The 108,388-nt window shown below is 65.9% G+C and carries 121 protein-coding genes, 5 tRNA genes, 2 pseudogenes and 1 riboswitch (2 of these 129 running past the window's edge); of the genes and pseudogenes, 67 read left to right on the top strand and 61 right to left on the bottom strand.

The window, feature by feature from the left end; genetic code table 11:
* Both HBE63_RS20610 and HBE63_RS20615 read right to left on the bottom strand, forming a co-directional pair.
* Nucleotides 1–520 carry the 5' portion of an OmpA family protein gene (locus HBE63_RS20610; RefSeq protein ID WP_166906404.1) on the bottom strand. 515 nt of this gene lie to the left of the window's left edge, so the window shows 520 of its 1,035 coding nt (coding positions 1–520); it begins with the start codon at nucleotides 518–520; its stop codon lies beyond the left edge, outside the window.
* Between the two features lie 117 nt (nucleotides 521–637).
* Nucleotides 638–1,000 (bottom strand): FKBP-type peptidyl-prolyl cis-trans isomerase, encoded by a 363-nt coding sequence (locus tag HBE63_RS20615; protein ID WP_166906405.1) that lies wholly within the window; start codon nucleotides 998–1,000, stop codon nucleotides 638–640.
* A gap of 31 nt (nucleotides 1,001–1,031) precedes the next feature.
* On the opposite strand from HBE63_RS20615, the gene HBE63_RS20620 reads away from it, so the two are divergent.
* Nucleotides 1,032–1,280 carry a DUF2630 family protein gene (locus HBE63_RS20620; RefSeq protein ID WP_166906406.1) on the top strand — a complete coding sequence of 83 codons (249 nt, stop codon included), beginning with the start codon at nucleotides 1,032–1,034 and terminating at the stop codon, nucleotides 1,278–1,280.
* A 15-nt stretch (nucleotides 1,281–1,295) separates the two neighbouring features.
* Nucleotides 1,296–2,852 (top strand): NAD(P)/FAD-dependent oxidoreductase, encoded by a 1,557-nt coding sequence (locus HBE63_RS20625; RefSeq protein ID WP_166906407.1) that lies wholly within the window; start codon nucleotides 1,296–1,298, stop codon nucleotides 2,850–2,852.
* Nucleotides 2,853–2,861: 9 nt separating this feature from the next.
* On the opposite strand, the gene HBE63_RS20630 is transcribed toward HBE63_RS20625, so the two are convergent.
* The 6 genes from HBE63_RS20630 to pdxH all read right to left on the bottom strand — a co-directional run bounded on the left by HBE63_RS20630 (nucleotide 2,862) and on the right by pdxH (nucleotide 9,056).
* Complete coding sequence (locus HBE63_RS20630; protein WP_166906408.1) at nucleotides 2,862–3,290, bottom strand: MarR family winged helix-turn-helix transcriptional regulator; 429 nt, start codon at nucleotides 3,288–3,290, stop codon at nucleotides 2,862–2,864.
* On the bottom strand, nucleotides 3,280–4,734 hold the full coding sequence (locus HBE63_RS20635) for an MFS transporter (protein ID WP_166906409.1): 1,455 nt from the start codon (nucleotides 4,732–4,734) through the stop codon (nucleotides 3,280–3,282). The genes HBE63_RS20630 and HBE63_RS20635 overlap by 11 nt, the downstream gene beginning before the upstream one ends.
* Nucleotides 4,735–4,867: 133 nt before the next feature.
* Complete coding sequence (locus HBE63_RS20640; protein WP_166906410.1) at nucleotides 4,868–6,172, bottom strand: citrate synthase; 1,305 nt, start codon at nucleotides 6,170–6,172, stop codon at nucleotides 4,868–4,870.
* 189 nt (nucleotides 6,173–6,361) lie between these two features.
* Nucleotides 6,362–7,000: a TetR/AcrR family transcriptional regulator gene (locus HBE63_RS20645; protein ID WP_243858194.1), complete on the bottom strand. Its 639-nt coding sequence runs from the start codon at nucleotides 6,998–7,000 to the stop codon at nucleotides 6,362–6,364.
* An 81-nt stretch (nucleotides 7,001–7,081) separates the two neighbouring features.
* Nucleotides 7,082–8,389, bottom strand: coding sequence for an MFS transporter (locus HBE63_RS20650; protein ID WP_166906411.1), 1,308 nt, complete (start codon nucleotides 8,387–8,389; stop codon nucleotides 7,082–7,084).
* A gap of 31 nt (nucleotides 8,390–8,420) precedes the next feature.
* A complete protein-coding gene (gene pdxH / locus HBE63_RS20655; protein WP_166910023.1) occupies nucleotides 8,421–9,056 on the bottom strand; it encodes a pyridoxamine 5'-phosphate oxidase in 636 nt (211 codons plus the stop codon).
* A gap of 95 nt (nucleotides 9,057–9,151) precedes the next feature.
* Between pdxH and HBE63_RS20660 the strand changes: the two genes are divergently transcribed.
* The 9 genes from HBE63_RS20660 (at nucleotide 9,152) to HBE63_RS20700 (ending at nucleotide 16,196) form a co-directional block, all read left to right on the top strand.
* A complete protein-coding gene (locus HBE63_RS20660) occupies nucleotides 9,152–10,270 on the top strand; it encodes a citrate synthase 2 (RefSeq protein ID WP_166906412.1) in 1,119 nt (372 codons plus the stop codon).
* Nucleotides 10,267–10,455 (top strand): hypothetical protein, encoded by a 189-nt coding sequence (locus tag HBE63_RS20665; RefSeq protein WP_166906413.1) that lies wholly within the window; start codon nucleotides 10,267–10,269, stop codon nucleotides 10,453–10,455. Before HBE63_RS20660 ends, HBE63_RS20665 begins: the two co-directional genes overlap by 4 nt.
* Before the next feature lie 99 nt (nucleotides 10,456–10,554).
* Entirely contained in the window at nucleotides 10,555–11,010 is a 456-nt protein-coding gene (locus HBE63_RS20670; RefSeq protein ID WP_166906414.1) for a VOC family protein, read from the top strand.
* A gap of 57 nt (nucleotides 11,011–11,067) precedes the next feature.
* Nucleotides 11,068–11,685: an ECF transporter S component gene (locus HBE63_RS20675; RefSeq protein ID WP_166906415.1), complete on the top strand. Its 618-nt coding sequence runs from the start codon at nucleotides 11,068–11,070 to the stop codon at nucleotides 11,683–11,685.
* Entirely contained in the window at nucleotides 11,682–13,166 is a 1,485-nt protein-coding gene (locus tag HBE63_RS20680; RefSeq protein ID WP_166906416.1) for an ABC transporter ATP-binding protein, read from the top strand. Before HBE63_RS20675 ends, HBE63_RS20680 begins: the two co-directional genes overlap by 4 nt.
* On the top strand, nucleotides 13,163–13,918 hold the full coding sequence (locus HBE63_RS20685) for an energy-coupling factor transporter transmembrane protein EcfT (protein ID WP_166906417.1): 756 nt from the start codon (nucleotides 13,163–13,165) through the stop codon (nucleotides 13,916–13,918). Before HBE63_RS20680 ends, HBE63_RS20685 begins: the two co-directional genes overlap by 4 nt.
* The gene (locus HBE63_RS20690) at nucleotides 13,905–14,456 is read left to right on the top strand and encodes an AAA family ATPase (RefSeq protein ID WP_166906418.1); all 552 of its coding nucleotides are present in this window, start codon (nucleotides 13,905–13,907) and stop codon (nucleotides 14,454–14,456) included. The genes HBE63_RS20685 and HBE63_RS20690 overlap by 14 nt, the downstream gene beginning before the upstream one ends.
* Nucleotides 14,457–14,487: 31 nt before the next feature.
* Complete coding sequence (gene pnuC / locus HBE63_RS20695; protein ID WP_166906419.1) at nucleotides 14,488–15,111, top strand: nicotinamide riboside transporter PnuC; 624 nt, start codon at nucleotides 14,488–14,490, stop codon at nucleotides 15,109–15,111.
* Nucleotides 15,108–16,196, top strand: a complete 1,089-nt coding sequence (locus HBE63_RS20700) for an AAA family ATPase (RefSeq protein WP_166906420.1) — start codon at nucleotides 15,108–15,110, stop codon at nucleotides 16,194–16,196. The genes pnuC and HBE63_RS20700 overlap by 4 nt, the downstream gene beginning before the upstream one ends.
* A gap of 21 nt (nucleotides 16,197–16,217) precedes the next feature.
* Here the strand turns inward: HBE63_RS20700 and HBE63_RS20705 are convergent, their stop codons facing one another.
* Nucleotides 16,218–17,879, bottom strand: a complete 1,662-nt coding sequence (locus HBE63_RS20705; RefSeq protein ID WP_166906421.1) for a 4Fe-4S binding protein — start codon at nucleotides 17,877–17,879, stop codon at nucleotides 16,218–16,220.
* 40 nt (nucleotides 17,880–17,919) lie between these two features.
* Entirely contained in the window at nucleotides 17,920–18,936 is a 1,017-nt protein-coding gene (locus tag HBE63_RS20710; RefSeq protein ID WP_166906422.1) for a diiron oxygenase, read from the bottom strand.
* Nucleotides 18,937–19,058: 122 nt separating this feature from the next.
* Between HBE63_RS20710 and map the strand changes: the two genes are divergently transcribed.
* From map to sepH, 3 genes are all read left to right on the top strand, one after another.
* Nucleotides 19,059–19,823, top strand: coding sequence for a type I methionyl aminopeptidase (gene map / locus HBE63_RS20715; protein ID WP_166906423.1), 765 nt, complete (start codon nucleotides 19,059–19,061; stop codon nucleotides 19,821–19,823).
* Nucleotides 19,824–19,846: 23 nt separating this feature from the next.
* Entirely contained in the window at nucleotides 19,847–20,953 is a 1,107-nt protein-coding gene (gene serC / locus HBE63_RS20720; RefSeq protein WP_166906424.1) for a phosphoserine transaminase, read from the top strand.
* Between the two features lie 91 nt (nucleotides 20,954–21,044).
* Nucleotides 21,045–21,866, top strand: coding sequence for a septation protein SepH (sepH, locus tag HBE63_RS20725; RefSeq protein ID WP_166906425.1), 822 nt, complete (start codon nucleotides 21,045–21,047; stop codon nucleotides 21,864–21,866).
* Between the two features lie 354 nt (nucleotides 21,867–22,220).
* Here sepH and HBE63_RS20730 read toward each other — a convergent pair whose 3' ends face one another.
* Nucleotides 22,221–22,820: a type IV toxin-antitoxin system AbiEi family antitoxin domain-containing protein gene (locus HBE63_RS20730; RefSeq protein WP_371814791.1), complete on the bottom strand. Its 600-nt coding sequence runs from the start codon at nucleotides 22,818–22,820 to the stop codon at nucleotides 22,221–22,223.
* A gap of 208 nt (nucleotides 22,821–23,028) precedes the next feature.
* Here HBE63_RS20730 and HBE63_RS20735 point away from each other — a divergent pair, with 208 nt between their 5' ends.
* Nucleotides 23,029–23,940: an SAM-dependent methyltransferase gene (locus tag HBE63_RS20735; RefSeq protein ID WP_166906426.1), complete on the top strand. Its 912-nt coding sequence runs from the start codon at nucleotides 23,029–23,031 to the stop codon at nucleotides 23,938–23,940.
* Nucleotides 23,941–23,952: 12 nt separating this feature from the next.
* On the opposite strand, the gene HBE63_RS20740 is transcribed toward HBE63_RS20735, so the two are convergent.
* From HBE63_RS20740 to HBE63_RS20750, 3 genes are read right to left on the bottom strand one after another with little or no spacing between them, the layout of a single operon-like run.
* Entirely contained in the window at nucleotides 23,953–24,228 is a 276-nt protein-coding gene (locus HBE63_RS20740; protein WP_166906427.1) for a DUF2537 domain-containing protein, read from the bottom strand.
* Between the two features lie 20 nt (nucleotides 24,229–24,248).
* Nucleotides 24,249–25,070, bottom strand: a complete 822-nt coding sequence (locus HBE63_RS20745; RefSeq protein ID WP_166906428.1) for an RNA methyltransferase — start codon at nucleotides 25,068–25,070, stop codon at nucleotides 24,249–24,251.
* Nucleotides 25,067–25,498 (bottom strand): MarR family winged helix-turn-helix transcriptional regulator, encoded by a 432-nt coding sequence (locus HBE63_RS20750; protein ID WP_166906429.1) that lies wholly within the window; start codon nucleotides 25,496–25,498, stop codon nucleotides 25,067–25,069. The genes HBE63_RS20745 and HBE63_RS20750 overlap by 4 nt, the downstream gene beginning before the upstream one ends.
* Before the next feature lie 85 nt (nucleotides 25,499–25,583).
* Here HBE63_RS20750 and HBE63_RS20755 point away from each other — a divergent pair, with 85 nt between their 5' ends.
* Both HBE63_RS20755 and HBE63_RS20760 read left to right on the top strand, forming a co-directional pair.
* Nucleotides 25,584–25,847: a DUF2530 domain-containing protein gene (locus tag HBE63_RS20755; RefSeq protein ID WP_166906430.1), complete on the top strand. Its 264-nt coding sequence runs from the start codon at nucleotides 25,584–25,586 to the stop codon at nucleotides 25,845–25,847.
* Nucleotides 25,848–25,856: 9 nt separating this feature from the next.
* Entirely contained in the window at nucleotides 25,857–26,309 is a 453-nt protein-coding gene (locus tag HBE63_RS20760; RefSeq protein WP_166906431.1) for an SRPBCC family protein, read from the top strand.
* 30 nt (nucleotides 26,310–26,339) lie between these two features.
* Here the strand turns inward: HBE63_RS20760 and HBE63_RS20765 are convergent, their stop codons facing one another.
* Complete coding sequence (locus tag HBE63_RS20765) at nucleotides 26,340–27,134, bottom strand: DUF3027 domain-containing protein (RefSeq protein ID WP_166906432.1); 795 nt, start codon at nucleotides 27,132–27,134, stop codon at nucleotides 26,340–26,342.
* 141 nt (nucleotides 27,135–27,275) lie between these two features.
* Between HBE63_RS20765 and HBE63_RS20770 the strand changes: the two genes are divergently transcribed.
* The 3 genes from HBE63_RS20770 (at nucleotide 27,276) to HBE63_RS20780 (ending at nucleotide 29,830) form a co-directional block, all read left to right on the top strand.
* Nucleotides 27,276–28,886 carry an MFS transporter gene (locus HBE63_RS20770; protein WP_243858761.1) on the top strand — a complete coding sequence of 537 codons (1,611 nt, stop codon included), beginning with the start codon at nucleotides 27,276–27,278 and terminating at the stop codon, nucleotides 28,884–28,886.
* Nucleotides 28,883–29,371, top strand: a complete 489-nt coding sequence (locus tag HBE63_RS20775) for a DUF2771 domain-containing protein (protein WP_166906434.1) — start codon at nucleotides 28,883–28,885, stop codon at nucleotides 29,369–29,371. Before HBE63_RS20770 ends, HBE63_RS20775 begins: the two co-directional genes overlap by 4 nt.
* A gap of 96 nt (nucleotides 29,372–29,467) precedes the next feature.
* Nucleotides 29,468–29,830 (top strand): hypothetical protein, encoded by a 363-nt coding sequence (locus tag HBE63_RS20780; RefSeq protein WP_243858195.1) that lies wholly within the window; start codon nucleotides 29,468–29,470, stop codon nucleotides 29,828–29,830.
* 9 nt (nucleotides 29,831–29,839) lie between these two features.
* Here the strand turns inward: HBE63_RS20780 and HBE63_RS20785 are convergent, their stop codons facing one another.
* Nucleotides 29,840–30,862 carry a glutathione S-transferase family protein gene (locus HBE63_RS20785; RefSeq protein ID WP_166906435.1) on the bottom strand — a complete coding sequence of 341 codons (1,023 nt, stop codon included), beginning with the start codon at nucleotides 30,860–30,862 and terminating at the stop codon, nucleotides 29,840–29,842.
* 24 nt (nucleotides 30,863–30,886) lie between these two features.
* Nucleotides 30,887–31,297: a cold-shock protein gene (locus HBE63_RS20790; protein ID WP_135452677.1), complete on the bottom strand. Its 411-nt coding sequence runs from the start codon at nucleotides 31,295–31,297 to the stop codon at nucleotides 30,887–30,889.
* 162 nt (nucleotides 31,298–31,459) lie between these two features.
* Here HBE63_RS20790 and HBE63_RS20795 point away from each other — a divergent pair, with 162 nt between their 5' ends.
* The 4 genes from HBE63_RS20795 to HBE63_RS20810 all read left to right on the top strand — a co-directional run bounded on the left by HBE63_RS20795 (nucleotide 31,460) and on the right by HBE63_RS20810 (nucleotide 34,455).
* Nucleotides 31,460–31,852 (top strand): YccF domain-containing protein, encoded by a 393-nt coding sequence (locus tag HBE63_RS20795; protein ID WP_166906436.1) that lies wholly within the window; start codon nucleotides 31,460–31,462, stop codon nucleotides 31,850–31,852.
* A complete protein-coding gene (gene moaA / locus HBE63_RS20800; RefSeq protein ID WP_166906437.1) occupies nucleotides 31,849–32,925 on the top strand; it encodes a GTP 3',8-cyclase MoaA in 1,077 nt (358 codons plus the stop codon). The genes HBE63_RS20795 and moaA overlap by 4 nt, the downstream gene beginning before the upstream one ends.
* Nucleotides 32,926–33,189, top strand: coding sequence for a MoaD/ThiS family protein (locus tag HBE63_RS20805; RefSeq protein ID WP_166906438.1), 264 nt, complete (start codon nucleotides 32,926–32,928; stop codon nucleotides 33,187–33,189).
* Between the two features lie 248 nt (nucleotides 33,190–33,437).
* A riboswitch (cyclic di-AMP (ydaO/yuaA leader) is annotated at nucleotides 33,438–33,622 on the top strand.
* A gap of 8 nt (nucleotides 33,623–33,630) precedes the next feature.
* A complete protein-coding gene (locus tag HBE63_RS20810; protein WP_166906439.1) occupies nucleotides 33,631–34,455 on the top strand; it encodes a transglycosylase family protein in 825 nt (274 codons plus the stop codon).
* A gap of 3 nt (nucleotides 34,456–34,458) precedes the next feature.
* On the opposite strand, the gene HBE63_RS20815 is transcribed toward HBE63_RS20810, so the two are convergent.
* From HBE63_RS20815 to HBE63_RS20830, 4 genes are read right to left on the bottom strand one after another with little or no spacing between them, the layout of a single operon-like run.
* The gene (locus HBE63_RS20815) at nucleotides 34,459–34,887 is read right to left on the bottom strand and encodes a molybdenum cofactor biosynthesis protein MoaE (RefSeq protein WP_166906440.1); all 429 of its coding nucleotides are present in this window, start codon (nucleotides 34,885–34,887) and stop codon (nucleotides 34,459–34,461) included.
* A gap of 31 nt (nucleotides 34,888–34,918) precedes the next feature.
* Nucleotides 34,919–35,395 (bottom strand): molybdenum cofactor biosynthesis protein B, encoded by a 477-nt coding sequence (locus HBE63_RS20820; RefSeq protein ID WP_166906441.1) that lies wholly within the window; start codon nucleotides 35,393–35,395, stop codon nucleotides 34,919–34,921.
* Nucleotides 35,392–35,838 carry a cyclic pyranopterin monophosphate synthase MoaC gene (gene moaC, locus HBE63_RS20825; protein ID WP_243858762.1) on the bottom strand — a complete coding sequence of 149 codons (447 nt, stop codon included), beginning with the start codon at nucleotides 35,836–35,838 and terminating at the stop codon, nucleotides 35,392–35,394. Before moaC ends, HBE63_RS20820 begins: the two co-directional genes overlap by 4 nt.
* 41 nt (nucleotides 35,839–35,879) lie before the next feature.
* Complete coding sequence (locus tag HBE63_RS20830) at nucleotides 35,880–36,077, bottom strand: hypothetical protein (protein ID WP_166906443.1); 198 nt, start codon at nucleotides 36,075–36,077, stop codon at nucleotides 35,880–35,882.
* 58 nt (nucleotides 36,078–36,135) lie between these two features.
* Here HBE63_RS20830 and HBE63_RS20835 point away from each other — a divergent pair, with 58 nt between their 5' ends.
* Entirely contained in the window at nucleotides 36,136–38,394 is a 2,259-nt protein-coding gene (locus HBE63_RS20835) for a helicase-associated domain-containing protein (RefSeq protein ID WP_166906444.1), read from the top strand.
* 71 nt (nucleotides 38,395–38,465) lie between these two features.
* A complete protein-coding gene (locus HBE63_RS20840) occupies nucleotides 38,466–39,890 on the top strand; it encodes an alpha/beta hydrolase family protein (protein ID WP_166906445.1) in 1,425 nt (474 codons plus the stop codon).
* On the opposite strand, the gene HBE63_RS20845 is transcribed toward HBE63_RS20840, so the two are convergent.
* Complete coding sequence (locus tag HBE63_RS20845) at nucleotides 39,887–40,675, bottom strand: alpha/beta fold hydrolase (RefSeq protein WP_166906446.1); 789 nt, start codon at nucleotides 40,673–40,675, stop codon at nucleotides 39,887–39,889. The two genes, HBE63_RS20840 and HBE63_RS20845, sit on opposite strands and share 4 nt — an antisense overlap.
* A gap of 148 nt (nucleotides 40,676–40,823) precedes the next feature.
* On the opposite strand from HBE63_RS20845, the gene HBE63_RS20850 reads away from it, so the two are divergent.
* Together HBE63_RS20850 and HBE63_RS20855 are read left to right on the top strand one after the other, a co-directional pair.
* Nucleotides 40,824–42,473, top strand: coding sequence for a DNA repair helicase XPB (locus HBE63_RS20850; RefSeq protein WP_166906447.1), 1,650 nt, complete (start codon nucleotides 40,824–40,826; stop codon nucleotides 42,471–42,473).
* A gap of 35 nt (nucleotides 42,474–42,508) precedes the next feature.
* Nucleotides 42,509–43,087, top strand: a complete 579-nt coding sequence (locus HBE63_RS20855) for a type IV toxin-antitoxin system AbiEi family antitoxin domain-containing protein (RefSeq protein WP_243858198.1) — start codon at nucleotides 42,509–42,511, stop codon at nucleotides 43,085–43,087.
* Nucleotides 43,088–43,159: 72 nt separating this feature from the next.
* Here HBE63_RS20855 and HBE63_RS20860 read toward each other — a convergent pair whose 3' ends face one another.
* Nucleotides 43,160–43,504, bottom strand: a complete 345-nt coding sequence (locus HBE63_RS20860) for a cupin domain-containing protein (protein ID WP_166906448.1) — start codon at nucleotides 43,502–43,504, stop codon at nucleotides 43,160–43,162.
* A gap of 147 nt (nucleotides 43,505–43,651) precedes the next feature.
* Between HBE63_RS20860 and HBE63_RS31525 the strand changes: the two are divergent.
* Nucleotides 43,652–43,762: pseudogene (locus tag HBE63_RS31525) on the top strand (3-oxoacyl-ACP reductase); the annotation flags it as partial.
* Between the two features lie 118 nt (nucleotides 43,763–43,880).
* Here the strand turns inward: HBE63_RS31525 and HBE63_RS31530 are convergent.
* Nucleotides 43,881–44,267 (bottom strand): hypothetical protein, encoded by a 387-nt coding sequence (locus tag HBE63_RS31530; RefSeq protein WP_243858819.1) that lies wholly within the window; start codon nucleotides 44,265–44,267, stop codon nucleotides 43,881–43,883.
* A gap of 220 nt (nucleotides 44,268–44,487) precedes the next feature.
* Nucleotides 44,488–45,477 carry an LLM class F420-dependent oxidoreductase gene (locus tag HBE63_RS20870; RefSeq protein ID WP_166906450.1) on the bottom strand — a complete coding sequence of 330 codons (990 nt, stop codon included), beginning with the start codon at nucleotides 45,475–45,477 and terminating at the stop codon, nucleotides 44,488–44,490.
* A 150-nt stretch (nucleotides 45,478–45,627) separates the two neighbouring features.
* Between HBE63_RS20870 and HBE63_RS20875 the strand changes: the two genes are divergently transcribed.
* Together HBE63_RS20875 and HBE63_RS20880 are read left to right on the top strand one after the other, a co-directional pair.
* Complete coding sequence (locus HBE63_RS20875) at nucleotides 45,628–46,053, top strand: pyridoxamine 5'-phosphate oxidase family protein (protein ID WP_166906451.1); 426 nt, start codon at nucleotides 45,628–45,630, stop codon at nucleotides 46,051–46,053.
* 4 nt (nucleotides 46,054–46,057) lie between these two features.
* Nucleotides 46,058–46,654, top strand: a complete 597-nt coding sequence (locus tag HBE63_RS20880) for a bifunctional 2-polyprenyl-6-hydroxyphenol methylase/3-demethylubiquinol 3-O-methyltransferase UbiG (protein WP_166906452.1) — start codon at nucleotides 46,058–46,060, stop codon at nucleotides 46,652–46,654.
* 16 nt (nucleotides 46,655–46,670) lie between these two features.
* Here the strand turns inward: HBE63_RS20880 and HBE63_RS20885 are convergent, their stop codons facing one another.
* The 3 genes from HBE63_RS20885 to HBE63_RS20895 all read right to left on the bottom strand — a co-directional run bounded on the left by HBE63_RS20885 (nucleotide 46,671) and on the right by HBE63_RS20895 (nucleotide 48,264).
* Entirely contained in the window at nucleotides 46,671–46,847 is a 177-nt protein-coding gene (locus HBE63_RS20885) for a prolyl oligopeptidase family serine peptidase (protein WP_166906453.1), read from the bottom strand.
* Entirely contained in the window at nucleotides 46,844–47,620 is a 777-nt protein-coding gene (locus tag HBE63_RS20890; protein ID WP_166906454.1) for a hypothetical protein, read from the bottom strand. The genes HBE63_RS20885 and HBE63_RS20890 overlap by 4 nt, the downstream gene beginning before the upstream one ends.
* 98 nt (nucleotides 47,621–47,718) lie before the next feature.
* Nucleotides 47,719–48,264, bottom strand: a complete 546-nt coding sequence (locus HBE63_RS20895) for a TetR/AcrR family transcriptional regulator (protein WP_166906455.1) — start codon at nucleotides 48,262–48,264, stop codon at nucleotides 47,719–47,721.
* A 76-nt stretch (nucleotides 48,265–48,340) separates the two neighbouring features.
* Here HBE63_RS20895 and HBE63_RS20900 point away from each other — a divergent pair, with 76 nt between their 5' ends.
* From HBE63_RS20900 to HBE63_RS20910, 3 genes are read left to right on the top strand one after another with little or no spacing between them, the layout of a single operon-like run.
* Nucleotides 48,341–49,549, top strand: coding sequence for an FAD-dependent monooxygenase (locus HBE63_RS20900; protein WP_166906456.1), 1,209 nt, complete (start codon nucleotides 48,341–48,343; stop codon nucleotides 49,547–49,549).
* A gap of 29 nt (nucleotides 49,550–49,578) precedes the next feature.
* On the top strand, nucleotides 49,579–50,001 hold the full coding sequence (locus tag HBE63_RS20905; protein ID WP_166906457.1) for a PPOX class F420-dependent oxidoreductase: 423 nt from the start codon (nucleotides 49,579–49,581) through the stop codon (nucleotides 49,999–50,001).
* A 9-nt stretch (nucleotides 50,002–50,010) separates the two neighbouring features.
* Nucleotides 50,011–50,466, top strand: coding sequence for a TIGR03618 family F420-dependent PPOX class oxidoreductase (locus HBE63_RS20910; RefSeq protein ID WP_166906458.1), 456 nt, complete (start codon nucleotides 50,011–50,013; stop codon nucleotides 50,464–50,466).
* A gap of 117 nt (nucleotides 50,467–50,583) precedes the next feature.
* Here HBE63_RS20910 and HBE63_RS20915 read toward each other — a convergent pair whose 3' ends face one another.
* From HBE63_RS20915 to HBE63_RS20930, 4 genes are all read right to left on the bottom strand, one after another.
* Nucleotides 50,584–52,734, bottom strand: a complete 2,151-nt coding sequence (locus HBE63_RS20915; RefSeq protein ID WP_166906459.1) for a 3-hydroxyacyl-CoA dehydrogenase NAD-binding domain-containing protein — start codon at nucleotides 52,732–52,734, stop codon at nucleotides 50,584–50,586.
* A gap of 20 nt (nucleotides 52,735–52,754) precedes the next feature.
* Nucleotides 52,755–53,966, bottom strand: coding sequence for an acetyl-CoA C-acetyltransferase (locus tag HBE63_RS20920; protein ID WP_166906460.1), 1,212 nt, complete (start codon nucleotides 53,964–53,966; stop codon nucleotides 52,755–52,757).
* Nucleotides 53,967–54,136: 170 nt separating this feature from the next.
* A complete protein-coding gene (locus HBE63_RS20925; RefSeq protein WP_166906461.1) occupies nucleotides 54,137–55,750 on the bottom strand; it encodes a DHA2 family efflux MFS transporter permease subunit in 1,614 nt (537 codons plus the stop codon).
* A 4-nt stretch (nucleotides 55,751–55,754) separates the two neighbouring features.
* On the bottom strand, nucleotides 55,755–56,189 hold the full coding sequence (locus tag HBE63_RS20930; RefSeq protein WP_166910029.1) for a nitroreductase family deazaflavin-dependent oxidoreductase: 435 nt from the start codon (nucleotides 56,187–56,189) through the stop codon (nucleotides 55,755–55,757).
* Nucleotides 56,190–56,327: 138 nt separating this feature from the next.
* Between HBE63_RS20930 and HBE63_RS20935 the strand changes: the two genes are divergently transcribed.
* On the top strand, nucleotides 56,328–56,822 hold the full coding sequence (locus tag HBE63_RS20935) for a MarR family winged helix-turn-helix transcriptional regulator (protein WP_166906462.1): 495 nt from the start codon (nucleotides 56,328–56,330) through the stop codon (nucleotides 56,820–56,822).
* Between the two features lie 13 nt (nucleotides 56,823–56,835).
* On the opposite strand, the gene HBE63_RS20940 is transcribed toward HBE63_RS20935, so the two are convergent.
* Nucleotides 56,836–57,942 (bottom strand): alkene reductase, encoded by a 1,107-nt coding sequence (locus tag HBE63_RS20940; protein WP_166906463.1) that lies wholly within the window; start codon nucleotides 57,940–57,942, stop codon nucleotides 56,836–56,838.
* 55 nt (nucleotides 57,943–57,997) lie between these two features.
* Between HBE63_RS20940 and HBE63_RS20945 the strand changes: the two genes are divergently transcribed.
* Nucleotides 57,998–59,164, top strand: a complete 1,167-nt coding sequence (locus tag HBE63_RS20945) for a pyridoxal phosphate-dependent aminotransferase (protein WP_166906464.1) — start codon at nucleotides 57,998–58,000, stop codon at nucleotides 59,162–59,164.
* Here HBE63_RS20945 and HBE63_RS20950 read toward each other — a convergent pair.
* Nucleotides 59,161–59,502, bottom strand: a complete 342-nt coding sequence (locus HBE63_RS20950; RefSeq protein WP_243858200.1) for a WhiB family transcriptional regulator — start codon at nucleotides 59,500–59,502, stop codon at nucleotides 59,161–59,163. The two genes, HBE63_RS20945 and HBE63_RS20950, sit on opposite strands and share 4 nt — an antisense overlap.
* Before the next feature lie 251 nt (nucleotides 59,503–59,753).
* Between HBE63_RS20950 and HBE63_RS20955 the strand changes: the two genes are divergently transcribed.
* Nucleotides 59,754–60,113 (top strand): hypothetical protein, encoded by a 360-nt coding sequence (locus HBE63_RS20955; protein WP_166906466.1) that lies wholly within the window; start codon nucleotides 59,754–59,756, stop codon nucleotides 60,111–60,113.
* Complete coding sequence (locus HBE63_RS20960; RefSeq protein ID WP_166906467.1) at nucleotides 60,110–61,678, top strand: sensor domain-containing protein; 1,569 nt, start codon at nucleotides 60,110–60,112, stop codon at nucleotides 61,676–61,678. The genes HBE63_RS20955 and HBE63_RS20960 overlap by 4 nt, the downstream gene beginning before the upstream one ends.
* Here HBE63_RS20960 and HBE63_RS20965 read toward each other — a convergent pair.
* The 5 genes from HBE63_RS20965 to HBE63_RS20985 form a co-directional block, all read right to left on the bottom strand.
* On the bottom strand, nucleotides 61,675–62,592 hold the full coding sequence (locus HBE63_RS20965; RefSeq protein ID WP_166906468.1) for an LLM class F420-dependent oxidoreductase: 918 nt from the start codon (nucleotides 62,590–62,592) through the stop codon (nucleotides 61,675–61,677). The genes HBE63_RS20960 and HBE63_RS20965 overlap by 4 nt on opposite strands.
* Before the next feature lie 91 nt (nucleotides 62,593–62,683).
* Nucleotides 62,684–63,127: an SRPBCC family protein gene (locus HBE63_RS20970; protein WP_166906469.1), complete on the bottom strand. Its 444-nt coding sequence runs from the start codon at nucleotides 63,125–63,127 to the stop codon at nucleotides 62,684–62,686.
* Between the two features lie 65 nt (nucleotides 63,128–63,192).
* The gene (locus HBE63_RS20975) at nucleotides 63,193–64,068 is read right to left on the bottom strand and encodes a universal stress protein (RefSeq protein ID WP_166906470.1); all 876 of its coding nucleotides are present in this window, start codon (nucleotides 64,066–64,068) and stop codon (nucleotides 63,193–63,195) included.
* Complete coding sequence (locus HBE63_RS20980) at nucleotides 64,061–64,960, bottom strand: universal stress protein (RefSeq protein WP_166906471.1); 900 nt, start codon at nucleotides 64,958–64,960, stop codon at nucleotides 64,061–64,063. Before HBE63_RS20980 ends, HBE63_RS20975 begins: the two co-directional genes overlap by 8 nt.
* 59 nt (nucleotides 64,961–65,019) lie before the next feature.
* On the bottom strand, nucleotides 65,020–66,102 hold the full coding sequence (locus tag HBE63_RS20985; RefSeq protein ID WP_166906472.1) for a CaiB/BaiF CoA-transferase family protein: 1,083 nt from the start codon (nucleotides 66,100–66,102) through the stop codon (nucleotides 65,020–65,022).
* A gap of 17 nt (nucleotides 66,103–66,119) precedes the next feature.
* Between HBE63_RS20985 and HBE63_RS20990 the strand changes: the two genes are divergently transcribed.
* On the top strand, nucleotides 66,120–67,787 hold the full coding sequence (locus tag HBE63_RS20990) for an alpha-keto acid decarboxylase family protein (RefSeq protein ID WP_166906473.1): 1,668 nt from the start codon (nucleotides 66,120–66,122) through the stop codon (nucleotides 67,785–67,787).
* A 3-nt stretch (nucleotides 67,788–67,790) separates the two neighbouring features.
* Here the strand turns inward: HBE63_RS20990 and HBE63_RS20995 are convergent, their stop codons facing one another.
* Nucleotides 67,791–68,231 carry an SRPBCC family protein gene (locus HBE63_RS20995; RefSeq protein ID WP_166906474.1) on the bottom strand — a complete coding sequence of 147 codons (441 nt, stop codon included), beginning with the start codon at nucleotides 68,229–68,231 and terminating at the stop codon, nucleotides 67,791–67,793.
* 33 nt (nucleotides 68,232–68,264) lie between these two features.
* Between HBE63_RS20995 and HBE63_RS21000 the strand changes: the two genes are divergently transcribed.
* Nucleotides 68,265–68,612, top strand: a complete 348-nt coding sequence (locus HBE63_RS21000; RefSeq protein ID WP_166906475.1) for a UBP-type zinc finger domain-containing protein — start codon at nucleotides 68,265–68,267, stop codon at nucleotides 68,610–68,612.
* On the opposite strand, the gene HBE63_RS21005 is transcribed toward HBE63_RS21000, so the two are convergent.
* Nucleotides 68,609–70,165, bottom strand: a complete 1,557-nt coding sequence (locus tag HBE63_RS21005; RefSeq protein WP_166906476.1) for an NAD(P)/FAD-dependent oxidoreductase — start codon at nucleotides 70,163–70,165, stop codon at nucleotides 68,609–68,611. The two genes, HBE63_RS21000 and HBE63_RS21005, sit on opposite strands and share 4 nt — an antisense overlap.
* Nucleotides 70,166–70,216: 51 nt before the next feature.
* On the bottom strand, nucleotides 70,217–70,822 hold the full coding sequence (locus tag HBE63_RS21010) for a TetR/AcrR family transcriptional regulator (protein WP_166906477.1): 606 nt from the start codon (nucleotides 70,820–70,822) through the stop codon (nucleotides 70,217–70,219).
* Between the two features lie 83 nt (nucleotides 70,823–70,905).
* Between HBE63_RS21010 and HBE63_RS21015 the strand changes: the two genes are divergently transcribed.
* Nucleotides 70,906–71,382, top strand: coding sequence for a DUF2834 domain-containing protein (locus tag HBE63_RS21015; RefSeq protein WP_166906478.1), 477 nt, complete (start codon nucleotides 70,906–70,908; stop codon nucleotides 71,380–71,382).
* Here HBE63_RS21015 and HBE63_RS21020 read toward each other — a convergent pair.
* From HBE63_RS21020 to HBE63_RS21030, 3 genes are read right to left on the bottom strand one after another with little or no spacing between them, the layout of a single operon-like run.
* A complete protein-coding gene (locus HBE63_RS21020) occupies nucleotides 71,375–71,974 on the bottom strand; it encodes a TetR/AcrR family transcriptional regulator (RefSeq protein ID WP_166906479.1) in 600 nt (199 codons plus the stop codon). The two genes, HBE63_RS21015 and HBE63_RS21020, sit on opposite strands and share 8 nt — an antisense overlap.
* Nucleotides 71,975–71,998: 24 nt before the next feature.
* On the bottom strand, nucleotides 71,999–72,241 hold the full coding sequence (locus HBE63_RS21025; RefSeq protein ID WP_166902202.1) for a hypothetical protein: 243 nt from the start codon (nucleotides 72,239–72,241) through the stop codon (nucleotides 71,999–72,001).
* 22 nt (nucleotides 72,242–72,263) lie between these two features.
* Nucleotides 72,264–72,791, bottom strand: coding sequence for a YdcF family protein (locus tag HBE63_RS21030; RefSeq protein ID WP_166910031.1), 528 nt, complete (start codon nucleotides 72,789–72,791; stop codon nucleotides 72,264–72,266).
* Nucleotides 72,792–73,164: 373 nt separating this feature from the next.
* On the opposite strand from HBE63_RS21030, the gene HBE63_RS21035 reads away from it, so the two are divergent.
* From HBE63_RS21035 to HBE63_RS21050, 4 genes are read left to right on the top strand one after another with little or no spacing between them, the layout of a single operon-like run.
* Nucleotides 73,165–74,079, top strand: coding sequence for a TIGR04222 domain-containing membrane protein (locus HBE63_RS21035; protein WP_166906480.1), 915 nt, complete (start codon nucleotides 73,165–73,167; stop codon nucleotides 74,077–74,079).
* A complete protein-coding gene (locus HBE63_RS21040; protein ID WP_166906481.1) occupies nucleotides 74,076–74,942 on the top strand; it encodes a DUF692 domain-containing protein in 867 nt (288 codons plus the stop codon). The genes HBE63_RS21035 and HBE63_RS21040 overlap by 4 nt, the downstream gene beginning before the upstream one ends.
* Nucleotides 74,939–75,115, top strand: a complete 177-nt coding sequence (locus tag HBE63_RS21045) for a hypothetical protein (protein ID WP_166906482.1) — start codon at nucleotides 74,939–74,941, stop codon at nucleotides 75,113–75,115. The genes HBE63_RS21040 and HBE63_RS21045 overlap by 4 nt, the downstream gene beginning before the upstream one ends.
* A 44-nt stretch (nucleotides 75,116–75,159) precedes the next feature.
* Complete coding sequence (locus tag HBE63_RS21050) at nucleotides 75,160–75,978, top strand: L,D-transpeptidase family protein (protein WP_166906483.1); 819 nt, start codon at nucleotides 75,160–75,162, stop codon at nucleotides 75,976–75,978.
* A gap of 12 nt (nucleotides 75,979–75,990) precedes the next feature.
* Here HBE63_RS21050 and HBE63_RS21055 read toward each other — a convergent pair whose 3' ends face one another.
* From HBE63_RS21055 to HBE63_RS21070, 4 genes are all read right to left on the bottom strand, one after another.
* Nucleotides 75,991–76,131, bottom strand: coding sequence for a hypothetical protein (locus HBE63_RS21055; protein WP_166906484.1), 141 nt, complete (start codon nucleotides 76,129–76,131; stop codon nucleotides 75,991–75,993).
* Nucleotides 76,132–76,164: 33 nt separating this feature from the next.
* Nucleotides 76,165–76,659, bottom strand: a complete 495-nt coding sequence (locus HBE63_RS21060) for a hypothetical protein (RefSeq protein WP_166906485.1) — start codon at nucleotides 76,657–76,659, stop codon at nucleotides 76,165–76,167.
* A 104-nt stretch (nucleotides 76,660–76,763) separates the two neighbouring features.
* Complete coding sequence (locus tag HBE63_RS21065) at nucleotides 76,764–77,354, bottom strand: hypothetical protein (protein WP_166906486.1); 591 nt, start codon at nucleotides 77,352–77,354, stop codon at nucleotides 76,764–76,766.
* A 106-nt stretch (nucleotides 77,355–77,460) separates the two neighbouring features.
* Nucleotides 77,461–77,525: transfer RNA gene (locus HBE63_RS21070), tRNA-Phe, on the bottom strand.
* A gap of 174 nt (nucleotides 77,526–77,699) precedes the next feature.
* Here HBE63_RS21070 and HBE63_RS31955 point away from each other — a divergent pair.
* Together HBE63_RS31955 and HBE63_RS21080 are read left to right on the top strand one after the other, a co-directional pair.
* Complete coding sequence (locus HBE63_RS31955) at nucleotides 77,700–79,217, top strand: hypothetical protein (protein WP_166906487.1); 1,518 nt, start codon at nucleotides 77,700–77,702, stop codon at nucleotides 79,215–79,217.
* A gap of 95 nt (nucleotides 79,218–79,312) precedes the next feature.
* Nucleotides 79,313–80,596, top strand: a complete 1,284-nt coding sequence (locus HBE63_RS21080) for a hypothetical protein (protein WP_166906488.1) — start codon at nucleotides 79,313–79,315, stop codon at nucleotides 80,594–80,596.
* 20 nt (nucleotides 80,597–80,616) lie between these two features.
* Here HBE63_RS21080 and HBE63_RS21085 read toward each other — a convergent pair whose 3' ends face one another.
* Entirely contained in the window at nucleotides 80,617–81,453 is an 837-nt protein-coding gene (locus HBE63_RS21085) for a hypothetical protein (RefSeq protein ID WP_166906489.1), read from the bottom strand.
* 130 nt (nucleotides 81,454–81,583) lie between these two features.
* On the opposite strand from HBE63_RS21085, the gene HBE63_RS21090 reads away from it, so the two are divergent.
* From HBE63_RS21090 to HBE63_RS31745, 3 genes are all read left to right on the top strand, one after another.
* Nucleotides 81,584–81,982 (top strand): helix-turn-helix domain-containing protein, encoded by a 399-nt coding sequence (locus HBE63_RS21090; RefSeq protein ID WP_166906490.1) that lies wholly within the window; start codon nucleotides 81,584–81,586, stop codon nucleotides 81,980–81,982.
* A 39-nt stretch (nucleotides 81,983–82,021) separates the two neighbouring features.
* The gene (locus tag HBE63_RS21095) at nucleotides 82,022–83,020 is read left to right on the top strand and encodes a DUF3039 domain-containing protein (RefSeq protein WP_166906491.1); all 999 of its coding nucleotides are present in this window, start codon (nucleotides 82,022–82,024) and stop codon (nucleotides 83,018–83,020) included.
* A gap of 280 nt (nucleotides 83,021–83,300) precedes the next feature.
* Nucleotides 83,301–83,435 (top strand): hypothetical protein, encoded by a 135-nt coding sequence (locus tag HBE63_RS31745; RefSeq protein WP_256367888.1) that lies wholly within the window; start codon nucleotides 83,301–83,303, stop codon nucleotides 83,433–83,435.
* A gap of 332 nt (nucleotides 83,436–83,767) precedes the next feature.
* Here HBE63_RS31745 and HBE63_RS21105 read toward each other — a convergent pair whose 3' ends face one another.
* Both HBE63_RS21105 and HBE63_RS21110 read right to left on the bottom strand, forming a co-directional pair.
* The gene (locus tag HBE63_RS21105) at nucleotides 83,768–85,054 is read right to left on the bottom strand and encodes a nucleotidyltransferase (RefSeq protein ID WP_166906492.1); all 1,287 of its coding nucleotides are present in this window, start codon (nucleotides 85,052–85,054) and stop codon (nucleotides 83,768–83,770) included.
* The gene (locus tag HBE63_RS21110) at nucleotides 85,041–85,658 is read right to left on the bottom strand and encodes an SLATT domain-containing protein (RefSeq protein WP_166906493.1); all 618 of its coding nucleotides are present in this window, start codon (nucleotides 85,656–85,658) and stop codon (nucleotides 85,041–85,043) included. Before HBE63_RS21110 ends, HBE63_RS21105 begins: the two co-directional genes overlap by 14 nt.
* Nucleotides 85,659–85,738: 80 nt before the next feature.
* Between HBE63_RS21110 and HBE63_RS21115 the strand changes: the two genes are divergently transcribed.
* The 5 genes from HBE63_RS21115 to HBE63_RS21135 all read left to right on the top strand — a co-directional run bounded on the left by HBE63_RS21115 (nucleotide 85,739) and on the right by HBE63_RS21135 (nucleotide 93,808).
* On the top strand, nucleotides 85,739–87,604 hold the full coding sequence (locus tag HBE63_RS21115; RefSeq protein ID WP_243858204.1) for an N-6 DNA methylase: 1,866 nt from the start codon (nucleotides 85,739–85,741) through the stop codon (nucleotides 87,602–87,604).
* Nucleotides 87,591–88,898, top strand: a complete 1,308-nt coding sequence (locus HBE63_RS21120; RefSeq protein ID WP_166906495.1) for a restriction endonuclease subunit S — start codon at nucleotides 87,591–87,593, stop codon at nucleotides 88,896–88,898. Before HBE63_RS21115 ends, HBE63_RS21120 begins: the two co-directional genes overlap by 14 nt.
* Nucleotides 88,895–91,840 carry a type I restriction endonuclease subunit R gene (locus HBE63_RS21125; protein WP_166906496.1) on the top strand — a complete coding sequence of 982 codons (2,946 nt, stop codon included), beginning with the start codon at nucleotides 88,895–88,897 and terminating at the stop codon, nucleotides 91,838–91,840. Before HBE63_RS21120 ends, HBE63_RS21125 begins: the two co-directional genes overlap by 4 nt.
* Nucleotides 91,840–92,169 carry a M48 family metallopeptidase gene (locus HBE63_RS21130; RefSeq protein ID WP_166906497.1) on the top strand — a complete coding sequence of 110 codons (330 nt, stop codon included), beginning with the start codon at nucleotides 91,840–91,842 and terminating at the stop codon, nucleotides 92,167–92,169. Before HBE63_RS21125 ends, HBE63_RS21130 begins: the two co-directional genes overlap by 1 nt.
* 64 nt (nucleotides 92,170–92,233) lie before the next feature.
* Nucleotides 92,234–93,808, top strand: a complete 1,575-nt coding sequence (locus HBE63_RS21135) for a hypothetical protein (protein WP_166906498.1) — start codon at nucleotides 92,234–92,236, stop codon at nucleotides 93,806–93,808.
* A 60-nt stretch (nucleotides 93,809–93,868) separates the two neighbouring features.
* Here the strand turns inward: HBE63_RS21135 and HBE63_RS21140 are convergent, their stop codons facing one another.
* Nucleotides 93,869–94,564 (bottom strand): GntR family transcriptional regulator, encoded by a 696-nt coding sequence (locus HBE63_RS21140; protein WP_166906499.1) that lies wholly within the window; start codon nucleotides 94,562–94,564, stop codon nucleotides 93,869–93,871.
* 264 nt (nucleotides 94,565–94,828) lie between these two features.
* On the opposite strand from HBE63_RS21140, the gene HBE63_RS21145 reads away from it, so the two are divergent.
* The 5 genes and pseudogenes from HBE63_RS21145 to HBE63_RS21165 all read left to right on the top strand — a co-directional run bounded on the left by HBE63_RS21145 (nucleotide 94,829) and on the right by HBE63_RS21165 (nucleotide 98,279).
* The gene (locus HBE63_RS21145; RefSeq protein ID WP_166906500.1) at nucleotides 94,829–95,251 is read left to right on the top strand and encodes a plasmid replication, integration and excision activator; all 423 of its coding nucleotides are present in this window, start codon (nucleotides 94,829–94,831) and stop codon (nucleotides 95,249–95,251) included.
* Nucleotides 95,248–96,571, top strand: a pseudogene (locus HBE63_RS21150) (FtsK/SpoIIIE domain-containing protein). The gene HBE63_RS21145 and the pseudogene HBE63_RS21150 overlap by 4 nt, the downstream one beginning before the upstream one ends.
* The gene (locus tag HBE63_RS21155) at nucleotides 96,564–96,884 is read left to right on the top strand and encodes a hypothetical protein (protein ID WP_166906501.1); all 321 of its coding nucleotides are present in this window, start codon (nucleotides 96,564–96,566) and stop codon (nucleotides 96,882–96,884) included. Before HBE63_RS21150 ends, HBE63_RS21155 begins: the two are co-directional and overlap by 8 nt.
* A 4-nt stretch (nucleotides 96,885–96,888) precedes the next feature.
* Nucleotides 96,889–97,125, top strand: a complete 237-nt coding sequence (locus HBE63_RS21160) for an AlpA family transcriptional regulator (protein ID WP_065139020.1) — start codon at nucleotides 96,889–96,891, stop codon at nucleotides 97,123–97,125.
* Nucleotides 97,125–98,279, top strand: coding sequence for a site-specific integrase (locus tag HBE63_RS21165; RefSeq protein WP_166906502.1), 1,155 nt, complete (start codon nucleotides 97,125–97,127; stop codon nucleotides 98,277–98,279). The genes HBE63_RS21160 and HBE63_RS21165 overlap by 1 nt, the downstream gene beginning before the upstream one ends.
* 38 nt (nucleotides 98,280–98,317) lie before the next feature.
* Here HBE63_RS21165 and HBE63_RS21170 read toward each other — a convergent pair.
* The 3 genes from HBE63_RS21170 to HBE63_RS21180 all read right to left on the bottom strand — a co-directional run bounded on the left by HBE63_RS21170 (nucleotide 98,318) and on the right by HBE63_RS21180 (nucleotide 98,619).
* Nucleotides 98,318–98,394, bottom strand: a tRNA-Phe gene (locus HBE63_RS21170).
* Between the two features lie 40 nt (nucleotides 98,395–98,434).
* A tRNA-Asp gene (locus HBE63_RS21175) sits at nucleotides 98,435–98,511 on the bottom strand.
* A gap of 35 nt (nucleotides 98,512–98,546) precedes the next feature.
* Nucleotides 98,547–98,619: transfer RNA gene (locus HBE63_RS21180), tRNA-Glu, on the bottom strand.
* 135 nt (nucleotides 98,620–98,754) lie between these two features.
* On the opposite strand from HBE63_RS21180, the gene HBE63_RS21185 reads away from it, so the two are divergent.
* Nucleotides 98,755–98,830, top strand: a tRNA-Lys gene (locus tag HBE63_RS21185).
* Nucleotides 98,831–98,863: 33 nt separating this feature from the next.
* On the opposite strand, the gene HBE63_RS21190 is transcribed toward HBE63_RS21185, so the two are convergent.
* A complete protein-coding gene (locus HBE63_RS21190) occupies nucleotides 98,864–99,229 on the bottom strand; it encodes a group 1 truncated hemoglobin (RefSeq protein ID WP_166906503.1) in 366 nt (121 codons plus the stop codon).
* 245 nt (nucleotides 99,230–99,474) lie between these two features.
* Between HBE63_RS21190 and HBE63_RS21195 the strand changes: the two genes are divergently transcribed.
* Complete coding sequence (locus HBE63_RS21195; RefSeq protein WP_166906504.1) at nucleotides 99,475–99,831, top strand: DUF732 domain-containing protein; 357 nt, start codon at nucleotides 99,475–99,477, stop codon at nucleotides 99,829–99,831.
* A gap of 10 nt (nucleotides 99,832–99,841) precedes the next feature.
* Here HBE63_RS21195 and HBE63_RS21200 read toward each other — a convergent pair whose 3' ends face one another.
* Complete coding sequence (locus HBE63_RS21200) at nucleotides 99,842–100,852, bottom strand: oxygenase MpaB family protein (RefSeq protein WP_166906505.1); 1,011 nt, start codon at nucleotides 100,850–100,852, stop codon at nucleotides 99,842–99,844.
* A gap of 80 nt (nucleotides 100,853–100,932) precedes the next feature.
* Between HBE63_RS21200 and HBE63_RS21205 the strand changes: the two genes are divergently transcribed.
* Nucleotides 100,933–101,517 (top strand): TetR/AcrR family transcriptional regulator, encoded by a 585-nt coding sequence (locus tag HBE63_RS21205; protein ID WP_166906506.1) that lies wholly within the window; start codon nucleotides 100,933–100,935, stop codon nucleotides 101,515–101,517.
* 20 nt (nucleotides 101,518–101,537) lie between these two features.
* Here the strand turns inward: HBE63_RS21205 and HBE63_RS21210 are convergent, their stop codons facing one another.
* The gene (locus HBE63_RS21210; RefSeq protein ID WP_166906507.1) at nucleotides 101,538–101,975 is read right to left on the bottom strand and encodes a hypothetical protein; all 438 of its coding nucleotides are present in this window, start codon (nucleotides 101,973–101,975) and stop codon (nucleotides 101,538–101,540) included.
* 173 nt (nucleotides 101,976–102,148) lie between these two features.
* Nucleotides 102,149–102,607 (bottom strand): hypothetical protein, encoded by a 459-nt coding sequence (locus HBE63_RS21215; protein WP_166906508.1) that lies wholly within the window; start codon nucleotides 102,605–102,607, stop codon nucleotides 102,149–102,151.
* Between the two features lie 190 nt (nucleotides 102,608–102,797).
* On the opposite strand from HBE63_RS21215, the gene HBE63_RS21220 reads away from it, so the two are divergent.
* From HBE63_RS21220 to phoU, 4 genes are all read left to right on the top strand, one after another.
* A complete protein-coding gene (locus HBE63_RS21220) occupies nucleotides 102,798–103,799 on the top strand; it encodes an acyl-ACP desaturase (RefSeq protein ID WP_166906509.1) in 1,002 nt (333 codons plus the stop codon).
* The gene (gene dusB, locus HBE63_RS21225; protein WP_166906510.1) at nucleotides 103,796–104,980 is read left to right on the top strand and encodes a tRNA dihydrouridine synthase DusB; all 1,185 of its coding nucleotides are present in this window, start codon (nucleotides 103,796–103,798) and stop codon (nucleotides 104,978–104,980) included. Before HBE63_RS21220 ends, dusB begins: the two co-directional genes overlap by 4 nt.
* A gap of 236 nt (nucleotides 104,981–105,216) precedes the next feature.
* Complete coding sequence (locus HBE63_RS21230; protein WP_166906511.1) at nucleotides 105,217–107,499, top strand: LCP family protein; 2,283 nt, start codon at nucleotides 105,217–105,219, stop codon at nucleotides 107,497–107,499.
* A gap of 84 nt (nucleotides 107,500–107,583) precedes the next feature.
* A complete protein-coding gene (gene phoU / locus HBE63_RS21235) occupies nucleotides 107,584–108,249 on the top strand; it encodes a phosphate signaling complex protein PhoU (RefSeq protein WP_166906512.1) in 666 nt (221 codons plus the stop codon).
* Nucleotides 108,250–108,252: 3 nt separating this feature from the next.
* Here the strand turns inward: phoU and HBE63_RS21240 are convergent, their stop codons facing one another.
* Nucleotides 108,253–108,388: the final stretch of a MarR family winged helix-turn-helix transcriptional regulator gene (locus tag HBE63_RS21240; RefSeq protein ID WP_166906513.1), read on the bottom strand. The gene runs 383 nt beyond the window's last position; only the last 136 of its 519 coding nucleotides appear in the window; its start codon lies off the right edge, out of view; it ends in the stop codon at nucleotides 108,253–108,255.

Below are 108,388 nucleotides of genomic sequence, written 5' to 3' on the forward strand. Positions count from 1 at the left end.
TGAGCGTCAGCGTGTCACCGTCGATGCTGAAACCGAAATCCGGAACACCCTCGGCTGCGGCATCGAAAACCTTGCCCAGAGCCGAAACATCGGGGGTGCTCACGCCCGGACGCAGATTCAGATTGTCGATCAGATTGACGTCCCCACCGAATTTTCCGCGCAGCCAGTCCAGCAGCGAGGCCTTGGCGGCCGCGTCGGGCAGATCGCCGGTGAGGGTGAAATCCTTGCCGTTACGCGTAATCGACAACGGCGCGAACGAGAGGTTGGGCAAATTGACGTTGGGAGCGTTGACGTCCGGGGCATTCACGTCCGGAGCGGTCAACGTCGCAGTGGGATTGACATCGGGAAGCGTGACATCGGAGTTCTTACCGGAGCGATCGAGCCCACCCCATCCGATCAGCCCCAGCAACAATGGAACTGCGACCAGCGCCAACAACCAACCCAAACCAGGTGGTCGTCGATATAATTTGGAGGCTGTTTGCCAGCCTGTGATTGTCCGAGATTCGTCCGAACCCGACATTTTGGGTACTCCTGAAGTCGACGAACAGTTATCTACAGCAGCGAAACAGGTTGACGGTAGCAGTAAATGGAATTCGATGGTTAGGTTCGAGCAATACTCTCCGAATCCACGGCGACATCAACGAGTGGCGAGCAGATCTATCACGAAGATCAGCGTCTTACCGGAAAGCCGGTGCCCCGAACCCGCCGGACCGTAGGCCTGGGCCGGCGGAATGACGAGCTGGCGGCGACCACCCACCCGCATCCCGGGAATTCCGTCCTGCCAGCCCTGAATTAGGCCCCGCAACGGAAACTCAATGGATTCTCCACGATTCCAGGAGCTGTCGAACTCCTCACCGGAGTCGTATTCGATGCCTACATAGTGCACTTCGACAGTGCCCCCGGGCACTGCCTCGGAGCCATCACCCACCACCAGATCCTTGATCACCAATTCGCTGGGGGCGGGTCCGTCCGGAAACTCGATCTCAGGTTTTGTACTCACCAGATCAACGGTAGTCGGGCAGACTGGTTGTGTGGCCAAAGATCAGGACATCCTCGGCGAAGTTCACCGACTCGTTGCCGAAGAGCAGGAGCTCCGGTCGAAACTGCAGCGCCGAGAAATAGACGAATCCGAAGAGCAACAAAGACTGAGATCGCTGGAAGTCGCCCTCGACCAGTGTTGGGACCTGTTGCGGCAGCGCCGCGCGCTCCGCGAAACCGGACAGGACCCCGGACTGGCCCACCCCCGCGGGGCCGACGAGGTCGAAGGTTACAAAGGCTGACCGGATGGGTATGACGTGACCGAAGACTCGTTGGACGCGGTCATCGTCGGCGGTGGGCACAACGGGTTGGTGGCTGCTGCGTACCTGGCTCGCGCGGGCCGCCGGGTACAGGTACTCGAACGCCTCGACCACGTAGGCGGGGCAGCAGTTTCGGCGCATCCCTTCGACGGTGTGGACGCGCGGCTGTCACGGTACTCGTATCTGGTCAGCCTGCTGCCGCAGCGCATCATCACCGATCTCGGCGCCCGAATCCGATTGTCGCGGCGCCGATACTCCTCCTACACACCGGATCCGGTCACGGGTGGAGCCACTGACCTACTGATCGGTCCTCGGCCGACATTCGACGCTATCGGCGCAGGAAACGACGCGGCCGGGTTCCACGAGTTCTACCGCCGCTGCGGGCTGGTCACCAGCCGAATTTGGCCGACGCTGCTGCAGCCGCTGTGCACCCGGTCCGAGATGCGGGGGTACGTTCTGGGCGGACAGGACACCGAAACCACCGCCACCTGGGATGCACTGATCGAACAACCCATCGGCGAGGCGATCACCGCAGCGGTATCGCACGATCTGGTGCGCGGCGTGATGGCCACCGACGCCCTGATCGGCACCTTCGCCGGCCTGAACGATCCGTCGCTGATCCAGAACGTGTGTTTCCTCTACCACCTGATCGGCGGCGGCACCGGCGACTGGGACGTCCCGGTCGGTGGGATGGGCGCGGTCACCGGAGCCCTGGCCGCTGCCGCGGCCGGCCATGGAGCCGAAATCATCACCGGTGCAGACGTTTACGCGGTCAACCCGGATGGTGAGGTGCGCTACCGACAGGGCGGGTCCGCTCGACGGGCGCACGCCGACCGGGTGCTGGCCAACGTCACCCCGGCAGTGCTGGCCGAGCTACTCGGCGAACCGGCCCCCGAGACCGCCCCGGGCGCGCAGGTGAAGGTCAACCTGATGCTGCGTCGACTCCCCCGGCTTCGCGACGAACGTACTACGCCTGAGCAGGCATTCGGCGGCACGTTCCACATCAACGAGACCTTCAGCCAGCTGAGCGGGGCCTACGACACCGCCGCCGCCGGACACGTGCCCGATCCGCTGCCGTGCGAAATCTACTGCCACTCCTTGACCGATCCCAGCATCCTGTCCGAGGACCTGCGTGCCTCGGGTGCGCAAACCCTGACCGTCTTCGGATTGCACACCCCGCACTCACTGATCCACAAGGATCCCGACCGCATGCGGGACCGGCTGACCTCGGCGGTGCTCAACTCGCTCAATTCGGTTCTGGCCGAACCGATTCAGGATGTCCTGATGGAGGACGCGGCGGGCCGGCTATGCATCGAGTCCAAGACCACCGCCGATCTGGAACAGGCGCTGGGGATGACCGCGGGCAATATCTTCCACGGCGCGCTGCGCTGGCCGTTCATCGAGGACGACGTCGTGTTGGAGACGCCGGCTCAACACTGGGGGGTGGCCACCCGCCATGACCGGATCCTGTTGTGCGGCTCAGGATCGGTGCGCGGCGGCGCCGTCTCCGGAATCGGCGGGCACAACGCCGCGATGGCAGTGCTGGAAGGCTGAGGCAGCAGGCTATGGCGCGGCGATCTTGCGCAGGATGATCTGAAGCGTCTCGAGGTCCTTGGCGTCGAGCGCCGCCAACACATCGGGCGCCGGGTCGTCGACCCTGTCGATACGGGTCAGCAGCGCGCGCCCGGTTTCGGTGAGCGACACCAGCTTGCTGCGGCGGTTGGCCGGATCGATCTCCCGTATGACGAGCCCCCGCTCCTCAAGCTCGTTGACCGCGACGGTGGCCGCCGGGGCGTCGACGGTGGCAGCGTAGGCCAGCTGCTTGACGGTCAACGGTTCGTGTGCAAGCCGTTTCAGGACGCGGACGCGGCTGAACGGAAGCCCAGTCTGCTCGATCACCGCCCGACGCCAGCCGTCGCGGTGGTCGAAAACCAATGCGGTCAGACCCCGCCACACCTCGTCGGCCAACTCGGCCTGCCCGTCATCGGACATGGCTCACCTCCCTAGCATCGTGCTGACCGATCAGCGGCACCAACTTCTGGGCCGACCGCAACGCCCACGGCATGGTGGAGACGACGCCCAGGGCGAAGATCGCCAAACCCAGCGCGGCACAGACGAACCACAGTGGACGGGCCGCCGCGGCAAAGTCGACACCGGTCCCGGCCAGCGCCGCACCTGCCACCGAACCACACAGTGCCACACCGATACTCACGCCGACCTGACGACTGGTGGAGGCCACGGCCGAGGCCGCACCGGCGCGGTCCAGCGGCATACCGCTGACCGCTGTCGTGGTGATCGGTGCATTCACCATCGAGAAGCCGATGCCGAACACCGCGAACATGACCAGCAGTTGCCATACCGGGGTGTCTCCGGTCAGCCGGGTCAGCAGGATGGTCGCCACGGTGATCGTGGCGCCGGCCACCAACAGCGAGGGCCGGCTGCCGTACCGGCCGACCAACCGGCCCGACAACGGCGAGAAGATCAGCGCGCCCACCGCGACCGGCAGGTAGATCAACCCGGTGTGCATCGCGGAGTAGCCACGTTCCGTCTGCAGGTACAGCGACATCATGAACAGGAACGCCCCGTAGGCGGCGAACGCACAGACTGCGATCAGGGTGGCCGAGGCGAACGGCACGCTGCGGAAGAACCGCAGATCGATAAACGGGTCCCGGCGGCGCGACTCGTAGCGCAGGAACGCCACCAGCGCCATCAACGCGACCACCGCGACGGCCAGCGTGCGCGGGTCGGTCCAGCCGAATCCCGGGCCCTCGATGAGTACGAAGACGACACCGAACAGGAACGCCACCCCCAGGACCTGACCGACCGGGTCGAGATCACGCATGGTCGCCGACTTCGATTCAGGCACGAAGATCGCGGTGAGCACGACGGCCAGCGCGCAGATCGGCAGGTTGATCCAGAAGACCGCGCGCCAGTCGACGTACTCGATGAGCGCCCCGCCCACGATCGGTCCGAGTGCCATCGAGATGCCCACCACCCCGCCCCAGACGCCGATGGCGCGGGCGCGCTCGACCCGGCCGGTGAACACCTGGGTGATGATCGACATCGCTACCGGGTTGAGCATCGAACCGCCGACGGCCTGCAGGAAGCGCGCCGCGATGAGGGTTTCGATGTTGGGCGCGAGGCTGCACAGCAGCGAGGCCACCGCGAAGATCGTCAGGCCCAATTGGAATGTCCGCCTGCGGCCGAACCGGTCGCCGGTGGCGCCGGCCAGCAGCAGCAGCGAGGCCAGCACCAGGGTGTAGACGTCGACGATCCACTGCAGCTGCGACGGCGAAGCGCCCAGATCGTCGCGGATGCTCGGGAGCGCGACGTTGACGATGGTGGCGTCCATCGACACGATCAGCAGGCTCAGACAGCACGAGACGAGGATGATCGCCTTGCGCCGGGCGCCGAGAGCGCCAATAGTTGCATTCACACAACTATTGTGAAACTACAACTGTTTTCTGCGCAACTCGGGCGCCACGCCAGCGTGACACTCGGCGTCGACAGCCACGCCGGCGTGACAAAGGCCCAGGAGCGGTCCGCTCCCGGGCCCTGGTCAGTTGATGTCAGCGCTTGGTGATGTCTAGGTACCCGCGCTCGGTGTAGCCGGTGTAGATCTGGCGCGGGCGGCCGATCTTGTTGGGCTCCGAGTGCATCTCACGCCAGTGCGCGATCCAGCCGGGCAGCCGACCCAGCGCGAACAGCACGGTGAACATGCGGGTCGGGAAACCCATCGCCCGGTAGATCACGCCGGTGTAGTAATCGACGTTCGGGTAGAGCTTGCGCTCGATGAAGAAGTCATCGGTCAACGCGATCTCTTCGAGCTGCTTGGCGATGTCGAGCAGCTCATCATCGCCGCCCAGTTTGCCCAGGATCTTGTCGGCCTGCTCCTTGACGATGCGGGCGCGCGGGTCGTAGTTCTTGTAGACCCGGTGTCCGAAGCCCATCAGCTTCACACCGTCTTCACGGTTCTTGACCTTCTTGACGAAGGTCTTCACATCGTCGTCACCGGTGCGGATCTTCTCGAGCATCTCCAACACGGCCTGATTGGCACCGCCGTGCAGCGGACCCCACAACGCGTTGATGCCGCCGGAGATCGAGGTGAACAAGTTGGCCTGCGAGGAGCCCACCAGACGCACCGTCGAGGTCGAACAGTTCTGCTCGTGATCGGCATGCAGGATCAACAGCATGTCCAACGCCCGGACGATCTCCGGATCCACCTCATACGGCTCGGCCGGGAAGCCGAACGTCATCCGCAGGAAGTTCTCCACCAACGTCAACGAGTTGTCCGGGTACAGGAACGGCTGCCCCTCGGACTTCTTGTAGGCGTAGGCGGCGATGGTCGGCAACTTCGCCAGCAAGCGGATGGTCGATAGCTCGACCTGCTTGTTGTCCAGCGGATCCAGCGAATCCTGGTAGTAGGCGCTCAACGCGTTGACCGCAGACGACAGCACCGGCATCGGATGCGCGTTGCGCGGGAAGCCGTCGAAGAACCGCTTGAGGTCCTCATGCAGCAGGGTGTGCCGCTGGATCTGGGTGGTGAACGACTCCAACTGCTCGGCCGTCGGCAGCTCACCGTAGATCAGCAGGTAGCTGACCTCAATGAACGTGGAATTCTCCGCCAGCTGCTCGATCGGGATACCCCGGTAACGCAGGATCCCGGCATCACCGTCGATGTAGGTGATCGCGGACTTGGTGGAGGCGGTGTTGACGAAGCCACCATCAAACGTGGTGTAGCCGGTCTTGGCCAGCAACGGGCCAAGCGCGATGCCGTCACTGCCCTCGGTGGCGGGGACGATCTCCAGATCGATCTCGCCACCGGGGTACTGGAGGTGGGCAAATTCCTGCCCACTCGCCGGGTTTTCGGCCACGGGAATCCCTTCATCGTCCTGGGAACCGACAACTGCTCTACAAAAGGTAGTCGCAATCGATCGGCGCTGCCCGCGGGGGGTTACCAACGGGTCACCACGAACCGCCCCGCGCTTGGTCGCGGGCCTGCCCCACAGGGCTCCGATGTGCCTGAGATCCCAGCTCAGCGTGACGGAGGGGCCGTGGCCGAGCTACCCCACGCCCGCAACGACCGACCGGAAATCGGAATACGTCGCCTCGATCCGCCCGACGATGTCGTCGACGCTCACCGAGGCCCAGTTTGCCCCTGATCCCAGGTCGCCGATGGCAGTCATGATGATCGAACCCCACACCACAGCAGTCAGCTTGAGCCGGCGATCATCGCCGGGCACGCCCATCCGCTGTGCCAGCGCCACGTTGACCGCATCCGCCCGGAATTGCGACGCCGTGTGCATCAGCGCCGGCGACGAGGTGACGATGCGCGCCGAGGCCAACAGCCGATCGGCCGTGAGTTGGGTCGGCGGCGCGGTCTTGGTCTTGAGGAACGCCTGCACGTGAGCCCGGTACAACGCCTCGAGGTGGCCGATTTCGGCCGGTTGCGTCGCCAACTCGATCGCCACGCTCTCGATCACCTCGTCGACGAACGCCAGGACGACCGCATCCTTCGTCGCGAAGTAGCGGCTGAAAGTACGTGGGGAGACATCTGCGACCGCCGCGATCTGCTCGACGGTGGTGTTCTCGAATCCCTGGCGGTCACACAGATCGATCGCGGCCTCGATCAACATCGCCCGGGTGCGTTGCTTCTTACGTTCCCGCAAACCGGCCTCGGCCTGCCGCATCACATCCGCCACGAGATCGGATGTTATCGCCCGCGCACCGCTGTTTCGGACCGTTTCGGCAACTATGTGGCGTCGGGTGTCATTCGCCGGTGCTCATACTTTGTCTGGCTCGGACTCTTCCTGCGGCACACGGGCAGTCGTGCTCACCCGGTAGCGCACGAATGCCGGGACCGCGAGCGCGGCGATCACCACGCCGACGACCACCAGCGCGCCGCCGCCAGCCGCGGCGACCGTCGTGCCCACCGCCGCCGCTGCCGCGCCGTGCAACGTGTCGGCCAGTCGCGGGCCACCGGCCACCACCACCGTGAACACGCCCTGCAGCCGGCCGCGCAGCTCATCGGAGGCCGCCTGCTGCAGGATCGTCGACCGGAAAGCGGCCGACACCATATCGGCCGCGCCACCAACAGCCAAGAACGCCAAGGCAATCCACAACACCAGCCCGGCGGTGCCGCCGGCTGCCCCACCTGCGATACCGAACCCGACCATCGCCACGCCCCACACCACGATGGCCAGCACCACGGCCAGCCCCTGCCTGCGGATCCGCGGCAGCCAGCCCGAGAAGACGCCGCCGGCCACCGCGCCCGCCGACATCGCCGCCGCCAGCAAGGCCATCGCCGTGCCACCCGATACCGGGCCGCCGAAACTCTCGTGCGCCATCTGCGGGAACAGCGCGCGCGGCATCCCGAAGATCATCGCCACCAGATCGACGACGAACGACATCAACACCACCCGGTTACCGGCCAGATAACGGAAGCCGTCCAGCACCGCCCCGAGGCCCCAGCGGGACGAACCCTCCTCGGTGCTCACCGGCGGCATCGGCGCCAGCCGGAACGTGGCCCAGATCGGTACCAGGCAGCAGACGGCGTCGATGAGGTAGAGCGTCGACAGATCCACCCAGTGCAACATCACCCCGGCCAGCAGGGGTCCGACGATCGCCCCGAACTGGAAGACCGTCATGTTCAGCGCATTCGCCGCGGGCAATTGGTCACCGGGAATCATGCGCGGAATGGCCGCCGACCGGGTCGGGCTGTTGATCGCGAAGAACGCCTGCTGCACCGACAGCAGGCACAGCACCACCCACACGTTGTTGAGCGACAGCGCGGCCTGAAGCCACAGCAGCACCGAGGCTCCGGCAAGCCCGATCGAGGCGATGATCAACAGCAGCCTGCGGTCCATCGCGTCGGCCCAGGCGCCACCCCACAGGCCGAAGACCACCAGCGGAACGAGCGCGAACAGACCGGACAATCCGACATAGGCCGAGTTCTCGGTGAGCACGTACAGCTGCACCGGCACCGCGAAGATGGTCAGGTTGGCGCCGATGACCGTGGGGATCCCGGCCACCCACAGCCGCCGGAAATCCGGGGTGCGCAGCGGTGTGGTGTCGGCGAAAAACCTGCGCACTAGGCCGGGACGAGCGAAGCGACGGGGAATGTCATGGTTGCAGGCGTTCCGCTTGATCACCGGTCACGCGAATTCGGTTGTGTACCCGGTTCTCCCGGCCCTGCCAGAACTCCACGCTCTCGGGCGCGATCAGGTAGCCACCCCAGTTCGGCGGTACCGGAACCGTTTCGAGATCGGCGAACCGCGCGGTCACCTCGGCGAGCTGGTCCAGCAAGGCCGGACGCGACGCGATCGGACTCGACTGCTGCGACGCCCAGGCACCCAGCTGAGAACCCCGGGGACGCTTGGACCAATACTCCTCCGTGGCCTCACGGCTCACCTTGGTCACCGGACCGTGCACATGGACCTGGCGGCCCAGCTGGTACCAGGGGAATGTCGCCGACGCGTACGGATGCGCGGCCAGCTGTGTCCCCTTGGCGGAGTCATAGTTCGTGTAGAACGTGATGCCCGTCTCGTCCATGCTCTTGCACAACACCGTTCGGGTGACAGGTCTTCCCTCATCGTCGGTGGTGGCCACCACCATGGCATTGGCCTCGGCCACCCCGGCGCGGTACGCGTCGGCCAGCCAGGCCCGCAACAACGTCAGCCAACCGGTGGCCGGATCCTCGCCGAGCCAGTCGACGTCCAGATCGCCGCAGCCGTCCTTCTCCACGTAATCCGCACGCATGGCAGCCAGGTCGTGCTGGTCGTGTTCAGGGGCTTTTCCTGAGGGTATCGCCACCGCGGTAACGCTACGCCTGGACTTGGTGCAACAATCTGGCCATGCCAGCTGTACCGGAAGACTTCGTTGCCGGCCTCGAAGGCGTCGTAGCCTTCACCACCGAGATCGCTGAACCGGACAAGGACGGCGGCGCGCTGCGCTACCGGGGCGTGGACATCGAGGAACTCGTGGACCGCCGGGTCACCTTCGGCGACGTGTGGGGACTGCTGGTCGACGGCAGTTTCGGCACGGGCCTTCCCCCGGCCGAGCCGTTCCCGCTGCCCATTCACAGCGGCGACGTCCGCGTCGACGTCCAGGCGGGGCTGGCGATGCTGGCACCCATCTGGGGCTACGCGCCGCTGCTGGACATCGAGGACACCACTGCGCGTGACCAGTTGGCCCGGGCCTCGGTGATGGCGCTGTCCTACGTCGCCCAGTCCGCCCGCGGCATCTACCAACCTGCGGTGCCGCAACGCCGGATCGACGAATGTGACACGGTCACATCTCGTTTCATGACGCGCTGGCAGGGCGACCCGGACCCCAAGCACGTCGAGGCGATCGACGCCTACTGGGTCACCGCCGCCGAGCACGGGATGAACGCCTCGACCTTCACCGCCCGGGTGATCGCCTCCACCGGCGCCGATGTCGCGGCCGCCCTGTCGGGCGCGGTGGGCGCGATGAGCGGGCCGCTGCACGGCGGCGCCCCGGCCCGGGTGCTGCCGATGATCGAAGAGGTCGAGAAGTCCGGCGATGCCCGTGCAGTGGTGAAATCCATCTTGGATCGCGGCGACAAGCTGATGGGCTTCGGGCACCGTGTCTACCGGGCCGAGGATCCGCGGGCCCGGGTGTTGCGGGCCACCGCCAAACGCCTTGAGGCACCCCGCTACGAGGTGGCCGCGGCCCTGGAGCAGGCCGCACTGGCCGAGCTTCGGGAGCGCCGCCCGGACCGGGCCATCGAGACCAACGTCGAGTTCTGGGCGGCGGTAATCCTGGACTTCGCCCAGGTGCCCGCCTCGATGATGCCCGCGATGTTCACCTGTGGGCGGACCGCGGGCTGGTGCGCGCACATCATGGAACAGAAACGGCTCGGCAAGCTGGTGCGCCCGGCCGCCATCTACGTCGGCCCCGAACCGCGCAGCGTCCAGTCGGTCGTCGGATGGGACAAGATCGCCACGTCATGAGCGGTGCTCGCGACGAATTCGCGTCGGCGGCACACGCTTTCGCCCGGCTGGTGCAGGACCCGGCGTCGATGGCCGATCTGGCCGGACGCGACCTTGGCTCCGACCCGGCCGCCGCGGTGGATGCGCTGGTCAGCCGGGCCCTGACCGGACGGGCTGACCTGCCGCGGGGATTCTCGGTCACCTAGTTGTCAGACTCCGGTGGTTGCATGGGATGGGTACGCCGATGAGATCCGCCCGCCGCGCGGGTCTGCATTGAATCCGCTCACCAACACCAGGAGAAGATCATGGCGATCGAAGTAACCCCCGCAGTACTGCCGCATCTGGTTGTCGACGACGCTGCCGCGGCAATCGACTTCTACGTCAAGGCATTCGGTGCCACCGAGTTGGGCCGCGTGCCCGGGCCCGACGGCCGCAGACTCATTCACGCCGCACTGACCATCAACGGGTCCACGGTCATGCTCAACGACGACTTTCCTGAGTACAACGACGGCAAGTCGACGACGCCCAAGGCCCTGGGCGGCACCCCGGTCACCATCCACCTCACCGTGACCGATGTCGAGGCCAGTTTCGCCAAGGCGGTCGACGCCGGCGCAGAGGTCGTCATGCCGCTGGAGGACCAGTTCTGGGGCGACCGCTACGGCATGGTGCGCGATCCGTTCGGCCACCAGTGGTCACTCGGGCAGCCGGTGCGCGAGGTCAGCCCGGACGAGATCGCACAGGCCATGCAGTCAGGGCAATAGCCCGCTCCGCCGCCATCCCCCAGAGTCCATACTGATCTCCTGCCACGAAGGAGATCGATGAACACCCAGCCCACCGACACCACGCCGGCTGCCCGCGCGCTGCGCTGGCGGGTGGTGGACATCGTCGTCGCCAGCGTCCTCGCGACGGCGGCCGGGCTGGTGTTCGTCGTGTGGAATATCGCGTCCAACCCGATCAGCGCACCGTTGACGGCGGTGCTTCCTGGGCTGCAGGCGTTGCTCGCCGGCGGATGGCTGTTCGCCGGCGTGCTCACCGCCCTGGTGATCCGCAAGCCCGGCGCCGCCCTGTACGGCGAGCTCGTCGCGGCCACGGTGTCGGCGCTGGTCGGCAACCAGTGGGGCGTGCTCACCCTCGAATCCGGACTGGTGCAGGGGCTCGGCGCGGAACTGGTCTTCGCGGTGTTCCTCTACCGCCGCTGGGGATTGCCGGTCGCGCTGGTCGCGGGCGCCGTCGCCGGGCTGGCCCTGGCGATCAACGACCTCATCCTCTGGTATCCCGGTTCGGCCAACACGTTCGCAACGATCTACACGGTTTCGGCGATCGTCTCCGGCGCGCTCGTCGCCGGGCTCCTGTCCTGGTTCGCGGTCAGGGGTCTGGCGAAGACCGGGGCGCTGAGCCGGTTCGCCTCGGGGCGGATCGGCCCCGACGCTCGATGAGCTCACCGCACGGCGCCGGTGCCACCGTCACCGCGCACACCTGGGGTTGGTGCCATGCCGGACGCGCCGCCTGGGCCGTGCGGGACCTCGATCTGCGGATCGAGCCCGGCGAGCGGGTGTTGCTGTTGGGGCCGTCCGGAGCAGGGAAATCGACTCTGCTGCACGGTATCGCGGGATTGCTCGGCGGTGCCGAAGAGGGCAAGCAGGCCGGCCTTCTCCGGGTCGACGGCGCTGCGCCGGGCGAACAACGTCACCGGATCGGCATGGTGCTGCAGGATCCCGACGCCCAGGTGATCCTGTCCCGGGTCGGCGACGACGTCGCCTTCGGCATGGAGAACTTCGGCGTCCCGCGCGAACAGATCTGGCCCCGGGTCCGAGCGGCCCTCGACGCCGTCGGGCTGAATCTGGGTCTGTCCCAATCCACTTCGGAGCTGTCCGGCGGACAGAAGCAGCGTCTCGCACTGGCCGGGGTGATCGCGATGGATCCCGGGCTCATCCTGCTCGACGAACCGACGGCCAACCTCGACCCCGTTGGTGTCCTCGAAGTGCGGGACGCGGTTGCCGCTTCGGCCGCACGGACCGGCGCGACGCTCATCGTCATCGAGCACCGCACCGAGGTGTGGATGCCCGTCATCGACCGCGTCGTCGTGCTCGGCGCCGACGGCCACGTGATCGCCGACGGAGCCTGCGACCAGACGATCTCGCGCAACCACGACTACCTGGTCCGATCGGGTGTCTGGGTACCCGACACCCCGCTACCCGAGATCACCCGACACCGGTCCGGAACACGCGAAACATTGCTGCACGCTGCGGATCTCGCACTGGCCCACCCTGGTGATCCCCCGATGCAGGTCGGGTTGAATTTCGAGATCGACGCCGGCCAGACCACGGTGATCACCGGCCCGAACGGAGCCGGCAAGTCGACGCTGGCACTCACCTTGGGCGGCCTGTTGCCGGTGCCGGCCGGACGTCTTGAGGCACACCCCGGCTTCGCGCCCTCCCCGTCCCGTCGCAATCCCGTCAAATGGCGGTCCAAAGAACTGCTCACCCGACTCGGCAGTGTGTTCCAGGATCCTGAACACCAGTTCCTCGCCGCGACGGTGCGCGACGAACTCTCGTTGGGCCCCAAGGCGATCAAGCTAAGCACCGCCGAAACCAACACCCGCACTGACGAACTCCTCGAACGCCTGCACCTGGCACACCTCGCCGCGGTGAACCCCTACACCCTCTCCGGTGGAGAGAAGCGCCGACTGTCGGTGGCCACGATGCTGGCAACCGCGCCCAAAGTGATCATCCTCGACGAGCCGACGTTCGGCCAGGACCGGCGCACGTGGGAAGAGTTGACCAGGTTGCTGGCCGAAATCGCCGACGGCGGTACGGCCGTCGTCGCTGCCACCCACGATCTCGACTTCGCCGGCCTGCTCGCCGACGCCCGGATCGTGTTGCCCGACTGGGAGCCCACCACAGAGACGCGCCCATGACCGCGCGCCCGATCAACCCGGTCGCGCGACTGCTCACCGCCCTGATCATCGCGGGTGCCCTGGTGCTGTCGGTCGACTGGGTGTCGGCGCTGACCGCGCTGGTCGGTGAGATCGTGCTGTTCGCCGCGATCGGGGTGAAACTGCGTGCGGCGCTGACCCGGGGCGCGGTGGTCGCCCTCGCGGCCACGCTCACCGCGATCACCATCCTGCTCTACGGGCAGGCGAGCGGAACGGTGTATTGGCATTTCCTCCTCGTCACGATCAGTGACGGATCCATCGCCCTGGCGGCCGCCACCTTCCTTCGGGTCCTGGCCATCGCGCTGCCGTCGGTCATCCTGTTCATCGGCGTGGAATCGACCGAATTGGCAGATGGTTTGGGGCAGGTGCTACGGCTGCCGGCCCGGTTCGTGCTCGGTGCCCTGGCCGGCCTGCGTCTGGTCGGGCTGCTCGGACAGGACTGGCAGTACCTCGGTTACGCCCGGCGCGCCCGCGGCGTGGCCGACCATGCCAGGGTGCGCCGGGTCGCCGGGCAGACGTTCGCCCTGCTGGTATTCGCCGTGCGGCGCGGGTCGAAGCTTGCCACTGCGATGGAGGCCCGCGGGTTCGGCGCCTACCCCACCCGGACCTGGGCCCGCCCGTCGCCATTCGGGACCCGCGAATTCGCCCTGATCGCGGCGGGATTCGTCATCGCAGCAGCCGCCATCGCCGTGTCGGTGGCCTCCGGAGCCTGGAACTTCATTGGCACTCGATGACATTCTGGGCCGCCTCGGACCCACGGCGACGACCGTGCTGATCGACGGCCGTTCCGGGTCGGGCAAGTCGACGCTGGCGGTTCAGCTGCACGAATGCTGGACCGACAGCGTCGTGGTCCGTCTCGACGACATCTACCCGGGTTGGGACGGATTGTCTTGGGCCGCAGAACATGTGCGGCAATCACTGCTCGAGCCGCGGGCAGCCGGGCACACCGGGCGCTGGCGGCAATGGGACTGGGTAGCGGCTGCGCCCAGCGGCTGGCACACCGTCGAACCCGGACAACGTCTCATCGTCGAGGGCATCGGCGCGCTCACCTCGGCCACCCGGGCGCTGGCCGATCTCGGCATCTGGGTCGACGCCGACGACACCGAGCGCAAGCGTCGCGCACTGGAACGCGACGGCGAGACCTACCGGCCGCACTGGGACCGGTGGGCCGCCCAGGAGGAAGAGTTCATCGCGCGGTTCCGGCCCAGGGCGTACGCCGATCTGATCGCGGTGCTGACGGTATACGGATTCGAGTTCACCGCTCCCGGTTAGGGTCAACGCGAAGCGATCGGAGGGAGGGTCGATGCTGGACTGGCTGGCGCAGCTCGTGCAGCCGCTCACCACCACACTGTTCGTCCTGGGCGGTGACGCGGTGAGTTGGGCCGAGCTGCTGGGCTTCGTCACCGGCGGGCTGTGCGTGGCACTGACCGTGCGGCGGCACATCGCCAACTTCCCGGTGGGAATCGCCAACTGCCTGTTCTTCCTGGTGCTGTTCGCCTCGGCCCGGCTGTGGGCCGACGCCGGCCTTCAGATTCTCTACATCGCACTGGGTTTCGCCGGGTGGTGGCAGTGGCGGTACGGCAACGCCGGCCGCACCCCGCTGGTGGTCACCCGGGCGCGCCCGGACCAAATCGGTTGGTGTGTGGGCATTGTCGTCGCGGGGACAGCGCTGCTGACGGTCGTCCTGCGCGCCGCGCACGACGCGGCCCCGTTTCTCGATGCGCTCACCACGAGCCTGTCGTTGGTCGCGCAGTGGCTGCTGAACGGCAAGCACCTTCAAACCTGGTACTTCTGGATCGCGGCGGACTGCGTCTACATCCCGCTCTACCTGAGCCGCGATCTGAACCTGACCGCGGCAATCTACGTGGTGTTCCTGATGCTGTGCCTGTCGGGGCTGCAGTCCTGGCGGAAGGTGCGGGTGCCATGAGCGAGTTCGGTCACGGCCTGTTCATCGGCAAGTTCTATCCGCCCCATCGGGGACATCACGCCGCAATCACCGCCGCCGCGGACCGCTGCGACCGGGTGACCGTGCTGGTGATGGCGGCGGCCCCGGAGACCGTACCGCTGGCGGACCGGATGGCCTGGCTGCGCGATACCCACACCGCTCAGACCACCGTCACCGTTGCCGGAATCCCTTGCGATGCACCGCTGGACGTCACTGACCAACGTGTGTGGGCGGCGCAGGTGGCCGCCATGCGCGCTGGGCTGCGGGCGGCGGACTGCCCGGCCACCGTCGACGCGGTGTTCTGCGGCGACGACTACGGTGACGAGCTGGCACGCTGGTTCGACGCCGCGAGCGTGCGGATCACCCGGAGCCCCGTCAGCGCCTCGGCCGTCCGCCGCGACCTGGCCGACCGGTGGCCAGAACTGGCCCCGGCCACCCGCGCCGGGCTGACCACCCGGGTCGTCGTGTTGGGCGCGGAGTCGACGGGAACGACGGCGGTAACTGCGCGGCTCCAGCAGCACTATGCCGCGCGCGGCGGGGTCTGGGCCACGACCCGCAACGTCGAGGAATACGGCCGCGAATACACGGCACGACTCTGGGAACGCCAACCCGATCGGGCGATCGACGAATTAGTTTGGGATCACAGTGATTTCGATGCCATCGGGACCGAACAGAACCGCCGGGAGGAGGCTGCTGCCCGCGACGGTTCACCGATCCTGGTGTGTGACACCGACGCGTTCGCCACCGCGGTGTGGGAACGACGCTATCTCGGGACGGCCGCGCGCAGCGGTCAGCCGTGGACCCGGGTGCCGCACCGTGCGGTGTATCTGCTCACCGATCATGCCGAGGTGCCGTGGCACGACGACGGGTTGCGGGAGGGCGATCTGGACATCCGCGCGGCGATGACCGGTTGGTTCGCCGATGCGCTGACGGCCGCCGGGCACTCCTGGGTGCTGTTGACGGGCTCCCTGTCCGACCGCATCGAGGTGGCCCTACGAACCGTCGACCCGCTGTTGGATCTTTCGATGCACTTCGGTGAGCCGTTGCACGGGCCCGGCTTCGAATAACCCAAGCCGGGCCTCGGCACCTCAGTGCACTTGCAGGCTCGCGGTAAGGCGCTGCCGCACAGTCGGTTTCGGCGCTGTCGCGGCGACCGCGACCATCTCGTCCACCGAGGTGAACTTGTCGCGCGGCCGGTCTTCGCCACCCCGCGCGATCTCGGTGGCGTCGATGGCCTGCCACCCGGCGGCGTCGACCATGGCGGGCTGGCGCGTCCGCACCAGTTTCTCCAAGGCGGCCCGCTTGTGCACCGGGTCGGTCAGCGCACCGGCGTTGTAATCGTCCACCAACTGGCGCACGGTCTGCGCCGCACAAGACTTGTTGGTGCCGATGAAGCCGGTAGGCCCGCGCTTGATCCAGCCGGCCACGTACGCGCCGGACGCGCCGCGGACGCGTCCGCCGTCGTTGGGCACGACGGAAGCGCCGTCATCGAATGGAAGATCGGCAATCGCCTTGCCGCGGTAGCCGATCGAGGTGAGCACCAGCCCAACGTCGAGTGTGCGCACCTGATCGGTCCCGGTGACACCGAATTCGATACCGCTGACCCGCTCCCCACCCAGCACACGCTGCGGGGTGAGGCGGTAGGCCAGCCGGATCCGCGGCCGGGTCAGCGGAGCTGAAGAGACACCGAGCTTGGCCAGGATCTCCAGCTTGTTGCGGGTCAGCGGATCGGTCTCCCGAGCGAGATCGGCCACCACCAGCTGATGATCAGCTTCGTCGAGCACGACGTCGCAGCTCGCGGTCAGGCCGATCAGCTCGGGCAGTGTGAAAGCCGACTCGGCGGGACCGCGGCGGGCCGCGATCACCACCTCGGAGACCTTCGAGGAGCGCAGGGCCGCCAGAGCGTGATCGGAGATGTCGGTGCGGGCCAGTACGTCCGGATCGGTCGTGAGCACCCGGGCCACGTCGAATGCGACGTTGCCGTTGCCGACGATGACCACCCGTTCATGACTCAGGTCCACCGGCAGGTCGGTGAACTCGGGGTGCCCGTTGATCCAGGCCACCATCTCGGTCGCGGTCCCGGTGCCGGGCAGGTCCACGCCGTCGATGTCGAGCCGGCGGTCGTTGGGTGCACCCACCGCGTACAGCACGGCGTGATGATGCTCCAACAGGTCGGCGTGCGACAGGTGCTTACCGACCTCGACGTTGAGGAAGAACCGGAAACCCGGTATCCGGGCAATCGTGTCGAACAGGCTCGTCACCCGCTTGGTGCCCTGATGGTCCGGTGCCACACCGGCACGCACCAACCCGTAGGGCGTCGGCAGCTTCTCGAAGACATTGACCCGCACGCCGCGCTGCGTCAGCAGCTCGTCGGCCGCGTACATGGCGGCCGGACCGGAGCCCACGATCGCCACCGTCAGGGGTCCGCCGCGAGCCTCAACCTTGGGGGCCGCGATCACCGGCGCCAGCTTCGACGTCGGCGGCAGCTTGCCTTCCCGTTTCGGGTAGAAGGCGGCGTTGAGCTCGATGAAGGGCAGCTGCTTCTCGGTCAGCTTGGTATCGGCCGCGATCGCGCCGACCGGGCAGGCGCTCACGCACGCGCCGCAGTCCACACATGCCTCGGGATCGATGTAGAGCATCTCGGCCGTTGCGAACCCCGGCTCATCCGGTGACGGATGGATGCAGTTCACCGGGCACGCGTAGACACAGGACCCGTCGCTACAACACGACTGGGTGATCACATGGGGCATCTAGAACCTCTGTAGACCTTGCGACTTTCCGGGGCGAGCTTTAGGCGACCGAGACCAGGTGCTCGCGCTGAGGCTCGCTACGGTAGCGGCTCGGCGGCCCGTCGATCTTGCAGATCCGCCACACCAGTTTGGCGATCGGGTTCATCAGGCCAGTGTCGTGGCACAGCATACGGACATCGCCGAACATGTCCCGCAGCATCTTGCGCGACTCCGGCGAACGGAAGAACAACTCCTTGCGCACCGAGCGCGGGATGTCGAATTCCTTCCAGAACGCGCGGGGCGGCACGATGATCGCCGAACACAGGATGCGCATGGTCAGCGGCACGAACAGCGAGAGAATCCAGCGCTGACGACGGCGCAGGTTCGGCACCCGCTTGTGCAGGTACTGGTGCGCGAAGGAGATGTGCCGGGCTTCCTCGGCGACGTGGATCGCCATGACCCGTTCCATGATCGGATGCAGGGCCTTGCCCTCGCGCAGCACGTTCTTCTGCGTGTGGTCGATGGGCTCCTCGCCGGCGAGCACGCCGAAGAAGAACGGGATCGGCAGCGGGCCCGCGGCCAGCGGGATCAGCGGCTGCAGCCACTTGAGCAGCCGCGGCATGCCCGGCACGTCCATGCCGATGCGGTTGACCATCTCCTGGAACATCAGGGTGTGGTTGCACTCCTCGACCGACTCGTGGAGGCAGTACCGGTACTCCGGGGAACCGTTGGGCACCCAGAACGAGTACTCCATCAGGCCGCGGATCAGGATGTTCTCGAAGTGCAGGCCGACCTTGGCGACGTTGGCCTGGCGCCACATGCCGATCTCGATCTGCCGCTCGACCGGCTGCGCTTGGTACCACGAGTGCCCGCCCATCGGGTCGGTCCCCGGCAGGATCCAGCGCGGATCATCGGGGACGACGGCAAATTCCGGCGAGTCCCAGTCGATGTCCTTGTAAGGGTTGAAATTGCGTCGCACCGACCCCTCGGACAATGTTGCGAGCATGTCGACGTACTGAATGTCGTCGCTGACGTCCATGTTCTTGCGCCAGCGCCTGACCATCTTGGTCCGTGCCATGTTGCAGACCTCTCTATAATCGTCTGAGGTTTACATCTACCCACCTGTTGTCCAAACGGTACCGCAGGTATCGAGTAAAAGTCCATGCCTGATTTGAAACGTTTGCCGATAGGTGACTGCCGGTGGTCAATCTGAAGACCAAAGACCAGGTAGAAGCGATGGCCGCCGCCGGGAAAATAGTCGCGGAAACATTGCGAACACTCGCCGATCAGGCCGCCCCAGGTCACACCACGGCCGATTTGGACCGGATCGCCGCCGGAATCCTGGCCGCGCGCAGCGCCACCTCCCCCTTCCTCGACTACCACCCACGCTGGGCGCGGAGCCCGTTCCCGGCGGTGCTGTGTGTCAGCGTCAACGACGCGGTGGTGCACGGCATCCCCGACGGCACCGCGCTGGCCGACGGGGACCTCGTGTCGGTGGACTTCGGAGCAGTTCTGAACGGCTGGTGCGGGGACTCCGCCCGCAGCTTCGTCGTGGGTACCCCGCGAACGGCTGACATCGCATTGATCGAGGCGACGGACGCGGCCCTGGCGGCCGGGATCGCCGCGGTGCGGCCCGGCAATACCCTGGGCGACATCGGACATGCCATCGCGTCGGTGGCCCGGGAGGCCGGCTACGGCGTGCTGGCCAACCACGGCGGCCACGGCATCGGGCGCACCATGCACGAGGCGCCGCACGTTCCCAATGTGGGGCAGCCCGGGGAGGGCCTCAGGCTGCGGCCCGGCCTGGTGATCGCGATCGAGCCGATGTTGATCGCCGACGGCACCACGGGCTACGTCCACGATCCCGACGGCTGGACGCTTCGCACCGCCACCGGGGCCCGCGCCGCGCACAGCGAACACACCGTGGCCGTCACCGCCGACAGTGCCCGGATTTTGACCCTCTAGCGGCCGACTTTAGGCTTGTCGGCATGGCTGAACTGATCATCCCCGCCGACCTCAAGCCCCGCGACGGCCGTTTCGGATGTGGCCCCTCCAAGGTCCGCCCCGAGCAACTGACCGCGCTGGCCGCTGCCGGGGATCTGTTCGGCACATCCCATCGGCAGGCGCCGATCAAGAATCTGGTGGGTCGCGTCCGCGACGGGCTACGCGCGCTGTTCTCGGTGCCCGACGGGTACGAGGTGATCCTGGGCAACGGCGGATCGACCGCATTCTGGGATGCCGCGGCGTTCGGTCTGATCGACCAGCGCTCGCTCCACCTGACCTACGGCGAGTTCAGCGCCAAATTCGCCTCATGCGTGTCCAAGAACCCCTTCATCGGCGACCCGATCATCGTCAAGACCGACCCGGGCACCGCGCCACAGCCCCAGTCCGACCCGTCTGTCGACGCCGTCGCCTGGGCGCACAACGAGACCTCGACCGGCGTCTCGGTGCCTGTGCAGCGTCCGGCCGGCGATGCCCTGGTTCTGATCGACGCCACCTCAGCCGCGGGCGGCCTGCCCGTCGACATCACCGACACCGACGCGTATTACTTTGCGCCGCAGAAGAATTTCGCCGGCGACGGCGGCCTGTGGCTGGCCATCGTCAGCCCGGCGGCGCTGGCCCGCATCGAGGCAATCGGCGCATCGGACCGCTGGGTGCCCGACTTCCTGTCGCTGCCCATCGCAGTGGAGAACAGTCTCAAGAACCAGACCTACAACACCCCGGCCATCGCCACGCTGATCCTGCTGGCCGAGCAGATCGACTGGCTCAACGGCAACGGCGGCCTGGACTGGGCCGTCAAGCGCACCGCCGACTCGTCGCAGCGGCTGTACTCGTGGGCCGAGGGCACGTCGTTCGCCACCCCGTTCGTGACCGATCCGGCCCTGCGCTCACAGGTTGTCGGGACGATCGACTTCAACGATTCGGTGGATGCCGCCGCAGTCGCCAAGGTGCTGCGCGCCAACGGGATCGTGGATACCGAGCCATACCGCAAGCTGGGCCGTAACCAGCTGCGGATCGGCATGTTCCCGGCCGTGGAGCCTGACGACGTGAGCGCCCTGACCAGCTGCGTCGACTGGGTCGTTGAAAATCTGTGAGCGCAGCTTCATCTCCGGGCTCTCCCGCCAGCGTGTCAGCCCGGTAACGGGGCGATAACGCAGTAGGGTTCGCGCAGGAGGTCAGGTCGGTATGCGAGAACTCAGAGTCGTTGGATTGAACGTAGACGGCAGACGCATCATCTGCGAAGACGACGACTCCAAAGAGACGTTCAGCTTGCGTGTCGATGACCGGCTGCGCGCTGCGATGCGCGGAGACAAGGTCGCCTCGAATCAGTCCGAGAGCGATATAGAGGTGCAGAACGTGCTGCGACCCAAGGAGATTCAGGCAAAGATTCGCGCCGGGGCGTCGGTCGAGCAGTTGGCCACGGCAGCCGGGGTGCCTATCGAGCGGGTCGAGCGGTTCGCTCATCCGGTACTACTGGAGCGCGCTCGCGCGGCCGAGCTGGCCACCGCGGCGCATCCGGTGCTGGCCGACGGACCTGCAGTGCTGACGCTGCTCGAAACCATCACACAGGCCATCGTGGCCCGGGGTCTCGACCCCGATTCCATCGCGTGGGACGCCTGGCGCAACGAAGACAACCGGTGGACCGTACAGCTGGCCTGGAAGGCCGGCCGGTCGGACAATGTCGCGCATTTCCGGTTCAGCCCCGGGGCCCACGGCGGCACCGTCGCCGCGTCGGACGACGCGGCCCGCCAGCTGATCAACCCCGACTTCGGCAGGCCGCTGCGCCCCGTCGCCGCGGTCCCTCACCTGTTCGACAATCACGAGGCCGACGAGGTCCATCACGTTCCGGCCGCAGCACCCGAGCAGTTCAGCCGACCCGCCGATCCCGCGCCCGCACCCATGCCGGCTCCCCCGGCACCTGCCAAGCGCGGCCGCAAGGCGCGTCCCGCGGTTCCGGCCTGGGAGGACGTGCTGCTGGGCGTGCGCTCGTCGGGCACCCAGCCCTGACCGTTGTCGAGGAGCCAACGCTGAAGAATGCGGCCATCAGGTAGCCGCAATCTTCAGCGTTGGCAGACTGTCCACATCAGGCCGCCAGCTCAACGAGGCTGAACTCACAGTCCGGACCGCAGGCGTGGCCACTCACTGTGATCCCGTGTCGCCGCATCACCTGGGTGATCTTCGCGGCGGGCCGGCAGGGTCGGTCGAAAACCTGACGGTAGGACAGTCGGACGGTTGAGCGGCCGTCGACCGCGGCGTCGAGATCGCGCTCGACATCCTTGTCTCATGCCGATGCCGTGTTGTGGAACAGGAGGCCATCGAGTTCGACCACGAGCCGTTGGTCGTACTCAGCATCGCGGTAGCTCACACCCACCGATGAGGTCGAACGCTTCTGACGAGTGGCCCGGGGCAACCCGTGCGCCCGTTCCACGCGATTGAGGTACCCGTGCTCCAGGACCGAGCAGGTGCCCTCGGCAATGTCGACCAGCACCGCCCGTAGCCAGCGCGCCGCGACTGGCAAGCGTTGGCCAGCACCGCAATCGCATCGAACTCGGATATGGCCTGGCATGCGACGTCAAGGGCGGCTTCTTCAAAACGCAGCCGTGGCGGCCCGACGTGCCAGAGCACCCGCTCCTGCAGGTGTGCGACATGGTGGACGCGCACCCCGTATGGTTCGGCCAGCACGCCCCGGTCGCGGGAGACTGCGACATGGATCACCGCACCCTCGTCGGTCAACGCCGATTCCAGGCACAACGCCGCCGGAGCCGCGTAAAGCACTGCGGCCCAAGCTCGTTGCAGCCAGGCCAACGGTCCGGTGTGATCTATGTACACGCCGTCGTGGACCCGCGCCCACTCATTGCGCCGCAGCAACCGTCGAATGTCGTGCTGCTGCAGCCCCGCATCCAGGGCTTGCCGACGCGAAATGACCCCGGACTGCCGCCGAAGCACGTCCTCGATGCCCACGCCATCGATGCTCGCCCGCCAGCACCTCCACGACCAGACCCGTTTCGCGCACCTGTGGATAACTACTTGGGCTGAAGATCGCGGCTACCTGGCGACCGCAATCTTCTGCGCTGACGGGCCCGCAGTGTGGCGAACGCGACTCGCCCACACCCTCCCAAGTTAGTTATAGTAGCTAATAACTAGCTTTGCTATACATCTGGAGGACATCATGGCGCGGACCGACAACGACACCTGGGATCTGGCCACCAGCGTGGGTGCCACCGCCACCAGTGTCGCCGCATCCCGGGCACTGGCCTCCAGCGCCGCCGACCCGCTGATCTCTGACCCGTACGCCCGACCCCTGGTCGACGCCGTCGGCGTGGACTACTACGTCCGCCTGGCCCAGGGCGACCTCGTCGCCGACGGCGCCGCCGAGCCGCTCGATCCGCACGTGATCGCCGACGGCATGGCCATCCGCACCCGTTACTTCGACGACTTCTTCCTCACCGCCATCGACGCCGGCATCCGCCAGGCCGTCATCCTGGCATCGGGTCTCGATGCCCGCGCGTACCGGTTGCCCTGGCCGACCGGGATGACGGTGTTCGAACTGGATCAGCCGGCCGTCGTCGAGTTCAAGGGCCGCGCTCTCGCCGACCTGGGCGCCGCGCCGGCCGCGGAACTGCACGCCATCGGCATCGATCTGCGCCACGACTGGCCCGCCGCCCTGCGGGCCCGTGGCTTCGACCCGCAGGCTCCGACTGCGTGGATCGCCGAAGGACTGCTCGGGTACCTGCCTCCCGAGGCCCAGGACCGGCTGTTCGACAACATCACCGCACTGAGCGCCCCGGGTAGCCGCATCGCCACCGACTGGACCACCGGGCCGTCCGAGCTGGCCGAGAGCCGGATACGGATGCTCACCGAGCACCAACGCGAGCAGGGCCTGGAGTTGGACGACCTGTCAGAGCTGATCTTCTCGGGTGACCGCAACGCCGTCGCGGACTACCTGACCGCAACCGGCTGGCAACCCGAAACCACCACGGCCGAGCGGATGTTCGCAGTCCACGGCAGGCCCTTCCGCCGCGACGAGGCCGCCGCCGGGCTGCTCGACGCCAACTACACCGCCGCAGAACTGGTGGCCTGAGCGGCGATCGGGTCAGGGCTGCGTCAACCCGATGGCCAACAGCGCCAGCCACCCGCACGCCACACCCACGCACGATCCCAGCACGAACCAGCGCCACACCGGCCGGTGCCGCCAGCCCAACACGGTGGGGGCCAATCCGCCGACGGCCACCATGTTCAGCCCCACCGCCAACAGTGGATGTACGCGCAGCAGCCCCACGCCGAGCACCACGATCGCCGCGCCCAGCACCGCGGCCACGAAACCGGCCACCGTCAGGCCAGTACCCCACGGCGTGGAATCGTCGGTCACGGTGTCAATCTAACGCGATCTCAGCCTCCGAGCCGGGCACGCTCGTAGAACGCGAGCGCCGCGGCCGTGGCGACATTGAGCGAATCGGTGCCGCGTGACATCGGGATGCGCACGCGCACATCGCTGGCCCGCATCGTCCGCTCGGTCAGGCCCGGCCCCTCGGCACCGACCAGGACCGCCACCCGGTCCCCGTCGAGCTGCGACATCGCCTCCGACAGTGTCGCAGCGGCCGGGTCCGGCGTCATGGCGATGAGTCGAAACCCATTGTCCCGCAATAATTCCAGATCATCCGGCCACGAGGCGGCCCGGGCGAAGGGAACCAGCAGGGCATGCCCCATCGACACCCGCACGGCCCGCCGGTACAACGGATCGGCACATCCCGACCCGAACACCACCGCATCGACCGCCAACCCGGCGGCATTGCGGAAGATCGACCCGAGGTTCTCGTGGTCGTTGACGCCTTCGAGCACCGCCACGGTGCGCGCCCCGGAGATCACCTCCGCCACCGACAACTCCGGCGCCCGCGAGGCCGAGGCCAGCACGCCGCGGTTGAGGTGGAATCCGACTGCGGCGGCCATCACGTCGGCATTGGTCCGGTAGAACGGCACGTCCACACCGTCGAGATCGGCGGCCAGTTCCGTCAGGCGCCGGTCGGTGCCGAGCAGCGCGCGCGGAACGAACCGGGAAGCCAGCAAGCGCTGCGCCACCAGCACGCCTTCGGCGATCACCAGACCTTTTCCGCTGGGCAGATCGGGCCGACGGTCCACGCTGTTGAGATCGCGGAAGTCGTCCAACCGGGAATCGGCCGGATCCTCGATATCGATGACCTCCAGCAGACTCACGCGCCTTCGAGAACCATGGCCGACATCAGATCGGTCGCAGTGAGCAGAGTCTGGCGCTCATCAGGATCCAGCCGCGAGAGCAGCGTCATGAGCCACTCCTGGCTGGCCCGGCGCTCGGCCTCGACGAGGGCCATCCCGGCCGGCGAGGCGGACACCACGATCTGGCGTCCGTCCAGCGGATGCGCGGCGCGGGCCACCATGCCCTGCTCGGCCAGTGAGGCGATCACCCGCGTCATCGACGGGGGGCGTACCCGTTCCCGCAAGGCAAGGGCCCCCGGTGTCATCGCGCCCTCTTTGACCAGAGTGGCCAGCGCCGAGAACTGGGTCAGCGAAACCGGGGATTCCGCACGCCGCGTACGTAATTGACGCGCGAGACGAACAACTGCCAGCGCCAGGTCATTCGCAAGCCGCGCCTCCGGATCCTTCACATCGGAAATAGTACTGAGGCGCTGAAGGTAAAGGGCTAAAACCAAGACCAATGAATGTGGACCGCATCGGATACGTTGGTCACCGATGACCGAGGACACCAACGACGCGCCGGAACCCCAACCGCCGGCCCTGCCTGCCGCACTGCTGGAGCCGTGGCCGGTGATTCTGGTGATCGCCACGGGCTGGTTGATCGCCACCGTCCTGACCTTCACCGTCGGCGGTCTGCAACACTGGCGGCCGTTCACAGTCGCCGGACTGGTGATCGGCGTTCTCGGCACGACCATCTTTCTGATCCAACGCCGCGCCGTACGCCGCGGATCCCGCGGTGCGCAAAGCGGATTGACCTGAGGAGACATCATGGCCGCACCCCTACTGCAAGCCACGATCGACATCGACGCACCGGTTGACAAGGTCTGGGGATTGATCTCGGACCTAACCCGGATGCCGCAGTGGAGCCCACAGTGCCGGCTGATGAAGCCACTCGGCCCGTTGCGGCCGGGAACCCGCACCTTCAACCTCAACCGGCGCAAGTTCGTGTTCTGGCCCACCACGTCACGCCTCACCGAGGTCGTCGACAACAAGAAGCTGTCCTTCCTGGTGGAGGGCAACAACACCGTGTGGAGCTACGAACTGGAACCGACCGGCACCGGCACCCGGGTGACCGAATCCCGCCGCGCCGAGAACGGCACCACGGCAGTGTCCAACGCTCTGGTCGGCGCATTGTTCGGCGGAGTCCCGAGCTTCGAGGACGAACTCGTCGACGGGATGAACGCTTCGCTGGCGCGGATCAAGGCCGCCGCCGAGAACTGAGCAGAGCTCAGCACCGGTGCCCAATTCGCCTCAGTCGGCGGTGTCGAGCACACCGTCGTCGTACGGCTCGTACAGCGGTGACCCGGTGCCGGGCGGTTGCGGGGTGTCCGAATGGGCGCCGCAGCCGTACTCGGCCTCCACCACACGCCCGTCGGCCGACAGATCGTTGGCGCACACACCGAACATCACGCCCAGCGCGCCGCCGAGCGGTAGGTAGAAGCCACAGTCGCGGCAGACCCGACGCGTCGAGCGAGCCATCGCCGAACCCGGCCCATAGTCGCCGTCGTACCAGCGCTGCGCCGCCTGCGCCCGGCCCCACTCGCTGAGTACCTGACGGCGCCCGAAGCCGAGTTCCAGCGGGGCGTCGTCGATCAACGGATCCCCGGTGGCCACGTACCCCGGCACCAGACGCGGATCATTCGGCGGCGGGGCCAACAGGTCGCCGGGCCCGAGGTCACCGGGGCGGACCCGGTTCTCCCACGGCACCCACTCCGGCGCCAACAGCGCCGTCGGCCCCGGGATCAGGACCAGCTCGCTGATCGTGGCGTGGTCGGCGCCAGGGTAGGCAGCCACCACGACGGCCCACTGCCAGCCGCGGTAACCGGGCAGGTCAGCCAGGAATCGGTGCGTGGCCGAGGAGGCGTCCTCGATGCTCACACCGAGGTATTCACCCACTGTGCCCTCACCGCTGAACTCGATCAGCGCCGCACGAGCCTGTTCGGCGGCACCCAAGAGCACCGCCTCCTGCTCCTGCGACGGCGCCGTAGGGCCAGCCGTCGAGCCTGAGTCGGGGGTCTGCTCAGCAGATTCGGTCACGCTTTCCATCGCCTCCATAGTGCCTGATCGGGGCAACCACAGACCACACCGGTCGCCTGTCGGCCGCCCGCGCGCCCGATAAGAGAGAATCGGGGGGTGACCTACTACCCGCCGCGGCCGCCCGCCGATCACGGCGAGGAACATCCCGGAATGGCCAACTACCCCAGCGACGAGACGCCTCGGCGGCCACGCAGGCAATCGGTGCCGAGCTCCAACCGCTGGCTGCCACCGCTCGACGAGCAACACACCGCGACGCACCCGAGGCAGGACGACTCGCAACGCTCCCACGGGGTCGGATCGGCAGCCGGCGAGAAGGTCACGGTCACCCGGGCCGCCGCGGCGCGCAGCCGCGAAATGGGTTCGCGCATGTACGGTTTCGTGCACCGCGCGGCCACCGCCGACGGCGCCGACAAATCCGGGCTGACGGCGCTCACCTGGCCGGTGGTGGCGAACTTCGCCGTCGACGCGGCCATGGCCGTCGCGCTCGCCAACACGCTGTTCTTCGCCGCGGCCAGCGGCGAGTCCAAGAGCAAGGTCGCCCTGTACCTGCTGATCACCATCGCGCCGTTCGCGGTGATCGCCCCGCTGATCGGGCCTGCGCTGGACCGCCTGCAGCACGGTCGCCGGGTGGCGCTGGCCGCCTCGTTCGCGTTGCGCACCGGGCTGATCGTGATCTTGATCGCCAACTACGACGGCGCCACCGGAAGCTATCCGTCCTGGGTGCTCTACCCGTGCGCGCTCGGCATGATGGTGCTGTCCAAATCGTTCTCGGTGCTGCGCAGCGCGGTCACCCCGCGCGTGCTGCCCCCGTCGATCGACCTGGTCCGGGTGAACTCCCGATTGACCACCTTCGGCCTGCTCGGCGGCACCGTGGTCGGCGGCGGCATCGCCGCAGGGGCCGAATACCTGTTCAACGTGGCTCAACTGCCCGGGGCGCTGTACGTCGTCGTCGCGGTCAGCGTCGCCGGCGCGGTGCTCTCGATGCGGATCCCGAAGTGGGTCGAGGTCACCGAGGGTGAGGTGCCCACCACGCTGAGCTACCACGGCCAACCGGGCGGCCAGGGTGAGATGGGCCGTCACCCCGGCAAGCCCAAAGCCGAACGTCAGCCGTTGGGCCGCAACACCATCACCGCGTTGTGGGGCAACTGCACGATCAAGGTGATGGTCGGCTTCCTGTTCCTCTATCCCGCGTTCGTCGCCAAATCCCACGATGCCAGCGGCTGGGAACAGCTGCTGATCCTCGGACTGATCGGGGCCGCGGCCGGCGTGGGCAACTTCGGCGGCAACATCGCCGCCGCACGGCTGAAACTCGGTCATCCTGCGCAGCTGGTGGTGCGGGCGGCCGCGGCGGTCACCGTCGTCGCCCTGGCCACCGCACTGACCGGAAACCTCATGGTGGCTGCCGGTGCGACGCTCGTCACCTCGGCCGCCAGTGCCATCGCCAAGGCCTCGCTGGACGCGTCCCTGCAGGACGACCTGCCCGAGGCCTCGCGGGCCTCGGCGTTCGGCCGGTCGGAATCAGTGCTGCAGCTGGCCTGGGTGATCGGCGGCGCCACCGGGGTACTGATCTATACAGACCTCTCAGTCGGGTTCACTACGATCACGGCCGTGCTGATACTGGGCCTGGCGCAGACCATCGTGAGCTATCGCGGCGAATCACTGATTCCCGGCCTGGGCGGTAACCGCCCGGTCCACGCCGCACGAGAAGGTGGCAGCCGTCCTACGGCAGCCCCGACGACAGCACAGTGGGAGTCCCGATGAAGCGTGCTCTGGCGGCCCTGGCAGCCGTGGTCGTGCTGGCGATTGCCGGTACCGCGGTGGGGGTCTGGCGGCTGCACAGTACGCACGGCGATCGGTTGCCGGAGATCAGTGCGTACTCGCACGGACACTCGGTGCGGATCGGCCCGTTCCAGTACTGCGAGGTGCTCAACCTCGACGACTGCAAGGAACCGCGCACTACGGGCGAGCTGCCGGTCACCAAGGACAATCCGGTGCAGCTCTCGGTGCCCAGTGCGGTCGCCCGGGCGCCGTGGCGGCTGCTGCAGGTGTACGAGAACCCGATCGACACGACGGTGACGTACTTCGCACCCAAGACCACGCTGGCCGTCACCATCCCCAGCACCGACCCACAACGTGGGCGACTCACCGGCCTGGCGGTCCAGCTGCTGACCCTGGTCCAGGATCAAAACGGCCAGGAATTCGCGCTGCCCCACGCTGAGTGGTCGATCAGCACCGTCTGGCCCTGATCCTTCCGCCGGATTGCTGCTTGCTTCCACAAGCAACCGTGATCCGGATTCCGCGTACCGAACTTTGGTGCGGTTATACAGCGATAACGTAAATTCATGAAGCCACTGATCGCTGGGCTGGCAACCACCGTGCTGGCAGGCGGTTTGGGTCTGGGCGCCCTCGGGGTGGGAGCCGGTACCGCACAGGCCTATACCTACGGCCCATTCCAGTGGTGTCCTGGGCAACCCCTTCCGAACGACCCGCCCCGGTCGGATACCGAACTGGTGTGGGACATGGGCGTCTGCCACACCTACTACTTCGAATACGACGTACGAACCCACGCCCCCGCGCGTTACTGGGAGGGACCGAACCTGTTCCCGACGCCGATCCCGCCGCCTCCGCCGCCGGAGAATCCGCCGAACATCTTCGAGCAGTGCCCCGGGCTCATCCCCTTCGTCAACTGTCTGCCCGGTCTCTAGCCTCGACGGCTACGAAGCGCCGTGTCCGTCCGGCACACGTTCGCCCTCGGGCGTCGGACCGGGCGGGGTGCCGTCACCGAAAGGACTGCCGCCCAAGGATTCCCGCCCATGTGACGTGAGCCAGTCGGCCAGGTCCGGACCCTTGGGCACGATCTGCGTCGGATTGATGTCCGAATGCACGATGTAGTAGTGCTGCTTGATCTGGACGAAGTCGATGGTGTCACCGAAGCCCGGCGTCTGGAACAGATCCCGCGCGTACGCCCACAGCACGTCCATCTCGGTGAGCTTGGACCGGTTGCACTTGAAATGACCGTGATAGACCGGGTCGAACCGCGCCAGCGTGGTGAACAACCGGACGTCAGCCTCGGTGATGGTGTCGCCCACCAGATAACGCTGGGTGCTCAGCCGCTCGGTCAGCCAGTCCAGCGCCGCGAACAACCGGTCGTAGGCGGCGTCGTAGGCCTCTTGTGAGCCGGCGAACCCACAGCGGTACACGCCGTTGTTGACCTCGGCGTAGATGCGCTTGGCCACCGCATCGATCTCCGCCCGCAACGGCGCGGGGTACAGCTGCGGAGCACCCTCGCGGTGATATGCCGTCCACTCGGTGGAGAAATCCAGCGTCATCTGGGCGAAGTCGTTGGTCACCACCGCACCGGTAGCGACCTCGACGATCGCGGGCACGGTAATGCCCTTCGGGTAGTTCGGGTCGCGTTTGAAGTACGCGTCCTGCAACCGCGGGATGCCCAGCACCGGATCGAGCCCGCCCGGATCGAGGTCGAAGGTCCAGCTGCGTGCGTCGTGCGTCGGGCCGCAAAAGCCAATGGACAGAGCACTTTCCAGGCCCAGTAGGCGTCGCACGATGATGGTGCGGTTGGCCCACGGGCAGGCCCGCGCCACGATCAGCCGGTACCGGCCGGCCTCGACGGGGTAACCGTCACCCCCGTCGGCCGTGATCCGGGTGGTGATGTAGTTGGTGTCGCGGTTGAACTCGCCGGAGGCGGACTTGCCGGCGACGTAGGTGCCCTGAGCCATAGGCCCAGTCTCCTCGCGCGAGTACTAGGCGTCGAGCTCCTGCGCGACAGCCTTGACCACTTCGGACACCCGGCGCGCGACCTTGCGGTCGGGGTAGCGACCCTTGCGCAGCTCAGGCTGCACGATGTCCTCGAGCAGCGTGATCATGTCCGAAACCATGCCGTGCAGCTCATCCGGAGTGTGCTTGTGCTCGGGACGCTCAGCCTCGCGCCGGGTACGGCTCAGGCTCGGCGGCGGATCGATGAGCTTGACGCTCAACGCCTGCGGGCCACGACGGCCGGCGGCCACGCCGAACTCGACCCGTTGACCGGCCTTGAGGCCCTCGACGCCCGCGGGCAACGCCGACGAACGCACATAGACGTCCTCGCCGTCCTCCTGGGACACAAAGCCGAAGCCCTTTTCGGCGTCGTACCACTTCACCTTGCCGGTCGGCACTGCACTCACCCGCTCGTCTTGTCAGAACTACATACACACATAAAGGTCGCGTCCCGTCAGCGCCGGGACGCGATGGAGCGATCTTACTCGGACCTGACTGGGTGCTTCACCCCTATTACTCGGTAGGCTTGCAACCACCTCTGGGAGAGAGATGCGCCGGTAATGCGAGTGATCCTGAACGTCATCTGGTTGATCTTCGGCGGCCTGTGGTTGGCGCTGGGATACCTGCTGGCCGCGCTGATCTGCTTCGTGCTGATCATCACCATCCCGTTCGGGTTCGCCTCGCTGCGCATCGCCTCCTACGCCCTGTGGCCGTTCGGCCGCACGATCGTCGACAAGCCGGGAACCAGGCCCGGCGCCCTGGTCGGCAACATCATCTGGATCGTCCTGTTCGGCTGGTGGCTCGCGCTGGGGCATCTGGTCAGCGCGGTGGCCATGGCGGTCACCATCATCGGAATCCCATTGGCGCTGGCCGATCTCAAATTGATCCCGGTCTCACTGGTCCCACTGGGCAAGGAGATCGTCCCGGTCGACTCGGGCAGGGTGCCGGCATGACGCTGACCTCACTCGGGCTGCCCGCTGTGAGCGGGTCCGGTCGCCCGCCCATCGGGCCGGCCCCGGCGAGCGGCCCGCTGGTCGACACCTACGGCCGGGCGGCCACCGACCTGCGGGTCTCGCTGACCGACAAGTGCAATCTGCGCTGTACCTATTGCATGCCCGCCGACGGTCTGGACTGGTTGCCCGGCGAGGCGCTGCTGAGCACCGCCGAACTGAGCCGGCTGTTGCGCATCGCCGTCACCAGCCTGGGCATCACCAGTGTGCGGTTCACCGGTGGCGAACCCTTGGTCACCCGCCATCTGGAGGCCGTGGTGGCCGCCGCAGCCGCACTGCACCCCCGCCCGGAGATCACGCTGACCACCAACGGCATCGGGCTGGCCCGGCGCGCGGCGGGCCTCAAGCAGGCCGGGCTGGACCGGATCAACGTGTCCCTGGACAGCGTCGACGCCGCCCACTTCGCCCGGATCACCCGTCGGGACCGGTTGGGTGACGTGCTCGACGGCCTGGAGGCCGCCAAGGCGGCCGGGCTGGCGCCGGTCAAGGTCAACGCCGTGCTGGACCCGGTGTCGGGTCTCGACGACGCCGTCAACCTGTTGGGCTACTGCTTGGACCACGGATACCAGCTGCGGATCATCGAACAGATGCCCCTGGACGCCGGACACACCTGGCAGCGCGGCAGGGTGATCGACGCGGACACCATCCTCGCCACCCTGCAGAAGCACTTCGATCTGCGGCCAGATCCGAAGCCGCGCGGCTCGGCCCCCGCCGAGCTGTGGCAGGTGGCCGCGTCCGATGCCCATCCCGGCGGCACCGTCGGGGTGATCGCCTCGGTGTCACACGCCTTCTGTTCGGCCTGTGACCGCACCAGGCTGACCGCCGACGGCCAGATCCGCAGCTGCCTGTTCTCCACCGAGGAGAGCGATCTGCGCGCACTGCTGCGCGGCGGCGCCGACGACGCCGGTATCGAGGCGGCGTGGCGAACAGCGATGTGGGGCAAGCCTGCCGGGCACGGCATCAACAACCCGGATTTCGTGCAACCCGCCCGGCCGATGAGCGCGATCGGCGGCTAGATGACAGGGCACACGGTGGCCGTGACGGTCCGCTATTTCGCCGCTGCCGCCGCGGCGGCCGGAGTTGATACGGAAACGTTAGATTTGGCAGAGGATGCGACCATCGCGTCGCTCGTCGAGCAACTCAGCGGCCGCGACTCAGAGCTTGCGCGAGTGCTAAAGCGCTGCTCATACCTGTGCGACGGGATGGCCGTCCGCGATCTGAACAAACGGGTGTCAACGCCTCAGACCATCGATGTGTTACCCCCCTTCGCCGGCGGCTAACGTGATTTCCATCACATAACGAAATGGTCACGAGCTGGCTACGGCACGGTGGAGCACCTCGCCCACCTGCGACAACACAGAAGTAACCTGCACCTTTAAACAACTTTTAGAGTTTGCTCGGATCGAAAACGCCCGAGGCCGCTAAAGGTGACGGGATAGCGGGCAGCAGTTACCGTTCATTCCCAAGTCAACGGACCCTAATCAGTTGACCTACCCCCATACCGACGCGCCGAGCTCCATCCATCGGGCAGGGGTTAACGACGAACAACAAGGATGGAGGCGGGGGACCCAACCGGTCCACCGACTTATCTCAGGACCAGGAGCCGCTTGCGGCCCCTTGGGGTGAAGCCGTCGCCGTTTCGACGACGCCGGCCGGGTGACCTCTCCTACCCGAACCCGACAGCTGACCTCGTGGGCGCATACGAGAGGACCTTCACGCTTATGAGTGGACGGCATCGCAAGCCCACCACGTCTTCATCAGCCAAGGGCGTCGCCAAGATCGCGGTGACCGGCGCTGCGATCGCAGGCGGCAGCCTCGCGATGGCGAGCCAGGCGATGGCCGCGACCGACGGCGAATGGGACACCGTGGCTCGCTGCGAGTCAGGTGGCAACTGGGCGATCAACACCGGCAACGGCTACCACGGTGGCCTGCAGTTCTCGCCCAGTACGTGGCGTTCAAACGGTGGCGGCGAGTATGCACCCAGCGCCTTCATGGCCACCAAGGAACAGCAGATCGCCGTCGCCGAGCGCGTGCTGGCCGGCCAGGGCAAGGGCGCTTGGCCCGTCTGCGGTCGCGGCCTCTCGGGCTCCACCCCGCGCAACGTGGTCAACGAGCCCGCTCCGGCCCCGCTGGATGCGCCCGCGGTCAACGGCGAACTGCCGCCCGGCCCCGACGCCGCGCCGCTCGACGCACCGCTCCCGGCAGACGCCCCGCCGCCTGCCCCTGAGAACCTGCCCCCGGCACCCGAGAACCTGCCCCCGGCGCCGGAGGACCTGCCGCCGGCTCCCGAGAACCTGCCGCCGGCACCGGAGGCACCGGCCCCTGAGGCTGCACCGCTGGACGCCGCGCTGGCCCCGGCTCCCGAGACCGCACCGATCTCTGACGCCGCACTGCAGGTACCCGCCCCTGAGGCACCGGCTCCTGAGGCACCAGCTCCTGAAGCGCCCGCTCCCGCCCCTGCGGTACAGCCGGTCAGCTATTTCGATCAGATCCAGCAGGCCATCGAGAAGCAGGGCCTCGACGGCAACATCGTCATCAACGGCTGAGTTTCAGGCCGAACCGACCCATTCGTCGGTGCCATCGGAGAAGTACTGGTGCTTCCATACCGGTAGCCGCTCTTTGACGGTGTCGACGAGACGGGCACAGGTTTCGAACGCCGCCCTGCGATGGTCCGCTGCTACAGCGGCCACCAGGGCGGCGTCTCCTATATGCAGGGTTCCGATGCGGTGGCTGACCGCAATGGCACGTACCCCGGCGGCTTGCGCGGCCACCTCGGCGGCCACCTCCTGCAAGGTCTGAAGGGCATCAGGGTGCGCGGAGTAGTCCAGCCGGATGACCGTACGGCCGCCGTCGTGATCACGCACCACCCCGGAGAACCCGACCACGGCTCCGGCCGCCTCATGTGCCACCAGCGCCTCGTACTCGGTCAGCGAGATCGGCATCTCGGTCAGCTCGACACGTATGACGGATGCGCTCATCTGGAGGTCCGTTCCCTCTTCGCGCAAGCGCTCATCGGTGGTCCTTGCCGCTCAGCTGGTCCAACGCATGCTCCAGTACGCCGGCCAGCACGCCCAGTCCATCCTTCACACCGCCCGGCGATCCGGGCAGGTTGACGATCAGGGTGCGCCCGGCGACGCCACAGACGCCGCGGGACAGCACCGAAGTGGGCACCTTGTGTACGCCGGCCCGCCGGATCGCATCGGCCAGTCCGGGTATCTGATAGTCGAGTACCGCCATGGTGGATTCCGGCGTCGCGTCGGTCGGTGAGATCCCGGTGCCGCCGGAGGTGATGATCAGGTCGACGCGTTCGGCCAGGGCGGCGCGCAGTGCGTCGCCGACGGCATGCCCGTCAGCGACCACCATCTGTTCGGTGACGTCGTATCCCCGACCGGCGAGCCAGCCGACGATGAGAGGGCCGGTCCGGTCGTCGTACACCCCTGCTGCGGCGCGGGTGGAGGCGATGATGACCCGCGCCGAACGGGTCACTGCTGAGTTTTTTCCGACGGGCTTTCCCATACTCCCGTTTTACCGCCTTCTTTGCGCATCACCTTGATGTCGTCGATGCGTGCGGCAGGGTCGACGGCCTTGATCATGTCGTACAGCGTCAGCGCGGCGACGCTCACCGCCGTCAGGGCCTCCATCTCAACCCCGGTGCGGTCGGTGCTGCGCACGGTGGCGGTGATGGCGACCTCGGCGTCGCGGGCGTCGAAGTCCACGTCGACGCCGGTCAGCGCCAGTTGATGGCACAGCGGGATCAGATCGGGCGTCCGCTTGGCGGCCAGGATTCCGGCGATCCGCGCAGTGGCCAGAGCGTCACCCTTGGGCAGGCCGCCCGAGGCGATGAGGTCCACCACATCCGGGCGGGTGTGCAGCGTGCCCACGGCCACCGCGGTGCGTTTGGTGACAGCCTTGGCCGTGACGTCGACCATGTGTGCCGCGCCGGACTCGTCGAGGTGCGACAGGCCCACTGTTACCTGTTGACGACTGTGGCCGACTGGATGAAGGGCAGATCTTCGGCCGGCAGCGGAAAGGTCAGATCGCCGAACGGGGACAGCGCGCCGGTGCGGTCGGTAGCGAGCTCGCTGACGGCGTGATCATCGCCGTCGGAGAGCGCGGGCCAGCCGTTGTCGACGTATTGGTTCTTCTTGTTGTCAGCCACGCTCCACATTGTGGCAGGCTCATCATCCGGTGGCGAGACCGGCGGGCTGCTTTACGCTGGTCAGGATATGACCGCCGCACAGACTCCCGGATTCCCGCTGGGCGCCTGGCTGTCCGACCTCGACGCCTTGGCCCTGATCCGCCTGCTGGAACTGCGGCCCGACCTGAGCCAGCCGCCACCGGGAACGATCGCCGCGCTTGCCGCGCGCGCCAACTCACGGCAGTCGATCAAGGCTGCCACCGATTCCCTGGACTTCCTGCGGCTGGCCGTGCTGGATGCGCTGCTGGTCCTGCACGCCGACACCCAGGCCGTCGCGGCTTCCGAGGTGAGCGAACTGTTGGGCGCGCGCGTCGGCGCCGACGACGTGACCGCCGCGCTCGAAGATCTGCGCGAGCGGGCCCTGGTGTGGGGCGAGGCCACCGTCCGGGTGGCGCCCGAGGTGGCCTCCGGCCTGCCCTGGTTCGTCGGCCAGGCCGCCGTCGAGGTGTCCCAGCACAGTGCCGAAGAGATCGCCGGCCTGCTCGGCGCGCTCGACGACGCCCAGAGCGATCTGCTGGCCCGGTTGCTGGAGGGCTCACCCATGGGCCGTACCCGCGACGCGGCACCCGACACCCCGCCGGACCGGCCGGTGCCGCGACTGGTGGAGGCCGGGCTGCTGCGCCGGATCGACGCCGACACGGTCATCCTGCCCCGTGTGGTCGGCCAGGTGATGCGCGGCGAGGCGCCGGGCCCGGTGGAGTTGACCGCACCGACACTTCAGACGTCGACGACGAAGCCTGCCGACGTGGACGCCGTGGCCGCCGGCGCGGCCATCGACCTACTGCGCGAGATCGACTTGATCGTCGAAACCCTCGGCAGCACACCGGTTCCCGAGTTGCGCAACGGCGGGCTCGGGGTGCGCGACGTAAAACGGTTGGCCAAGACCACCGGCATCGACGAACCACGGTTGGGACTGCTGCTGGAACTGGCCGCCGGCGCGGGGCTGATCGCGGCCGGGATGCCCGAACCGGACCCCGGTGACGGGACCGGACCCTACTGGGCGCCGACGGTGGCCGCCGACCGGTTCATCGAATCCCCCACGGCCACCCGCTGGCACCTGCTGGCCGCCACCTGGCTGGACCTGCCGGCCCGGCCGGCCTTGATCGGCAGCCGCGGCCCGGACAACAAACCCTTTGCCGCACTGTCGGATTCGCTGTATTCAACGGCAGCTCCCCTGGACCGCAGACTGCTGCTGAGCGTGCTGGCCGAGCTGGCTCCAGGCACCGGAGTCGACGGCGCCGAGGCATCCCGGGCGATGGTCTGGCGACGGCCACGCTGGGCGGTGCGGCTGCAACCGGCCACCGTCAGCGGGTTGCTCGCCGAGGCTCACTCGCTGGGCATGGTGGGCCGTGGTGCGATCAGCATGCCGGCCCGTGGCCTGCTGGCCGGCGACCCCGACGAGGACGTGCTGGCCGCGATGGCCAAGGCGCTGCCCAAACCGCTCGACCACTTCCTGCTGCAGGCCGACCTCACAGTGATCGTGCCCGGCCCGCTGGAGCGGGATCTGGCCGAGCACCTGGCCGAGGTGGCCACCGTCGAATCGGCGGGCGCGGCGATGGTCTACCGCATCAGCGAAGCGTCCATCCGGCGCGCACTCGATGCCGGGCGCACCGCCAGCGAGTTACATGCCCTTTTCGAGAAGAACTCGAAAACCCCGGTCCCGCAAGGGTTGACATATCTCATCGACGACGTCGCACGCCGCCACGGCCAGCTGCGGGTCGGGATGGCCACGTCGTTCCTGCGGTGCGAAGATCCGGCGCTGCTGGCCCAGGCCGTCGCCTCACCGGGGGCCGACCGCCTCGAGTTGCGGTTGCTGGCCCCGACCGTGGCGGTGTCGCAGGCGCCGATCGCCGATGTGCTCGCGGTGCTGCGCGAGGCCGGGTTCGCGCCCGCCGCCGAGGACTCCACCGGCACCGTCGTCGATATCAGGGCCCGCGGTGCGCGCGTCGTCGCACCGACCCGGCGCCGCGTCTACCGTCCGCCCACCCCTCCGACCGCCCAGACCCTGGGCGCGATCGTCGCGGTGCTGCGCAAGGTGGCGTCCGGACCGTTCGCCAACGTGCGCCTGGACCCGGCGATGGCCATCACCCAATTGCAGAACGCCGCGATCAACCAGACCTCCGTGGTGATCGGATACGTCGACCCTGCCGGGGTGGCCACCCAGCGGGTGGTCTCCCCCGTCAACGTGCGGGGCGGTCAGTTGACCGCATTCGATCCGGCCGCCGGGCGGGTCCGCGAGTTCGCCATCCACCGCGTCACATCGGTGGTGTCGGCCGATACTGATTAGGCCCCCACCCTGCTCATAGGGAAACACAGCCCGCTCACAGAGCCGTTGACGAAAATGGTGATGTGACAACGATGTTGATCGCTGCGGATCAGGTACCGCCCGCGTACCGCGGAGTGTCGCTGCTGCACGGATGGCTGCCGCCGACGTTGCAGGCGATCGCGGCCGTGGCGCTGATCGCGGCGATCGGCTGGCGCACCCGGCGCTGGCGCCTGATCTGGCTGCCGTGCGCGATCGCCGTCGGCCTTGGCCTGACGGCGTGGGCCCGCTGGTTCGTCCACTCACAGGGGCTCGCCGGCGATCCGGCACCGGCGGCGTTGTGGATCTGGATTGGGCTGACCGGATTGGCGGTGGCCGTGCTGGCACTGGGCTGGCGCGGCAGCCGCTGGCGGCGCCGGACCGCTTCGGCGGCCGCGGTCCCGTTGTGCCTGCTCAGCGTGGGCATCGCGGTCAATCTCTGGGTTGGCTACTTTCCCACGGTCACCGCCCTGTGGAACCAGGTGACGGCCGGCCCCCTGCCGGGTGAGACCGATCTGGCCACCGCCCTCGACCAGCGCCGGCGAGGTGAGATCCCGTCCCACGGCGAGCTGGTGTCCGTCACGATCCCGGCCGACGAGTCCGGCTTCACACACCGCGACGAGTTGGTGTACCTGCCGCCGGCCTGGTTTGCCCCATCGGCACCCGAGCTTCCCGTGGTCATGATGATCGCCGGGGAATTCAACACCCCGGCCGATTGGGCGCGCAGCGGCAACGCCATCGCCACCATCGACGCCTTCGCCGCCGAACACGGCGGCAACACCCCGGTGTTCGTCTTCGTCGATGTCGGCGGCTCCTTCAACAACGACACCGAATGCGTCAACGGTCCACGCGGGAACGTCGCCGACCACCTCACCAAGGACGTTCCTCCCTATCTGACCAGCACCTTCGGCGTACGGGACGCCGGCTGGGGTGTGGTCGGCTGGTCGATGGGCGGAACCTGCGCGGTGGATCTGACCGTGATGTATCCCGAGCTGTTCAGTTCCTTCGTCGACATCGCCGGGGACACCGGCCCGAATGCGGGGACCAAGGAGCAGACCATCGCCCGCTTGTACGGCGGGGACGCCGCCGCATGGGCCACCTTCGACCCGACCACGGTGATCGACAGGCACGGCACCTACCAGGGAGTGTCCGGTTGGTTCGTGATCTCCTCGGATGCCCCGGTCAAACGCGGGGCACATCCGGCCAATCCCGATGCGGTCGGCCTCGGCGGGCAGGACGCCGGGGGCAATCCAGGTGATCAGACCGAGGCCGCGCACACCCTGTGCGACCTGGGCCGCAGCCACGGCATCACCTGTGCGATCACGGCGCTGCCGGGCAAGCATGACTGGCCGTTCGCCGAAGAGGTCCTCACCACCACGCTGCCGTGGCTGGCCGGTGCGGTCGGAACCCCCGGGGTGCCCCAGGTACCGCTGCCATCCGGCGGCGCGCCGCCACCCGCGCCGATGGCTGCCCCGCGCTAATCGTTCAATGCACGTTCGCGTATCAGCGCCATGCTCGCGCGAACCTCGTCGAATACGCGCTGCGGATCCTCCGCCGCCATCAGGTGGCCGAGACCGCTGAGCACCACCGCGCGGCCATGCGGAACACGCGCAGCGGTGGCGAGTTGATCGGTCACCGACAGCACGATGTCGTCGGCGCCGATGATCGAGCAGAACGGCACTGACAGCGACTCGAGCTCGTCGAACTGGCTGAACTTCGCGCCCCCGCCGGCCATCATGTCGACCCAGGTGTCGCGGTTGGCGTTGCACGAGTCCTCGACAAGGTCATCGAGTGCCCCTGTCAGGGCCAGTTTGCTCATCCCGGTGTATGCGGCACGCAACGCCTCGGCATTGCCGTGCAGTGCTGCCATCATCGATGCCACCGCATCCGAGGCGTCACCGTTCATGCCCTGAGCCGGGAACGGCACAACGCCGATCACCGTCTGCACAACCTCCGGATGATCGAGCGCCATCCGCAGACCAACACCGCCGCCCATGGACATTCCGATCACCGAGTACCGGTCGATGCCCAACTCCTGCATCAGGCCGTGCGCTGCGGCGGCGAGATCGGGAAATCGGCACCCGTTGCCGGCCGCGGCCGACCGGCCGAACCCGGGGAGGTCGACCAAGATCGACCGGTGATCGTCGAACTTCTCGGCAACTCCGTTGAAGCCGCGCGTCGAGGAACCGAACCCGTGGATCCACAACAGCACGTCATCGCCGGACCCTTGATCCTCGTAGTACAGACCTTCAGCACTGATCGGCATGGTGACTCCCGGAGACTGGACCCGCTGCGTGCAGGTTCTGTTATACGTGGCAGACGGTTTGTGCGGCTGCGGAACGCGCCACTTCCCCGACGCCCTGGATAATGGTCGGGATGAGTTTTCCCAGCGATGAGTGGAACGGATCCCGTGCATGACTGACGGCCCCCTGATCGTGCAGTCCGACAAGACGGTGCTGCTCGAGGTCGACCATGAGCAGGCCGGGGCGGCCCGCGCCGCGATCGCGCCGTTCGCCGAGCTGGAGCGTGCCCCCGAGCACGTCCACACCTACCGCATCACCCCGTTGGCGTTGTGGAACGCCCGCGCGGCCGGCCACGACGCCGAGCAGGTGGTCGATGCGCTGGTCAGCTTCTCGCGCTACCCGGTACCGCAGCCGCTGCTGGTCGACATCGTCGACACCATGGGCCGGTACGGCCGTCTGCAGTTGGTGAAAAGTCCCGTGCACGGCCTGGTCCTGGTGAGCCTGGATCGCGCAGTGCTCACGGAGGTGCTGCGGCACAAGAAGATCTCCCCGATGCTGGGCGCGCGCATCGACGACGACACCGTGATCGTGCACGCCAGCGAGCGTGGCCACATCAAGCAGATGCTGCTCAAGATCGGCTGGCCGGCCGAGGACCTGGCCGGCTACGTCGACGGTGAGGCCCATCCGATCGAGCTGGCCCAGGACGGCTGGGAGCTGCGCGACTACCAGCAGATGGCCACCGATTCGTTCTGGGCGGGCGGCTCCGGTGTGGTGGTGCTGCCATGCGGTGCGGGCAAGACCCTGGTCGGTGCGGCTGCGATGGCCAAGGCCGGCGCGACAACGCTGATCCTGGTCACCAACACCGTGGCCGGGCGGCAGTGGAAACGCGAACTGGTGGCCCGCACCTCACTGACCGAGGACGAGATCGGTGAGTACTCGGGCGAGAAGAAAGAGATCCGGCCCGTCACCATCGCGACGTACCAGGTGATCACGCGACGGACCAAAGGCGAGTACAAGCACCTGGAGATCTTCGACACCCGGGACTGGGGCCTGATCATCTACGACGAGGTGCACCTGCTGCCGGCACCGGTGTTCCGGATGACCGCCGATCTGCAGTCCCGGCGGCGGCTGGGCCTGACGGCGACGCTGATCCGCGAAGACGGCCGCGAAGGTGACGTGTTCTCACTGATCGGGCCGAAGCGCTACGACGCGCCGTGGAAGGACATCGAGGCCCAGGGTTGGATCGCCCCCGCCGAGTGCATCGAGGTGCGGGTGACGATGACCGACAACGAGCGCATGCTCTACGCCACCGCCGAGCCCGAGGAACGCTACAAGCTGTGCTCGACGGTGCACACCAAGATCGCGGTGGTCCGCTCGATCCTGGAACGCCATCCCGGCGAACCGACCCTGGTGATCGGCGCCTACCTGGACCAGCTGGAAGAACTCGGCGAGGAACTGGATGCCCCGGTGATCCAGGGGTCGACGAAGAACTCCGAGCGCGAGGCTCTCTTCGACGCGTTCCGCCGCGGCGAGATCTCCACGCTGGTGGTCAGCAAGGTGGCGAACTTCTCCATCGACCTACCGGAGGCCTCTGTGGCCGTTCAGGTTTCAGGCACTTTCGGGTCCCGCCAGGAAGAGGCGCAGCGGTTGGGCCGGTTGCTGCGGCCCAAGGCCAGCGGCGGCGGTGCAGTGTTCTACTCGGTGGTCTCGCGCGATTCGTTGGACGCGGAGTACGCCGCCCACCGCCAGCGCTTCCTGGCCGAGCAGGGCTACGGCTACGTCATCAAGGACGCCGACGACCTGCTGGGCCCGGCGATCTAGCCAGGTCCGTCAACGCTGAAGTTTGTGGTCATCCGGTGACCACAATCTTCAGCACAGCGAGTTATCCACAGGTACGCGAACAGGTCTGGCGAGCGCGGTTCCGGGTGTACGACCATGACGGTGTGGATGTCGACCAAGGGCTTCGCCAGCAGTCGGGGGTCATTGCGCGTCGACAAGCCCTCGATGCGGGCATGCGCTCCCACGACATTCGTCGGTTGCTCAGACGCAACGAATGGGCGCCGGTCCACGACGGCATCTATGTGAATCACACCGGACCGTTGACCTGGTGGCAACGAGCCTGGGCCGCAGTGCTTTACGCGGCTCCGGCGGCGTTGTGCCTGGAATCGGCGTTGACCGACGAGGGTGCGGTGATCCATGTCGCAGTCTCCCGCGACCGGGGCGTGCTGGCCGAACCATACGGGGTGCGCATCCACCATGTCGCACACCTGCAGGAGCGGGTGCTCTGGCACGTCGGGCCGCCACGGCTGCGTTTCGACCGACCGTGCCGGACCGCCGCGAAGATCACCCAGGTGATGCGCCGGCACGGGATCACAGTGAGCGGCGACGCCTGCGGTCCGGCATGCGAATTCGGCCGCCTCGATCTCGCGGCCTGACGTGGACAACTGCTTACGCTGAAGATTGCGGCCACCTGGTGACCGCAATCTTCAGCACTAAGCGGCTGGGCGCTAGGTGTGCGGCCCCATGGCCTTGACGACGGTGAGCAGCACCACCGAATCAGCGAGGGCCTGAAGGCTGTGCCGGCTGCGCGGGATGACGATGTGATCGCCCGGCGACCCTTCCCAGCTGGCTTCGGCGTTGGCCAGTTTCACCCTGCCCTCGATCACCTGCAGTGTCGCCTCGCCCGGGCTCTCGTGCTCGTCCAACCCGTTGCCCTCGGTCAGTGCGATCAGGGTCTGGCGCAGCTGGTGCTCATGGCCGCCGTAGACCGTGTGGGCACTGCGTCCACTACTGGCTGTGCGGGCTGCGGCCAACTGCTGACGTGCAATCGCGGTGAGCGAGATCTTCTCCATACCCAGAATCGTGCCACCTCCAGTCTGCGAACCGTGGTCGATATCGGCAACGCTACGCCGGAGTGCGCTTCACCGATGACGACTACGACGCCGTCGCCGGAGTCAACCAGCGCGGGTTCTTCGAACTGACCCGCGCCGCCATCCCCGGTGCTCGCCGCCTTGACCAAGGGAGGGCTGAACGCCGCTACCAAGGCCCTGACCATCGAGTACGCATCGAGTGGCATCCGGGCCAACGTCGTCGCGTTGGGCACCATCCGCACCCCGATGCATACGCCGGAGACCCACGCATTCGTGCCGGCGCTGCACCCGGTCGGGCGCATGAGCGATATCGACGGGCCTCTTGGGCATCACCACGATGCCCAAGAGGGTCCGAAGATTAAATCACCCGGGGTGAATCTCCCTCGTAACCGAACCGGGCCCGCAGTTGGACGAGCAATCGTTCGGCCTCGGCGATGCGGCTGTGCAGCCGGACCAGCGCTTCGGGCATCGGTGCGTCGGCCACTCGGCTGCGTTCCCGAAGCCGCCGCCACCGGAGTTCGGTGGCGGCAAGAAGATTCCGCAGCTCGGCGATTTCGCCGATCAGAATGTCCTCGAACAGCCGCGATTGGGCGATGTCAGCGCTGTGCACGGGCCTGGAACAGTCAACCGGGGCGGCCGCGCGAGAAGCCGTGCGCGGCAGGGGGTTGAACACCGTGGCCACATCGGCCCCGACTGTCGGGGCAGAGACGTTTCCGATCCCGAATTCCCGTGATATCAGCGTCACGTGGGGATCATGGAGCACATCGCGGTGCCAATCCACCGCACGTTTCACCCGACATAACCTCTTACGGTCACCTGCCAGACACGAGATGTACGTTTGACGGCTTTTTCTATGCGGGGCCATCAATGCCCAGGGGCGCAATGCCGGGCCGGGTCATCGACGGAACCCCACCGGGCGAGTGGCAGCGCCGCCAACGGTGTGCCGGCAGATCGCGTTCTTCAGGTCAGCCCAGTGCCGGGATGACCTCGCGCTCGAACAACTCGATACCGGACCGGTCGTACGCGGCCTCGGGAAAGTACAGAATGGCGTACTCGCACCCCAGGTCGCGCAACCGCTTGAGCTTTTCGATGACCTGTTCGGGTGTGCCGCTTGCCGATTCGGGTGCGGTGACGTTGGCCAGCATGGCGTCGACGGCGGCCGCCCCGGCCACCGGCGCCTGCCGGGCCCGCAACCGTCCGACGCGCTCGGCGACGTCGGCCTCGGATTCACCGATGACGGCGTTGAAGTTGGCCGACCGCACGATCGCGTCGTAGTCGGTGCCGACGTCACGGCAGTGCCCGGCGAGAACGTCCGACTTGTGCGCGAATCCCTCGGGCTCGGAGGTGAAGTTGGTGTACTGCGCATACTTGGCCGCGATGCGCAGCGTGACCTTCTCCCCGCCGCCGGCGATCCACATCGGAATACCATTGTGCTGCAGTGGCTTCGGGGCCACGATGGCGCCGTCGACCTGATAGTGCTTGCCGTCGAAGCTGACCCGCCCGTCGCGCCAGGCGTCGCGCATGATCTGCACGCCCTCGTCGAGTCGGCCCAGCCGCACGCCGGCCGATGGGAATCCGTAGCCGTAGGCACGCCACTCGTGCTCGTACCAGCCCCCACCGATACCCATCTGTACGCGGCCCCCCGAGATGATGTCGGTGGTGGCGGCGATCTTCGCCAGATAGGCAGGGTTGCGGTAGCTCATCGCGGTGCACATCTGGCCGAGTTTGATGCGCGACGTCGTCGCCGCGTAGGCGGCCATCAGCGACCAGGCCTCATGGGTGGCCTCGTCGGTCGGCACCGGAACGGTGTGGAAGTGGTCGTAAACCCACAGCGAGTCCCAGGCACCTGCGTCGGCATAGGACGCCAGGTCACGCATCACCGACCAGTGGTTTTCGGTGGGAATGTCGACGAGGTCAAGGCGCCAGCCCTGCGGGATGAAGAGTCCAAAGCGCATGGACCCCGACTTTACGACTCCAGGCGCCCAGTGGCCAGATGTCACACGCAATTGGCCCTTGGACAGTGCAAAGAACTGGCCACTCGACGTCAGCTATGAGCTGAAACCGTTGCCCGGCAAGTTTTTTCAAACCGGGTCTAGGCTGTCACCATGCCCCTTTCCAAGGAAGAACGCGAACAATTTCTGGCCGAACCGCACATCGCCGCACTGTCGGTTTACGCCGGCGACAAACGTGGACCGCTGACCGTCCCGATCTGGTACCAGTACACCCCCGGTGGCCAGCCGTGGCTGCTGACCGGGACGGGGTCACGCAAGCACCGGTTGATCGAGGCAGCCGGGCATCTGTCGTTGATGGTCGAACGGCTGGAGCCGACGGTGCGCTACGTGGCCGTCGACGGCGCGGTGGATCGCATCGAGCCGGGCACAGATGAACAACTCGTCGAGATGACCAAGCGCTACCTGGCCCCCGAGAAGGTGGAGCCGTATCTGGAGTTCGCCCGCCGCGAGCAGGGCGACAGCGTGGCCGTGTTCCTCAAGCCCGAACATTGGCTGTCCTCCGATCTGGGGGCGCTCTAGCTCCATGAGTTCGCGCCAACGTTTGTTCCGGTGGCTCTACCGCCTGGGGTTCACCCCCTGGGACGGCCACCCGTTGGCGCACAGCCTGACAGAGCTTGTCGAGGGCGCCCGCAACTCGTCGCTGCCCCCGGGGACCGCGCTCGACGTGGGTTGCGGTACCGGGGACAACGCGGTGTACCTGGCCAGACACGGCTGGCGGGTCACCGGTGTGGACTACGTGGCCAAACCGCTGAAGAAAGCGCGTGCCAAGGCCGCCGGGCTGCCCGCAATCTTCGCCAAAGCCGATGTGACACAACTGAGTTTGTCGGGCATCGGGGCCGGCTTCGATCTCATCATCGACAGTGGCTGCCTGCATGGCATGAACGCCGACGACCGTGACGGCTATGTCCGGGAAGTCAGCGCAGTGGCCGCCCCCGGCGCACAACTGCTGATCGTGGCGTTCATCCCCGGTTCGTCGATGGGTGTGCCCGGCATCGGGTTCGAAGAGGTACAACGACGCTTCAAAGACGGCTGGACGCTGCTGTCCAGCGGGGATGAGCCCGCGATGGACCAGAACGGGGCGAACGCGGCACGGTTCTATCTGTTCCAGCGCACCGCATAGGATTTCGCGCCCACCGTCATTCGGCCCGGCCGCCGAGATGTCTGGCGAGGAACCGATCGGCCCGATGGTAGAAGTCGAGCCGATTGGCGGGCTTGACGAAGCCGTGTCCCTCGTTCTCGTACATCGCATACTCGTGGTCGAGGCCGTGTTCTGCCATGGCTGCCACGATCTGCTCGGACTCCGCCCGCTTCACCCGTGGATCGTTCTCGAGACCGGATCTTCAGCGATCACCTCTGTCTCACCGGACTTGAGGTCCATCCGGACCAGCCGAGCCGTATTGGAGCCGACCGAGGACAGCAGATACATTGCCGTGCCGTCTTGTGTGAAGCCGACGGGGCCCGTGGTTTCGGCGTCTTCGGGTCCGACCTCCAGCAGCGTCCGCCACTCGGAGGTCTCGTCATCACGCACCAGGATCACCATCCCACCGTCGGCGGTGGGGGTGGCCGCGCCCCGCACCGCCAGGGCGTAGTCGACCACCCAGCCGAGATAGCCGGGGTTCTCCACGATCTTGCGCAGTTCCCCCGTCGTCAGATCGAGGTGATACACATCGTGCAACTGCGGATTGTCCTTGTTGATTCCGAGCAGCACCTCGTTCGGAAATCGCTTGTAGTGGGCGATGATTCGACACTGCACGTCGTCTATCGGCGTCAGGTCACGCTCGACCCCGGTCTCCAGATCGACATCGAACAGCCGAAAGTTCTCGCTGCCGTCCTTGTCCCGCACGTACATGACATGACGGTTGTCGTGCGCCCAGAAATAGCCCTGTATTCCACGGTCGGTGTCGTGGGTGACCGCGCTCTCGTTGCCCGCACCGGCGTCACCGACGAACACGTTGAGCACACCGTCGACGGGGGCGACGAACGACAACCGGGTGCCATCGGGCGATATCTGTACCGCCGCCCGCTCCGGATTGCCCAGCAGGGCTTCCAGCGGGATGAGTTTCACGTCTCCCAGCTCACCTGACATTCCGCCCCCTCGTTCGGTGTGCCGTCCATCATGCCGACCCGCGCTGCCGGCGGGAACCCATTCGCAGCGCTATACCCGGAGGCGGGCTCGGGGCTGATTCACATCCCCAAGGCGGCCATCGCTCCGTCGACTGTGGCGGTGCGCAACTGCTCGCCGGGAACGTCGGGGAATTGCAGGCAGCAGTCCTGCAGGCCGCCGAAGGCGATAACGGCGCGGGTGGATTGTTCGAGGGTCGGCGCGCGGCCGAACACCAGCACGCCGAGTCTGGCGCGCCAGGCCAGCAGTTGGTCGATCAACCCCAGATCGACCAACGTGGTCAGCTCGGAAACGATCAGGATGAGATCGGCGCGGTGCCGGTAATGAAAGTCGAAGTAGCCCTCCAGAAGTTCCCGGGCTGAGGCCCGGGCTGTGCCGCGTTTGCGTTCCTGCTCCGCGATGAAGGCCTCGCCCTCCTCGATGAGGGGTTGCAGAATGCTGCGGACCAGCTCCTCGCGTGACCGGAAGTGGTAGTACAACGCGGGTTTGGTGATGCCGAGGCGGTCGGCGATGTCCTGCAGACTGGTGCGGACCACGCCCTTCTCGGCGAACAGTTCGCGCGCCACATCCTGGATGCGTTGCCGGGTATCCAATGCAGGCTTGGCCACGTAACCACCCTAACTTACTTAACGATAGGTAAGCTGACGAACGAAGTACTTACCGACCGTTAAGTAAGGGGGCAACATGAAGGTACTCATCTCCGGCGCCAGCATCGCCGGGCCGGTACTCGCCTACTGGCTGTCTCGGCACGAGTTCGACGTCACCGTGGTGGAACGCTCGCCCGCGCTCCGCAAAACCGGTGGCCACGCCGTCGACCTGTTCCGGCCCGCCATGGAGATCTCCGAGCGCATGGGCGTGCTGTCCGACATCGAGGCGCATGCCACCGGCACCACCGAGATGCTCATCCATCGACCCGGCACGTCGCGCCCCGCGCGCCTCGACTACCTCAAGATCATCGGCGCCATGTCCGACCGGCACGTCGAGATCATGCGGGATGACCTCAGCGAGATCTACTACCAGGCAGGCCGAGACGACGTCGAGTACCTGTTCGGGGACACCATCACCTCGATCTCGCCCGACGGGGACGTGAGGTTCGAGCGCAACGCACCCCGACGCTTCGACGTGGTGGTGGGAGCCGACGGGCTGCACTCCGGGGTGCGCCGTCTGACGTTCGGCGACAACGTTTCCGAGAACTTCCTCGGCGGATACCTCTCGGTGGTCTCAGTGCCGAAGGCCCTGGCCCGTGACGGTGAGATGACCGGCTACTTCAAACCGGGCCACATGGCCGGCATCTACACCGCCGACCATCTCGACGACGCCCGCGCGGTGTTCATCTTCCGCCCGAGCCAACCGCTGGATTACGACTACCGCGATGCGGACCGCCAAAAGGCGCAACTACGCGCCGCGTTCGAGCACATGAGTTCCGAAGTGGACCGCTGGCTCGACGAGGTGCCGTGGACGCCGACGTTCTACTTCGATGCCATCACGCAGCTGGAGATGACGACGTGGTCGCGCGACCGGGTGACCCTCGTCGGGGATGCGGGCTACTGCCCCGGACCCGCCGTCGGCGGCAGCACCAGCCTCGCGGTGTATGGCGCCTATGTCCTGGCTGCCGAGATGGTCCGCGCGGGTGACGATTACGCCGCGGCGTTCGCCGCGTATGAACGCACCATGTTGGCACCCGTCCAAGGCAGCCGAAAGTTGGCGGCCGTCAACGCGAAAACGGTGGTGCCCATGAGTGGTTGGGGCATTCGCGCACTGGTGGGTGCCGGGCAGGTGATCTCGCTCCTGCCGCTGGGCGTGACCCAGTCACTCGCTCGGCTCAACGCCAAGGGTGTGCGGCTGTACGACACGATGCCGCTGCCTGCCTGGCCGTCCTCGTTGACCAGATGAGCACGTGCATGCGGGCGTAGCGTGGCCGCATGGGCGAACTTTCCGACGATGTGATCGCGTTCCTGTCCGAAGGCACCCGCACCGCGGTGCTGAGCTGGGTGGCAACGGACGGCCGACCGTTGGCCGCGCCGGTGTGGTTTGTGGTGGACGACGGAGAACTCGTCTTCAACACCGGTAAGACCACCGGCAAAGGCCGGGCCCTGGCCCGCGACCCGCGGGTGGTGCTGTGCATCCACGACGACAATCCGCCGTTTTCATTCGTCCAAGTTCAGGGCACAGCGTCCATCAGTGAGGATCCCGACGAGGCGCTGGCCATTGCCACCCGCGCCGGCGGCCGCTATATGGGTGCCGACCGCGCCGAGGAATTCGGCCGGCGCAACGGCGTCCCGGGCGAACTCGTGGTGCGAGTGAAACCGACGAAAGTCAATGCCGCGTTCAACCTGGCGGATTGAGGTGGCGTGATGGGGGTCGTTCCCGATGTTTCCCAGTTCGCCGACATGTTGTCCCGCGATCACGGGCTCTGCGTGCTGAGCACCCTACGTCGCGACGGGAGCATCCAGTCGTCGGTGGTGAACGCCGGCGTGATGGCGCACCCACGCACCGGTGAACCGGTCGTCGCCCTCGTGGCGATCGGCGGGGCGCGAAAGCTCCAGCACCTACGCGCCGATCCTCGGGCCACTGTCGTCGCCCGCGCCGGCTGGCAGTGGGTGACGGTCGAGGGAACCGCGGAGATCATCGGGCCCGACGATCCTGATCCCGGCACCGATGCAGAGGGTTTGCGTCTGCTCTTGCGCGCGGTGTTCGAGGCTGCCGGCGGCACCCACGACGACTGGGACACCTACGACCGCGTCATGCGCGAGGAGCGTCGCGCCGCGGTGCTGATCACCCCCGCGCGGGTTTACTCGAACCCCGGCTGAGATCGAGTTGGCACACAGGGGTCGTGAAGTCGCGAAATCAACAGCCCTGAGCGCAATCTCGGTGCCCGCGCACGCAAAAGCCCCCGACTTGCGCCGGGGGCCTTTGACATTTCGTGCTTACGACTCCAGCGAGGCCGGGGGCAGGAAGCGGTCGCCGTACTTGGCGGCCAGTTCCTTGGCGCGGGCGACGAAGGCCGCCTGGCCAACTCCACCGGCACCCTCGTAGCCGACGATGAACTGGGCCGAACCACCGGTGTACGGCGGGAAGCCGATACCCATGATCGAGCCGATGTTCGCGTCAGCGGTAGACGTCAAAACACCCTCGTCGATGCACTTCTGGGTCTCCAGTGCCTCGGCGAACAGCATGCGGTCGATCATGTCCTGCAGCGGCAGCTCGACCGAACCCGAGTTGAAGGTCTCCTTCAGCCCCGGCCACAGCTGCGTCCGCTTGCCGTCGACGTACTCGTAGAAGCCCGCACCCTTCAGGCGCGACGGGCGGCCGAGCTCGATCATCTTCTCGACGACGACCTCGTTCATCTGCTTCTCGTAGGTGCCGCCGGCGGCTTCGATGCCTTCCTTGGTGGCAACCGCGATCTTGTGCATGAGCTCCAGGTTCAGCTCATCCGACAGCTGCAGCGGCGCCGCCGGGTAACCGGCCTGCGAACCCGCCTGCTCGATCGACGCGGGCTCTACGCCCTCGCCCAGCATGGCCAGCGCCTCGTTGACGAAGGTGCCGATCACGCGGGAGGTGAAGAAGCCGCGGCTGTCGTTGACCACGATCGGGGTCTTGCGGATCGCCAGGGTGTAGTCGAACACCCGGGCCAGCGCCTCGTCAGAGGTCTTCTCGCCCTTGATGATCTCCACCAGCGGCATCTTGTCGACCGGGGAGAAGAAGTGGATGCCGATGAAGTCCTCTTGGCGCTTCACACCGGTCGCCAGACCGGTGATCGGCAGCGTGGAGGTGTTCGAGCCGAGCAGTGCGTTGGGCTCGACGATGTCCTCGATCTCCTGGAACACCTTGTGCTTGAGTTCCTGGTTCTCGAACACGGCCTCGATCACGAAGTCGACGCCCTTGAGATCCTGCGGATCGGCAGTCGGGGTGATCTTGGCGAGCAGCGCCGCCGACTTCTCTTCGGTGGTCTTGCCCCGCTTGAGTGCCTTGGCCTCGATGCCCTCCGAGTACGCCTTGCCCTTGTCAGCGGCTTCCTGCGTGACATCCTTGAGGACGACGTCGTAGCCGGCCTTGGCCGACACGTAGGCGATACCGGCGCCCATCATGCCCGCGCCCAGCACACCGATCTTCTTGATCTCCTGCTTGGCGATGCCCTCGGGCCGCGACGCGCCGCCGTTGATGGCCTGCAAGTCCAGGAAGAACGCCTGAATCATGTTCTTGGCGGTCTGGCCGGTGACCAGCGAGACGAAGTAGCGGCTCTCGATGCGGGTGGCGGTGTCGAAGTCGACCTGCGCACCCTCGACCGCGGCATCCAGGATGGCCCGCGGTGCCGGCATCGGGGCGCCCTTGAGCTGCTTCTTGAGCAGAGCCGGGAAGGACGGCAGGATCGCGGCGAGCGCCGGACTGGACGGGGTGCCGCCGGGGATCTTGTAGCCCTTGACGTCCCACGGCTGGGCGTGGGCCTCGGGGTTGGCCTTGATCCAGGCCTTGGCGGCGGGAACAAGTTCCTCAACCGAGCCGACGAGTTCGTCAACGAGACCGGTGTCCTTGGCCTTGGCCGGGCTGAAGCGCGTGCCCTGGCTCAGGATCTCCATGAAGGCCTTCTGGATACCGAACATGCGCACGGTACGGGCCACGCCGCCACCGCCGGGCAGCAGGCCCAGGGTGACCTCGGGCAGACCGATCTGGCTGCCCTTGACGTCCGCGGCGATGCGGTGGTTGGTCGCCAGCGCGATCTCCAGGCCACCGCCGAGCGCCGCTCCGTTGATGGCGGCGACGACGGGCTTGGGCAGGGTCTCCAGCTTGCGCAGGTCGGCCTTGATGAACTCGACCTCGGCGAACGACGCGGCGGCGTCGTCGGGTCCGACGTTCATCATGCCCTTGAGGTCACCGCCGGCGAAGAAGGTCTTCTTCGCACTGGTGATGACCACACCGGTGATCGAATCCTGCTCGGCCACAAGGCGTTCCACCGCAGCATGCATGGATTCCTTGTAGTGCTCGTTCATCACGTTGGCCGAACCGGTCGGGTCGTCCAGCGTCAGGGTGACGATGCCGTCGGCATCCTTGTCCCACTGAATGGTGTTCTCAACTGTCATTTTTCTCAGGCTTCCGCTCTTTAGACGCGCTCGATGATGGTGGCCACGCCCATGCCGCCGCCGATACACAGCGTGATCAGGGCACGCCGAGCGCCACGACGCTCGAGCTCGTCGACCATGGTTCCGGTGATCATGGCGCCGGTGGCGCCCAGCGGGTGGCCCATCGCGATGGCGCCACCGTTGACGTTGAGCTTCTCGTCCGGGATGTTGAGGTCCTTCTGGAACTTCAGGACGACGGAGGCGAAGGCCTCGTTGAGCTCGAACAGATCGATGTCATCGACGGTCAGGCCGGCCCGGTCGAGCACCTTTTTGGTGGCCGGGGTCGGGCCGGTGAGCATGATGACCGGGTCGGCACCGCTGGTGGCGGTGGCCACGATGCGCGCCCGCGGGGTGAGATTTTGTGCACTCCCCACCTTTTCTGAACCGATCAGCAGCAGGCCGGCACCGTCGACGATGCCCGAGCTGTTGCCACCGGTGTGGACGTGGTTGATCTTCTCGACGTAGTGGTACTTCTGCAGCGCCACGTCGTCGAAGCCGCCCATCGCGCCGACACCGTCGAACGCGGTCTTGAGCTTGCCCAGGCTCTCCACGGTAGAGCCGGGACGCATGTGCTCATCGTTGTCGAGGACGACGAGGCCGTTCTGGTCGCGGACCGGGACGACGGACTTCGCGAAGTAACCGCCGGACCAGGCCGCCGCAGCACGCTCCTGCGACCGGGCCGCGTAGGCGTCGACGTCCTCGCGGGAGAAGCCCTCGATGGTGGCGATCAGGTCGGCACCGATGCCCTGCGGCACGAAGCCGATGCGGTAGTTGGTCTCCGGGTCAGAAGCCCAGGCGCCGCCGTCGGAACCCATCGGAACGCGGCTCATCGACTCGACACCACCGGCCAGGACCAGGTCGTCCCAGCCGGAGCGGACCTTCTGGGCAGCCAGGTTGACGGCCTCGAGGCCCGAGGCGCAGAAGCGGTTGAGCTGGAAACCACCGGTGGTTTCCGGCAGCTTGGCCACCAGGCCGGCGGTACGGGCGATGTCGCCACCCTGATCGCCGACCGGGGACACCACGCCCAAGATGACGTCGCTGATCAGCGTCTCGTCCAGGTCGGGGTACCGGCTGCGGATCTCCTGGATCAGGCCGACAACCAGGTTGACCGGCTTGATCTCGTTGAGTGCGCCGCCGCGCTGCTTGCCACGGGGCGTGCGGATCGCCTCGTAGATGAAGGCTTCTTCGGACATGTCTGCTCCCCTGCCGTATCGGCGTCCAGGTTCAGGTCGGGTTGTGGAACCGCCCAGCGAATGTGGGCAGTCCTCTGAACGGCAGCGTATCAGCCTCGCCCAACCCGTTGGTTGGGCCTGTGCTCAGCATCTCGCTTCCGCCGCAACGCGAGTGTGGCCACTGGAAGCCGTCAGACCGGTTCCGGCGCGGCTGCGTGCGTAACGTCCGGGGCGACGGTTTCGCCGCGGATGAACGCCGTGGCGATCAGCCCGAGCACGATGACGCCTGCCGCGATGTACCCGACCATGGAGACACTGTGGGTCATCGCGTCGCGTGCGGCATCCGCCACCCACTGCGTCTGAGGCTGGGCGCCGAGGCCCCTGATCGCAGCGCCGGCACTGTTGGTGACGGCGTGCGCGAAGCCGTCGACCTGCTGCGGAGGCACTCCCGCCTCAGCGAGCGTGGCGTTCAACCGCGAGCTGAGCGCACTGAAGAAGGTTGTGGTCAGGACCGCGATGCCCAGCGCCGACCCGAGCTGACGGAATGCGCTCTGGATACCCGAGGCCTGTCCTGAGCTCCGCTCCGGAATGTCACCCAGCACGACATTGGTGACCTGCGCGGTCGCGAAACCGACACCGATGCCGTAGCAGAACAGCATCCCCGCGAGATGCCACCACGGGGCGTCGACCGCAGCAACGTAAGCCAGGCCGGCCAGCCCGACTGCCTCAAGCAACAGTCCCAGCCGCACCAGATCGAGGGGCGAGGCCTTCGCGGCCAACCCGAAGCTCGCGCCGCTGGCGACGAAGCTGCCGATGGCGATCGGCACCAGGGCCAGTCCGGCCTGCACGGCGCTGTAACCCAGGGTGAACTGCATCCACAGCGGGAGCACCGCCACGATGCCGAACTCGCCGACACCGATGATCAGCGTGGCGATGTTGCCGTTGCGAAATGATCCGATCGAGAACAACCGGACATCCATCAACGCGCGACCCGGATCCGAGCCGCGAGCCAGAACCGTCTGGCGCACTGCGAAACCCACCAAGGCCGCGACTGCGAGAACAAGTGTCACCGCGACGGGCGACGGGCCGCCGGCCCAGGTGAAACCGAACACCGTCAACGGCTCCTGCACCGTCAGCCATCCGTACCTGCGGCCCTCGATCAGACCGAACGCGAGAAAGCCCAGACCGACGATCGACAACAATGCCCCGAACACGTCCACCCGGCCGGCAACCTTGGGTGAGCGATCCAGGAATACCAGGGACGCCACGAAGATGAGACAGGCCAGGGGAATGTTGATGCCGAAGGCCCACCGCCACGAAACGTGCTCCGACAACCAGCCGCCCAGCAGCGGACCCAAGGCTGCCGCGGCCCCGATCGTGGAACCCCATACGGCAAACGCCTGGCCGCGGGCCTTTCCGGTGAAGGAGGCGTTCAACAGGGACAACGAGGTCGGCAGGATCATCGCCGCGCCCGCACCCTGGACGAAGCGCGCGACGATCAGCAGCTCGCCGGTGGACGCCAGACCGGCCAGCAGACTCGACGCACCGAAAACCACAACGCCGGTGAGGAAGATGCGGCGGGCACCGACGATGTCGGCGATGCGACCGACCAGGAGCAGCAGCGCCGCCAAGATGATTGCGTATGACTCCTGAATCCATTGGGCCTGAACAGAACTGACGTTCAGGTCCGCGATGATCGACGGGACGATGACGTTGACGATGGTGGTGTCGACCACGATCAACGCCACTCCCAACGCGATCGCGATCAAACCGAGCCAGCGCCGCGTGGACGTGGAAATATTCAATGGACTAGACCCGCTGCAGCTCAAACAGCGGAATCGCCCGGGTGGTCTTCGCCTGGTATTCGGCGTACGTGGGCTCCATGGCGGCGACTGTCGGGAAGGTTGCCTCGCGTTCGGCGTCCGGCAGTTCCCGCGCGACGACGTCGCGGGAATCCGTGCCTACCTCGATGCGCGCTTGCGGGTTGGCCCGCAGGTTGTGCACCCAGGCCGGGTCGATGTCAGCACCGGCCAGGGAACCGACAATGAGGAGCTTCCCGTCGATCCGCACCGGGGTCAGCACAACCGTCCGTGGCTGACCCGTCCTGGCGCCTTTTGTCGTGAGCAAGATCAGGTCGGCGCCTTCGAACGGACCGCCCACCTTGCCATCGTTGGCGCGGAACTCGTCGATGACGGACTTGTTGAACGCCTTGATCGTTTGGGCGTCGGGGAGCTGGTCAGCCATGTAATCCCCGTCGTAGTGCGGATCCGGCACCTTTGATAAACCTCCATAATCAAGTTACTTTATTATGAAGATATCTAGCGGGCGGTAGGTTGTCAAAGCCGCCGGGCACACAACGACAGAGGCAGGTGAGCGATAACCATGGACGATCCGACCGCCGCGGACGTCGCCGAACAACGCGTTCGCCTGATGGAAGAGCTCAGGATCTACGGCTCGACGTACAACCAGTTCAGCCGGCTGTTCGCGAGCTGGCTCGGGCTGTACTCCACTGACGCCGAGGCACTCCTGGAGATCGTCTACGCCGAGGACCACGGCGCCCCACTGTCGCCGGCCCGTCTGGCCACCCGCATCGGGTTGTCGTCAGGTGCCACCACCTCGCTGCTCAACCGCCTCGAGGACGCCGGGCATGTGGTGCGCAGCCGGGAAAGCAGCGATCGACGCATCGTCACCCTGCGAAGCGGTCAGCAGGTCCACGACCGCGCGGACGAATTCTTCGCGACGCTGGCCCAGCAGTTCGACAAGACGATGTCGCGCTATCCGCCTGAACTGCTCAAGAGTTTCGAGTCCTTGGTGATCGATCTGCACACCACCATGGCTGCCCACCTCTCCGAACGCAGCGAGGAGCCTGGCACCTGACCAGAACCCCGCGTCAGGCCGAGCGGGGCTCCTCGATGGCCATCAGCGTCGGGTAGTCGGTGTAGCCGATCGGCCCCGGCGCATAGAAGGTCGACACGTCGGGCTCGTTGAGTTCGGCACCCAGGATCAGCCGGTCGATCAGGTCCGGGTTGGCCAGGAATGCCCGCCCCACCGCGGCTGCGCTGATCGCGCCCCACTCCGCATAGCCCTCCAGCGCAGAGAAGTCGGTGCCGGTGCCGCGCCCGGTGTTGAGGACGAACACCCCCGACCACAAGGCGCGGATGACGCCGAAGACGTGTTCAGCCGGGTCGATGAGCACGTGCAGGTAGGCCAGGCCCAGCGGGGCAATCCGCGCCAGCAATGCCTCATAGGTGGCGACGGTGTCGTTTTCCCGCATGTCACCGGCGGTATTTCCGGGTGAGATGCGCAACCCGACGCGGCCCGCGCCGAGCTCGTCGACGACGGCCTCGACCACCTCGGCGGTCAGCCGGGCCCGGTTCTCCGGCGACCCGCCGTAAGCGTCGGTGCGCTGGTTGACCACATCGGAGGCGAACTGGTGCAGCAGGTAGCCGTTGGCGCCGTGGATCTCCACGCCGTCCATACCGGCGTCGATTGCCCGGCGCGCGGCGGCGCGGAACTGCTCGACGATCACCGGGATCTCAGCGGTGTCGAGTGCCCGCGGTGTCTGCAGCGGCTTCTTGCCGGTCGGCGTGTGGGTGACCAGCTCGGCGGCGATCGCCGACGGCGCGACGGGTTCGAACCCGCTGATGTCGGGGTGGGCCATCCGGCCGACGTGCCACAACTGAACGAACATCTTGCCGCCGGCACCATGCACCGAATCCGCGATCTCGGCCCAGCCGTACTGATGGCGGTCGGTGTAGATGCCCGGGGTGTTCAGGTAGGCGCCGTTGGCGGTCTCGGCCACAGCGGTGGCCTCACTGATGATCACGCCGGCACCGGCACGTTGCGAGTAGTACTGGGCCGCCAGCGGCGACGGGGTGCCGTCAGCGTCGGCACGCGAACGCGTCAGCGGTGCCATGAACAGACGGTTGGTGGCGGCGGTGTCGCCGACCTGGATCGGCTGAAGCAGTGCGGCATCGGCGTTCAGTTTGTAGCTCACGCCGGTCTAAAGCGCCCGGGGCATCCGGATCATTCCCGCATTAGCCTCTAGCAACATGACTGTCACACGGCTGCGGCCCTTCGCCGTCACGATCTTCGCGGAGATGTCTGCGCTGGCCAGCCGCCTCGGCGCGGTCAACCTGGGCCAGGGTTTCCCGGACGAGGACGGCCCGGCCGCGATGCTCAAAGTGGCGCAGAACGCGATCGCCGAAGGCCACAACCAGTACCCGCCGGGCCTCGGCATCCCCGAGTTGCGCGCCGCGATCGCCGCGCAGCGCAAACGCCACTTCGGCATCGACTACGACCCAGACACCGAGGTGCTGGTGACCGTCGGCGCCACCGAGGCAATCGCCGCATCGGTCCTCGGCCTGGTCGAGCCGGGCTCGGAGGTCCTGGTGATCGAGCCGTTCTACGACTCGTATTCCCCCGTGATCGCGATGGCCGGGTGTGTGCGCACTGCCGTGCCTCTGATCGCCGATGGCGCCGGCTTCGGGATCGACATACAAGGTCTCCGTGCTGCCGTGACACCCAAGACCCGCGCGCTGATCCTCAACTCCCCGCACAATCCCACCGGCGCTGTCGCTTCCGATGCCGAGTTGCGCGCCGTCGCCACGCTGGCCATCGAACATGACCTGCTGGTGATCACCGATGAGGTGTATGAGCAGTTGGTGTTCGGCGTCGAGCACCTGCCGCTGGCCGGCTATCCCGGTATGGCCGAGCGCACCGTGACCATTTCCAGCGCGGCCAAGATGTTCAACGTCACCGGCTGGAAGATCGGCTGGGCCTGTGGGCCTGCCGACCTGATCGCCGGGGTGCGCGCCGCCAAGCAATACCTGAGCTATGTGGGCGGAGGCCCGTTCCAGCCCGCGGTGGCCCACGCGCTCAACCGCGAGGATGGCTGGGTGGCCGACCTGCGAGAGTCGTTCCAGGCCAAGCGGGATCGGCTGGGTAACGCACTGGCCGACATCGGGTTCGAGGTGCACGACAGCCACGGCACCTATTTCCTGTGCGCCGACCCACGGCCACTGGGCTATTCGGACAGCGCGCAGTTCTGCGCCGAGCTGCCGCACAAGGCGGGGGTGGCGGCTATCCCGATGTCGGCGTTCTGCGATGCTGAGGCTCCGCACGCCGAACTGTGGAATCACTTGGTGCGCTTCGCCTTCTGTAAGCGCGACGACACCATGGAAGAGGCCATCCGTCGGCTCGGTGTGCTGCGGGCCTAGCCTTCGTCGCTCAGCTTGATGGCGCGCTCACGGGCGGTCATCGCACCCCAGATGCCATAGGGCTCGGGAGCGGAGAGGGCATGCGCGCGGCACCGGTCCAGCACCGGACAGGCCCGGCAGATCGCCCTGGCCGCGTCCTCCCGCCTGCGCAGTGGGCGGCCTCGAACCTCCTCAGGGAAGAACACCTCAGCCGGATGGTCCCGACAGAGACCGTGCAGCTGCCAACTCCACTCATCGAGCGCGGGCGGCGGCAGGTTGCGGGGTGAGCGGTAGATCGGGATCGCTGGACGCGCAACGAGTTCCGGCGGCGACGCGCTGTCGAAAAGCGTGCGGGACAAGGCGTTCACTCCTTTGAGGGAAGTGGTGTGTGGCCTGCCATGCTGCCAGCCCAGCCGGAGGCACCACGTTGTCACCATGTAAGGAATCGACCGCAGATCGCGACACTTTGCTGCCCAATTCCGGCACGCTGAGGGCCATCGAGTGGTACGCCGGGGCTCCGCCCGGGGACTTCTGCGATTCGAGTAGTCCGATACTCGCGCGCAACCTCAGCGAATTTGCCACCATCGTAAAGACACTGGTGGGAGGTGGGATGAAGCTCGGATCAACAACGCTTGGGCGGACTGCCGGGCTCACGGCGGTCGCCGCTTCGGTAGTGCTGACGGTGGCCTGTAGCGGGCAGCCCCACACCGAGGTGACGCCACAGGCGCCGACGAGCGCGAGTGCGTCGCTGCCGTCATCGACGTCGAGCAGCTCGGTGTCGAGCACGCATTCGGACCCGACGACCACGGGCTACGGCACCGGTGGGTACACCCGCACGACGTCCTCGACCACGACGACGCTTCCAGTCCCGACCGAGACCACGACATTGACTACGACGACGTTGCCGTCCCCAACCACGACCACGACCACGGCGCCGCCGGTCCCGTCCTCGCAGGCGCCACCGGCGTGAGCGACGACGCAAAGTCGCTCACCCAGTCCGCGGAGCGGTGGCTGAGCCTGGCGGCCCTGGTCGTGGCGCCGACTTCGTTGATCACCGGGTTGTGTTACTTCTTCGGCCTGCTCTTCATCCGGAACAAGTTGAAGTACTTCGGCGTGGATCCGTCGGCTCTCGGCTACACGTCGGCCGACTACGCCGTCACCACCGTGGGGCTGTTCTTCTTCGCAGCCCTGCGCGTACTGATCGTCCTCGCGGTGCTGGCAGTGCTCGCGGTGGCCATTCGGCACTGGGTGACCACCGGGCGCCGAATCACCTTGCTACGCACCATCGCATGGTCGTTGGCGGGCTTGGGCGCGGTGGGCCTGGCGACCGTCGCGATCTGGCTGGCATCCGGGTACAGCCTGATCGACAAGGTCGTCAAAGGTGCCCCAGCCACGTACATGGCGGGCACGATCGCAGCCGCTATCGCGCTCCTCACCGCGGGCTACTGGGCGCTGGCCATCACCGGCGGCACCGGCGGGCCGGGCCGGCTACCCAAACTGGCCGAGCGGACCTTGCTCGCACTGGCGGTCACGGGCCTGGTGGTGGCGTTGTTCTGGGTCACCGACCTTTACGCCGTCGAGCAGGGCAAGGGCGACGGCGCATACACCGCAAGCAAATTGTGGGCTGCCGACGGCGATTACACGGCAGTGCAACTAGACACCACCGAGGCGCTGAACCTGCCGGGCACCCTGGTCAGGACGACGGTCCTCCCTGCCCAAGGGCTGCCGGCCCCACCGCTCTACCGCTACCAATGCCTGCGCGTCCTCGAAGCGCACGGTGGGCGCTATGTGCTTGTGCCGGCCAGATGGTCGCGCGAGCGTGGCTACGCCATTACCGTGACGCCCGATGCGACACACCGCATCACCGGAGTCGTGAACTCGACTCCCGTTGCGGCGGGACCCAATGTCGACCCGTTCTGGCAGTGCCCGGAGCTGGTTCGTACTTTCCAGCCGTCAGATCTCGAACCCATGCTGATCGGGCCCGAGGACGCACAGTCGATCGTCGGCGCCCTGGGCCTCACCGCAGGCAGCCCCGACACCGCTACCGACGCCGCATCTGCCACCGGCGATTCCGTCCCGCCGAACGGTTGTGCGCCCGTTGGTGATCCATCTGCGGCCCCGGCAGCCCTACCGCCGTATCCGGCCGCTGTGCCGGCGACGCGAGAGCGCGAGATCATCGGCGTCGGCACTGGCGGCCGGATGTGGTTGCGGCAACGGGCCCTGACGTTCACCAACCCCGCCGAGGCCTCGGATTTCATGGCCCGCGTCCAGGATCACTGGGGCTACTGCGTGGGCAAGACGGTCGCGGTGAACCGGCACGATGAGGCCCAGCCCCGCATTCTCGGCGCACCCGGACTACAGGAAGGCATTCTGTCCACGCCTGATTCGGCATCGTCGAGCGCGACCCCGGACTGCACACAAGCCCTGGCCGCCAAGTCGAACATCGTCATCGCGGTCGATCTGTGCGGCGCGAAAGATCCTTCGCGCGCCGTCGCCGTCGCCTACGCGATGCGGGAGCGGATCCCCACCGACTAGTGCAGTGCGGCGGCCACCGCCCACAGCGCGGCCAGATCCTCCGGCTCGGTCCGGATCGGGCTGAGCACCACGTCGGTGGCACCGGCGTCGAGGTAGCGCTGCAAGTGTGCACGCACCTGCTCCGCCGACCCGACCGCCGCCAGCTCCGTGATGTCGGAAACCTGTTCGCGGGCAATAACTTTCTGATACGACGGAATGGTCTCATAGAACGCGAGCCGTTCCGCTGCGGCAGCCCGGGCAGCATCGACGTCGTCGGCGACGAGTGCCGGCACCATGGCCACCACCCGCGGTTGCGGCCGGCCCACCGCCGTAGCCGCCGCGGTGATCGTCGGCACGATGAACTCCCCCACGGTGCGCAGCCCGGCGAGGTACGGCAGTGTGCCATCGGCCAATTCACCGGTCACCCGAAGGGCCTTCGGCCCCATCGCGGCCACGTATACGGGGACCGGGGCACCACCGGGCACGTGCACGGGCAACTCCGGGCTCGCGGTGAACTCAGTGCCGTGGAAGTCGACCGCGCCGTCGTGGAGGATCGCGCGGAGCACCTCCAGGTGTTCCCGCAACCGGCCCACCGGATCCGGCCACACCGTGCCGAATGCCCGGTGCTCGGGCGGGTGCGAACCCAAGCCGAGTCCCAGAGTGAAATTGCCGTGCGTGCCGGCCTGCGCGGTCTGCGCCGCGGACGCCACCACGAGAGGGTGACGGGGATTCAGCGGCACCACTGACGTGCCGACGCCGAGACCAGGTACCGCGGACCCGATCAACGCGGCCAGGGTGATGGCGTCGATGTCGAATTGCTGGGCCACCCAGATCTGACGGACCCCCGCCGCATACGCGGTGCGGGCCTCTGAGATCGCGGCATCGACGACATTGGGGGCGGAAGGGTTCAGGGCGAGGATGACTCCGGTCGGCATACTCCCACCAACCGGCGGGGCAGTCGGACCTATTCCGTTCCGATCACGATGCGCCGGACTCTGGCGAGTTACGAATTCGACTGGGCGAAAATTACCGACGCCGTGAATAAATCATGACGCGCCGCTGCAACCGTTCAATGGCGACGTCGAGAACGAGTGTCTTGGCGCGCTTGATGAGGAACTCCGGGATCGGCATCGCGAGGTCGACGATGATGTCGAACCGCACCCGCGTCCTGTCCACCTCGGGCGTCAGGTTGTATTCGACGTGCTGACCGCGCTGCTGCAGGTTGGGTTCGGCATCCCAGACCATCCAGTTGTCGCCCCAGTGGAACTCGAGCAGCTCTATGTCCGTGATGCCCATCAACCGCATCGTGGTCTTGACGTGGTGGGGCCTGCCGTCGGGATATCGGTCGATGACCTTGATGCGACGGTGCACCGCAGACCAGGACGGCAGCGCGTCGACGTCGGCGAGCACCTCCATGATCGCCTCCGGCGAGGCCTCGAAGACCGCCTCGCGTGATGCCTGTACGGCCACGCCCCCAAATCTAGCGAAGTATCCCGCCCAATGCTGCGGTTCTTCGCTTTGAGGACCGCCAACAATCAGTTGGGTTGCCGCGCAACGATCACCGGCGCGGTGGAGGAATGCACTACTGCGGAACTGACCGAGCCCAGCAGCATCCCGGCGAATCCACCCCGACCCCGGTTACCGACCACCACGAGCTGTGCGGTTTCGGCCTGGGCCAGCAGTTGGCGGGCCGGCTCATCGGGCATGACCACCCGCCGGACCGCGACGTCGGGATACCGCTCACCCCACCCGGCCAGCTGTTCGGCCAGCGCACGCTCGGCCTCGCTGCTCAGATCCTCCCACTTGACCGCGGGGAATTCGAAGTTCAGGTCCGTCCAGGTGTGAAGGACCACGAGCTCCACACCGCGCCGTGCCGCCTCGTCGAACGCGATCGCGGTGGCGAGCTCAGATGCGGGTGACCCGTCGACGCCGACCACCACGGGCGCCGTCGGCGGGCGTTCGTTCTCGGGAATCACCGCTACCGGACCGTGGGCGTGGTGCGCCAGGCTTGAGCTCACCGATCCGAGCAACCGGCGTCCCCATTTGCTGAGGCCGCGGGAACCGACCACCACCAGATCGGCACGTCGGGAGTACTCGATCAGCGTGGCAACCGCATGCCCCGGAACAGCTTTCGCGACGACGTGAAGAGGATGTGCTCCAGCAGCCTCCACGGCGACCCGTTGGGCGGCATCGAGGACGTCCTGACCCAGCTGGTCCTGATAATCCCAATATTCTTGGGGCAGAGCCACATCCAACCAGATCGGCGACATGGCACCCGGCAGTGCGTGCACCAATGTGAGCTCCACGCCCCGCAAGGCCGCATCCCGCGCAGCCCACGCCACAGCGTTGTCCGATGCCGGCGACCCGTCAACCCCGACGACGATGCCGTGCCGGGCGTCGTGTTCACTCATGCGAATCTCCTTGTGCCCGGCAGATCATCACCGGCACCGGGCTGTGGTGCAGCAAGTTCAGACTCGTCGAGCCGAGCAGCACGCCGGCCAGCGCATTGCGCCCGCGAGACCCGACCACCACCAGCCCCGAGTCCGCGACGTGCTTCAACAGCGCTTTGGCGGGTGAGTCCGGCTCGATGAAGCACTTGGCGACGACGGCGGGGTGTCGTTTGTAGTGGACATCGACGGTCTCGGTCAGCGCCGCCAGTTCGGCGGACTCCACGCCGTCCCAGTCGATCAGCAGTGGGATGGTGACACCGGTCTCGGCCGGGGCGGCCAGCGACAGCGACCGCACCGCCGTGAGCGCCAGTCCGAACCGCTCCGCGAATTCGAACGCCGTGCTCAGCGCGGCCTGCGCGGCGGGACTGTCGTCGACCCCGACGACGACCGGGCCGTCCGCCGGGGCGACCCGGTCCCCGCGGAAGGCGACCACCGGGCACGCGGCCCGCGTCGCCACGGCCAGTGCCGTCGACCCGATCAACAGGGCCGCCGCCGGTGTCACCGTCTTACTGCCGAGGACGACGAGCCGCGCCTCCCGGCTGGCCTCGATCAGCACCTGGTCGGCGGGTTCGTTGAACGAGACCGTGGACACCGACAGCTCGGGATGATCGGCGCGCACGGCCTCATCCGCGGCCTTGAGGAACGCTTCTGCCATGTCGCGCTGATACGACATCATCGCCGCGGTCAGGGCGGCCGCGGTCTGGGTCAGATTGCGGCCGATGGACGGCAGGGCGTGCACGATGCGCAGCGGCGCGCCGAGCCGCGCGGCGACCGCGCCGGCCCAGCGAGCCGCGTCGAGTGCGGCGTCGCTGCCGTTGATTCCGACTACTACTGGTGCGTCCGAGGAAGTCACACCCTCATCGTGGCTGCTTCCGCGCCCGATCGCCAGGGCACAAAGGCCCTAGGTGCCGGTCAGGCCCAGCCGATGTCGGTGATGTCGGTGCTCGACTGGGGCGGCCGGCCGGGCGTTCCCGGCGAGGTCCGCGAGAACCGCGGGGCCGGGGCCGCCTGGGCTACACCGTCCACGGTGACCAGGGTCGACCGGGCCAGCAGATGCTCGCCCTCGGCAGCCTCACCCCAGGTGAGCACCGGCGTCACACACGCGTCGGTACCCGCGAAGATCTTGGTCCACTCGTCGCGGGTCTTGGTGGCGAACCGCTCGGTGAAGATGGCCCGCATCTCGTCATACCGGGCCAGTTCGAACTGCCCGGGGATCTCGGCGGCTTCCAAACCGAGACCGGCCACCAGCTGCGCGAAGAACTGCGGCTCGATCGAACCGACGGCCATGTAGCCACCGTCGGACGTCTCGTAGGTCCGGTAGTACGGGGCGCCGCCGTCCAGCAGGAACGACTCGCGTTCGTCGCGCAACGATCCGGTGGCCCGCATCGTCCACATCATCTGCGCCAGCATGCTGACCCCATCGACCATCGCGGCATCGATCACCTGCCCCTTTCCGGAGCGTTCCCGTTCGTACAGCGCGGCGACGATGCCGATCAACACCAGCATCGAGCCACCACCGAAATCGGCAACCAGGTTGAGCGGTGCCACCGGCGGGCGGTCGCGGTAGCCGATCGCGCTCAGCGCGCCGGTCTGCGACAGGTAGTTGATGTCGTGGCCCGCCGTGGTGGCCAGCGGCCCGTCCTGGCCCCAGCCGGTGATCCGGGCGAAGATCAGCCGTGGGTTGACGGCCTCACACTCGGCCGGCCCGATACCGAGACGTTCGCAGGTGCCGGGACGGAAACAGTCCAGCAGCACATCGGCTTTGGCGACCAGGTCCAACAGCTTGCCGGGCTCGGACTTGACGTCCAGGTCCACGATGCGCTTGCCGCGGTGCATCAGGTCGACGTTCTCGGCAGGCATGGTCAGGCCACCGGGACGGCGGACCCGCACCACGTCGGCACCCAGGTCCGAGAGCATCATCGCGGCGTGCGGTCCGGGGCCGATGCCCCCGAGTTCGATAACTCGCACTCCGGCGAGCGGTCCGGTGTTGGTCATGCGAGGCACACTAAGGCATGGGCGAAAACGGCTACACCGTCGGCGACTACCTGCTGGACCGGCTCGCCGAACTGGGGGTGACCGAGGTATTCGGCGTCCCCGGCGACTATCAGCTGGAGTTCCTCGACCACATCCTCACCCACCCCACACTCCGCTGGGTGGGTGGCGCCAACGAGCTCAACGCCGGCTATGCCGCCGATGGCTACGGTCGGCTACGCGGCATGGCCGCCCTGGTCACCACATTCGGGGTCGGTGAGTTGTCGGCGGCGAATGCGATCGCCGGCAGTTACGCCGAACATGTGCCGGTGGTGCACATCGTCGGCGCGCCGTCCAAGGATTCCCAGGCGGCACGTCGGATCGTGCACCACACCTTGGGCGACGGGGACTTCGATCACTTTCTGCGGATCAGTCGCGAGATCACCTGCGCCCAGGCGAATCTGGTGCCCGCGACGGCGACACGCGAGATCGACCGGGTGCTCTCAGAGGTCCGCGAACAGAAGCGGCCCGGCTACCTGCTGATCGCGACCGATGTGGCCCGGTTCCCCACCGAGCCTCCCGCCGCACCGCTGCCCCGCTACACCGGCGGCACCAGCCCGCGCGCACTGTCGATGTTCACCGCGGCGGCCGCCGAGATGATCGCAGACCACCGGCTCACCGTGCTCGCCGATTTCCTGGTACACCGCCTGGACTGCGTCGACGAGCTCAATGCGCTACTGGCGGCCGACACGGTCGGGCACGCCACGTTGATGTGGGGCAAGAGCCTGGTCGACGAGAGCTCACCTAGCTATCTGGGTATCTATGCCGGTGCGGCCAGCGAGGATTCGGTGCGCGAGGCGATCGAGGGCGCCCCGGTGCTGGTGACCGCGGGCGTGTTGTTCACCGACATGGTCAGCGGATTCTTCAGCCAACGCATCGACCCGGCCCGCACCATCGACATCGGCGTCAACCAGAGTGTGGTGGCCGGGCAGGTCTACGCCCCGCTCGACATGTCGGCCGCGCTCGGCGCCGTCACCGCGATCCTTACCGAGCGCGGCATCACCTCACCGGCGCTGCCCCCGCTCCCCATTCGGACGCACACCGACCCACCCGGACGCGATGCCGCGTTGACCCAGGAAACCTTGTGGGACAGGCTTTCTGAGGCCCTCACCCCCGGCAATGTGGTACTTGCCGATCAGGGCACGTCGTTCTACGGGATGGCCGGACACCGATTGGCTTCGGGAGTGACGTTCATCGGCCAACCACTGTGGGGTTCGATCGGCTACACCCTGCCTGCCGCAGTCGGCGCCGGACTCGCCGACCGGGACCGGCGCACGGTACTGCTGATCGGCGACGGCGCCGCGCAGCTGACCGTCCAGGAACTCGGAGCGTTCGGTCGTGAGGGCCTGGCCCCGGTCGTGGTGGTGGTCAACAACGACGGCTACACCGTCGAACGCGCAATCCACGGTGTCACAGCCGAATACAACGACATCACCGGTTGGCGCTGGACAGAGCTGCCCGCCGCGCTCGGCGTCCCCGATGCGCTCACTTTCCGGGTCAGCACCTACGGCGAACTCGACGATGCGTTGACAGCCGCGGCGGCCACTCCGGACCGCATGGTGTTCGTCGAGGTGATGCTGGGCCGGATGGACATCCCGCCGCTGCTGACCGAGTTGGCGCAGTCCGCGTCGGACGCCAACTCAAGCTGAGGGCTAGCCCTTCTTGACCTTGAGCACCTGCTTGCGCAGGCCTTCGGTGGCTGTCTCGACGCCGCCCTTCATGGTCCGCTTGAGGATGAAGCCCGGCAGCGGCACCGACAGATCGATGGAGATGTCGAACCGGACCTTGGTCTTGTCACCGTCGGGGGTCAGCGTGTAGCTGGCGTCCTGGGCCTTGAGCTGGCCGGCCCGCACCAACGTCCAGCTGACCTTGTTCTCGCTCCAGGTGTACTCGATCACCTGCTCATCGGTCAGCCCGGCGGCCTTGACCGTCATCTTCACCTGCTTGGGCCGGCCGTCGTCGTAGGACTCGAGGATCTCCGCGCGCTGGTATTGGGGCGACCAGGTGGGCGTCGCCTCGACATCGGCGACGACGTCGAGGATCTCCTGTGGGGTCGCCTCGATCACTACTTCACGGGAATCGCTGGTTGCCATGCGGCGAGATTACCCGGGGCTAGGCTCACCGATATGAGTAATCCGGTCGATCCGACCGCCCTCCCCAGCGGCACCGGATGCGCGGAGTGCACCGCCGCTGGTGGCTGGTGGGTCCATCTGCGGCGCTGTGCGGCATGCGGGCATATCGGTTGCTGTGATGATTCGTTGGCCCGTCACGCGTCGGCGCATTGGCGCGAGACCGGGCATCCGATCATCCGCTCCTTCGAGCCGGGCGAGGACTGGTTCTGGGACTTCGAGACCAACCAGTACTACGACGGGCCCGAGCTTGCCCCGCCACAGCATCATCCGGAAGACCAGCCGGCACCGGGGCCGAAGGGGCAGGTGCCCAAGGACTGGGTCCATCAGCTGAACAACCGTTAGTCGCCCAGCACCGCCATGGCGGCGTTATAGCCGGGGATGAAGGTGATTCCCGGGCCACCGTGGCAGCCCGCGCTGGCCAGATACAGACCGTCAATGGGAATCGATTGACCGACATACCCTTTGGGTCCGGGGCGGTTGGGACCCATCTGCTCCGGATGGATCAGGCCGTGGCAGTAGTCGCCGCCCGGCGCACCGAACATCGTGCCCATGTGGCGCGGCGTGAAGGTGGTGTGCCGGAGGATCCGCCGCTCGAAATCCGGTGCCAGCCGGGCGATCTTCTCGATGACCCGTCGGCCCATCTCCTCCTTGAGCTCGCCGTAACCGGATGCCGACTCCTCGACCGGGAACCACAGCGCGAACGCCGAGGCGGCATGTTTGCCTTCCGGGGCCAGCGTCGAATCATGGGCCGACGGGATCTGGAAGGCGATCGCGGGATCGGCGGGCACGATCCCGCGGCGGGCATCCTGCCACTGCTGCTGCAGTTCTTCCGGAGTGCTGAAAAGGCCGATCGCAGCTTGCATTCCAGGGTCGTTGAGCATTTCGTAGGGGGCCTCGAAGGTGGGGGCTCCGTCGAGAGCGAAATGCATCTGCAGATAGCTGCCGCGATGGTCGATGCGGATGAACCGTTCGCGCACCTCGGCGGGCAGCGCCTCAGGATCGACAAGCTTGGTGACCGTGGTGTCCGGGGCGATCGCCGACACCACGACGGGCGCAGTGATGGTGGTTCCGTCGGCCAGTCGCACTCCGGTGATCCGGCCGTCGTCGACCGATATCCGGTCGACGCTGCTGCGCAACCGCAGCTCACCCCCGGCGGCGGTGAGCAGGGCGTGCAGATGTTCGGTGAGGGCGCCGATCCCGCCCGCCAGTTTCTTCATCAGCACGGCGTTCGCGTCTGGCACCGCCAGGCCGTAGGCCAGGGCGGCCGCGCTGCCCGGTGTCTCGGGCCCGCGGTATGTGGTGTTGACCGCAAGGAAGGCCAGCATGCCGCGAAGCGCACCGTGCTTGTCCTTGTCCGGCAGGTAGCGGTCCAGGACATCGCTGACCGATCCGAACAGCAGGTCATCGATGGCGGCGCGTTCGGATTCTGTTGCCGCGCAGGCATACATCTCGTCGAGCGTGCGGGGCAGGCGGCCCGCGTCGAACCGGCCGAGCGCCCGGGTGGGCGCCAGACTCCAGGCCATCAGGCCCGCCATGCCTGCCACTGCGTCGGCGCCGTGAACCTCGCCGAGGTGGCCCAGCATCTTCATCGGGTCGGCGTAGTAGACCACCGGCGGATCACCGATTCCGCGCAGCGAAACCGACATGACCTCCAGGTCCACCGTCGGCAAGGTGTCCAGACCGAGCTCGGCACTGACCACGGCCGAGGTGGGGAACTGCAACGACCCGGCGATCTCGAAGCGGTAGCCGTCGAACAGCTCCACGGTCGAGGCCATCCCGCCGGCATATCGCTTGGCCTCCAGGCACAGGGTGCGCATTCCCGCCCGCGCCAACAGGGCCGCCGCGGCCAGCCCGTTGTGCCCGGCGCCGATCACGATCACGTCGTAGTCCGCCATCGCTTGAGGCTGACACCGACCCCGATGTTTTGTCAATAATGACAAAACAGATCAAGCGAAGCCCGACCGCAGCGCTTCCAGCGCAGCCCGGCACAGCCGCGCCAACTCCGGCAGCGACCGCTCACCCGCGTCGTTACCCACCATCCACAACTCCATGGCACCGAAGACCGAGGCCGCGACGCACCTGGCGGTGACCACGATCCGCAATCGTTCATCACCCTGCAGTCCACCACCGTGGCGGGCGACCAGCAGATCGGCGATCGCGTCGGCGAAGTCGGATTCAACCTGGCGGATGTGGCGCACGATCCGGTCCGGGTCGAGTTCCGCGGCGCGCATGCTGGCGATCTTGGTCACCGCGTCGACGTCATACGGGAAGGCCAGGATGGCCGACTGCACCGAGTCGAGGATTGATTCGGACGCCGGCCGTTCGGCCAGCGCGGCACGGAACCAATGCAGGCCGGCGTCGTAATCGGCAAACAGCAGATCGTGCTTGGACGCGAAGTGCCGGTAGAACGTGCGCAGGGAGACCCCGGCGTCGGCGGCGATCTGTTCGGCTGACGTGTCCTCGACCCCCTGAGCCAGGAAGCGCACCAACGCGGCCTGCCGCAGCGCCTCCCGAGTCCGTTCACTGCGCGCGGTCTGCGCGGGCCTGGCCATGCCGGTGAAGTTACCGCATCCACAAGTCGTACCGTCCTAATGTCAATATTGACAAAACCGCGGTCGACGAGTGTGCTCACGAAATGGTGTCTCTCATCGTTCACGCGGTACTGGGTATCGCCGTCGTCGCACTCATCGTGCGGTTGAACCCGCAGATCTTCTCCCGCCCACCCGGGCCCGCGTTCTCTGCGACGGAGCTGGCTTTCTACGTCGTCGGCCTCGCCTCGATCCCGATCTGCTGGTACTTCAACATGCGGTTCGTCGCGCAATACGCCGTACCGAGTGGCAACCCGATCTGGGGGCCGGGAAGTTGGCAAGAGTTCATCGCACTCGGGTACACCAACCCCGCCGCGGGCTCGGCCAGCGCCGATTACACCATCGCGAATGTCATCCTGCTACCGCTGTTTACGATCATCGACGGGCTACGACGTGGCATCCGCCACCCCTGGCTGTTCTTCGTGACCAGCCTGTTCACCAGCTTCGCGTTCGCGTTCGCCTTCTACTTCGCCACCATCGAACGGCAGCGCCGCCACCAGCAGGCCGAGGTCGCGGTCAGCTGAGTGGGGTCAATATCGCGGTGCAGGCCAGCACCGCGTCCTCGATGATCTCTCCCACCTCGCCACCGCTCTCGACGGTCATCGCGGTGAGCTCACGCAACCCGCCGATCATCATGATGGTGCGGCCCCGTGAGATCGACACTCCGGCCGCGCGGAAAGCCTCGGAGCTCGTCATCACCTCCACCATTGCGACGAAGTTCTCCATCGACTCGCGTTGCAGCGCCCGCGCCGCGGTTCCCATGGTCGGCAGATCGCGAATCCAGGCCAGCATCAACTCGGGGTGGGCCTGATAGGAGCCGATCCACGCCTCAACCGCCTGGCGGACCTGAGCCTGCCACGGCGCCTGCGTGTCGACCACCCGGGCGATCTCCCGCACATGCTTGGTGTTGACCGTGGTCAGCAGCGCAACGAAACACTCCTCACGGCTGGCGAAATGCTCGTAGAAGGTACGGCGCGACGTCTTGGCCCGGCGCACGATGTCGGCGACGGTGGTGTTCTGATAGCCGTCCTCGACGACCGACTGAATCATGGCATCGAGCAGCCGCGACCGGAACGCGCTCTTGTCGGCCTCAACCGACGTCGTAGGACTGTTCATCTCGGGCTGCCATGGTAGTGCCGGTCAGCGACGCACGGTGGGGCTATGCCCGACGCTGGACCGCGCACCCGGACTGGCGGATGGTGGCCGGTTCTGCCGGAAGCTCAGACAGACGCCGAGATTGCCGCCCACACACGGCACACCGTTGACGGTCGGCACGGGCCCGCCAGAACGGTTCCCGGTCGGATCCAGGGCGGCCGGCTCAGCGGTGGCGGACGGCGCGAGCACCACCGCCAACGCGAAAACACCCAAGACGACCCTTCTCATACCCGCAGCGTAACCCCGCTGGTCAGCCGATCGGCGTCGCCGGGCTCAGGACATCGCGCACGAACTGCGCGATGTTCACCGACGGGTTTCCGTCCGGGAAGCTCACCGTGGCCAGCACAGTGCCGCCGGCGTCCGCGAAGTTCTGATCCGCGCGGCCCTGATGCGTCGAAGAGGTCACCACGATGATCCCGGTGGCGCCGGCCTTCTTGGCCAGCGGCACCGAGAACTGCGCGTTCTGCACGGTGCTGTTGGCCTTGTCCTCGACGATGATCCGGTTGGCCGGGAAACCCAGCATGAGAAGCAGATTGCGCATCTGAGCCGCCTCGGTCTGACCGTTCTGCGGGTTGCCGCCGGTGACGATGACGGGCGACTGCGGGAACGACTGGGCGATCGCCAGCCCCGTGAGCACGCGGTGATACAGGATGGCCCGCATCGACCCGTCCGGCTTCAGCCCGTAGCCCAGGATGACGATCGCGGGCTTGGTGAAATCCTTGCCGGCCACCGGCGGGACTGCTTGGGCGACGGGCGCGCTCAGCCCGCCGAACAGCATCGTCACGGCCAGGACAGTTGCCGCCAACCCTCGGCGCACAGGTTCACCCCCGAAAAATTTGCGACACGCGTGATTATCGATGCCTCTGAGGGCGATGTTACAGATATGGTCCGTGAGGCGCAGTGTGCCTACTGTGACTTTCCCGGTATTCCGGCACTTCCGCGCCCGAAATCACGGGCTTCGGAACACCCGCTGACGCAACGGATTTTCCTCATTCAACGGCCAATGAGCCCTCACCAACTCCTGTCCCCCGCCGTGCACGCTGGCTGGTTCAGCCGGGCCGTGCGCCACAGCGATCCGACTGAAAGTTGTGACCGGTAACGCGCACAACCCCGGCACGGTGATCTGAACCGAACACCAGGAGGTGACTGTGATGTCGATCCACGAAGTGCTTGATTTTTACGCGTCAGCCCCGACCGCAGAGGCGAAATGGTATTTGGCCGCACTGGTCGCAGCGGCGGTCTTCGCAATTCTCTGGCGGACCGCCACTGCCCCACGGCGACCGGCAAGCCAGGAACCCATCAGCCCGACCGAGCTCGCACTGCTGCGATCGGAGGTCGCCCCGGTGGTCGCTGCCCTGGCCGGGCTGCGCGCCAGTGGACGGATCACCGGCAACGGACGGGTGGACCGCGCAGTGCCCGCCGGCCCGGACGACGACCGGTTCACCGAACAGACCCTGGCCCGGGTCGCCGCCGATCCAGGGCACACCGTGCCGGGCCTGTTCACCGATTCCCAGGCCGATCTGGCCGCGCTGGAAGAACAGCTGGCCGAACGTGGCCTGCTCCGCAGCCAGTCCGAGCGGACCCGGATGCGATGGGGCGCGGCACCGTCATTTCTCGTGCTGGCGATCGGCATCGCCTACTGCGTGTACCTGGCGACCCACGTCGACAACAATGCGAGCTACGTGGTGCCATTGGTTGTATCAATCCTGGCGACCGTTCTCTACACCGCGGTGGTCCTGCCTCGCCTGCTCACCGTCGACCGGCTGACGCGAGCGGGCCGGCAACGCCTCGCCGCCGAGCAGGGGCGCCTGGCCTACCTCAATCCGGCGGAACGCCCGGCGTACGAAACGTATGGGCCGGCAGCGGTGGCCCTTTCGGTGGCGTTGTTCGGCACCGCAGCGCTGTGGGCGGTGGACTCCGACTACTCCAGTTCGGTGCAACTGGCCGGGGATTCCTCCGGCGGCGGCGCTGACGGTGGCGGCTGCGGCGCCTCCTGCGGCGGCGGCGGGGGTGGTTGCGGAAGCGGATGTGGTGGGTGCGGCGGCTGCGGAGGGTGCGGCGGATGACCACCGCGACCCGCACCGTGCCCGCGCTGGGCGACGTGGGGTTGGGGTGGCGCCGCGAGATCGCCGGGCTGATAGCCGACCTCACGCCCGGCTTCTGCGAGGCGATCGCCGAGGCGGTGCCGATACGGCGCCGCCGGGCCCGGCCCGATCCGATGCTCGCCGGGCTCGCGGCCGCCGGGGTCCCGGTGATCCCGCACGGGGTCGCCCTCTCCCTGGGCGGTGTGGAACCGGTGCAGCCGGCCCGGGTCCGTCGGTTGGCGGCCTGCGCCGAGGCACTGGGATCCCCTTTGGTCAGCGAGCACATCGCCTTCGTGCGGGCCGGTGGGATCGAGGCGGGGCACCTACTGCCGGTGCCCCGCACCCGGGAGGCACTGGATGTATTGGTGCACAACATTATCCGCACCTCCGCGCAGCTGCCCGTACCACTGGCGGTGGAGAACATCGCCTCGTTCGTGGAGTGGCCGGAGTCGGACCTCAGCGAGTCGGAGTTCCTCACCGAGCTGGTGGAGCGCACCGACGTGCTGCTGGTGCTCGACGTGGCGAATGTCTATGCCAATGCCCGGAATCGGGGTCTCGACCCGCAACGCGAGCTCGCCCGGCTCCCGGTCGAGCGGGTCGCCTACAGCCACGTCGCGGGTGGCCGCCAGGGTGACGACTTCTATCACGACACCCACGCCGAACGGACGCCACCGGAGGTGCTGGACCTGGTCACCGTACTGCGTGAGCGGGTGGACACCCCGTTCATGCTCGAGCGCGACGGGCGGTACCCGCCGGCGGCGGAACTGTTCGACGAACTGGACGCGATCGCCACGGCCGCGGGAGCCGCGTCGATCACCCCCTGCGCACGAAAGGTGTGGGCATGAGCGAAAGCCTGGCTCAGCGGCAGGAAGCCCTGGTGTGGGCATTGGTGGCCAATGGACCGGTACCGCCCGGCTTCGATCCGGCGGCCGTGGCCGCGGCAGGCGAGGTGTGTCGTCACAAACGCGACGCGCACTCGGTCGTCGCCCCTCGGCGGCGCCGGTGGTGGTCGGTGTGACGCTGAAATACCGGACAGTCCGGACAGCGTGACACGATGGTCCGATGAGTGACTGGACGAGGGGAAGACTTTTCGGCGCCTTGAGGGCGGCCGGAGCGGCTTCGATGGTGGGCTGTGCGCTGGTGTTGGGCGCCGGTGCCGCGCAGGCAGATCCGGCTCCGTTCGAGCCGCCGAGGCTCGTGCCGGCCGACGGGGCGACCGTCGGCGTGGCCCAGCCGGTCATCATCAACTTCCCCGGCCCCGTCGACGATGCCGGTGCCACCGAAAACGCCATCCACATCTCGTCGGTCCCCGAAGTGCCCGGCAAGTTCTACTGGATCACCCCCACACAACTGCGCTGGCGTCCACTGAGCTTCTGGCCCGCCCACACCACGGTCACCGTCGACGCCGGCGGCACGGTGTCCAACTTCAACATCGGGGACGCGTTGGTGGCCACGGCCAACGACGCCACCCACCAACTGACCGTCACCCGCAACGGGACCGTCGAGAAAACCATCCCGATGTCGATGGGCATGGCATCCGGCGGCCACCAGACTCCGAACGGCACCTTCTACGTCCAAGAGAAGATGCCCTCGGTGGTGATGGATTCGTCGACCTATGGCGTCCCGGTCAACTCGCCGAACGGATACAAGCTGACCGTCGATCTGGCCGTCCGGTTCGACGACAGCGGCGACTTCGTGCACAGCGCCCCCTGGTCGGTGGCTGATCAGGGCAAGCGCAACGTCAGTCACGGCTGCATCAACATCAGCCCCGCCAATGCGAAGTGGTTCTTCGACAACTTCAACGCCGGCGACCCCATCATCGTTCAGAACTCGACGGGCACCTACACCCGGCACGACGGCTCCAACGATTGGCAGATCTGAGTCCCGCAGCGGTCACACGTCGAAATCGTCGTCGTCATCCTCGAGCGGCGGGCGCGGCTTGCGCATCACCACCACCGCCCAGATGACGCCGGCGATCAGCGCTGCGACGATCGCTAAGAACACCAGCTGTCCCACCATGTAAGCCACCGTCATACCTCCTCGTAGCCGATCAGGGCCAGCCAGGAATCACGCACTGATTCTGCGCTGGTGTGTGGCGTCGGGCAGCAGCGCCGCCGGGACGGCGATCGCGTCACCTGTGCGCATCCGAAACACCACCACCGTGCCCGAGCGCCGCGTGGACCGCACCGCGTCCCGATCCAGCACGAGAGTCCGGTCCGGGCAGTCGAACCGCAGCACCCCATCGTCGGTACCGGAGGCCCAATGCGATCCGGGCACGCAGATGCGTCGGTTGAGGCGGTATACCTGCGCGAGGGAAATCAGTTGCAGCAGCACCACGTACGCGACGAACATCCCCACAAACACAATGGCCGCAATGACCCAGCCCGAACCTGCGCTGGCAACGATGGCAGCGACGACGGCGGCGGCAATCAACGAGCCGACACTCACTCGCAACCACGCCCGCGGATGCTGGAACGCCGAGATCGTCGCGCGCCGGGCATCTCCATCACCAGCGACCCACTCGACGGTCACCGGCGGTATCGACCGCTGTGCTGGTTCCACCAGTAGCCTCCATCCGAAATCTGCACCGGCGTGAGTCCTAGGCCGCGTACCCGGCATCGGGCATCCGCCCCTCGGTTGCCCCACCAGACCCTAAGCCGCAGCGCTCAGAGTCGGGGCCGCCGTCCGTCCGACAGAGCACGCCACACACATGCGTCGCAGGCGCTGAACCCGAACAGCCCCAGCACCGTCGCGCACACGCTCGCGATCAATACCAGGCCGGGTCGGAACCACGTGGGGAGATCAGCGAACAGCTCACCGACAGCGAAGACCACGCCTATCAGCATCACCATCGTCAGCAGGATCCCGCCCACCGCGACCACGGCACAGCACTGGGCCAGGAATCTCCATGCCCGTGCACGCAGCGCTCCGGGCCCCTCGGGACGAAACGGTTCGAGGGCTCTGCTCACCTCGGCCGGCCACCTGACGACGAACACATCGTCCACGTCGTCGGAATCGAGCCTCAGGTGGCGGAACCCGATGGTCTGCCCGACCAGGCCGCGAGCGCTTCCGGGCATCGACAGTGGGCAGGTAACCCTTCGGTGAAGGCTCCCGTGTCCCGGAACCTGGGCGGTGATGACGAGCGTGTCGGGTCCCTGCACCTCGCCTGGGCTGTCCTCGATCACGTCGTCGATCACGCCAACGGCGAGGTGCCCCTCGGTCGATCGGGTCCGCTTATCGGAAGGCCTGCCGCTCATCGTCGACCATCCTTCACGTCATCGAGCGTCAGATGTGCCAGATTCGGACTTCCGGGCACGTGCGCCAGATACAGAAAAACCCACTGTCGCCAGTGGGTTCTCTCAGTGGCCAGGGCCGGGATCGAACCGGCGACCTTCCGCTTTTCAGGCGGACGAGATAGCCACTGACCTGCGGTTTATCTGATCGTATGCGTCGTATGCGCCGCATTGAGCAGCGCTGACGTATTCAGCCTGTCCGACGAACGGACATAAACCGGACACGGTGCTTGCACTCCCGTCCAGGAGCTTTCGCGCTGCCGCTTGCGTTGTGGCCAGCATCGGGGGCTCCGGGGAGCAGGCACCCCGATGCCCAGCGTCGCATCATCAGGCACCGTCTCGACACCCTCGACGGCAGGCTCGACATCCGCACCCGACAGCCCGCCATTCAGGCACGGTTCTACCGGAGCCTCGGTTGACGGGAGGCCGCGAGCGCCCGAGGCCGCCAGGCCGCAGGGCGCGAGAGCGAAGGTGGTCGGCCGTACGTCGACCGAGGCACCCGGCGGTCTCAACCCGGCCGCGGCCGGCGGGCTTGTTATATGTGCCGAAAATGTCCGCGACCCGGTTGACGACGGGACCGCGACCGGCGAGCTGCGGGCGATCGACGCATTGGGGCTGCGATTCCCGAGCCCCGAGATGGTCACCGCGGCTGCGGCCCTGTTCGAACCGGCGGCACCGTGGGCACGTAGTCCTGGCCGCCGCGGTACCGAGCCGGAATCCGGACGGTTTCGTATCACCATCGGCCCTGGCGTCGTACGACTCGGGTGGACCAATCCCGTACGGGCCGCGCAAGCCGCCGAACGATCCGTCGGCCATCACCAACGTGACGTTGATGACGCGAAGTTGCATGTCAGGAATGACCTCGAACGCAATGCTGGGGACGATGATCAGGCCGTCGTGTCTTCGACACGACGGAGTCCTACGGAAGTCGACCCGTGCAGTACTGGCAGAGTCATCACCGAGTGGTCCCGCAAATCACGGTCGGCGATGTGCCGCACCTTCGCCGAACTCGACTACAGCCCACTGGTGGAGTCGGGCCGCGTACCCGCGATGGTCACCCTGACCTATCCGGGCGACTGGGAAGCCGTGGCCCCGGATGGTGCCAGCGCAAAGCGGCATATGGTGTTGTGGCGCAAACGTTTTCAACGTGAGTACGGTGAACCAGCCCGCTACATCTGGAAACTGGAATTCCAGCGACGCGGTGCGCCGCACATTCACCTCTGGATGGCACCACCGATCTCGCCCGGCCGCTCGGGTCGCGGCTTCGCTCAGTGGTTGTCCGAGACATGGGCTCAGGTTGTTGACCATCCCGACGCCGAGCAGCAGGCGCGGCACCGACTGGCCGGCACCGCCATCGACGTGCGCGACGGGTTGAAAGCCTGCGATCCGAAGCGGCTGGCCATCTACTTCGCCAAGCACTCATCACCAAACCTGAACGGCGACAAGGAATACCAACACATCGTTCCCGAACTGTGGCGGCGGCCCGGGCGTGGCCCCGGCAGGTTCTGGGGCGTATACGGACTCAAGAAGGCTATTACTGTCGTCGAAGTAGCTCAGAACGCGTACCTGACGGCTCGCCGGATCGTGCGGCGATGGTCGCGCAGCCAGGCGGTGTACAGCGATTCCGACAGCCGCTTCCCCACAGCCGTGGTGCCGCGTACGGCCATACGGCAGGTCCCGCGCGTCGACCGCGTTACCGGAGTTGTCACCTGTCGGCGGGTGCGGCGGCGGCGAGCGCTCTGCCATTTGGGAGGTTTGGCTGGAGGATATGCCCTTGTGAATGACGGGCCTGCATTCGCTTCCCAGCTCGCGCACGCAATCGCCTAGGCGCCAGTCGCGTACTTGCCGCCGCAGTACTTTGCTTGCGGCGGAAAAGGTCTGTACGGCTGGCGGTGTCACCCCGCCGTGCGACGCTGGCGATCGTGACTCGCGACGCTGCTCCACCTGAACAACCGGCCCACCCGGACTGGGATGACCCGGAGCGGTTCGAAGGCGTGGTCGCGTTCTCGTTCGTGCTTCCATTCCTACTTCCGCTGGAACCGCAGGCGATACCGATCGGCGTCGACGACGAGTACCTACGAATCCGCGGCGTGACGCCGGCCGAGTTCGACCACGCCTGGATGCAGATGCCGCTCAGCTGCTTGATGATCTGGTCGGTGGCGACTGACGAAACCAACCCCGTCATCGAGGACACGACGGTGGCATCCGCCGCGCTGGCCCACATCACCGGGCAGGAGCCTCAGCCCGCTCCACCGCCTAGCGACGACTACGGACGAAAACGCTCAGCTGTGGTCGTTTTCATCCCCGTCAAGAGCCGCGCTGCCGCCCTCACCCCACCGCACGACGGCAAAGTGGATCCGCTGACGCTCGCGCACTGGCTGATCGCCGACGCCGCGCGGTCGTCACGGATAGCCTCCATGGCGCCGATCCCGGAGCTGCACTACCGAGCACTGAACCCGATCGTTCCCGCCACGTTCGGAGCGGTCGGTGAAGGCGGACAGGTTAACTTCGATGAGGAACAGACCGTGATTCTGCTGGACCACCTCCCCGCAAGGCTTGCTTCGCCGACGCCGATCGACCCAGCTGTGACCGGCAGGATCTTTGGACAACTCACTCGCGGTAGCATCAGCGCGCTGGTTCGTGATCACTTCGCTCGCGCGTACGCCGAACACTCCGCTGGTGACCGCCGCGCGTCGGTCCTCAGTCTTGCCGTCACGTGTGAGTTGATGCTCGACGGAACCCTGGCCGCGATGCTCTGGGAAGAAGGTCAAACGCCCTCAGACGCCGCGCAGGTATGGGCCGACACGAGTTCGATCACGGGACGGGTCAAGTCGCTGTACGCGCGCCGTCTCGGAGGCAGTTGGCACGTCGACGGTGACGGTCCGGTGGGTCGCTGGCGAGAGCACATCGTCGATGTCCGCAACAGCGTGATCCATTCCGGACGTACTCCATCGGAACCGGAGTCGGAGAACTCGGGTGCGGTGGCGTCGGAATTGCTCACGTTCATGAGCAAGCGACTGGTGCTCAAGTGGAAGGCGTACCCGAAGTCGATGGCTGTGCTGTGCGGGCCGTCGTCGGTAGCGAAGCACGCTTCGAAGAAGCAACGGGACAATGTCCTTGCAGAGCTGGAACGCTGCTCGGCGTTCGCCGTCGAGTTTCACCGGTGGCGCGACGAGTGGCTACGCGAACGCGCGATGCTTAGTTGATCGCCGGCTGTGGCCGGACTTCACTGCCGCTCGGCCTGCACCACGTTCCCGTCGCGGTCCCGAAGTTCGAGCGCCAATGTCATCCCATGCGGCCGTGCCGTGGTGCGTATCCGGTACAGGCACCACGCCTGCTGCACTACCCGTCGAGCGACGCCGAGGTCGGTGAGGAACAGACCGGTGTTCGGTATGCGTGCGCTCATCCGACCGTGCTCGTAGATCGGCTTGCTGTCCACTTCGGTGGTCAACGTGTTAAGCGCCCATGTCTTCGCGTGGCTGACGCCGGAGCAGATCCGCCACGCGGTGAGCAGAGACTCCGGGTGCCCCGGCAGGTCGTCGATCGACTCGATCAGCTTCTCGAACCCGCCGGATCTCCCGGCCGCCATGTCGATACCGAGCCGGGCAGCGGCGTCGTCTGACCACCGCTGCCGTTCCTCGTGCTCACCGCCGTCGTCGAGTAAGGTGCCGCTGTACGCCTTCGCCGAGTACCGCCATGACTCGCGGTGCTGCCAGATGAGCCGAGCGAGACGCGTGTCGACTTGGTCCGGTTCGAGCAGCCAGACCGCGGTGCCGACTGATTCGTAGGCGGCCCGTAGGAGTGCGAACTGCGGTGTCGTCCACGGGTCGTTGAGCACGAGCGTGCAGGCGGCCTCGATGTTCTCGACGGCGTACACCAGCCCACGGCGGGCGACGGTCGCAGCCCAGATGTCGGGGAACCGGGCCTCGTCCGCAGCAAGGTCGCTCTTCGGCTCGGCATGATGATCGGGCATCGCCACGACGAGTGCGCCGATCTCAAGCACCCGCTCCAGATCGCTGCGGATGGCGTTGTCTGTCTCGACGCTGTCTTGCTTCACAGACACAGAACTACCAGGGAGAGCACCAGTGACGACCGCCATAGCGGATCTCAGTTGTCAATCCACCCGTTCGAGAGTAGTTTCATCTGTGACATCTAGCGCATTTGTGCCATCTAGATGTGAAAGGATCAGACGCATGAAGACCATCCCCACCGACGGAATCCCCGCTGAGCAGATCGACGCGCTCGACGAGTTCGCCGCTACCGGCGTCGGTCCCGAGATGCGTGATCTCCTGCAAAGCGTGATCGATTGCGTGCGAGCCGGCGATGACCTCGCCGCTGTTTCCCCGCTGACTGTGCTCCGTCCGAGCCAGGCCGCGGAGCGTCTCGGAATGAGTCGCACCCACCTCTACAAGCTCCTCGACCAAGGTGAAATCGGGTCCCACCGCGTCGGCCGCGATCGCCGCATACTGCTGCGTGATCTCATCGTTTTCGAGGAGCGCCGCCAGCGTGACCGTCGTGAACTCGCCGAGCGTTTCGCATCGCAGAGCAAGACTCGCGAAGGTGCGATCGACGAACTCGCCGATCTGCTGTAGCTGGTCTCGTCGCGGTCCCCGCTGCGGCATCATGGCCTGGTGCAACTCCGCAGAGCCCGTCCCACGATCCGCCTGCTGCGTGAGGACCTCAGTTCCGACTGGGAGTCACCTCACCCGCGGCGATTTTTGCAAACGGGCGAATTGACGTCGTTGCACCCACTGTCGGAGTTGCCGCACCCTATTCTCGCCAAGGCTGTTTCGTCGTTCGGCGATGATCCGGCAGACGACAACTACGTCGGTCCAATCGCCTCCAGTACCAACCTGCCGTTGCTGGAGATCAAGGCCGGCCAGTGGCGAGGTGGGGTGTGGCACGACCGCGAGTTGGACGTGTGTTGGGTCCTCGTGGCTGGGCTGGCCAAAGGTGGCCATGAGGACCATGACGACTTCTACCAATGCGTCGCGCGTGACAACTCCGACCCGTCGCGTTGGATGCCAACAGAGGCTGACGTACGTCTCCTGAAGCGCGAGCGAGCGGCGCTGCGGCTGACCGAGTGGGAGCTCGAGATTCAACAGCAGCTTGCGGGCGCGCTATGCGAAGTGCAGCGAGGTGGAGAGACGGAATTCGAGCTTCCGCATCCGGCCTCACAGCAGGGAGCGATAGCGACCGTGACCATCACCGTCGTTGAGGTACGGGACGACGGTTACGAAGCGGACGAGATCGTCGTTGACATCATTCCGGAGTCACGCCACGGAGGGAGTCAGCTGTTCTGGCAGGCCACCGTAAGGGTGCTGACCACGCTCAATCCGCCGCAACAAGGATGGGATCGATACAAGGACTCCTACAGCAACATCGCTGAGCCCGGTCACTGGTCCGCACGGGTGACTGACCTTGATGAACTGGTGCGACGCCGGGCCCTTGCAGAGTCTGAACCGGGACGGGTCGCCCACTACTTGCACCGCGAGCACATCGCCGAGAGTGTCGTGGAAGGGACCGCGATGCGGGCGATGTGTGGCGTGTTCTTCGTGAACACGCAGACACCCGACGGCCTACCTCAGTGCCCCGACTGCAGCGCGCGGTGGAGTCAGCTCCCGAGGTAGCGGCGCGGATCGCACGTCGCCATCAGCCAGTTCCCTGATCGATCAGCCTCCGGGCCATCTCACAGAGGTCTTGCTTGTGCCGTCCGAGGGTGCGTCCCGCCCCGGTGTCCACGTAGGGCCGGGCGCCCTTACCCGCGAGCCGTTCGTTGTGCAATGTCGCCAAGAGGCGATGCGGCGTACATGACGCTGGTCGTCCCGCCCGCCGTCATGCGCCCACATCAGTTCGCCGCCAACACAGTGTCAGCGCACCGCATGCAGGCGTGCGTGCGTTGCAAGAGAGATGTCAAATCGCCGAACCAACCCGCCGCAGACCCCGGAGCAGATCCTCAAGCTGCTGGTGACACGGCACAACATGACTGAGGTCGCCGAGATCCTGCTCCCACTGCTGGAGAAAGAAAGCCGGCGACCGAGCTGACCGGCGGCACCTGGCAGCGACGGGCTGCCCGGCACAAGGCTTGAACGCTAAGAGTTTCGGTCACGTGAGAACGACTTGTCATTACACTAGCAGTCTTTCCGCGTCGGAATGTCGCTAGCGATGGAGTGTTTCGTCCCCCAGCTACCCCACGGCCGTGGTGCCGCGCACCGCCACACGGCCGGTCCCCCGCATTTGCCATGAAACTGGCGTCGTAGAGCATCTCCGGGCTCAGCGACGACGGACGCTCTGCGATCGTCGCAAAGTGTCACAAGTGATCCCAGCGTTTGGTCGTGACCACGACGCGGTGATGAGCGAAGGGCTTACCTTTCGTTTTACGGGGCGGTTGTGATTGGCACCTCGATATGGTCTCGCGCAACGATCACGCCGTTCTTGATGGCGTAACACTCGACGTAGTGCTCACCCCGGAACTTTGTCGCCTCGCGGTGTGTTCGACTGTCTTCATTGATGATTTGGCCACGAATCTCGTTTCGCTTCTCAGCCTCTTCGCCGCGATTCAAGACTTTCCACTTGAACTTGTACGGTTGTGGCACATCGCATTCCGCGACTTTGAAGTCCAACGTCTTCTGTGGTCTGAGCCAGACCCGTCGGGCAAGCATGCTGCGCAGTGTGTCTGGGCGGAAGCCGCTTTGGGTCACGGTGCAGTCGATGGTCAGGTTGTACCGAACATCCACGGGAAAATCATCCTCGATGAACTCTTCGGTGTTGTCGAACGGATACGCGCTCGCAGTCTTCGCGGTGGTGTCGGCTGCAGGAACGGGCTTGCCGAAGACCTTCCTCCATTTCGCGTTGACCGTCGTCTTACCCTCAGCGTCAATCGCTTTGAGACACAAGTCGTTCGCAGTCTTTGCCTTGCGCTGGAACCTCTTCTTTACCTTTACATCCTGCTTACTTCCCAGCGCCTGGTAGTGGTCGTGGTCATCCTCCTCGGACAGAAACTCAAAGAAGTCGCGGACCATGAAGGCATAAGTCGTCGTGGTCGCGGAATGGTGCTCGGTGTTCTTCTGAAGGAAGTTGTACGCCAAGGTATCCATCAACAGCCCACCCATGACTACGCCGTGCTTGTTCTTCCACGCTCGCGCCAACTTGCATAGTTTGCGGAAATTGCGATTGGTCATGCTGTCGAAGTCTCGGGTCTCGTTGATCTCTTCGCGCGGCTTGGTGACCTTCCAGGACTTCGATTTCGTATGGGGGTACTTGAACGAACCGTCCTCTTGCTCGAAGACGGGTTGTACCTCAAACATGAAATTCTGGAACGTCACGACGACCACCGGACTGTCAACCTTCACGCTGGAAGTCGGGTAGCGCGCTTGTACAGCGGCGCGTGTGCGCGACAAGACATCCGAGGGTCCGTCCTCTCCTTGGTACTTGTCCCATAGCGACGACGGCAGGACGTAGAGCATGTCAAGGTCCGAAATGCCGCGAATTGCCGTGAAGCGCCCGTAGGAGCCCACCATGAGCTGATGGTCCTTGGAGCTGTCGAGGTTCCGGAACTCCTTGTTCAGAACCTTGGTGATTTCATCGCGGCGTGCACTGATGGTGCCGGCATTGTCGACTTGTAGGTTCGTGAGCAGTCCCTCGAAAATCTCACTTGCCTTCATCGGCTGCTGGCTTTCCCTGTCGAAGCTGGATTGGCAGCATCTGGTCGATCTCACTCTCCGAGAACGTCAAGTCTTCGCGGTTCTTCAAACCGTCCTGCGCAGCCTCGTAGGCTTTTGGGGTTGTGCGGGGAGCATCACCGAGGATGGCGAAGTACCGTTTCTGCAAATCGTTGCGTCGTGCGATTCCCTCCTGCATCGAACACGCTCCCGCTTGAAGGTCAACGATGAGCGACAGGTAGGACTCGCGGACATCCCACACCTTTGCCGCCGTGTCACGGTGCTGCTGCATCTCCTCGCCGTGCTTGAAGTTCTTGCTGCCAAGATTCATCGTGGTGACGACCAACGCGATGAACGAGATGACCAGTGGCGCCCACTGCTCCCCGTTTGCCAGGCCGAGGAGCGACGCCACGAACGTGGTCGAGCTAACGGCTGTCATGGCCACAACCCCACGGCGCTGCCACCAATACTTTCGGTAGCAGATATCTGCCTGCTTCTCGTGAGTTTTGTGCGTGTACGCAGCGCGTCCGTACAACTCACGGACTTGCGCGAGCAACAGTTCGGGGCTGCCTTCCGCTGCTGAAGTCTCTTCCGTTGACTCTGCCATACGCCTCCTCTCCTTGAACGATCGCTGGCGGCGCGCCGGTTTCCGGGTTACCTGGTCAACCGGCCAAACGCGGGTTGCATTTGTTATATCACTATGCAAACATAACATACATGACGGAATCCTCGACCCTCGCCGCGCTCCTTCAGGCCATCCGTGCTGCGCTAGATCTGACCCAAGGCGAGCTGGCGGAGCGGCTCGGCGTTTCGTTTGCCACGGTGAACAGGTGGGAAGCCGGTTCCAGCAAGCCGCAGCGAGCCCAGCTCGCCAAGATCAACGCTCTGGCCGAGGATGCTGGCGTCGACGCCAGCGATGCCCCGCTTGCCGGAGGAGCAGTAGTCACCCGCCGCCGTGGCCGCCAAGCTAGGCCGGCGACCCCGACCACCAAGCCGATGGAACAGATGCTGTGGGACGCCGCCTGCTCGATTAGAGGTGAGAAGGACGCGCCGAAGTTCAAGGACTACCTGCTGCCGCTGCTCTTCCTTAAGCGCCTTTCCGATGTCTTTGACGACGAGATTGACCGACTCGCCGAGGAGTACGGCGACCGTCATGTCGCGCTGGAGATCGCGGACAACGATCACGGCCTGCTCCGCTTCTACCTGCCAATCGAGGCGCGTTGGGCCGTCATCAGTGGACGCGCGCAGTACGACTGGCCTGACGACGAGCGCGGTCGGTCTACACGACCACGCGACATCGGTGAGCACCTCACCAAGGCAGTGCGAGCCGTCGTCCGATTCAACCCGAGTCTCGCTGGAGTCATCGACGTCGTGGACTTCGCGGCTGAACGCAACGGTGAGCGGGATATCAACCCCGCCAAGCTCAATGCCGTCGTCGAGACCTTTTCCGACCCGCGTTACCGTCTGGGCCTCGCCGACGTGCAGCCCGACTTCCTTGGCCGCGCATACGAATATCTCCTCCGGAAGTTCGCAGAAGGCTCGGGCCAGAGTGCGGGCGAGTTCTTCACTCCAACCGAGGTCGGATTCCTCATGGCGCGCATCCTGAGGCCGAAGCCAGGACAGACCTGCCATGACTACGCTTGCGGTTCCGCCGGCCTGCTCATCAAGCTCCAGCTCATCGCACGTGAGCTGGACCCGACCGCGAAAGTTCCGCTCAAGCTGTTTGGCCAAGAGCTCCAGGCCGAGAGTTACGCCGTCGCCCGGATGAACGCCATCATCCACGATATGGATGTCGACCTGCGCCGGGGCGACACCATGATCAATCCCAAGTTCCGCACGTCGTCGGGATCGCTCGACCAATTCGATCTTGTCGTCGCTAATCCGATGTGGAACCAGCCTTTTGACCCGAGCATTTTCGAGGACGACCCGTACGACCGGTTCATCAGACACGGTGGCGCAACGTCAGGCAGGGGTGACTGGGCCTGGCTCCAGCAGACGCTCTCGGTACTCAAGGACACCGGCCGTGCGGCTGTCGTCCTCGACACCGGTGCCGTGACTCGCGGCTCGGGCTCGAAGAACGAGGACAAAGAACGCAACATCCGCAAGTGGTTCGTCGACCACGACCTCATCGAGGGCGTCATCCTGCTGCCCGACAACCTCTTCTACAACACGACCGCCGCGGGCATCATCGTCGTGCTCAACAAGCGCAAGCCTGAGTCCAAGAAGGGCAAGATCATCCTGCTCAACGCGAGCAAGCGGGCCACCAAGGGCAAGCCCAAGAACCACCTCGCCGACGACGACGTCGTTGAACTCGCAAAGCTCTACAACGCGGGCGAGGCTGCCGACGGTGAAGTAGCCATCATTGACAACGCACAGGCCGCAGCTAAGGACTACAAGCTCAACCCCAGCGAGTGGGCGAGCAGGTCCAGCGAGACGCAGGTGCGGCCTGTGAGCATCCTCGTCAGCGAACTGGAAGCCCTGGATAACGAGAGCCATCGCTTGGTCAGCGCGCTGTCGGACCTGTTGGCGGGGGTCTGCGATGAGCCTGCTTGACCGAGCATTCGAGGATGGTCGCCCATGGACTCGTATCGGCGACCGCTTTGGCGTGACGAAGAAGCCTCGTGGGCTCGTTGTCTCCAGGAGCGACGCCGTGTCCTTCTTTCCGATGGAGGCAATACCCCAAGGTGGCACCTACGAGCCCGCCTCCGCTGTGACGAAGACCCCGGGCGAGATCACCAGCGGCACCTACTTCGAGCGCGGTGACGTGTTGGTCGCCAAGATCACACCCTCGTTCGAGAATGGGAAGCAGGCACTCGTTCGCTCGTTGACGCAGGCTTTCGGCTACGCGACCACGGAGGTAATACCTCTGCATGCGCTGACTGCGGATTCCGACCCTCGCCTGCTGTTTTTCTACCTCCTTCATCCCGACGTACGTCACCACGTCGCGGAGCGAATGGAGGGTTCAACCGGTCGCCAACGAGTTCCAGAACGACTACTGCTCGACCTCCCCATGCCTGACTTCGACCCGAAAACACAAGCGCGCCTAGCGGATGCGCTGGAACTCGTCCAGTTCACGGCCATGGTCGAGGAGCAAGCCATGGCGGTGGCAATAGAGATGAAGTCAGCGACAATGCGCCAATTGTTCACGCGAGGGCTTCGGCAGGAAGCTCAGAAGGAGACCGAGATCGGTCCGATCCCTCAGAGTTGGGAACTCCTCCCATTGGGTGACCTCGGTCGAATCGGGAATGGTTCGACCCCGAAAAGAGCGACTGACGCTTACTGGGACGGTGGAACTTTCCCCTGGCTCAACAGCGCGAAGGTCTACGACGGTGACATTCGGAACGCAGAGCAATTCGTCACCGACGTTGCGTTGAAGGAGTGCCATCTGCCCGTACTTGAGCCGGGAGCAGTGCTGGTGGCTATCACTGGGCAAGGCAAGACCCTTGGCAATGCAGCGGTCCTGAGCATCCGCGCAACAATCAACCAACACCTCGCCTACCTTCAGACGGATCTTCAGAAGGCTGAACCAAAGTTCATCCGCGCATACCTTGAGACTCAGTACGACCACCTACGTGCGGTCGCTTCCGGCGGAGGTAGTACGAAGGGTGCGCTGACGTGCGGCTTTCTCCGGAGAATGATGGTGCCGCAGCCGCCTACTATTAGCGAGCAACAGGAGATCGTCGAGGTGCTGGATGCCCTCGACCGCAAGATCGACTTGCACACCCGTAAGCGTCGGGTACTCGACCAGCTCTTCAAGTCGTTGCTACACAAGCTGATGACCGGCGAGATTTCGGTGGACGACCTCGACCTAAGTGCTCTGCCGTCAATCGATGGGAGTGCAGCGTGAGCCAGATCAAGATCTCTGAGGCCAAGTCTGTGCAGTTCCCGATGGTGAAGCACGCCTCAGGCGTCGGCTGGGAGCAACTCGCGCCGGAGGAAGCCGACGGCAGGCGTCGTGGTCGGGCGAACATGCTGTTCCCCGAGGTGCTGGAGAACAAACTCCGGCAGTTCAACCCGTGGCTCACCGAGGATCAGGCCCGCGCGATCATCGAGAGCATTGAAGCGCTGCCCGCCACGATCGAGGGCAACCGAGAGGTGCTGCGTTGGCTCCGAGGCGAACGTCAGTGGCACGACGATAACGAACAGCGCCAACGCCCGGTCCAGGTTGTCGATTTCGATCTACCCCACGAGAACGCGCTGCACGTCACGTGGGAGTGGAAGGTCGAGCCGCCGGCGCGGACAAAGGGGAACCGCGCGGACGTCATGTTCGTCGTCAACGGCATCCCCGTCACCATCGTCGAGCACAAGAACCCGAAGGACCGCGACGCTCTGACCAAAGCGGTGACCCAGCTCCGGCGTTACGAGGTGGAGACGCCAGAGCTCTTGGCTCAGGCCCAGCTCCACAACGAGACCCACCTGATCGACTACTGGTATGGCGTGACATGGAACATCAACCGCCGCATGCTCTTTAGGTGGAAGCACACGAGCGACGAATCCTACCGCGATGCCGTGCAGGCGTTCTTCGAGCCGCGTGACTTCCTGCGCACTTTGCGCGAGTGGGTGCTCTTCTACGTCGAAGATGGCGAGACTAAGAAGTCTGTCCTCCGCGAGCACCAGCGCGGCGCAGTCGATGCGGTGGTCGAACGGTGCGCCGACCCAGCAAAGAACCGGGGGCTGATCTGGCACACGCAAGGCTCCGGTAAGACTTTCACCCTGTTGACGGCTGCGCAGCTGATCCTCAGCCAGAAGGACCGCTTCAAGAATGCAACGGTCATCCTCGTTGTTGACCGCACCGAGCTTGAGGGACAACTCAAGGAGTGGGTCGACAGGTTGCTCGGCGAGATGCAGGCCAATGACATCCCGGTTCGGCGTGCCAACAGCAGGGGCGACCTTCAGGACATCTTCGATTCCGATTTCCGTGGGCTGGTCGTGTCAATGATCCACAAGTTCGAGGCGATCCGGAAGGACAGCTCGAATCGGGACAACGTCTTCGTCTTCATCGACGAGGCACACCGTTCAGTTGCCGCCGACCTGGGCTCGTACCTCATGGCGGCGGTACCGAACTCGACGATCATCGGCTTCACGGGCACGCCGGTCGGAGGGACGCAAGGTGGCGGCTCAGGTTCGTTCCAGATCTTCGGATCACAGGACGAAAAGGGCTATCTACACAAGTATTCGATCATCGAGTCGATCGACGACGAGACCACTCTGCCGATCAAATACATGCTGGCACCGTCGTCGATGTCCATGGCACCAGAGGACTTGGACGACCAGTTTTACGCCCTGGCGTCCGATGAGGCTGTCACCGACATCGATGAACTCAACAAGGTACTGCAGCGAGCAGTCGGACTGCGTACCTTCCTGGGCTCTGATAGCCGCGTGAAGCAGGTGGCTGAGTTCGTCGCGAACCACTTCGAGGAGAACGTAAATCCGCTGGGGTACAAGGCGTTTCTGGTCGCGGTCGACCGGGAGACGTGCGCGAAGTACAAGCGCGCGCTCGATGAGTTGCTGCCGTCCGATTGGTCCGAGGTGGTGTACAGCAAGAATGCGAGCGATGTCGTCGACCGTCCCGACGTACATCATCTCCAGCTTTCCGATGACCGCGAGAAAGAGGTGCGGCGGCAGTTCAAGAAGGCCGATCAGCGGCCCAAGATCCTAATCGTCACCGACAAGTTGCTGACCGGCTACGACGCGCCGATTTTGTACGCTTTGTACCTCGACAAGCCGATGCGTGATCACGTCCTCCTCCAGGCGCTCGCGCGCGTGAACCGACCGTATGTTGACGGCGATGGTGTGCAGAAGAAGGTCGGTCTCGTCGTCGACTTCGTTGGCATCCTGAAGGAGCTTCATAAGGCACTGCGGTTCGATTCCGCCGACGTCGAAGGGGCACTCGAAGACCTCGATGTTTTGATGGCGGACCTGTTGGTAAAGATCGACGCCGCTTCCACCGAGTACCTGCAGGTCACGGGTAGCAAAGATGCTGACCAGCAGTTGGAGGGCATCGTCTACGGCAAGTTCATTTCGGAGGATGAGCGTAAGAAGTTCTTCGACGACTACCGCGACATCGAGTCGTTGTGGGAGATCCTCTCGCCATCAGCAGAGTTGCGCGATCACATCACGACATACAAGCGCCTATCTGTTCTTTACGCGGCCGTGCGAAACGCCTACTCGGAGGCAACCACCTTCACCGCCGATCTGGAGCACAAGACGAAGCGCCTGATCGAGGAAACCGCAACTCAGGAAGGCCTAGGTCGGTTCACTAAGGTTGCCACGTTCGATGTCCCAACATTGGAGGCACTGGGTAGGGACAACGGACCGCCCGAGGAGAAGGTCTACAACCTGCTGCGCGGCTTACGCAAGGAGATGGAAGATAATCCGGTCGCCGCGGTGGCGCTGCAGAGCATCAGGGAGAAGGCCGACCGCGTCATTGAGAATCTCGAACAGCGCAAGATCAACGGTCTGGCCGCGCTCGATGAGCTCAAGGCCATCGCAGAGGAGAAGGACCGCCTGCGTGAGTTTGCCAAAGCGAGCGGGCTGTCGGATCGCGCCTTCGGCATTTACTCGGCTTTGAGTACCGAGCGTTCCTTGAGTGAGCTGAAGGTCGACATCCAGTGGGTCGCGGTGAACATCGATGTGGCGGTGGATCAGTTCCCCCACTGGCGCCAGAATCCCGATGAGCGGCGCCGCCTACGCAGTGGGCTCTACAAACCGCTGCTGGATAGCCACGTCCCTGCCAAGTCCTGCGGCGAGATCATCGACAATGTCATGAACGTGCTGGAGAAGGTCTGATGGCGAAGCCAAAGATGCCACTCACCGCCGACCAATTGCTCACCCGCAAGGCGATGACATGGGCAACCAAGGTTCGAGTGAATCCCTCGCGCATCGTGATCGCCGAGCTAACGACGAAGTGGGGCTCATGTGCGCCAGACGGCACGATCACGTTGGCGGAAGACCTCGTTGACACGCCAGCTGCTTTCCAGGACTACGTCGTCGTCCATGAACTGCTCCACTTGCGCTACCGCTCCCACGGAAAAGCCTTCACCGCGATGATGACTGCGCTCGTCCCCGGCTGGCGCGAGCTGGAAGCATCAAGCCCAACCAGGGAGGTACGCGGATGATTTCCGCGGAGTTGTTGGAGCTCCCCGCTAACGCCTGGTTGGAGATTCGGGAAAGGGCAGGGTAGTGGAACTCCTGTACGTCGTTGAGGTCGATATACGTCCCAGCGAAGGTTCCGACCTGACGCCGACGGATGTTCGTAACCGCGTTAAGCGCCACCTCGCGGAGTGGCTGAGTTTCGAGCACACTCCGACGCTGGATGCCGAGGCTCTCCAAACCGACGGAACGATCACTCTCGTCAGCGACCACAAGGACCGGAACGACAGCCGCGTCTCCTGGTCCACCGAAGGCACTCCTGACGTAACAGCGTTAGTCGTCGCGGTGAGAACCGAGATCAGTCGTAGTGGCCGAGCGGACTTCATTTGTGTGGTTACGGTTTTCACGGAAGGCGACGGGACTGCCGTGAGGATTGAGTTGGGGCGCGAGTCGCTGGACGGCGTCCTTGCGCCGACAGGCATCGACTTTTTTCGCCGGCCGTATCTCCTTGTCTTGCTTCTTCGAGACCGCGACCTGCAGTACTGGTCCGGACCCAGTCGGGTTGACGGGCGGTTCAACTGGGTGAACCCGCAACACGCGGACTTTGTGTGGGAGGCGCTGTCCGCAGAGGGACGCCTCCTGCCGATCCTGCTCGTCGACGGGAGCGAGGACGTTGGCGCGCAACTGGCGCGCAAGGCCGCCGGCGAACTGATCGGGCTCGCACCCGTCCTCGCGGTCGATGCACGGTCACAACGACTGCTCGCCGACAGGTTGGACCAGATTGACGCATCTATTCCCCGGGGCGGTGCGCGTCTCGTCTGGCCCGAACTGTCGCTGAGGCACCCGGCATTCGCGGCGGATCAGGTGGCGTTCGCGCCGGGCCGTCTCTTGCGGATGTTGAGTTCCGTCTCTGTAACGGTTCGCGGTGTGAATCAGTTGCTTCGCAGGGCTGAGGGGGCTCGAAGGACCGCGCGCAACGCACAGATCGCAGCCGATCTCGCCGCCGCAAAATCCCAAGGCGACAATTCCAAAGAACTTGAGGCACAGGCTATAGCCATCGGAGAGTTGCAGGACGAGATCAGCCAATACGACTCGTGGTTTAAGCAAGTCGAGGAAGAACGGGACCGATACAAGGCGCAAGCGGTACAAGCCGCGTATTGGAAACAAGAAGCCGAACGCGCCCGCCAGTCGAGCGGGGTGCGCGTGGCTGACTGGGCGGAGGCACCAGAGCTCGACCCGACCGACCTTGCCGATCTGGCCTCATACCTCGAGAAGCAGGGGCACGGCGCCATAGTTTTCACTCGGAACGCGCACCAGTCATGGAAGCGTGACGCTTATCCACATGTCGACCTCATGCGTGAGGCCCTCATCGCACTCACCAAGGCAGCCACCGAGTATCGGCGTCTCGGATGCCAGCTCGGTATGGCTCCGGACGACTGGTTCAAGCATGAGTGGGAACTCAATCTCGCCTCGACGGACCAGTACATGAGCAAGCATCGGCTCGATTCGTTCGAATTCGACGGCAAATCGCACAGTCGACTCCCGCACCTTAAGTTGGGTGACAACACATCACCGAACGAGGTCGGTCGCGTCTACTTTGCAATGGATTCCGAAGGTGAGCGCTTCATCGTCGATCATGTCGGGCTGAAGCTCTACGGGCTCTGAAATTCAGAGAATGACGGCCCGTCACCTTCACAACAGAGGCGACCACTTCCACGCGTCACACTAGTCCTCAACACCACTGGATTGCGGCTCCGCCGCCACGGTCGACGGGGAACTGGGATTAGCTAATGTGTTGTCCTGCAACGTTTTTGCAGCAAACTGCACCGCACCGCAGGCGTCGGCGAACGCCCGTTGAGCTACCTTCATCGCGTTGAAGATCTCGTTTGCATGCTCGTAGTCAGCAGCGTAGATATTGAGACGAATGGCCAATGCTCCGAGCACGTCAGCCTCGGCCATTCCTATGCCAGCAAGCGTTCCAAGGAGCTTGTTGACCACTGCCGGATCGCCCGCAGACAGTCCAATTTCCCGCAGATCCCCATCCAAGACGTACATTCGCGTCCGTATGTTCTCCGCCTGGGCGATCAACGGTGCTGCATCCCCCCAGGTGATGAAGTCAGGAATGACCGCCTCGGTTGGGTAGCCAGGTTCCTGAGGCCACAGTTCCCTGATCGACGCTGCTGACCTAACCGCCAATCCGCGGCCAGAGGCCGGCACAAGAAGACCTTGACCGCGGAGTTCTTGCACAGCCCGCCTGACGGTCATCCTCGCGACGCCAAAATGTTTGGCAAGCTTTGTTTCCGCCGGTAGCCGCTCGCCAGGAGCTAACTGACGGGACGTGATAGCCACCCGAAGGAACTGCGCGATCTGTTCATAAGGAGGCACACCATTGTCCCGGTCGATCTGACCAAGATTTAACACAGACCACCTGCCACTCGATCGATACGTCTAGCCAATAGCTAGCCAGAGTACTCGCCTGGCGATCGCAAAAGCTCAGACCCAAACTGAGCGCGCCGATTGGGTTGTGACCAGCAGAAACCTCTACCCCTAGATGTCACACCGGCGTCATCACCTTCATCGGAGTGCCAACTACATAGATCGATGATTGCTTTTGTCTAGTTTTTGTCTATACAGTGAGTAGACATAGACAGGCCCATGGCAGCCAGACGATCGAAAGGTTCAGCAATGTCCATCCCCAAATGGCTCCAGATAGGGCACGACCAGGTGTTTTCGTGCGGCGCGTTCATCGTTTCGGAGGTGACGCCGATGATCGACTTCGACAAGTCCTCGGGCGAGAACCGCGTCCAGGCGAGGGACCGCGATACGGGTGTACCGATGTGGCAGGTCGAAGTACTCGACGGAGATCCGACAGCACCGAAGCGCAGCCGCACGGTGACGGTGAAGTTCGCCGCACCGATGCAACCCATTGCGCCCACCAATTCCAGCGGAACACCCTTCACCCCTGTAGTTTTCGAAGGCCTGACAGCGCTGCCGTACATCGAGCGGACGGGCGATTTCTCACGGATCGCGTGGTCGTTCCGCGCCTCGGGCATGACAGCAGCGGGCAAGCCGTCCGCAGCATCGAACACGGGTCGGGCGTCGGAATGAACCCTGACCCGTTCGCGCCGGTCGGTCCCGGTACCCCATTGCGGTTCGACCACCTGGTGCACCTGCTGACCAGTATTGCCCTGTGCCTGGCGGCCGTCATGGTCGTCATCGGCGCTGCGCTCATCTATTGGCGACTGCGCTCACCGCAAACCTACGAGGAACGGTTTGCAGCACCTGCCCGGCTCGTGCGCTGGCGGCTCTGGGCACACGTCTCATGGCAACGGCTATGCAAGCGCTGCGGCCTATCGGCCTCCGAACGGGTGACGCGCCGCGACAACGAAGGACGACAAGTCACGTCGACGCGTTGGTTTCATCCAAAGCTCTTGGGAACGGCCGTCTCCCACTCCTGCCTGCATCTGACAGTGCGAGCAAGGATGGGACAGACCGTCGAGGACCTGGAGCGGGCTGTTCCAGCGATCCGGGACGCTGCGGGCGCACACTCAGCGCGGTCGGTCGTGGTCTCTCCTGGCACGGTTTGGATCGAACTGGTCATGCGGGAACGGTTGTCGACGGTAGGCAGCGCCGCGCCGCCGACCGCAGTAGCGACAGCGCGCGTCATGATCGGTCGCTGCGAGAACGGCTCGGCGTGGACCATACCCTTGAGCGGCCGACACACCTTGACCGTGGGCTGCTCAGGCGCAGGCAAAGGTTCCGTCTTCTGGGGTATCGCAGGGGGGGCTCGGCCCCGCTGTTGCCGCCGGTGTGGTTCGCCTGGTGGGAATCGACCTGAAGTACGGCATCGAATTGTCAGTCGGCGCTCCTTTGTTCTCCAAGATCGCCACCACAGAGATCGATGCCGTGGAAACCCTTGCCGCGCTGGAAAAGTTGATGAACAAGCGCGGGAATGAGATGGCCGGCCGCACGCGTGAGCACAGTCCGACCAAAGCATCACCACTCGTGGTGTTGCTGATCGACGAACTGGCCGGAGTCACCGCGTACATGAGCGATCCGGCCCTGCGCAAAGCAGCCGCCGCCTCGTTGTCGCGGATTCTCACCAAAGGCCGTGCCCTGGGAATCGTCGTGGTGGCGTTCCTGCAAGACCCACGCAAAGAAATCCTACCGATGCGGGGACTGTTCACCCAGACCATCGCGCTTCGACTGCGTTCCCGCGATGAAGTCGCCATGGTTCTCGGCGACGGAATGGCAGATTCCGCACTCGCACACCGGATCAGCCCAGACAGACCGGGAACCGGCTACGTCATCGCCGAGGACGGCCAAGCGACCAAGGTGCGATCCGACTTCTGGTCCGATGAACAAATCCGCTCCACTGCAGAGCAATACGGACGGCCCCGCACTGTCGGAGGACAGCGCAATGAATGACGACTGGTCCATCTTCGAACCACCCGATCAGGATCAGCTGGCGCGGCATGCCGATGATCTGATCCTCCGCTCCAACCTCGTCCGCAGAGACGGATGGGATCATTACCTGCGGGTCTGGTCGCGCGGCGAAGTCATCGGCACCGCCCTGGTCCTGGGTGACAACGCCGAACTCCAGCGCTGCGGTGAGACAACGACCTCCTCGATGGAACGGTGGGCATTCGAACTGTGGGGAATCACCGGCGGTCAGTCCGACGTCGACCGTGGATTGCAGCGCACGCGTGCCTGGTTCGACTCGATCCGTGCAGCGAGGTGAAGCGATGGTCACTCATGGCCTCAGGGAGGCGCTCGTCGCTGCGGGCAACTTCCCCGAACTGTTGACCGCAGAGCAGGTCTCAGCGCTGCTCGGTGTCTCGGCCGCGACACTCAACCGCTGGGCCGCGCTCCGCGAAACGACCGGTGAGCAGATCGGCCCACCGTGCTACACCCTGTCGGAGCGGGTACGCCGTTGGGACTGCGCGGAAGTCCGGTCCTGGCTCAAGCAGGTGCGTCGATAATGGCCGGAAACACACCTCGCGGCATCCGGAAACGACTCAACGCAGCCGGAGAATCCCGATACCAAGTCCGCTACCTGATCCGAGACCCCGACGCACCGTCAGGCTGGGGCGAAACCTCCGCCACCTTCCCCACCCTGCGCGAGGCGAAGGCATTCAAATCCGAACGCGACAACGAAGCCGCGATCGGCGCACGCCGATTCGACCCGCGCCTCGGCCGCACACCGCTGAGCCGGGTATGGACCCAGTTCTCCGGTTCCAAGAAACCGGCGGTGTCTCCGAAGACGTGGAGCGGCTACACCCAGCACTGGGAACTGCGTATCGCACCGCGCTTCGGCCATCTGCCCGTCGACGAAATCACCCGCGCCGACATCCAGGCGTTCGTCGACGTCCTGACGATCGGACCGTGGGCGAAGGTATCAACGCTGCGACTCCTGCGGTCGATCCTCGACGTGGCCCACCAGGACGGCCGCATCCACCGCAATCCTGCCATCGGCGTCTCAGCAGGTCGCATTCCTGAACGGGAACGACACCGCTATCTGACCGCCCAGGAAGTCCAGACGCTCGCTATCGCGTGCGGCGACCAGGGCGACGTCGTGACCATCCTCGCGTACACCGGCTTGCGTTGGTCCGAACTCGTCGGCCTCCGCGTCAAGGACGTCGACCTCGTGGCCCGCCGCCTCTACGTCCGACGGGCAGCGCCAGAAGTCGAGGGCCGTATCATCGTCGGCCCTCCGAAGACCCGTGCCGGCATCCGAACCGTCCCGCTGCCGCAAGTCGTCGTCGACATCTTCAAACGGCGTCTCAGCGGCCGCGCACCTGACGAACCCGCTGTCACCTCACCCAACGGAGCGATGCTGCGATCGAACAACTGGCGCAGGCACACGCACTGGAATAAAGCGCTCAACAGGACCGATCTAGCCCCACTGACCATTCATGATCTGCGCCATACCTACGCCAGCCTGGCGCGCAAGTCCGGCGCGGACCTGCGCTACGTGCAGAAAACTATGGGGCATTCGACGCCGACTGTCACCGCGAACATCTACAGCGACCTCTACTCCGATGAGCTGGACCAGGTGGCAACGAACCTCGATCAACTCCACGCGACCGAGATTCATACACCGAAGACCGGACAAGAACCGGACAAAGAAAACTGACAACTGAGTGCAAGACCCGTGTCGATGCAGGTAAAGAATGGTGGCCAGGGCCGGGATCGAACCGGCGACCTTCCGCTTTTCAGGCGGACGCTCGTACCAACTGAGCTACCTGGCCGGAAGGCCGTCGGCCTCTAGACCGAAGTGCCTCGCCGTGATGGCGACCCTGACGGGACTCGAACCCGCGACCTCCGCCGTGACAGGGCGGCGCGCTAACCAACTGCGCCACAGGGCCTTACTTTCCAGCATGCTCCGCGTTGCCGCGTTGCGTACCCCCAACGGGATTCGAACCCGTGCTACCGCCGTGAAAGGGCGGCGTCCTAGGCCACTAGACGATGGGGGCCTAATCCGAATCTCTCCGGGGTACTCATCAACCTCGTTCGTTGGGAGCTTCGATAGCTTAGGGTACCGGTGCCCAAATCTTCAAACCCGGTGGTCGCAACACCAATTTCAATCATCTTGTACCCTGTCTTCTCGCGCCCCTATAGCTCAGTTGGTAGAGCTACGGACTTTTAATCCGCAGGTCGTAGGTTCGAGCCCTACTGGGGGCACCAAACACCCGCCGCAAGGCGGGTCCACGGTGCGGTTCACGCGCTCCGCGCGGTCGCGATCTCGTCGGCCAGCGGAGCAATCGCGGCGATGATCTGCCCGACGATCGGCTCGGGCACCCCGGCATCGGCCAGGCTGTCGGAGAGGTGGCCGGCCACCAGGTTGAAGTGATGCAGGGCGATGCCGCGGCCCTGATGGACCTGACGCATCGGTGCACCGCTGTACTGCACGGGCCCGCCCAATGCCGCGGCGAAGAACTCGACCTGCTTGCCCTTGAGCCTGGCCATATTGGTTCCGGTGAAGAAACCCGCGAGTTCGTCGTCCGCCAGTACCCGCCGATAGAAGTCTTCAACGACGGTCTCGAGTGCCTCGGTCCCGCCGATCTGGTCATAGATGGTCGTCATGGCGCCAGCCTCGCCCGACGTCGTTGCCACCCAATTTCGAACGCGTAGCCGATCCGCTACGGCCACCTCACGGTGCGACGCTTCACACCACAGGCCGGCGCACCACGGACCACAGCCGTTTATCGTTGTACGCGGGGTCGGACGGCCCAACGTGAAGTAGATGGCGAGATTGTGGAGAATTCTCGCCATCAAGTTCACGTTCGGGGTCGACAGCATGAAGTCGACAGCACGAAGGAGTCAGCAGCATGTTCTCCCGGCGCTTGAGCACTCGAGCCATGGCCACCGCGGTCGGTGCTGCCGCGCTGGCCGCCAGCGCCGCATTCGGGGTCGCGCCAGCTCACGCCGACGCTCAGGACGACCAGTTCTTCACCATCGTCAAGGACCTGAACATCCCGACCACCTCGGCCGAGGAGGCCGGCCAGGTCGGGCGCGGAGTCTGTGACGCGCTCACGAAGGGCAAGATCGAGCCCGCGCGCACGGTGCGGGGAGTCATCAGCCAGCTGAGGAACCAGGCAGGCATCGACAAACATCAGGCCGCGAACCTGGTCCGGGGTGCGGTCAAGGTCTACTGCCCGCAGAACGCCCCGTTCGTCGGGCGCTGAGGCGGTCCGTTCAGACCTTCGGGCAGTAGTGCATCCCGTTGTCGCGGTGCCCAATTGGCGGCAGGTTGCGGGCCGGGGTGTGCACCAAGGGTGCGTCCGCCGGGAGACGGCCGGTGGCGCGATCCCACGCGGTGCGCGCCCGCGGATGCATGCGGCGACGACGCGGCACCATCGTGAATACCCTGCCAATCACCTTGCCCAACAGGCGATGTACCTTCTCGTCGCGCTCAGACCAGGTGTAGCCCATCAGCTCGCGCACCGCTGGGTGGTACAGGCCGACGGTGAACCACACGAACAACGGGTGCACTACATACTTGCGCTGCAGCGCCCACATCCAGTTCGGCATCTTCGACGCGAACGGGGGCTTGGGCAGCTCGGACAGATCCAACACGTCACGGACCGCCTGGTTGTTCTCCAACACGTTGCGGCACATGTGATCCCAGTAGACCTGGAAGTCCTCCCAGGTTTCCGGCACGGGGCGCATACTCATCCCGTACATCGAGTACCACTGCTTGTGTTCCTCGAACAGCCGCCGCTTGTCGGCCTCGGAGATCCCACCCGCGAGCCGGTCGGCCACGATGATCGTGCCGACGAAAAACGTCGAATGCGCCCAGTAGAAGACCTCGGGATTCAACGCGTGGTACCGGCGCCCCTGAGCGTCAACACCTTTGATGTTGACGTGGTAGTCGCGTACCTCGGCACCGGTCGCCGGCGCACGGTCGCCGTCGAACACGACGCCGCCGATCGGGTACAGCGAGCGCAGCAAGCGGGGCCAGCGCTCCTGAAAGAAGATCGAGTGCTCCTCGACGGCCGCACCGAGTTGCGGGTGCATGTTCTGCATGGAGCCGGCCCACGGACCTTGCAGCATGCCGCGCCAGTCACCGAAGTACTTCCACGTCAGCGAATCCGGCCCGAGCGGTGTAGGCGGGGCCTCATACCCGCCCGGGGCGGCTGGGCAGCCCGCCGTCACGGCGGCGGAACCGCTGGTCACCGGGCATGTCTCAGAAGTATCTTGTGTCACAGGTGCGCTTTCTGCCGGCAGAACGATGATCCTGTTTCAATTGTGACTACATACGTTGTCATCAAAGCTTAGGAGTAGATGTGCCATCCGGTCAACGACGCGGCCGATGGTCGGGCGTTCCGCTACAGGAACGGGCGGCCCGTCGTCGCGACGAACTGATCGCAGCAGGGGTCGTCCTGCTGGGCAAAGCCGAGGGCCCAGCTCTCACAGTCCGTGCGGTGTGCCGGGCGGCCGAACTCACCGAACGATACTTCTACGAGAGCTTCACCGACCGTGACACGTTCGTCCGGGCCGTCTACGACGACGTCTGCGGCCGGGCGATGTCGGCCTTGACCACGGCGGCTACCCCCCGCGACGCGGTCGAACGATTCGTCGCACTGATGGTGGACAATCCCACCCAGGGCCGTGTGCTGTTACTGGCCCCCGAATCCGAACCGGTGCTCACCCGCTCGGGCGCGGAGTGGATGCCCGACTTCATCGGCCTGCTGCAGCGCAAACTGACCCGCATCGCCGACCCGGTACGCCAGGCCATGGTCGCCACCAGCCTGATCGGAGCATTGACCGCGTTGTTCAGTGCCTACCTCGACGAGCGGCTGCCGGCCAGCCGCGAACAGTTCACCGACTACTGCGTCGACATGCTGCTCGGGCGCATCGGCAGTTTCTGAGCAGACTGCCGGAGTCCCCGCTACTCGTCGGGAGTACTGGCCTCGGCGATTGGCTCCTGCTCGGCAGCGGCGGCCTCATCTTCGGCGGCCTTTGCCTCACGTCCGGCCGGGGTGGCGATCGACGCGCCAGGGTGAGTCTCGGTGGCGTGGTCACCGTCGCAGTTGAGCGCCACCTGCGTAACGTCTTCGGCGTACTCGAAGTAGGTGTCGGACTTCTGCGGCACCAACTGACGGACGGTCCAGGCGTTGGTGACGATGCACTCGTCACGCGGCAAACGACTGCCGACGCTCACAGCAACATGCGCCGTGCCGCCGCCGTCCTCGATGGCGCTGACCGCGTCGCTGTATGTCTGCCCCACGACGTCCGGCGCCGCATGGGCCGCCCCCGCACCGATCACGGACGCAAAACCCGCCGCGGACATAGCGATAACGCTTCCGCACCCGATCGCGATCTTCATCTGGCCCGACCTTCCCCGTCCGGCGATCTCTCCCGGAGAGGTGGGGCGGCGGCGCTTTCGGCCGTTCGTGTCAGCAACCCCGCGGTCCGTGACCAGGTGTCACGGCAAACACTCTTTGGGAGCTGACCCGGATTTTAGTCGGCGTCAGGGCTCATGACCAGGACAAGCACGCCTTACTCGTCGGGCGTGCTGACCTCGGCGAGCTGCGCTTCCTCTTCCGCAGCGGCCTGGGCTGCGGCGAGCCGCGCCTCCTGCTTGGCGGCGGCCTCATCGTCGGCGGCCTTGGCCTCCCGGCCGGCCGGGCTGGCGACCGAGGCGCCCGGGTGGTTGGCGGTGGCATGGTCACCGTCACAGTTCAGGGCCACCATGACCTCGCCGGACGCGTGACTTCCGTCCCGCACGAACGGGGCATCCCACGCGTTGGTGACGATGCAATCACCCTGGGACAGCTTGCTGCCCACAGTGACCGCGACCTTGGCACTGGAACCGCTATCCTCGATCGCGCCCGAGGCGTCCGAGTAGGTCTGCCCCACCACGTCAGGCGCGGCGGCTGCGACGCCGGCACCGAACAGCAGGGACACGGCCGCACCGGTGGCAACAGCGGCTCCGGCACCGACAACAAGCTTTTTCACGTGTGCCCAACCTCCGAGCGTGGTATCCGACAGATGTTCGTGCGGATCGTACCGTCGTTATCCGCACGGCGCAGGGCTCGTCAAATACGGGCGGGGCAACTTGATGTCACCGAGTTACACAGATATATTGACTGCTACCAACAGGTACAGATAACTGAGCGTCCCAGGGACGCGAGGAGGACGAGGGCACATGTCGCAGGAATACACAGACCTGCAGCTTCTGCACGAACTCGAGCCTGTCGTTGAGTCCAGCATCAACCGCCATATGCGGATGCGTAAGGACTGGAACCCGCACGACTTCATCCCGTGGTCGGACGGCAAGAACTACTACGCACTCGGCGGACAGGACTGGGAGCCCGGGCAGTCCAAGCTGTCCGAGGTCGCCAAGACCGCGATGATCCAGAACCTGCTCACCGAGGACAACCTGCCCTCGTATCACCGCGAGATCGCGATGAACATGGGCATGGACGGCGCTTGGGGCAACTGGGTCAACCGCTGGACCGCCGAAGAGAACCGGCACGGCATCGCGTTGCGCGACTACCTCGTGGTGACCCGTGCCATCGACCCCGTCGAGCTGGAAGAGCTGCGTGTCGAGCAGGTCACCCGCGGCTTCTCCCCCGGCCAGAACCAGCAGGGCGACCTGTTCGCCGAGAGCCTGTTCGACTCGGTGATGTACGTGTCGTTCCAGGAGCTGGCCACCCGCGTCAGCCACCGCAACACCGGCAAGGCCTGCGACGACCCGATCGCCGACCAACTGCTGCAGCGCATCTCGGCTGACGAGAATCTGCACATGATCTTCTACCGGGATGTCTCGGCAGCCGGTCTGGACATCGCGCCCAATCAGGGCATGGCGTCGCTGCACCGCGTGTTGGACAACTTCAAGATGCCCGGCTACACCGTGCCCGACTTCCGCCGCAAGGCCGTCATCATCGCCGTCGGCGGCGTCTACGACCCGCGGATCCACCTCGACGACGTGGTGATGCCGATCCTGCGCAAGTGGCGCATCTTCGAGCGTGAAGACTTCACCGGCGAGGGCGCCCGACTGCGTGACGACATCGGCCGCATCGTCGAAGAGCTCGAAGACGCCTGCGACAAGTTCGAGGTCGCCAAGGAGCGTCGCCTCGAGCGCGAGCGCAAGGTCGCCGAGAAGAAGGCCATGAAGAACCTGTTGGTGTCCTCTTCGTCTTCATGACTCTGACCGCAACGCCCCCTGCAACTGCAGCGTCGGCCCGATCCCAGCTGCGGATCGGGCCGTTCGCATTGCCCAGTCCCGTCGTCCTGGCTCCCATGGCCGGGGTGACGAATGTGGCATTCCGCACACTGTGCCGCGAACTCGAGATCGCCCGTGCCGGCACCGTCAGCGGCCTCTACGTGTGCGAGATGGTCACCGCGCGGGCCCTGGTCGAGCGCCATCCGGTCACCCTGCACATGACGACCTTCGGCCCCGACGAATCTCCGCGGTCGCTGCAGCTCTACACCGTGGACCCGGAAACCACCTACCTCGCGGCCAAGATGATCGCCGACGAGGGCATGGCCGACCACATCGACATGAATTTCGGCTGCCCGGTGCCCAAGGTCACCAAGCGTGGCGGCGGATCTGCACTGCCCTACAAGCGCCGCCTGTTCGGCCAGATCGTGGCGGCTGCGGTGCGGGGCGTCGCGGGCACCGACATTCCGGTGACCGTGAAGTTCCGGATCGGCGTCGACGACACCCATCACACGCACCTGGACGCCGGGCGGATCGCTGCCGAGGAGGGGGCGGCAGCCGTGGCGCTGCATGCGCGCACTGCGGCACAGCGCTACTCCGGCACGGCCGACTGGGATCAGATCGCTGCGCTGAAGGCTCATGTCACCGGCATCCCGGTGTTGGGCAACGGCGACATCTTCGAGGCCGACGACGCGCTTGCGATGATGGCCGCGACCGGCTGCGACGGCGTGGTGATCGGCCGGGGCTGCCTGGGCCGGCCGTGGCTTTTCGCCGAGCTCTCGGCCGCCTTCAACGGTCGCCCCGCTGCCACCCCACCGAACCTGGGCGAGGTCGCTGACATCGTGCGCCGCCACGGCGAACTGCTCAGCGAACATTTCGGCGAAGACAAGGCAATGCGCGAAATCCGCAAGCACGTGGCCTGGTACATGCACGGGTTCCCGGCCGGCGCCGACCTGCGGCGTGGGCTGGCCCTGGTCAAGACCCGTGCCGAACTCGACGCACTGCTCGACCAACTCGACGGCCACGCCCCGTTCCCGCCTGCGGCCACCGGTCCGCGCGGGCGCCAGGGCTCGGCCGCCTCGGTGTCGTTGCCCGAGGGGTGGCTCGATGATCCCGACGACTGCGCGGTGCCGGTCGGGGCCGATGTGATGCATTCCGGAGGCTGAGCTGTACTCGCCTGAGATGACATCGAGACGGCTCCGTCACCGGGTTGGGTCTAGCTCAGTCCCAGGATGCCTCAGTACGATGAGGACCTTGCCGCGGCCGGCTCAAGTAGCCAGCCCGGCACCGTGCTGCTAGAAGAGATGAGGAGAAATACCTCAGCAGCGCCCAGCAGCACCCGCGGGAACGATGCGCACCGACGCGCACGCGCGAGCTCGAAGAGTCGGAGGCCGGTAAGGACATGAGTGACGGTAGTAACGCCACTCCCGGCCGTCGGCACCGCTCTGCGGACGATTCGTCGGACAACCAATGGATTACCCGATCCCGGGAGCCTTTGCCAGGCGCCGCGCCGTGGGAACGCCAGGATGCGCTGTTACCCGACGATTCACCCCTCGATGAGCCCACCGGCAGTCACGCCGGCGGAGTAACTGTCGCCGATCTGATCGCCAAGGTCGCCGGGACCGGATTCACACCGAACCGCCACCGGTTGGCACCCGACGACCCGGAGCCCGAACCAGAGCCTGAGCCGGCCCACGCGTGGGACCCAGAACCTGAGCCGCAGCCAGAGCCACTGCCGGAGCCCGAACCCGTGCCGGCGTATGCACCGGCGTATGTCCGCCCGCCGGTACCCGACCCGACCGACGTGATCGAAGCGGTGCGGATCGCCCCTGAGATCGATGAACCCCAGGATGCCCTCGAGGTCGAGGAGTTCCCGGAATCTTTCGAGGAGCCATTCGCGGACTCACCGGATCACCGCGACATCGACGCCGCGAACACCGACGTATTGCCGGCTCTGCCGATCTACGAATACGACTTGCCCAAGGGACGTACGTCATGGCGGGTCCGCCAGACGCCGGAGGACGAGCACGATTCCGAGCACGAGCGCGCCGACACCGATGAGATCGAGAAGGTGCGGCCGGCGATCAACCGCCGGGTGATGCTGGCCGGCCGGGCCGCCGCGGCAATGCTCGCGGTCCTCACCCTCGTGCTGACCGGCGGGGCCTGGCAGTGGCAGAGCTCGAAGAACAACAGCCTCAACAAAGTGGCGGCGCTCGACCTCAATTCGCGCGACATCGTCGACCCCAACTCCCAGTTCGGTGACGAGAACTTCCTGATCGTCGGCACCGACAGCCGGCTCGGCGAAAACGGAGGTATGGGCGCCGGTGGCACCGAGGACGCAGGCGGAGCCCGGTCCGACACCATCATGCTGGTGAACATCCCGGCCGACCGGCGACGTGTCGTCGCCGTGTCGTTCCCGCGTGACCTGTCGATCACCCCGATGAAGTGCGAGCCCTGGAATCCGGAGTCGGCGACCTACGGCCCGCTGTACGACGAAGAGACCGAGACCTACGGCCCGGACGAGATCTACACCGAGACCAAGCTGAACTCGGCCTTCGCTTTCGGCGGCCCGAAATGCCTGGTGAAGGTGATCCAGAAGCTGTCGGGCCTGTCCATCAACCGGTTCATGGCCGTCGACTTCTCCGGCTTCTCGAAGATGGTCGACGCAGTCGGCGGGATAGAGGTGTGCAGCACCACCCCGCTCGAGGACTACGAGTTGGGCACCGTGCTGGCCAACGCCGGTCGTCAGACGATCGACGGCCACACCGCGCTGAACTACGTGCGGGCCCGCCAGGTCACCACCGAGTACAACGGGGACTACGGCCGCATCAAACGACAGCAGCTGTTCCTCTCTTCACTGCTGCGCACCCTGATCTCCCGCGACACCTTCTTCTCGCTGAACAAGCTGAACAACGTGGTCAACATGTTCATCAGCGACAGCTTTGTCGACAACATCAGGACCAAGGACCTCGTCGACCTCGGACAGTCCGTCCAGGGTGTGAACGCGGGCCGGATCACCTTCGTGACGGTGCCGACCGTGGGTTACGCCGACGAATACGGCAACGAAGTCCCGCGCACCGACGACATGCATTCCCTGTTCGACGCGATCATCAACGACGACCCTCTGCCGGGCGAGAAGAATCCGGACAACACTCCGGTGCCCGGCACCCCGGAATCGGCGACGTCGTCCGTCCAGGCTGCCGCGCCCTCAGAGACACCCCAGTCCACAGCACCGGCGCCCGCGCCGGCCGCGACGGACAGCGGTGAGATGGTCAACGCCATCACCACCGAACCGCAGCAGGTGACGGTGCAGGTGTCGAACTCGACGGGCCAGAGCGGCCTGGCCTCCACCGCGGCCACCGAACTGCAGGAACACGGCTTCAACGTCAACACCCCCGATGACTACCCGAGCACGCTCCCGGCGACCACGGTGTTCTTCTCCCCCGGCAACGAGGAGGCGGCCGCGACCGTGGCCAGCTCTTTCACCAACCCGACCATCGAACGGGTGACGGGCATGGGCAACGTTATCCAGGTCGTGCTGGGTTCCGATTTCTACTCGGTGGGCGCCCCGACCCCGAGCGGGTCAGAAGTGCAGGTGCATGTACTCAAGGGCACCGGCGCCAGCCCGACGCACCTCCCCGAGGATCTGACCGTCACCAACGCCGCCGACACGACCTGCGAATAGTCCGGCGACCCGGGTGGACGGCATTCACCGTTAGTTCATCGTTGCATCGTGACGACACGGCCACCGACCGCCTAATCTTGCAGGATGCGTACCCAATACCACGAGAAGTTGCATTCACTCACGGACCAACTCGGTGCGATGTGCGAGTTGGCGGGTACCGCAATGGAGCGCGCCACCCAGGCGCTGCTGCAGGCCGATCTGGCTCTCGCTGAACAGGTCATCAGCGATCACGATCAAATGAGCACGCTGAGCACCCAAGCCGAGGAGTCTGCGTTCGTGTTGCTGGCGCTGCAGGCGCCTGTGGCCGGTGATCTGCGATCGGTGGTGGGGTCGATTCAGATCGTCGCCGACGTGGACCGGATGGGCGCGCTGGCGCTGCATGTGGCGAAGATCGCGCGCCGCCGCCACCCCCAGCATGTGCTGCCCGAGGAAGTGAACGGGTACTTCGCCGAGATGGGCCGGGTCGCCGTCGAGCTGGGGCACGCCGCCCGTGAGGTGCTGCTCACCCAGGATCCGGAGAAGGCTGCCCGGATCCAGGAGGAAGACGATGCGATGGATGACCTGCATCGCCACCTGTTCTCTGTGCTGATGGACCGGGAGTGGAAGCACGGTGTGACCGCTGCCGTCGACGTGACGTTGTTGAGCCGCTTCTACGAGCGCTTCGCCGACCACGCCGTCGAGGTGGCCCGGCGGGTCATCTTCCAGGTCACCGGTTCCTACCCGGACGACGAATCGGTTCCCTCGAAGTAGGGCTCAGGACCGGCTGTCCGGCGGCACGAGACGGACCCCGTCCTTGTGTGCGCCGGCCAGGTCCCCCAGGATCTTCACCAGCACCTGCAGGTCCGCGCCGCTGTAGCGCAGCAGGAATTCGCGGGCCCCGCGGTTCATC

It is taken from the genome of Mycobacterium sp. DL440 (assembly GCF_011745145.1).
Taxonomy (GTDB): domain Bacteria; phylum Actinomycetota; class Actinomycetes; order Mycobacteriales; family Mycobacteriaceae; genus Mycobacterium.

What these genes read in the sequence shown, in the direction of transcription:
- HBE63_RS20755 (WP_166906430.1), top strand. Translation starts at nt 25,584, where the DNA reads ATGACCGAGGACACCAACGACGCGCCGGAACCCCAACCGCCGGCCCTG.
- HBE63_RS21210 (WP_166906507.1), bottom strand. Translation starts at nt 101,975, where the DNA reads ATGAAGATCGCGATCGGGTGCGGAAGCGTTATCGCTATGTCCGCGGCG.
- HBE63_RS21040 (WP_166906481.1), top strand. Translation starts at nt 74,076, where the DNA reads ATGACCACCGCGACCCGCACCGTGCCCGCGCTGGGCGACGTGGGGTTG.
- HBE63_RS20910 (WP_166906458.1), top strand. Translation starts at nt 50,011, where the DNA reads ATGGGGGTCGTTCCCGATGTTTCCCAGTTCGCCGACATGTTGTCCCGC.
- HBE63_RS20815 (WP_166906440.1), bottom strand. Translation starts at nt 34,887, where the DNA reads ATGAGCGCATCCGTCATACGTGTCGAGCTGACCGAGATGCCGATCTCG.
- HBE63_RS20890 (WP_166906454.1), bottom strand. Translation starts at nt 47,620, where the DNA reads ATGTCAGGTGAGCTGGGAGACGTGAAACTCATCCCGCTGGAAGCCCTG.
- HBE63_RS20935 (WP_166906462.1), top strand. Translation starts at nt 56,328, where the DNA reads ATGGACGATCCGACCGCCGCGGACGTCGCCGAACAACGCGTTCGCCTG.
- HBE63_RS20830 (WP_166906443.1), bottom strand. Translation starts at nt 36,077, where the DNA reads ATGTGGAGCGTGGCTGACAACAAGAAGAACCAATACGTCGACAACGGC.
- HBE63_RS21230 (WP_166906511.1), top strand. Translation starts at nt 105,217, where the DNA reads ATGAGTGACGGTAGTAACGCCACTCCCGGCCGTCGGCACCGCTCTGCG.
- HBE63_RS20995 (WP_166906474.1), bottom strand. Translation starts at nt 68,231, where the DNA reads ATGGCAACCAGCGATTCCCGTGAAGTAGTGATCGAGGCGACCCCACAG.
- HBE63_RS21030 (WP_166910031.1), bottom strand. Translation starts at nt 72,791, where the DNA reads ATGCTGTTCGGCGGGCTGAGCGCGCCCGTCGCCCAAGCAGTCCCGCCG.
- HBE63_RS21190 (WP_166906503.1), bottom strand. Translation starts at nt 99,229, where the DNA reads ATGACGACCATCTATGACCAGATCGGCGGGACCGAGGCACTCGAGACC.
- HBE63_RS21220 (WP_166906509.1), top strand. Translation starts at nt 102,798, where the DNA reads ATGTCGCAGGAATACACAGACCTGCAGCTTCTGCACGAACTCGAGCCT.
- HBE63_RS31745 (WP_256367888.1), top strand. Translation starts at nt 83,301, where the DNA reads ATGTCAAATCGCCGAACCAACCCGCCGCAGACCCCGGAGCAGATCCTC.
- HBE63_RS20860 (WP_166906448.1), bottom strand. Translation starts at nt 43,504, where the DNA reads ATGGAGAAGATCTCGCTCACCGCGATTGCACGTCAGCAGTTGGCCGCA.
- HBE63_RS20795 (WP_166906436.1), top strand. Translation starts at nt 31,460, where the DNA reads ATGCGAGTGATCCTGAACGTCATCTGGTTGATCTTCGGCGGCCTGTGG.
- HBE63_RS21000 (WP_166906475.1), top strand. Translation starts at nt 68,265, where the DNA reads ATGAGTAATCCGGTCGATCCGACCGCCCTCCCCAGCGGCACCGGATGC.
- HBE63_RS20710 (WP_166906422.1), bottom strand. Translation starts at nt 18,936, where the DNA reads ATGGCACGGACCAAGATGGTCAGGCGCTGGCGCAAGAACATGGACGTC.
- moaC (WP_243858762.1), bottom strand. Translation starts at nt 35,838, where the DNA reads ATGGTCGACGTCACGGCCAAGGCTGTCACCAAACGCACCGCGGTGGCC.
- HBE63_RS20920 (WP_166906460.1), bottom strand. Translation starts at nt 53,966, where the DNA reads ATGTCCGAAGAAGCCTTCATCTACGAGGCGATCCGCACGCCCCGTGGC.
- HBE63_RS20905 (WP_166906457.1), top strand. Translation starts at nt 49,579, where the DNA reads ATGGGCGAACTTTCCGACGATGTGATCGCGTTCCTGTCCGAAGGCACC.
- HBE63_RS21005 (WP_166906476.1), bottom strand. Translation starts at nt 70,165, where the DNA reads ATGGCGGACTACGACGTGATCGTGATCGGCGCCGGGCACAACGGGCTG.
- HBE63_RS31955 (WP_166906487.1), top strand. Translation starts at nt 77,700, where the DNA reads ATGCCCAGCGTCGCATCATCAGGCACCGTCTCGACACCCTCGACGGCA.
- HBE63_RS20700 (WP_166906420.1), top strand. Translation starts at nt 15,108, where the DNA reads ATGAGCGAGTTCGGTCACGGCCTGTTCATCGGCAAGTTCTATCCGCCC.
- HBE63_RS21055 (WP_166906484.1), bottom strand. Translation starts at nt 76,131, where the DNA reads ATGACGGTGGCTTACATGGTGGGACAGCTGGTGTTCTTAGCGATCGTC.
- HBE63_RS20870 (WP_166906450.1), bottom strand. Translation starts at nt 45,477, where the DNA reads ATGCGCTTTGGACTCTTCATCCCGCAGGGCTGGCGCCTTGACCTCGTC.
- HBE63_RS21120 (WP_166906495.1), top strand. Translation starts at nt 87,591, where the DNA reads ATGAGCCTGCTTGACCGAGCATTCGAGGATGGTCGCCCATGGACTCGT.
- HBE63_RS20930 (WP_166910029.1), bottom strand. Translation starts at nt 56,189, where the DNA reads ATGGCTGACCAGCTCCCCGACGCCCAAACGATCAAGGCGTTCAACAAG.
- HBE63_RS20705 (WP_166906421.1), bottom strand. Translation starts at nt 17,879, where the DNA reads ATGCCCCATGTGATCACCCAGTCGTGTTGTAGCGACGGGTCCTGTGTC.
- HBE63_RS20990 (WP_166906473.1), top strand. Translation starts at nt 66,120, where the DNA reads ATGGGCGAAAACGGCTACACCGTCGGCGACTACCTGCTGGACCGGCTC.
- HBE63_RS20850 (WP_166906447.1), top strand. Translation starts at nt 40,824, where the DNA reads ATGACTGACGGCCCCCTGATCGTGCAGTCCGACAAGACGGTGCTGCTC.
- HBE63_RS20785 (WP_166906435.1), bottom strand. Translation starts at nt 30,862, where the DNA reads ATGGCTCAGGGCACCTACGTCGCCGGCAAGTCCGCCTCCGGCGAGTTC.
- HBE63_RS20805 (WP_166906438.1), top strand. Translation starts at nt 32,926, where the DNA reads ATGACAGGGCACACGGTGGCCGTGACGGTCCGCTATTTCGCCGCTGCC.
- HBE63_RS20985 (WP_166906472.1), bottom strand. Translation starts at nt 66,102, where the DNA reads ATGACCAACACCGGACCGCTCGCCGGAGTGCGAGTTATCGAACTCGGG.
- HBE63_RS20670 (WP_166906414.1), top strand. Translation starts at nt 10,555, where the DNA reads ATGGCGATCGAAGTAACCCCCGCAGTACTGCCGCATCTGGTTGTCGAC.
- HBE63_RS21015 (WP_166906478.1), top strand. Translation starts at nt 70,906, where the DNA reads ATGGTGTCTCTCATCGTTCACGCGGTACTGGGTATCGCCGTCGTCGCA.
- HBE63_RS20630 (WP_166906408.1), bottom strand. Translation starts at nt 3,290, where the DNA reads ATGTCCGATGACGGGCAGGCCGAGTTGGCCGACGAGGTGTGGCGGGGT.
- HBE63_RS20880 (WP_166906452.1), top strand. Translation starts at nt 46,058, where the DNA reads ATGAGTTCGCGCCAACGTTTGTTCCGGTGGCTCTACCGCCTGGGGTTC.
- HBE63_RS21045 (WP_166906482.1), top strand. Translation starts at nt 74,939, where the DNA reads ATGAGCGAAAGCCTGGCTCAGCGGCAGGAAGCCCTGGTGTGGGCATTG.
- HBE63_RS20680 (WP_166906416.1), top strand. Translation starts at nt 11,682, where the DNA reads ATGAGCTCACCGCACGGCGCCGGTGCCACCGTCACCGCGCACACCTGG.
- HBE63_RS21105 (WP_166906492.1), bottom strand. Translation starts at nt 85,054, where the DNA reads ATGAAGGCAAGTGAGATTTTCGAGGGACTGCTCACGAACCTACAAGTC.
- HBE63_RS21035 (WP_166906480.1), top strand. Translation starts at nt 73,165, where the DNA reads ATGTCGATCCACGAAGTGCTTGATTTTTACGCGTCAGCCCCGACCGCA.
- HBE63_RS20810 (WP_166906439.1), top strand. Translation starts at nt 33,631, where the DNA reads ATGAGTGGACGGCATCGCAAGCCCACCACGTCTTCATCAGCCAAGGGC.
- serC (WP_166906424.1), top strand. Translation starts at nt 19,847, where the DNA reads ATGGCTGAACTGATCATCCCCGCCGACCTCAAGCCCCGCGACGGCCGT.
- HBE63_RS21145 (WP_166906500.1), top strand. Translation starts at nt 94,829, where the DNA reads ATGTCCATCCCCAAATGGCTCCAGATAGGGCACGACCAGGTGTTTTCG.
- moaA (WP_166906437.1), top strand. Translation starts at nt 31,849, where the DNA reads ATGACGCTGACCTCACTCGGGCTGCCCGCTGTGAGCGGGTCCGGTCGC.
- HBE63_RS21020 (WP_166906479.1), bottom strand. Translation starts at nt 71,974, where the DNA reads ATGAACAGTCCTACGACGTCGGTTGAGGCCGACAAGAGCGCGTTCCGG.
- HBE63_RS20975 (WP_166906470.1), bottom strand. Translation starts at nt 64,068, where the DNA reads ATGAGTGAACACGACGCCCGGCACGGCATCGTCGTCGGGGTTGACGGG.
- HBE63_RS21155 (WP_166906501.1), top strand. Translation starts at nt 96,564, where the DNA reads ATGAATGACGACTGGTCCATCTTCGAACCACCCGATCAGGATCAGCTG.
- HBE63_RS21010 (WP_166906477.1), bottom strand. Translation starts at nt 70,822, where the DNA reads ATGGCCAGGCCCGCGCAGACCGCGCGCAGTGAACGGACTCGGGAGGCG.
- HBE63_RS20965 (WP_166906468.1), bottom strand. Translation starts at nt 62,592, where the DNA reads ATGCCGACCGGAGTCATCCTCGCCCTGAACCCTTCCGCCCCCAATGTC.
- HBE63_RS20900 (WP_166906456.1), top strand. Translation starts at nt 48,341, where the DNA reads ATGAAGGTACTCATCTCCGGCGCCAGCATCGCCGGGCCGGTACTCGCC.
- HBE63_RS21050 (WP_166906483.1), top strand. Translation starts at nt 75,160, where the DNA reads ATGAGTGACTGGACGAGGGGAAGACTTTTCGGCGCCTTGAGGGCGGCC.
- HBE63_RS20665 (WP_166906413.1), top strand. Translation starts at nt 10,267, where the DNA reads ATGAGCGGTGCTCGCGACGAATTCGCGTCGGCGGCACACGCTTTCGCC.
- HBE63_RS20775 (WP_166906434.1), top strand. Translation starts at nt 28,883, where the DNA reads ATGAAGCGTGCTCTGGCGGCCCTGGCAGCCGTGGTCGTGCTGGCGATT.
- HBE63_RS20915 (WP_166906459.1), bottom strand. Translation starts at nt 52,734, where the DNA reads ATGACAGTTGAGAACACCATTCAGTGGGACAAGGATGCCGACGGCATC.
- HBE63_RS20875 (WP_166906451.1), top strand. Translation starts at nt 45,628, where the DNA reads ATGCCCCTTTCCAAGGAAGAACGCGAACAATTTCTGGCCGAACCGCAC.
- pdxH (WP_166910023.1), bottom strand. Translation starts at nt 9,056, where the DNA reads ATGCGTGCGGATTACGTGGAGAAGGACGGCTGCGGCGATCTGGACGTC.
- phoU (WP_166906512.1), top strand. Translation starts at nt 107,584, where the DNA reads ATGCGTACCCAATACCACGAGAAGTTGCATTCACTCACGGACCAACTC.
- HBE63_RS20685 (WP_166906417.1), top strand. Translation starts at nt 13,163, where the DNA reads ATGACCGCGCGCCCGATCAACCCGGTCGCGCGACTGCTCACCGCCCTG.
- HBE63_RS21165 (WP_166906502.1), top strand. Translation starts at nt 97,125, where the DNA reads ATGGCCGGAAACACACCTCGCGGCATCCGGAAACGACTCAACGCAGCC.
- HBE63_RS21110 (WP_166906493.1), bottom strand. Translation starts at nt 85,658, where the DNA reads ATGGCAGAGTCAACGGAAGAGACTTCAGCAGCGGAAGGCAGCCCCGAA.
- HBE63_RS20765 (WP_166906432.1), bottom strand. Translation starts at nt 27,134, where the DNA reads ATGGAAAGCGTGACCGAATCTGCTGAGCAGACCCCCGACTCAGGCTCG.
- HBE63_RS20840 (WP_166906445.1), top strand. Translation starts at nt 38,466, where the DNA reads ATGTTGATCGCTGCGGATCAGGTACCGCCCGCGTACCGCGGAGTGTCG.
- HBE63_RS20735 (WP_166906426.1), top strand. Translation starts at nt 23,029, where the DNA reads ATGGCGCGGACCGACAACGACACCTGGGATCTGGCCACCAGCGTGGGT.
- HBE63_RS20760 (WP_166906431.1), top strand. Translation starts at nt 25,857, where the DNA reads ATGGCCGCACCCCTACTGCAAGCCACGATCGACATCGACGCACCGGTT.
- HBE63_RS20835 (WP_166906444.1), top strand. Translation starts at nt 36,136, where the DNA reads ATGACCGCCGCACAGACTCCCGGATTCCCGCTGGGCGCCTGGCTGTCC.
- HBE63_RS21065 (WP_166906486.1), bottom strand. Translation starts at nt 77,354, where the DNA reads ATGAGCGGCAGGCCTTCCGATAAGCGGACCCGATCGACCGAGGGGCAC.
- HBE63_RS20945 (WP_166906464.1), top strand. Translation starts at nt 57,998, where the DNA reads ATGACTGTCACACGGCTGCGGCCCTTCGCCGTCACGATCTTCGCGGAG.
- HBE63_RS20770 (WP_243858761.1), top strand. Translation starts at nt 27,276, where the DNA reads ATGGCCAACTACCCCAGCGACGAGACGCCTCGGCGGCCACGCAGGCAA.
- HBE63_RS21130 (WP_166906497.1), top strand. Translation starts at nt 91,840, where the DNA reads ATGGCGAAGCCAAAGATGCCACTCACCGCCGACCAATTGCTCACCCGC.
- HBE63_RS21160 (WP_065139020.1), top strand. Translation starts at nt 96,889, where the DNA reads ATGGTCACTCATGGCCTCAGGGAGGCGCTCGTCGCTGCGGGCAACTTC.
- pnuC (WP_166906419.1), top strand. Translation starts at nt 14,488, where the DNA reads ATGCTGGACTGGCTGGCGCAGCTCGTGCAGCCGCTCACCACCACACTG.
- HBE63_RS21090 (WP_166906490.1), top strand. Translation starts at nt 81,584, where the DNA reads ATGAAGACCATCCCCACCGACGGAATCCCCGCTGAGCAGATCGACGCG.
- sepH (WP_166906425.1), top strand. Translation starts at nt 21,045, where the DNA reads ATGCGAGAACTCAGAGTCGTTGGATTGAACGTAGACGGCAGACGCATC.
- HBE63_RS20845 (WP_166906446.1), bottom strand. Translation starts at nt 40,675, where the DNA reads ATGCCGATCAGTGCTGAAGGTCTGTACTACGAGGATCAAGGGTCCGGC.
- HBE63_RS20780 (WP_243858195.1), top strand. Translation starts at nt 29,468, where the DNA reads ATGAAGCCACTGATCGCTGGGCTGGCAACCACCGTGCTGGCAGGCGGT.
- HBE63_RS20955 (WP_166906466.1), top strand. Translation starts at nt 59,754, where the DNA reads ATGAAGCTCGGATCAACAACGCTTGGGCGGACTGCCGGGCTCACGGCG.
- HBE63_RS21195 (WP_166906504.1), top strand. Translation starts at nt 99,475, where the DNA reads ATGTTCTCCCGGCGCTTGAGCACTCGAGCCATGGCCACCGCGGTCGGT.
- HBE63_RS20675 (WP_166906415.1), top strand. Translation starts at nt 11,068, where the DNA reads ATGAACACCCAGCCCACCGACACCACGCCGGCTGCCCGCGCGCTGCGC.
- dusB (WP_166906510.1), top strand. Translation starts at nt 103,796, where the DNA reads ATGACTCTGACCGCAACGCCCCCTGCAACTGCAGCGTCGGCCCGATCC.
- HBE63_RS20660 (WP_166906412.1), top strand. Translation starts at nt 9,152, where the DNA reads ATGCCAGCTGTACCGGAAGACTTCGTTGCCGGCCTCGAAGGCGTCGTA.
- HBE63_RS21025 (WP_166902202.1), bottom strand. Translation starts at nt 72,241, where the DNA reads ATGAGAAGGGTCGTCTTGGGTGTTTTCGCGTTGGCGGTGGTGCTCGCG.